This window comes from Bordetella genomosp. 7, from assembly GCF_002261265.1.
GTDB lineage: Bacteria > Pseudomonadota > Gammaproteobacteria > Burkholderiales > Burkholderiaceae_B > Bordetella_A.
In genome coordinates, this window is the sequence record NZ_NEVK01000006.1 from 226,784 (window position 1) to 342,126 (window position 115,343).

Genomic DNA, 115,343 nt, shown 5'->3' on the forward strand with positions numbered 1-115,343 from the left:
TTCATTGCTGAGCGACCAGGTGCCGTCACCGCCGTCCAATACGGTGAATTATGGGCAACCGTGGACCTACAGCGAACTGGAAAGCACGTTTGGCGTACTTCGCGCCGAGTACGATTTTTCGAGCAACCTGATGGGGTACGCGGCAATCGGCACCAGCCACGACCGCGAAAACGGCGACTACGGGCAGCCCAGCGTCAACGGCGATGGCACCGGCACGGTCAGCCGGCTGACCGTGCCGTATACGCGCGACAGCGTAAGCGGCGAGATCGGCGTGCGCGCCCGCTTCCAGACCGGCACGGTGGGCCACCTGGTCAATGCGGGCGTATCCCGGCTGCAGACGCGTGTGCGCCAGGCGTGGGAAATGAGCGGGCCGACAGACATCGACATCTACGACCCGGATTATTTCCCGCGACCGGATACCGTCTTTACCGGCGGCGACCTCGACGACCCGCATGTCAGCAGCCGCACGCACCTGACCAGTTTCGCATTGTCGGACCAGTTGTCGTTCCTGGATGATCGCGTGCTGTTCACGGCGGGCGTGCGCTACCAGACCATTAAGGACAAGCTCTACACCACCGACGGCGCGCCGGACAGCACCTATGACAAGTCGGTGTGGACGCCCGCCTTCGGCCTGGTGGTGCGCCCCTGGGAGCAGGTGTCGTTCTATGTGAACCACATCGAGGGCCTGAGCAGGGGCGATACCGCGCCCATGACGGCCAGCAACTTCGGTGAAACCCTGGCGCCCTACCGCACCAAACAGACCGAAGCCGGCGTCAAGCTGGACTTCGGCGATATCGGCGGGCACATCGGCGTGTTCCAGATCGAAAAACCCGAGGCCTATACCAATTCGGACAACGTGTTCGAACTGGCCGGGTCGCAGCGCAACCGCGGCCTGGAAATGAGCGTGCATGGCGAACCATGGAAAGGCATCCGCATACTGGGCGGCATCACTTTCATGGACCCCGAACTGCGCGGCACGCGGGGCGGCCTGCAGGACGGCAACGACGCCATCGGCGTACCACGCTACCAGGCGGTGCTGGGCGCCGAGTGGGACGTGCCCGGCCTGGCGGGGCTGACCCTGCAGGCCTATGCGCAGCGGCGCGGGTCACAGTACGTGAATATCGACAACACCGGAAAGATCCCGGCATGGACCCGCATCGACCTGGGCGCCCGCTATGCCACCAAGATCGACGGACGCAATGTAGTGTGGCGGCTGGGCGTGGACAACGTCGCGGACAAAGATTACTGGGCGACGGTGGGCAACGATTTCGGACAAATCACGCAAGGCATGGGGCGCGTCTACAAATTGTCGATGTCGGTGGATTTCTGACCGCCGCCTAGCCGGCGAAGCGCCGTTCGGGCAACCCTTGCACGCCCAGGCCGTATATGGCGAACACGCTGCCCCTGGCCGCGCCGTCGCGCGGCATATGGGGCTGCGCGGGACGGCCCATCGACGTCACGTACAACACATCCAGCGACGGCCCTCCGAACATCACGCTGGTGACGTTCTTCACGGGCATATCGATCACCCGGTCGACCGACCCGTCGGGGCAATGGCGCACGACCTTGCCCTGGCAGACCCGCGCGCTCCACAGGCACCCTTCTGCATCGACCGTGGAGCCGTCCGGCGCGCCGCCCACGGACGGATCGACCCGCACATGGATGCGCCGGTTCGAAACCGCGCCGCTGGCGGGATCGTAATCGTAGGCGCGGATCTCGCCGCGCGCGCTGTCATTGAAGTACAACGTCGCGCCATCGGGGCTCCAGCATGGGCCATTGGATACCACCATGCCGCTGTCCAGTCGGTGCACGGAAAGATCGGGGTCCAGGCGGTATAGCGCGCCGGTCGGCTGCGTTTCGCCGATATCCATGCTGCCCGCCAGGAACCGCCCCTGCCGGTCGACCTTGCCGTCATTGAGCCGATTCGATTCGGCGCCTGGTTCGGGATCTGCGACCAGATCGATCTCGCCGCAGGCAAGATCCATGAAGTAAAACCCCCCGGCCAGGGCCAGCAGCGCCCCGCCCCGCTCCCGCAATGCCATCGAACCTATGGGTTGCGGCGCCTGCCAGGCGCGGACCTCGGCGCCGCCCTCGGTGCAGCGGAATACGCGGCCTTCGGTTCCGTCGATCCAGTACAGGCGCTGCTCGTCCACGTCCCAGAGCGGGCTTTCGCCCAGGGTGGTCTTGACGTCTACAAGGATCTCAATGCGCATGAAAGCCCCCCCTTACCTGGGCCGGCGCAGGGCGCGCGGCTGCGAATCGATGTGCAAGCACGCCGCGTGCCCGCGTGCGGCGCTGCTGCAGGCGCCTGCAGGACGGCCTAGAATGCCGCATCTCCCGATAAGGATAAGGCGATGAGGTTCTGGCCGCTACTGTCGACCCTGCTCATGCTCATGGCATTGGCCGGATGCGCCACGGCTCCCCCCTCCAATCCGGACAACATATGCGAGATCTTCCGGGAAAAGCCGGACTGGCATGACGCGGCGCTGGACGTGCGCGACAAATGGGGCGTACCCGTGCAGGTACCGTTTGCCATGATGTACCAGGAGTCCAGCTTCAAGCACGACGCGCTGCCGCCCCGCTACTACTTCCTGGGCTTTATTCCGTGGGGCCGCGTCAGCTCCGCGTATGGCTACGCACAAGCCAAAGACGAGACGTGGGCCGACTACAAGCGCGAAGCGGGAAGCTGGACGGCCAGCCGCGACAACCTTGCCGACGCGCTGGACTTCATGGGTTGGTATATGAGCAAAACGCAGCGCATCAATGGCGTATCGAAGTGGGACGCCTATGGCCAGTACCTGAACTATCACGAAGGCTGGACGGGCTACCGCAACCGCAGCTACGCGCGCAAGGCATGGCTCGTGCGCGTGGCGCAGCAAGTGCAGGCCCGCGCCGAACGCTTCGGCGCGCAGTACCGTTCGTGCGAAACCGAGCTCAACCGGGGTGGCTGGTTCGGGCTCTTCTAGTGCTTATCCGTGCACGGCAAGCGGCCCGGCGGCGCAACCTGCGCCCGGGCATCATGTAGGCAACAACAAGAGTCAGCATGTATTTCGACAAGATTCTCTGGTCCATGACACGCGGCGTACGCTGGCGCATGCTGGCGTGCGCCCTGCTGGGGCTGCTTGCCCTGGCGGCCGGTATCGCGCGGTTCGCGCTGCTGGGGCAATTCCTGGCCCGGCTGTTCGCCGGCGCCAGCGGCGTCGCGCTGTGGGCGCCGCTGGCCGCAGCCGCCATCGCCATCTTGCTGCGCGGCGGATTCGAGCATGCCTTGAACCTGCTGGCCAACCGCAACGCCGCGCGCATCCAGAACAATCTGCGCGCGCAGCTGTACGACAAGATCGTCGAGCTGGGCCCCGCCTGGTTCGGCGGGCAGCGCACCGGCGGCGTCATGCTGGCGGTCATAGACGGCGTAGAGCAGCTGCAGAGCTTCTTCGGCCGCTACCTGCCGCAATTGTTCGTTGCGGCCTGCGCCCCCGCCGTGATCTTTGCCTTCATTGCCTGGTGGGACTGGCCGGTGGCACTGGTGTTGACGGGCGCCGCGCTGCTGACGTTGATACTGCCGCTGGCGGCGCACCGCAGCCACCGGGACGCGTCGCGTCGGCGTGCTCAGGCTTTCAAGGCGTTCGGCGAAGAATTCCTGGACGCCATGCAGGGGCTGCCCACCCTGAAGGCGTTCGGGCAGAGCCGCGCCTGGGGCGACCGGCTAGCCGAACGAGCGCGCGCGTTGTCCGACAACAGCTTCAGAGTGCTGGGCCGCGAGGTGTCGGCGCGGTTTGCCACGGACATAGGCATCACCCTTGGCGCGGCCGCGGCGCTGGCGCTGGGCGCCTACCGCGTGTCACAGGGCGACATGACACTGGCCGCGCTGCTGGTGGTGCTGATGGCAGGCACCGAAATATTCCGGCCGCTGCGCGACCTGCGCGCGGTGCTGCACCACGGCCTGATGGGCCAATCCGCCGCCGCCAGCATCCGAGCCTTGCTCGAGGCGGAGAGCACCGCGCCGCAAGGCTTGAGCCGCGGCGCGCCCGAAGCTGCCGCCGGCGGTCTGGGCATCAGCTTTGACGACGTGATGTTCTCGTATCCCGGCGGGCGGCGCACCACCCACCATGGCATCCGCTTCGATATACGGCCCGGCGAACGGGTCGGCATCGTGGGGCCCAGCGGTTCCGGCAAGTCCACCCTGGTGCGGCTGCTGTTGCGCCTGCACGATCCGCAGTCCGGCGCCATCCGCATCGGCGGGCAGGACTTGCGCTCGCTCGACCCCGAAGCGGTGCGCGCGCGCATTTCGCTGGTGGCGCAGGACAGCACATTGTTCCATGGCACGGTAGAGGAAAACCTGCTGATGGCGCGTCCCGACGCCACCCCGCAGCAGATCCGCGCCGCCACCGAAGCTGCCAACGCGCATGCATTCATCATGGCCCTGCCCCAGGGCTATCAGACCGTGCTGGGCGAACGCGGGCTGCAGCTGTCGGGCGGGCAACGCCAGCGCCTGGCCATCGCGCGCGCCCTGCTGCGCGACACCCCCATTCTGATCCTGGACGAAGCGCTGTCGTCGGTGGACGCCGAGAACGAAGCCGAAATCCAGCAGGCGCTCGACCGCCTGAGCCGCGGACGCACCACACTGGTACTGGCGCACCGCCTGTCCAGCGTGGTCAATGCCGATCGCATCCTGGTGCTGGACGAAGGCCGTATTGTCGAAAGCGGCACGCATGCCAGCCTGATGGCGGGCGATACGCTGTACCGGCGCCTGATGGGCGGGCAGCAGGACACCCGGCTGGCGCCGTCTTCCGAAACCAGAAGCAATGCCGCCCCTGCGCCCGACGCCGGCGATCCAAGGCCGGCGCCTGCGGCACTGGACGCCGAGGCCCGCCACATCGGCAACCGGCAGGTACTGCAGACGCTGTTGCGGGTGATACGCCCCTGGAAGCGCCAGTTCGCGATCACCGTGGCCAGCGGCATCGGGCGCGTCGCGGCGTTCATCGGCGTGTCCGTGCTGGGCGCGCTGGTCATTGCGCGACTGAAGAACGGCGAACCGTTCGACGGGCTGCTTGCCGCCCTGTTCGTGACGGCGGCGGCCGCGGCATCCCTGCATTGGCTCGAATCCTGGCTGGCGCATTCCATCGCCTACCAGTTGCTGGCGGAGCTGCGCATCGCGCTGTACCGCAAGCTCGAAGCGCTGGCGCCCGCCTACCTCCTGCGCAGACGGTCGGGCGACCTGGTGGGGCTGGCCACGCAGGACGTCGAAACGATCGAGTACTTCTTCGCCCATACCGTGGCGCCCGCCGTGGTGGCGGTGCTGGTGCCGGCAGCCGTGCTGGCGGTGCTGGGCGCGACCGCATGGCCGTTGACGCTGGCATTGCTGCCCTTTCTGCTGTGGGCCGGGGCGTCGCCCTGGCTGACGCGTGCGCGGGTCGACGCGCAGGGCAGCCGCGCGCGCCATGCGCTGGGCCTGCTGGGCGCGCACTTATCCGAAACCATTCAGGGGCTGGCGGACCTGGTGGCGTTCTCGGCCACGGGCCGGCGTCGCGCGGCGTTTCTGGACATCGTGCGCGATTACCAGCGCGTGCGGCTGGCGCTGATGGCCGATCTGTCCCGGCAGGCGGCGCTGCTCGAAATCGCCACGGGCCTGGGCGGCCTGGCAGTCGCCGCCACCGGCGCATGGTGGGTCGCGCAGGGCCATCTGGCGCCCGGCATCCTTCCCCTTTTGATGCTGCTTTCGGTCGCCGCGTTCCTGCCGGTATCCGAAATCGCCCAGGTGAGCCGCCAGCTGGCCGACACGCTCGCGTCCACCCGGCGCCTGCGCGCCATCGAAGACGAGCCGGTGCCCATCGCCGGCGGCACATTGGCGCCGCCGCTGCACGAGACCGGCCTGCGGGTGGCCTTCGAGCATGTCACGTTCACCTACCCGGGCCGGCAGGCGCCCGCGCTGCGCGATCTGACGCTCCAGTTGCCGGCCGGCGCCACCGTCGCCCTGGTAGGCCCTTCGGGTGCAGGCAAGAGCACTGTCGCCAGCCTGTTGTTGCGCTTCTGGGACCCCCAGCAAGGCTGCGTGCGCATCGGCGGCACCCGCCTGCCCGACCTGACGCTCGATGCCCTGTACGAACGCATCGCGCTGGTGGCGCAGGACACCTGGCTGCTGAACGGCTCGCTGGAGGACAACATCCGCCTGGCGCGGCCCGACGCCAACGAGGCGGCGCTGCGGCAGGCCATCGAGCGCGCCGCGCTGGGCGAATTCGTGGCGGGCCTGCCTGACGGCCTGCGCACTCCGGTGGGCGAGCGCGGCGTGGCGCTGTCGGGCGGCCAGCGCCAGCGTATCGCCATTGCGCGCGCCTTCCTTCGGGATGCGCCCATCCTGATACTGGACGAGGCCACTTCGCACCTGGATGCGCTCAGCGAAGCGCGGGTACACCAGGCGCTGGTGGAACTGATGCGCCACCGCACCACGCTGATCATCGCCCACCGCCTGTCCACGATCCGCCAGGCCGACATGATTGCCGTAGTGGATGCAGGCCGCGTCGTCGAATGGGGCACGCATGATGATTTGCTGCGCAGCGGGGGCGTATACGCCCATCTGGTAAACCGGCAGCTGTCGGCCGCGCGGCACGGCGGCTGACCAGGCGCGGGTCTTGCTGCGCCAGGGTCGGGCGCCCGCCCCGGCGCGTGCCCGGGCCGGCCCGCTTTTTTTCCGGGCCCGGGCGCGGGAAGATGGGCGGGAACTTTGACGCAACATCCAAGTCTTATATAAGATATAAGACATAAGACACGCGTTCGCAGGCACGTTTGTCTCACATACAATGACAAGCGCGCCAAAACGCCACAAAATGGCAGCTTTACGCGGTCCCACACCCACGGAGTCTGATCATGCCGCACAACACGTTCAATACCCTCCAGAAATTCAAGATCGGCAATAAATCCTGTCAGTTCTATTCGCTGCCTGCGCTGGGCAAGGCGCTGGGAATAGACGTGCAGCGATTGCCCGTTTCGATACGCGTCGTGCTGGAGTCGGTGCTGCGAAATTGCGACGGCCAGAAAGTCACGGAAGACCACATCCGGCAATTGGCCGGCTGGCAGGCCAATGCCCGGCGCGAAGACGAAATCCCCTTCGTGGTGGCGCGCGTGGTGCTGCAGGACTTCACCGGAGTACCGCTGTTGGCCGACATCGCGGCCATGCGTTCGGTGGCGGCCAAGATGGGCCAGGACCCCAAGCGCATCGAACCCCTGGTGCCCGTGGACCTGGTGGTCGACCACTCGGTCATGATCGACTATTTCGGCACGAAGAACGCCCTGGACCTGAACATGAAACTGGAGTTCAAGCGCAACCAGGAGCGCTACCAGTTCATGAAATGGGGCATGCAGGCATTCGACACCTTTGGCGTGGTGCCCCCGGGCTTCGGCATCGTGCACCAGGTCAACCTTGAATACCTGGCGCGCGGCGTGCACCAGAAAGACAACATCTACTATCCGGACTCCCTGGTCGGCACCGACAGCCACACCACCATGATCAACGGCATCGGCGTGGTGGGCTGGGGGGTGGGCGGCATCGAGGCCGAAGCCGGCATGCTGGGCCAGCCCGTCTATTTCCTGACCCCCGACGTCGTGGGCGTGGAACTCAAGGGCCAGCTGCGCGGCGGCGTCACCGCCACCGACCTGGTGCTGACCATCACCGAAATGCTGCGCCGTGAAAAGGTGGTGGGCAAGTTCGTGGAATTCTGCGGCGAAGGCACCGCCAGCCTGTCGGTGGCCGAACGCGCCACCATCGGCAATATGGCCCCCGAGTATGGCGCCACCATGGGCTTTTTCCCGGTAGACGCGCGCACCATCGAATACTTCAAGGGCACCGGCCGCACCCGTGACGAAATCGCGGCGTTCGAAGCCTACTTCAAGGCGCAGCAGATGTTCGGCGTTCCGAATGCCGGCGACATCAACTACACCAAAGTGCTGACGCTCGACCTTTCCACGGTTGCGCCTTCGCTGGCCGGCCCCAAGCGCCCGCAGGACCGCATCGAGATCGGCCATGTCAAGAACACGTTCGTCGACCTGTTTTCCAAGCCCACTTCCGAGAACGGCTTCAACCAGCCGGCCGAGAAACTCGACCAGGCATACACCACCAGCGCCGGCACGCAGATCAAGAACGGCGACATCCTGATCGCGGCCATCACGTCGTGCACCAACACGTCCAACCCCAGCGTGCTGCTGGCCGCGGGCCTGTTGGCCAAGAAGGCCGTCGAAGCCGGCCTGAAGGTGCCCAAGCATATCAAGACCTCGCTTGCGCCCGGATCGCGCGTGGTGACCGAATACCTGAGCAAGACGGGCCTGCTGCCCTATCTGGAAAAGCTGGGCTTCGACGTGGCCGCCTACGGCTGCACCACCTGCATCGGCAACGCCGGCGACCTCACCGCCGACCTGAACGAGGCCATTGTCGACCACGACCTGGTCTGCGCCGCCGTGCTGTCGGGCAACCGCAACTTCGAGGCGCGCATCCATCCCAACATCAAGGCCAACTTCCTGGCCTCGCCGCCGCTGGTGGTGGCCTACGCGCTGGCCGGCACCATGCTGCGCGACCTGATGACCGAACCCGTGGGCCGCGGCAAGAACGGCGACGTGTGGCTCGGAGACATCTGGCCCAGCACCGAAGAAGTGCAGGCCCTGATCAAGCACGCGCTCGACCCCAAGGCCTTCCAGGAAAACTACGGCCAGGTCAAGACCAACCCCGGCAAGCTGTGGGAAAACATCAAGGGCGTCACGGGCGATACCTACAACTGGCCCGAATCCACCTACATCGCCGAGCCGCCGTTCTTCGAAGACTTCGGCATGGAACCCAAACCCATGCCTCCCATCAACGGAGCGCGGGCACTGGGCATTTTCGGCGACTCGGTCACCACCGACCACATCTCGCCGGCCGGCGCCATCAAGGAAACCTCCCCCGCCGGCAAGTGGCTGAAAGAACATGGCGTGATGAAGGCAGACTTCAACAGCTATGGCTCGCGCCGCGGCAACCACGAGATCATGATGCGCGGCACTTTCGCCAACGTGCGCATCAAGAACCTGATGATTCCGCCGCTGCCCGACGGCAGCCGCTACGAAGGCGGCGACACGCTGTTCCAGCCTACCGGCGAGCAGATGTCCATCTACGACGCGGCCATGAAATACCAGGCCCAGGGCACGCCCACCGTGGTGTTCGGCGGCGAAGAATATGGCACCGGCTCGTCGCGCGACTGGGCCGCCAAGGGTACGCAACTGCTGGGCGTCAAAGCCGTGGTGGCGCGCAGTTTCGAGCGCATCCACCGCAGCAACCTGGTGGGCATGGGCGTGCTGCCGCTGCAGTTCAAGGGCGACGACAGCGCCGAATCGCTGGGCATCACCGGCCAAGAGGTCTACGACATTTCCGGCCTGGAAAACGGCATCCGGCCCATGCAGGACGTCACCCTGTCGATCCGCCGCGCGGATGGCTCGCGCCAGGACGTGCAGGTGCTGTTGCGCATCGACACCCCGATCGAAGTCGAGTACTACGTGCATGGCGGCATCCTGCCTTTCGTGCTGCGGCAACTGCTGGCGGCTTGACGCAGACTGAACGCCCCCGGCCGGGCCGGGGGCGGGCGCAGCCCGCCGGCGTTAAACTAGTGGGTTTCCTCCTCCTGACCTTGGACACCCGCAACACACAATGGCCCGAGCCCGAAGTACCTCGTCCCCCCGCCTGAGCCGCGACGCATCGCGGCTGGCGGCGCTTGCCCAGTCATTGAACCGCTCTGGCAGCCGGGTCGAAGACCGCTACTGGGAAAACCTGCTGGCCGATGCCATACGCAAGCTGATGCGCAGCGCCCAGGACGGCCACCTCGAGGCCGCGCTGGACCATCTGGCGCAGCGCGATCCGGGCGCCTACGAAGTATTGATCGAACAAGCCGAAACCTTGTCCGAATCCATGCACATCGACAAGAACGGTCAACGCCACGACGTGTTGCTGATCGTCGCGCCCGTGGTGGCATGGACGCGTTATTCGATCCCTACCGGCCCTATCGCCGAATCCGCCCAGCAGGCGTTGCTGGCGCAACTGCACGGCCATGTGCTGGCCGAAGGCGCAAGCGTGGCGCTGTTGCCCTGGCTGGCCAGCATCGAACAGATGCCGCGCACGTTCTCCGAGACCTGGCAATGGATGCAGCGCCTGGGCGACCAAGCCCTGGGCGGCGACGCCGGAATGCCCGAACTGCGCAACGACTCCGAAGCCGCCAATATGCTGGCCGACACCCGCTATGTGGTGGCGGCGGTGGCCGTTCCCGAAGGAGCGCCGATGTTCCGCTGGCAGGAACAACCCGGCGAACACGCAAGCAGCCGCGACACCGCCCTGGCCAATTGGGTCGCGCAGGCCCAGCCGACGCTGGCCGCCATGCTGCCCGGCTGCGGCATCGAATGCCTGCTGCCCGATGCGTACTACGTCAGCAACCGCGAGGGCGACCGCCGCGTCAGGCCGTTGTCGCTGCGTGCGGCGGTAAGCTGGCTGGAAGGCGCCGTCAACCTGGCGCCCGGCGAGCTGCGCGCGGTGGTGGCCGGGTGCGGCGACGTGCGCATCGAAGAATATCGGGTCGGCTTTACGGCGCGCAACAGCAACGACGTGTATTACGGTTGCGTATGGCCGCTGTATGGCCGCGACGAAGAAACCCCGGGCGAAGACCAGCCCGACACGGTGGACGAAATCGCCGCGCTGCTTAAAGAATATGGCGTGCACGACCTGCGCCGCATTCCCGGTGTGTTGCCGCCCGAATACTGCGAAGACTGCGACGCGCCGCTGTTTCCCAACCCGCTGGGCGAACTGGTGCACGCCGAACTGCCCGAAGACGCCAACACGGCTCCGGCGCAATTTCACTGAGTACGCCGCATGATGCGGGCCGACATCTTCTGTCGGGTCATCGACAACTTCGGTGATATCGGCGTGTGCTGGCGACTGGCCAGGCGGCTGGCCCACGGCCGCGGCTGGCAAGTGCGGCTATGGGTCGACCAGTTGCCGGCCTTCGCCCGCATCCAGCCCGGCATCGCGGCCGATGTGGCGCTGCAGCGCTACGCCGGCATCGACATTGTGCATTGGTCTGCAGAGCCGCCGACGCTGGCGCCAGGCGACGTGGTCATCGAGGCTTTCGCCTGCGACCCGCCGCCCGCCTTTGTGCGAGCCATGCAGGCCAGCCCCCCGGCATGGATCAACCTGGAATACCTCAGCGCCGAACCCTGGGTCGAAGGCTGCCACGGCATGCCGTCCCGGCGGCCGGACGGCCTGGTCAAGCACTTCTTCTTTCCCGGGTTCACCCCCGCCACCGGCGGCCTGCTGCGCGAACCCGGCCTGAGCGCCGAACGCGACGAATTCCAGGCATCCGGCCCGGCGCGGGAAGCCTTTCTGCAAGGCCTGGGCCTGGGCAAGGCCCACTTGGACGGCCTGCGGCACGGGGCGCGCCTGGTCACGCTGTTCTGCTATCCCCATGCGCCGCTGGACGCGCTGGCGCAGGTATTGTCGCAAGACCGCCAGCCCACGCTGCTGATGGCGCCCGAAGGCGTGGCGCCCGGCCTGGAACCGCTGGCCAACGACGCCCTGCAGGTGGCGCGGGTGCCGTTCGTGGCCCAGCCAGACTTCGACCGCCTGCTCTGGTGCGCGGACCTGAACATCGTGCGCGGCGAAGACTCTTTCGTGCGAGCCGCATGGGCGGCACGCCCGTTCATCTGGCACATCTACCCGCAGCAGGACGACGCGCACCAGGTAAAACTGCAGGCATGGCTGGCGCGCTACCCGGCGCCGGACCAGGCGCAAGCCCTGATCCGCGGATGGAATGCATCTGCCGGCGCAAGCGCCAGGGTGGCCGCCGCCCTGCCCGCCGCCCTGGCGGCGCCCGCCTGGGCGGCATGGCAGGAAATGGCGCGCGCCTGGGACGAAGCACAGGCCGCGCGAGCCGATCTGGCTGACAACTTGGCCGATTTCTGCGCAGAATTGGCCAAGAAACGCTAGAATAGAGAGTTTTCCGAGTTCCTTCGCCCGCGCATGTTGCGTCGAGCCAAGCCTCGACTGACTGCCTCCCGGGGCACGTGGGCGCCACGCTGGCACCCGCGCGCAAGCACGGTGAGCGCGCTTTACTACCCGGAGTTTTATTTAGATGAAAACCGCTCAAGAATTGCGAGTCGGCAACGTAGTCATGGTCGGCAAGGACCCGCTGGTGGTCCAGAAAGCCGAATACAACAAGTCCGGCCGCAACGCCGCTGTCGTCAAGCTCAAGTTCAAGAACCTGCTCACGGGTTCGGGCAGCGAATCGGTGTACAAGGCCGATGAAAAGTTCGATGTCGTCGTGCTCGACCGCAAAGAATGCACCTACTCGTACTTCGCCGACCCCATGTACGTGTTCATGGACGAAGAGTACAACCAGTACGAAATCGAAGCCGAAAGCATGGGCGATGCGCTGAACTACCTGGAAGAAGCCATGCCGGTGGAAGTGGTCTTCTACGACGGCCGCGCCATTTCGGTGGAACTGCCCACGATCCTGGTCCGCGAGATCACCTATACCGAACCGGCCGTGCGCGGCGACACCTCGGGCAAGGTGCTCAAGCCCGCCAAGATCAACACCGGCTTCGAGCTGAACGTGCCGCTGTTCTGCGCCATTGGCGACAAGATCGAGATCGACACGCGCACGCACGAATACCGCAGCCGCGTAAACTGATCGGCGTCCGGCCCGCAGGCCGGCACAGCCAGCAAAAAAACGGCGCCAACGGGCGCCGTTTTTGCTGCGTTGCTACACTGGCAGTGTCCGGCGCATGCAAGACTCTTGTATTCGTGGGCGCCCGCCCCATATTTCCCGTCATGGCACTCAAGGTATTCGATTTGCAGTGCGAGCAAGGCCACGTGTTCGAAGGCTGGTTCGGCTCGCATGAAGACTACGACACGCAACAGGCGCAAGGCCTGGTCACGTGCCCGATGTGCTCGTCGGCCACCATTACCAAGCGCATGTCCGCGCCGCGGCTGAATGTATCGCACCTGCATGCGCAGCCGCAGCCGCCTGCGCGGCCCGCGCAACCGCCGGGCCCGGGCGATGCCGCCGCCATGGCCCGCCTGCAGGCCGCCGTGCTGCAGCAGATGCGCGAACTGATACGCAAAACCGAAAACGTGGGCCCCCGCTTTGCGGAAGAAGCCCGGCGCATACATGAAGGCGAGGCCGATGAACGCCCCATACGCGGCACGGCCACGCCCGAAGAGCGCGTGGCCCTGAGCGAAGAAGGCATCGACGTCCTGGCCCTGCCCGATTTTCTTGACGACGACCGCCTGCAATAGGCCAGCCGGCGCGACCGACAAAAAAATTGAGCCCCATGGGGGCTCAATTTACGTAAGGCCGGGGCGCTGCGCTATTTGCGCCCTTTCTTGGCCGCCGCCGCCTGCTCGCGCTGGATTTCGGCCTGCTGGGCCTGCAACGAATCGATCTGGCGCTGCATCGCGCTGAGTTCTTTGCGCAGTTGCTGCTGCTGCTGCGCAAGCGCCGCCGCCTGCTGGCGCGCCTGTGCCTGGCGCGCGGCCACTTGCTGCTCTTGCTGCTCGCGCAGGCTCTGGTCGGCGCGCAGCGTGGCCAGTTCGCTGCTGCGCTCGGCAAGCAGGCGCTCGGAATGCGCGTACTCGGCCTGCAGCTTGATGCGCTTGATGTCGACTTCCGCCAGATCGGCCGACTGCTGCGCGAATGCGCGATAGGTGGACTCGGCCTGCTTGTCGGACTTGGTCTGCACCACGCGCCAAAAGTCCTTCTGCTGGAACAGCGCCACGTAATAGGTGAGATCGTCGGGCTTGAACAACAGGCTGGCGCCATACGTGCCGTTGTATGTCGTGCGCAGTTCAGATACCTGCCGGTTCTGGATCAGCGACTGCAGCTCGGCGACCGTAGTATTGGCTTTGGGAGCGGCGGCAGGCGGCGTGACCGGCGTGTCGCCCGGCACATCGTTCTGGACCTGCTGCACCGGCGGGCGGCTGGCTTCGGATTGCGCGCTGGCGCAGGCGGCCAGACCGGACATTGCCATGCCCAGCACGGCCAGCCGCGCCACGGTATGAAGTTTCAGGACTTGCATGCCTTCCCCAAAAAAACGTTGCAGAACTATACCAAGTAATTATGCGTTACTGGACACTGGTTTTTCCCAGTGCAGCTCCCCACCCGCGCTAGAGAGACTCGGCCACGCCTTCGGCGACTTCGCCTTGTTGGCCGCCCAGCCGCAGCTTGCGCATCTTTTCCCACAGTACCTTGCGGCTGATGCCCAGGTGGTGCGCGGTGTCCTGGCGCCGCCATCCATTGGATTCGAGGGCGGCCAGGATGCGGGCGCGTTCGGCGCGCTCGGCGTCGGTGAACGCCTCTTCGGCGGGCGCCGCGGGCCGCGCGGCCCTGGCCGGCATGCCCGCCAGCCTGGCGAAAATCTGGTCGATGCGGGGCCGGTCCCATTGCTGGAACTGGCGGCGTACGATCGCCACGCGCTCGACCACGTTAGACAGCTCTCGTACGTTGCCCCCAAACGCCGTGTTGGCGACGCGTTCGAGCAGCCACGCGGGCGGCGGATCGCCGGGGTCGGCGTGATGCCGTTCCAGCAAGGCGCGGAAGATGGCGATTTTTTCCTCCGGGCCGCGCTCTTCGAGATTGGGAATATATAGTTCGATGACGGCCAGACGGTAATACAGGTCCGCGCGGAACTCCCCTTGCGCGCAGAGTTCGCGCAGGTCTTTGTTGGTGGCGGCCACGAGCCGGAAATCCACGGGCACCGCTACCGTGGCGCCCAGCCGCGTCACGGCGTTCTGCTCCAGCACGCGCAGCAGCTTCACTTGCTGGTACAGCGGCAGGTCGCCGATCTCGTCCAGGAACAATGTGCCGCCGTCGGCCTGCTCGAAATACCCCTTGTGCACGCCCACTGCGCCCGTGAACGCGCCCTTGGCATGGCCGAAGAAGTGCGCCTCGAACAAGCCTTCGGGAATCGCCCCGCAGTTCACGGCCACGAAGGGGCCTTCAGACCATGCCGCGCGGTCATGCAACAGGCGCGCCACCCGCTCTTTGCCCACCCCGGTCTCGCCGTGGATGAGCACGTTGCTGCGGCAGTCGGCGAACATCTGCGCTTCGGCCAGCAATTCGCGCATCGGCTCCGACACCGCCACGAACGGCTGCTCCTGGCGCACGCGCCGCCGGTCGGCGCGCTCAAGCGACCCCAGCAGGTCAAAGAGCTGTTTGCGCAGCTCGGCCGAGGTAAACATCAAGGGCAAGGTGTGCGAATACTCGGGCGGATAGAAGCGCGGGTCGTTGCCGCGCGCCTCGGCTGCCACCCAGATGACCGGCATGCCTTGCGAGGCCAGCCAGTCATGGCCGCTGAGCCGCTTGTCGCCCATGACCGACACAGACACCAGCGCGACGGCGGTGCGCGTCATGTCGCGCTGGGGCGGAAAGGATGTCCCCGCATCGGCCCGCACCACGGTGACGTCCATGCCGGCCAGGCAACGCTCGGCGCGCGCCGCGATATCGGACACGCCTTCCCAGACGTAAAGGTCGAAATCGTCGTGGATGGGTTTACTGGACATAGGCAATATGATCGGCCCGCGGGCGTCTCCTCGAGAGCTTAATAAACCAGCCTGGGCTTGCCGCAATCTACCGACAGCAGCGACACATCGGTCTCGCCCAGGTTCAGGCCCAGCAGCATCAGCACCTGCCTGAGCAGCTCGGATATCGGATCCAGCAGGGGCTGCAGCAGCGCAATCACGACGTTGATCAGGCCGCTCAAGGCGCTCGTGCCGGTCAGCGCAAGGGCGGCTACCGAGTCGATGCGGCAACTGCGTATCGCGTTGGGCGTCAGGTGCAGCACGCATACCGTATCGGCAACCACGGCGGCTACGGTATCCAGCAGATTGCCCACCACCGTCACCGTGCCGCCCAGCAGGCCCAGCAGGCCGCCATTGATCACCCGGTTGTTCAGGTTCTGGATCTGTTCCGCCGACCAGTTCAGGCGGTTGACCACCGCCGATACCGATTCGCCGGCCCCCTGGCTGCCCACCAGGCGCTCGGCAAACTGCTTGGCCTGGCCCGCCGGGATCTTGGCATTCTGCTCGGTAAGGTCGGCCAGCAGGCCCAGGATGACGGTGTCGGCAACGTTGCGGACCAGCTCGGCAAGATCCAGATCGGTGGCGTTGACCGTCTTGGTCGAGTCGGGGGAATCGGGCTCTGTCAGGGTCACCGGTACGGGGTCGCCCGCGCGGAAAACCGGCAGCGTCACCCTGCTGGACACGGGCAGCAGGCCCAGCACATTCAGAATCGGATAGCGCTGCACCGACGTGAATTCGTCTTCGATGCAGGCATTGGTGGTCGAGAAGAATTCGTCTCCCGGGCCCATGCTCGGAAACTGGCCCACGCACACATTCGCCACCGACGAACGCACGTCGAACCTGGCCTGATCTGGGGCCAGAGGCGCCTCGCATATGCCGGTCAGGGTGGCGTCGGATTGACCCACTTCGACGATGAGCGGCAGATCGACCTTGGTGCCCAGTGTGTTGAGCACCGGCCCGACCACGGGGATGCTGGAGGTGTTCAGCCGCAGGTACACGCGCACGCCGGCCGTGCTGGCGCGCGTGCCCACGCCCCCCACGGCGATGGACGGAGGTTCGACCACGCGCACGCGGCTCTGCACACCCAGGATCGGCACGTTCAGGCCCAGGTCGATGAGGTTGTCGCCATTGGCGATCATCAGGCCGGTCTGCAGCAGATCGGTGACCTTGATGTCTGCCTGCAAGGCAGCCTGCGCGTCGGTTGCCACGCCGATGTCCAGCAAGCCGCCCTCGCCGAACGGCTTGATGGGAATGTCCAGCGGAGCCACATCGAGCATCACGTTCACGATGTCGGCCAACAGCCCGATCTGCGCCTGGGCCGTGCCGCTGGTGCGCTGGGCCACGGCGAGCGACGCATTGAGCAGCTCGCCCAGCGTGATCGCCGGCAGCGCGGCCAATTGTTCGGGAGTGCCCACCCCGGCCAGCACGGACACCGGAATGCCCAGCTCCTGCAGCAGGCCGGACGGCGTGATGTTGAGATTGACCAGTCCGGCCGAATCCAGCACGTCCAGTTGCGCCGGCGTCGCGCCCAACGATGCCAGCAGCTTGCCGAGCAGACCATCGGAAGCCAGCCGCAGCAGCCTGGATTCGACCGAGAACGCAGCGGTGGGCGCCGTATTCGAGGCCACGGCCTCTACCTGCACCCGGGTGCCGCCCGTCCAGCCATCCAGCACGCTGGGAATCAGCGAACTCAGCGTCGTGGAGATGTGCACGCGTACGGCGTTGGCGCGCTCGCCCGCGGCCGCATTGGGCGTGAATACGTGCTTGCCGGACGGATCCGGGCGGGTGGGATCCCAGTACAGGCATTGCACCGACACATCGCCGGCGGCCAGCGGGTCGACAAACCCCGGCACGTTGTCCACCGCGCTGCGACGGGCTGCCACGGCCACGGGCTGCCCGGGCTGGCAGCCGGCGACTGCGCCGCTGGGCGCCAGCACCTGCACGGCCGACAAGGCGGCCAGGTCCGCGGCCTTCTGCAGCTCGCGCTTCATGTAGAACAGGTAGCCGACTTGCACCGACAGCAGGATGACCATGCCGATCAGCACGGCGAACGCCACCGACACCGCGACGGATCCCCGCTGGCGGGTACGTGGAGTCGAGAAACGCAAAGGCCTGTTCATAGTGATGTGCGCGACGATCCAGCTAGTTGCTGTCCGTCTCTACCTTTTCGCCGAACCATTGAGGGATGGGCTGACGGAAACTGTCGAGATACCGTTGCCATGACGCGCTGGACACCGGCCCCAGGATGGGCAGCGCCCCGCCGGCGCGACGGCCGTCGGCCTGCGCCGCCATCAATGCACGGGTGACATCGCCGACTGCCTCGTCCCGTTGTGCCGACGCCGGCGCCGTGGAAGCGGCCGCCGTGGATGCGGCCGCCGTGGATGCGGCCGCCGTGGATGCGGCCGCCGTGGGAGCGGCCGCCGGCATGGGCGTCTGCACCTGGCGCACCACGGGGCGCGCCGGCATGGCCTGGGGCGACGCTGGCGCCACGGGCGTTGCCGACGCCGCGGGCTGGGCGGCGGCCCCGCCGGTCAGCGGCGCATTCATTTGCGCGCCCGCCACCCCGGGCAGCAAGGCGGCCAGCACGATCGGAAGCTGATAAACATAACGGGACATGGTCGTCTCTTTCTGGTTCGTGATGCCGTAGCAGGCGTGCGGCCGTCGCTACTGCACCATCGGCGGGTTGATCATGCGGTCCATCACCGGCTGCAGCATGGGCATCACGACGTCGCGCCCGCTGGAAACCTGGGTGATTTGCCGCTCGGGGGCCGGGCGTTCCATGTCGCGCACCACGGGCGCGGCGCCGGCGCCGGCGCTCGCGGGTGGCGCGGCGTGCGCCCGCAACTGCATTTCATTGGCCAGCTGGTATATCTGGCTGCGCGCCTCCTGGCCCAGGCCGGCCTGGTCCATCAGACGCTGCGCCTGCACGGCGTTGCCTTCCATCATGAGCAGCAATGCCATATTGGCCAGCACCTTGGTATTGGCCGGGTCCAGCTCGGCAGCCTTGCCCAGGGGCACGCGCGCGCCGGCGATGTCGCCCGCGCGCAGCCGCGCATAGCCCAGGTCGCCCAGCATCTGGGCGTTGGTCGGCGCCAGCTGCACCGCGCGATCGATATTCTGCGCAGCCAGCGCGTAATCGCCCTGCGCGCCGGCCAGCAGGCCCAGCCCGTGCCAGCCCTGCGCCGCCTGCGGGCCGTTGAGCAACTTGCGGTAGACCGCCACGCTGTGCTCTTGCTGGCCGGTGCGCCGCAGCGCCTCGGCCTGCAGGGCCGCCAGTTCGTCGGTTTCGCCGAAACGTTGGCGATAGGCGTCGATATAGGCCAGCGAAGCGAAGTAACGCCCCTGCGCCTGGCTTTCGCGGATCAGCGTCAGCATCAGCTGCGGCTCGGTGGGTTGGCGGTCGGTCGCGTAGTCGTCTTCGGACTGCCGCATCAGCGCCTGCTCTTGTTGCTGCTGCTGGATCAATTCCCAAGCCGACTGCATCTTGTTCGACTGGCAACCGGCCAGCAGCGCGACGCCCGCGCAGAGCGCCAGCCGGGCCGCCATGGTGGGAAAACGTCTCATCACATTCCTCCCGCGATGCGCGACAGTCCGCGCAGCACAGACAAGATGCCCATGCCGCCCGTCACGATAAGCAGCGCGGGCAGCAGGGTAAGTATCATGACGCCGGTCATCTTCACAGTAAGACGGCCGATCTTCTCTTTGAGCTCGAACCTGCGCTTGTCGCGGATGCGCTGCGAGAAGCGGTTCAGGGGCTCTTGCACCGCGCCCCCGTGGCGGTCCACCTGCACCAGCAGGCGGCAGATCGCGGCGAGGTCGTCATTGTCGAACCCCTGCGACAGGCGTGCCAGCGATTGCTCGCGCGAGCGGCCTCGCGCATACAGGGCGGTGGCCGAGCTGAGCTCGTGGCCCAGCACAGGCAGCACCACCTTGAAGTCGTTGACGATCACGCTGAGGCTCTGGTCCACGGAAAGGCCCACGCCCTGCAGCAGGCGCAGCAGATCGACCAGCAGGGGCAGTTCCTTGCCTGCCTGCTTCTTGCGCGCCTTCACACGCCGTGCGAGCAGCCACTTGGGCAGCATGTACCCTACCGCAAAGCCAATGAACAGTGTGAACACCATGGCCATCAGCGACCCGGGCCGCCACCAGACGCCGCGCACCAGCAAAAGCGCCGCGGGCAGGGCCAGCGCCAGCCCGAACCGGAATACGGCGTAGCGCGCCCGCGCGGCGGCCACGTCCGCATAGCCAGCCAGCTCGATCAGCTTGTTGTCTTCTTCGGGCAGCAGCGACTCGGCCAGACGCCCCTGCCCCAACCGCTTGCCCAGGGCATCGGTGGATTGCGCAAGAGCGGCCAGGCGACCGGGCGGCTCGGCTGGCGGCGCGGCCACGGCGCCGCCAGGAGCCGCGCGCTCGGCCAGCGCCTGCTCGACCACCCGCATGCTGCGCGCCTGCCCGCGCCACCGCAGCACCAGCGCCGCGCCGGCGATGAACAGCGCCAGGGCTATCATCAGCAGGCCAGCCGCCAGCAGAATTGAATAGGAAGGAAAGGCCATGGTATTCATGCGCCCGCCTAGATCGACTTGGTCATGCGATAAAGCCAGTACGAGCCGCCGGCCTGCAGGACCAGCGCGGCGATCAGCATCTTGAACCCCAGCGGGTCGTCCCACATGTCCATGAACATGGCGTTGTTGGTGAACATGATGTAGCAGGCGATGCCCAGCGGCATCAGCGCCAGCACCCAGGCCGACAGACGGATCTCGGCCGACGCGGCCACCAGTTCGCCGCGCGCCTGGGCCACGTCGCGCATGAAGGCCGCGATGCGCTCCAGGACCACGTCGCTGCGGCCGCCGTACTTCTGCGCCACGCGCACCACCGCGGCGAGCAGCTGCAGTTCTTCAAAATCGTACTGGCGCGCCACATTCGACAGCGCCACGTCCAGTTCTTGCGTGGATCGGCTCAATTGCGCGGCTTTCTCGACGACTTCGCGCAAGGGTTCGTTGGTATTGGCCGACGCGGCCTGGAACGCCGCCGCCATGCTGTTGCCGATGGTGATCAGCCGGACCATCGCTTCCAGCATCTCGGGCAACTGGTCGAACATGCGCTGGCGCCGCTTGTCGGCGCGCAGCCATATGCTGAAGTACACCCCCACCAGCACGACCACCGCGGCCACGATGGCGGACACGGCGCCCGCGAACAGGGCCGCCAGCAGGACTGCGGCGGCCAGCAACCCGGCAATGGCGATATAGAAGCCCGGCGTCTGGCGGATGCCCGCGCAGCGCAGCAGTACGTCCCATTGCTCGATGCCGCTGCGCACCACCGCCATGGGGCTGCGGTCGGTGTCCCTGTCGGCCGATTCACCCGTCTGGCTTGCCTGGCTGAGCTGGCGCTCGAGGAACACAGAGGTTGCTTTACGCCGCTGGCCCTGGCCGGCCTGGCGCCACAGCAGCGCCGCCCCGGCCACGAACACCAGCGCCGCCAGCGCGAGGATGATCGCGGCTGTCATCAGCGCCTCCGGCCCCAGAAGCCGCCGCCCGACTGGTCTTCCTGCGCCGCCGCCGTGGCGCGCAGTTCGTCGCGCAGCTTGGCGAGCTTGGGCGTATGCGGATGCACGCCCAGCCAATGCCAGGCATCTTTTTCTTCGCCTTCGGGGGTGACGAACAGTTCGTGGCGATACAGTTCCTGCGTGGCGATCACGTTGTCGCCCATGCCCGTGACTTCGGTCACCGACAGTACGCGGCGCTTGCCGTTGGGCAACCGCCCGATCTGGATGATGAAGTCCAGCGCGCTGGCGATCTGGCGGCGCAGGCTGTCTTCGCTGCCCTGGAAACCGGCGAAACCCGCCAGCATTTCGATGCGGTACAGGCATTCGCGCGGCGAATTGGCGTGGATCGTGGCCATGGAACCTTCATGCCCGGTGTTCATGGCCTGCAGCATGTCCATGACCTCGGCGCCGCGCACTTCGCCCACCACGACGCGGTCGGGCCGCATGCGCAGGCTGTTGCGGATCAGGTCCCGGATGGTGACCAGGCCGTCGCCGTCAAAGCCGCCCTGGCGAGATTCCAGGCGCACCACGTGCGGATGGTTCAGCGACAGTTCGGCCGTGTCTTCGACCGTGACCACGCGCTCGGTACCCGGGATGAAAAACGCCAGCGCATTGAGCAGCGATGTCTTGCCCGAGCTGGTGCCGCCCGACACCAGGACGTTGCAGCGGTTGGCCACCGCCATGCTCAGCAGCCGGTGGATTTCTTCGTTGAATGTGCCCAGTGTCAGCAGGTCTGCCGGCTTGAGCGGGTCTTTGCGGAACTTCCGGATGGATACCATCGGCCCGTCGACGGCCAGGGGCTCGATCACCACGTTCAGGCGGCCGCCGTCCGGCAGGCGCGCATCCACCATGGGGCAGGACTCATCCAGGCGGCGGCCGATGGGCGCCAGGATGCGGCGCACGATGCGCAGCACGTGCTGGTTGTCGGTAAAGCCCAGTTGTTCGCGCGCCAGCACGCCGCCGCGCGAGACAAACACATTGTCGTAGCCGTTGATGAGGATGTCTTCCACGGCGGGGTCGGCCAGCAGGTCTTCCAGCGGCCCCAGGCCGGCCAGTTCCTTGGTCAGGGCCTCGGCGATATGACGCATCTCGCTTTCGTTGATGGCCACACGCCTGGTGCGCGCAAAACTGGCGACTTCGATGTCGACGAAATCCTGGATCGCTTCGCGCGCCCAGCGGCCGAATTCCGCGCCCAGCTCTTCGATGCGCGATAGCAGGTGTTCGTATGCCGCCGTCTTGACTTCCTGGTAGCGCTCCGAGCCCACAAAGCTCTTGTCGCCGTCGGGGCCGAACTGGATCGTGGCTGTCATGATCATGTTGCGTCCTGTTGCCTGTCTGTGCCGTTAGCGGGCCACCACCATGCGCCGGTGCACGCCCGGCAGCCAAGTGGCCAGCCAGCTGCTGCGCCCCGAGGGCCGCGCGGTTTCGCTGCACAGCCTTTCCGCCAGCGCCTGCACGCCACGCACGTATACATCGCGCTCCGCGTCCTGGTGCAGCAGCCGTCCCTGGTTGGTGCACACCATCAGGGCAAGCGGGCGGTCCGGGAGCGTGCCGATGAGTTCGAGTTCGAACCGGTCGGCGATCTGCTGGGCGGTCATGCCGTAGCGTTCGTCGTAGCGATTGACCACCAGCCCCAGCGAACTGCGCTCGACCTGCTGGCGCTGCAGGTCCTGCAGCAAGCCTGCCAGCGCAACCAGGGAACTGACGCTCTGGTCCGTGACGATCCAGCTCGCCGCGGAATTGCGCGCCAGCCTGGAAATGAATTCGATATTCGAGAACCCGCCCGTGTCGGTGACGACCAGGCCGAAGTACTGGCGCAAGCGCTCGAACACCAGCAGCGAATCCGACGGCGATACGTGGTTCATCTGGGACGGGTCGCGCGGCAGCGCCATCACGCTCAGGCCATCGCGGGTATGCGCCATGGCGGAAGCCAGCAGGGTCGCGTCCAGGCGTTGCAGATTGCGGGTCGCTTCGGCAAAGTCGAAATCGCTGGCCACGTTCACATACAACTGCGCGTCGCCGATCGGCCAGCCCAGGTCAAGCAGGGCCACGCGCGACGACAACGGCAGCCCGGTATCCGCGCCGGCGTCTTTGCGCGCGCCGCCTTGTTCTGCGCGGGCCTGGGCAAAGCGGTCTTGCGTGATGCCGGCCAGATGCGCGGCCAGTGTGCTGGTGCCCACCCCCGCACGCGCGCCGATCAACAGCACATCGCGCCGCGAGCCGCCTTCGGCACCGCCCGAGGGGGGCATGTCGAGCAGGCGCTGCACCACCTCGCGCACCTCGTGCGGCGCGACCGTGGGGTCGACAAAGTCCGTGACGCCCGCGCGCAACGCCGCGACCGCGCCCTCGGGCTGGCCCAGCAGCCCCACCGCCACTCGCGGTATGCCGGGCGCCACGCGCGCCAGCGTGCGGGCCAGGTCGGCCGAGCGCAGCAGCTTGCCCGGGTCGGCATTGCTGGCGGTGAAATCCAGGAAGATGATCTTGGGATCAATGTCCGACAGGCGCCTTCCCAACTGTTCGACAGAGGGCTGCTCTTGCGTCAGCACGCCTATGGGGCCCAGCGCCTCGACCAGCTGCGCGGCCACGGCATCGCCCTGGGAACATAACAAGAACCGGACTCCGCTTTGCAGCCCGGGCAGTTCTGAAGAATGCGCCTTCATATGGTTCACCGCGAAAAACCTGGTGCTTGTTGACCGCCGGCGGGGCCCATCAGGTAATAGCCCCATGCGTTGGTCATGGAATCGGTTCGCTCTTGCCGCTCGCCAGGCAGCGGCAATGCCACGCCACGCGCGATGGGCCGCACCAGGCGCGGCGTCACCACGATGACGAGTTCGTGCTCTTCCTGCGAATACTCGATCCCCCGGAAGAACGCGCCGATGATGGGCAGCTCGCCCAGGAACGGCACCTTGTTGACCGACGCCTTGGTCTGCCTGGACACCAGCCCGCTGATGATGAAGCTCTCGCCATCGCCCAACTCAATGGTGGTATCGGCGCGGCGCGTGCGCAGCGCGGGAATCAACGTGGCTGTTTCACCGTTGAGGATCGGGATGCCGTTGACATAGTCCAGCTCGCTTGCTTCAGGCGCCACCTTCAGCGCAATGCGCTCGCGCGACAGCACCGTAGGCGTAACGGTCAGGCCTATGCCGAACGGCTTGAAGACGACGTTCTGCGTACCCAGCCCGCCCGACTCGGGAATGGGGATCTCGCCGCCCGCCAGGAAGCTGGCGCTCTGCCCGCTCAGCGCCACCAGCGTGGGCTCGGCCAGCACCCGCGCCATGCCATTGGTCTGCAGCATGCGCAATGTGGCGCCGAAGTTGTTCGAATCGAACAGCACGCTGAAGCCGTCGCCAAGCAGGCCGCGGCCGGGCAGCGCGCCCGGAACGGAAAGACTGCCCGGCGAGGTGCGGGCGCCGAACCCCCAGCTGCCCGCGCTGCCGGTCATGGACAATCCCACTTGCTTGAGCACCGAGCGGGACACTTCGACTACCTTGACTTCGACCTGGACGACGCCATTGGTGCCCGCCGTCGCGACATCCACCACCTTGTCCTCGCCCACCGCCGCCGCGGCCGCGGCCACGGAATTCTGATGCGACAGCGGCGATGGCGCCTGGCCCGACACCACTGCATGAGCGCCCGCTACGTCCACGTTGGCGCCCCCGGCCTGTCCGCGGCGCGCCAGTTCCGACTGCACGGCGCCGCTGACGCGCACCGTCCACACCATGGGGGTACGGCTGCCGCGCGCCCATACCTGCACCTCGGTCGACCCTGCCTTCTTGCCGATCAGCATCACCGCCGCGGGACGGCCCGCGGCGGCGGGCAGCACCTTGACATCGGCGACGTCCGGGTCGGCCACGGCGATACGGGTCGGCGTGCCGGGCAAGGGAAGCAGATGCTGGCCCTTGACCGGCAGCGCCAGCTCCTGGGCGGCAGCCGGCGCCGGGGCGGCGTCGTTGGCGCGCGCCTGGGCGGCCACGCCGCCTGCATAGACAAGGCCGGCGACCGCCAGCGCGGAGCAAAGAAGAGAAGCGCGCATACGGGATGTGATCCGATTCGACATAGGTATGAAAAGCTCGCGACTGTGTAGGCTGGCGGCCATCAATAAGGCACTCGTTGCGTGGAATCGCCACGCAGGATTTCGATACTGCGCCCGCCGCCCGAACCGGCGCGCGCGGATCCCGTCCGTTTGACCGGCTGCGGCGCCGGGCCGTCGAGCTGCGCCAGGCTGTCGCCGGCATAAGCCCGGTTCGGACCAGCCTTCAGGGCTTCGCGCTGCTCCGGCGTCAGGCCGCTACGCTCGGGCAACACTGCCTGGCGAACCGCGAACAGCTCGCGGTCCGGCAGCGTTTCATCGTCGGGCGCGCGCAGCGCCAATTGAATCTGGCCGGCACGGCTGGCGAGCAGCAGCTCGTTGACGTTTTCGATGGGCACGGCCAACAAGGCGGTGCGGGCGGGAGGCTGGGTCGCCGGACGCTGCACCGCGGGTTTATCGCCTTCGACGGGAGGGCCGTCGATAGACTCAGGCCCGTATGCCAGCACACGCACGCGCGACTGCAGCAGGCGCACCTGGCTGCCCTGCACTTCCTGGTCTTTCTTGAGCATGAAGAAAACATCGACCAGATCGCCCGGCATGATGCGGTTGCCCGCGCCGACGATTTCGTCCACCGGCACGGCTACCGCGCGCTCGCCCTCGTGCAGCTGGCGCGCCAAACCCTGGGCAAGCATCTGCCGGGTCACGGGCTCGCCGGGGGCGATGTCCAGGCGCACGACCTCACCGGCCAGATCTTCGGGCCGGACGTATCCGTGGCTCAGCGCCACGGGCCATTGCACGACCTCGAGCATGTCGGCTTCCAGGCGCGTGCCCGCGACCAGCGGCTTGGCGGCCAGCACCACCGGATACGTGGCCTGGGGCACTTTGGCTTCGGCGATGGCGGGCGCGGCGGGCGCAGGGGCCGGCGGCGCGGCGACGGGGCGGCTGGCCACGTAGTAGGCCAATGCCGCGAGCACAATACCTGCTGCCAGCAGAACGGCGGCGAGAATCTTACTAACGCCGGTCATAGCGGCTCCTGTGTAATTTGAATGGTCGCACGAGCGGATAACGTTTGCGGAATAAGCGAAGCCTGGCCACCGCGGGAGGCAAGGTCCAATAAGCTCTGGAACGATCTCAGCAGCGGCCACTGCGTCACGTCATAACGCAGCACGACGGACATGCAACCCACCGCCGACCCGTCGGCGGCGGTCCAGGCGCAGGCAAACGGCGCGGCTGTGCGGTTGCACTCCACCTTGCTGCCCGGGCCGAATACGTTCACCGCCGCATCGCAGGCGATTGCCTGCACATCGGGCTGGCCCGCGTATTGCGCCTGCAGGCCGGCGCGCGCGCCCTCGCCCGCTGCGCCCGACAGCTGTTGCTGGGCCCAGAAAATTGCGCCATAGCCCACGATGCTCAGCAAGATCAGCAGCATCAGGGTGAGCACCATGGCGAACTCGATCGCTGCCACGCCGCGTTGGCGTTGCCGGGATGCGCGCAGGGGAACTTGCCTTGCCCGCATGTCAGCTCCCCGGAGCGGCGGCCAGGCTGCCCAGCCGCACGGCGGCGCGCGCGTGCAATTGCGCAGGCACGATGGCCCGCTGAATGAGCGGAAGATTCGGAATCAATGGTTGGGCGCCATAGGCATAGCTGACCACCACCTCTATCCATTCGGGGTCGTCCGCCGGTATCAGGCCGCTGCAGTTGCCGCCGTTGGCGTGGCTCAAACGCCCGTTGCCGCTGCAGACCGCGACCGACAGCGGCTCTCCGGAGATCGTGGTGATCCAGTCGGCGCGCTCCAGCGCGACATTGCGCGCCGCGTCGGCGCGCAACTGCATGTGCGTGGCGCCGGGCTGCCATTGCAGGGCCTTGCGCGCCGCATCCTGCGCGGCCAGGTTCAACGACTGCTGGGCCGTGAATATCATTCCGTACATCATGATGCCGTAGAGCACCAGGAAAAACGCCAGGAAGATCAGCGCGAACTCCACAGCATAGGCGCCACGCTGAGCGCGCCCAATGCCAGGTATGTGGCGTACGGCACCTGGCGCAGACGTTGCGGCAGCGCCCGCCAACGCGAAACCGCCAGGTATATCGCCGCATGCAGGCCGGCCAGCAGGGTGCCCGCGGCGAGCACCCAGCACAGGTACTTCAGGCCGAACACCAGCCCATAGGCGGCGATGACTTTCACATCCCCCGCGCCCATGATGCGGCGCGTCCATAGCGGCAGGAATGCAAGGGCGGCCAGGAACCCGGCGATGGCCCAGCCCCAGCCCGGCCACAATGGCGGATACGCCCAGCCGGGCGCCACGCTGGCGGCTATCGACCACAGCACCTGAAAGCAGACGGCGGCCACCACCAGCACGTTCGGAACCCTGCGATGGCGCCAGTCGGCTGCCATCAGCAGTACGTTCCAGAGTACGAACAATAGCCACCACAACGATTCCCCAAGGTACAACCGAACACCCTTGTGTCTGATCTGTCGGATTGAACGCAGGCGCCACGCAGCCGACGTCAACACGACATGCGGGCGTTTTCCCGCATGTCGTTCGCTTCAGCAGTGCGACGGCAATCCCGCGTCGACTGTGGGTATTACGGCGTCGTGGTGCCGCCGCTGAGGGTTGTCAGTTTTGCGGAAATCGTACCGAAGAAATCTTCGAGCCCATCGGTCAGCGCCGTAATCACGACAGCCAACCCCGCCACCAGCAAGGCCGCGAGAATCGCGTATTCGAGCGTGGTCACGCCCTCTTCATCGTTCCAGAACTGCAAGAATTGCTGCTTCATTTTCTCTCTCCCATGCGTATGCATGACTTACGGTTTTGGCCGCCACCATGATCTGGCGGCCGGCCCCCTGGCCCCGGCGAAAAACCGGGGCTTATCCGCGCCCCAGCGGCTGCGCCAGGCCATTGCCTGCGCCTCCGGGAGCACCAGATCCAATCAGCACGTCCACACGCTGCGCCATCTTCTGGCGAAACCGCAAGGACGCGCGGTGTAACTGCCAGCGCAGCAGCGCCAGCGTAACGATCGACAACGCAAACACCACATAAGGCAGCGACGACCCGCCGACGAGCCAGCCTGCGAACTCGCGCGGCGCCGTGCACACCATCACGCCCGCCGCGGCGGCGCTGTAGTGCATGCCGCACACGGCAAAAGCCATGACCGCTGCGGCCATCGCGCGCTGCCGTGCCGTGTGCACGTTGAACGCCAGCCACAATGCGGCGACGGCCGCCACCACAGCCACCACCACCGACAGCACGACCAACGGCAAGCTCCACTGGAACACCGCGGGTATGCGCATGGCTGCGATTCCTACGTAATGCATCGCCGCGACGCCCAGGCCGGCCAACACCCCGCCAGCCACGCATCGCCATACGGCAAAGCGCGCACGGGCCACGTACCAGAGCGCGGCACCCGAGCACAGCACCGCCAGCAAGAAACTCAGCGCGGTAAGCGCCACGTCGTAGCCGGCGGAAAACGGCATGGCCTGCGCCTGCATCCCGACGAAATGCATACTCCAGATGCCGATGCCGCCCATTGCCACCGCTGCGATCCCCACATACGGCAACCAGGGCTGGCCATCGGCGACGGCGGCGCGAACATGGGCTGCGGCGGTCAAGGCGACGTAGGCCCCGAACCCGGCCAACAGGAACGACAGCATCACTACGCCGGGTGCGAATGACAGGGGAACGGTTTCGCCGGGAATCATGAGTGAACGTGTACGTTGCGCGGCTGTCTGGGCTGCTCACTGCGGCCGTGGCGAGCGTCCGTCTGCCGCGAGCCCTGATCAGGAACAAGAGCGCGGGCGCTACACATCGGCACAACTGGAACAGGCTTATTTCTAGTCGTTTCGCTACGGTTATTACGTAAATTGTTTATTTATTTCCGACTATCCTATCCTATCCGGGCAATATGTCTAGATAATGATTGAAACCGACAACAAAATGCAGCATATACGTTACATATTGCTAATTTTCAAGCCTGGAAACCATACAGATAAGAGAAATATGTATGGTTTTTTAACGTCAAGGTGTCGGTAGCTTTTGCGTTATGGCAACATTCGAAATTCTTAGTATTGTTTCTGTTGCGAGCGGGCGCACCACGTAGCGGACCGCCGCCTTTGTTGCTATGCGGCCCAATCCTGCTTCTGTGCGTACCGGCATCCTTGCCACCTCCACCCTCGCAATCCTGGTCTGCGGCCCCGCCTATGCGGACGGCCCCTTGCGCGGCAACCCGGTAGACGCGATGCCGCGCATACAAACGCCCGCCAATACGGGGGCTCCGCAGGCGCAGCCCGCGTTGCAAGCGCCCACCCCCGAACAACAGGCCGTGCAGGCGCTGCTGGCGCAACGCATCGTGCCGAGCAATTTCGATGTGTCCGGCGTACGTGCGCTGCCCTTTGACGAGGTGGCAGCCATACTGACACCGCTAGCGGGCAAGCAGACCACGATCGGCGCCCTGGTGGCAGAAGTCGACAAGATCACGGCGCTGTATCGCGAACGAGGCTATCCGCTGTCGTTCGCGCTGCTGCAGAACCAGAGCTTCGCCAACGGACTGGTGGTTGTTACGGTGGTGGAAGGCTATATCGGGCAGGTGCGCATCGACGGCGACATCGGCAATGCGCGCGATCGCCTGGAAGACCTTGCGGCGCCGTTGATGGAAGAACGGCCCCTGACACAGGCAACGCTGGAGCGTGTGCTGAATTTGATGCGCACCGTACCGGGCGTGCGTTTCGAGCCGGCGCTGGACTTGCCGCGGCGGGCCGACGGCGCCACTGAACTGGTGCTGAACGCCACCCGCCGCCCCGTCACGGCCGATGGCGGCGTGGCCGACCTGGGCACCGGCATGCAGCCGCTGGTCAACGTGGGCACCAACAGCCTGACGCCGCTGGGCGAGCAGGTGCGGCTTACTGCCAGCGTACCGCTCAACAGTGACGATGTACGCTATGTGGCCGCCGCCATCACCGTGCCGCTGGGCGCCGACGGGCTGGCGCTGCATGTGGATGCCCATCACTACAATTCCCACCCGCAGGATGATGCGGTGGAGCGGCTGGGGTACGACCGCGAAGTCACCAACAACCGTCTGGCCGTTGCGTTGAGCTACCCCCTGCTGCTGAACAACCGGCGGTCGCTGACCGCGACGGCAGGCGTGTACGCCGTGGATGCGAAAGATCGCTACGAGGCGCGCGCAAACGACAACTGGCTGCAGCAGGACGTGGACGTGCGCGCGGCGACCGCGGAATTGCGTTACCGCGACGTGCTGCCCACGCGGTCCACCGAAATCGGGCTGGGCGTGTCGCAGGGCTTCAATGCGGCGGGCGCCAGCAAGACCGTGAAGACCAACTATGGCTACACCGGCGTACCCGACGTAAGCCTGAATTTCACGCGGTACAACCTGGATGTGCGGCAAACGTTCAGCCTGCCCGCGCAGTTCGGGCTGGTGCTGAGCGGCGCTGGCCAGTACAGCGACGACATACTGCCCAGTTCGGAACAAGTGTCGTATGGCAGCTGGCGATACGCCATGGGCTATCCGCAAGGCGAAAAGAGCGGCGACAAAGGCGTGGGCGTGTCCGCCGAAATCAACCGCCGCTTCAATGTGGGCTGGACCTACCTGAACAGCGTGCAACCCTATGCCATGGTGGACTACGCCCGCACCTGGTACAACAACAGCACGATCCAGAAAAACAACCCCGGCCACCTGTCGTCTGTTGGCCTTGGCCTGCGCTTCACCGACGACAAGCATTACCTGTTCGACTTCAACGTCGCCAAGCCGGTGGGCGCGCGCACGGCGGACGACGACGACCGCGGCTTGCGCTTCAACGCCAACTACTCGTTGTTCTACGACGCCTTCTGATCCTTTCGACGCCGTCCTGGCGTAGGGCCCGCCCGGCGTTGCGGGCCCGCGCGTTACGTAACATCACAGGAAACGTAACGTCATGTACCCCTGAAACCGTAACATTCGCAGCGACCGGAACGTCGCTAATTTGCCAATTTCGCTTTTAAGAAAACTTCTTTGATTAGCCGGTTAGTCGTTGATTAAAAAGAGATTTTCCTGCGCTATCACATCTCGTATTTCTGCGATTTTCCAGTTGAATCAAAAGTTGGCACGGATTGTGCTTTGAAGTGGGTGTAACCGGTGCATAACCGCGCCGTCTCGTCCACAACAGGAGTGCAATCATGTCTGCGAATTCTTCCGACGTACGTCGCGTCTCACGCGTGTTGGCCAAGTCGGCCATGGTAGTGGCTCTGGCCGCCGCTCTTGCCGCCTGCGGCGGTGGCAGCGGCGGCGGCAAGAAGTCGGCCGGGCTGCCCGGCGGCGGCGGGGGCGGCGGCGGTGGCAACCCGCCGGCGGGCCTGCCGGCCGGATTGCTGGAAACGACGCTGGGCAATACCGGCGACGCGGTCGACAATGCCCTGCCGCTGCAACTGGGCGATGCGCTGGGCGGCGTCGGCAAGTCGCTGGACCCGACCCTGGCGCCGGTGGTTGACACGGTTACCGGGCTGACCCAGCAAGTTGGCGCGGCCACTGGCTTGGGCGCGCCGGTCGACGGCGTGCTGACCCAAGTCGGCGGCGTCGTCAGCAATCTGGGAGATACCGTATCCGGCACCGGCCTGCCCGGCGGCCTGGACACCGGCGTGGGCGGCCTGGTCAGCGGCCTGGGCGACACCGTCGCCAGCGTGGGCGGCCTGCTCAATGCCGACCCCGACAATCCTCAACCCCTGACCACCGTGCTGGGCAACGCCACCAATGCAGTGGGCGCGCTGACCGGCGGCCTGGCTGGCGAAGGCGGCCTGCTCAACCCGGTCACGGGCCTGGTGGGCGGATTGACCGCCGGCCTGGGAGACGGCAACACGTTGCCTATTCTGGAGCCGACGCTGGGCAACACCGGCACGGCCGTCGACAACATCCTGCCGCTGGGCCTGAACCCGGCCCTGGGCGGCGTGGGTAAAAGCCTCGACGGCGTAGTCAGCCCCGTGGCCGGCCAGGTCGTCAGCCTGACGCAGCAAGTCGGCGGCGCGACCGGCCTGGGCGCTCCGGTGGCCGGGCTGCTGACGCAGATCGGCGGCACCCTGGCCGGCGCCAACGGCGCGCTGCCCGACGGCACCCCGCTCGACGGCGTACTGAGCAACCTGGGCAATGCGGTTGCCAGCCTGGGCGGAGTGCTGCACGCCACTCCGCAGAACCCCAACCCGCTGGGCGGCACGCTGGGCGGCGTGACCGGCGCGGTGGCTTCGTTGACCGGCAGCCTGGGCGGCGTGACGGGCGGCGGCGAAGGCGGGCTGCTCGCTCCGGTTACCGGCCTGCTGGGTGGCCTGGGTGGCGGTAACGGCGGCGCCAACGGCGGCCTGCTGGCTCCTGTCACCGGCCTGGTCGGCGGCCTGACCGGCGGCCTGGGTGGCGGCACGGGCGGCGCCAATGGCGGCCTGCTGGCCCCCGTCACCGGACTGGTCGGCGGCTTGACCGGCGGCCTGGGCGGCGGCAACGGCGGCTCCAACGGCGGCCTGCTGGCTCCCGTCACCGGCCTGGTCGGCGGCTTGACCGGCGGCCTGGGTGGCGGTAACGGCGGCGCCAATGGCGGCCTGCTGGCTCCCGTCACCGGCCTGGTGGGTGGCCTGACCGGCGGCCTGACGGGTGGAACGGGCGGCGGCACGGGCGGCGCTGGCGGCAATGCCAGCGGCGGCCTGCTGGGCGGACTGCTGGGCGGCGTGCTCGGCGGCCTGGGCGGCGGCGCCAATTAACCGGATCGGCGGACAAAGGAGAGTGAACCATGCTGCAGCTGGCTTCGACCCCGTACCTTGGCCGCCCTTTCGCCTCGGTTTCTGAAAGTGACGAGAATCGGCCTGGCATGATCGACGAAATTGCAGTGATGCTGGGGCGGCAGTTCGCCGCCTACACGGCAGCGTGCCAGGCATCGTTGTCGGAAAAGATGGGCATTGCGCTGGCGGACCTGAAGGCGTTGGACCTCGTGCTGGAATTCGAGTCCCTGCCGACCGGCCAGCTGGCGCAATTGCTGGGCATCAGCCCCGGCGGCGCCACCGCACTCATCAACCGGTTGGAAGAGGCCGGATATGTCGAGCGCGGCCGCCACCCGCTGGACCGCCGGATCATCGTGATCCGGCCGGTGCAGGAGCAGTGCCAGGCGCTGCTGGCCGAACGCCAGGCAATCGCCCGCGAAGTGACGCTATTGGCGCGCAACTTCGATACCGCGCAACTGGAAACCATCCAGAGCTTCTTGTCGCAATGCCTGAAGGCCTTGCGGCACGACACGCGCGTATGGCTGGAAACCCGCCACATGCGCGGGCTTGACGGCTGAACGGGCCGGGGCAAGCGCGCTGGCTCGCTAGCGCGCTTGCCCGAATGCCAGCCGTGGAACCGCCGCCAGCAGGCGGCGGGTCATTTCGTGCCGCGGCGCATGCAACACCGCATCGGCACTGCCCTCTTCCACGATCTGACCGCCATGCATGATGGCGATGCGATCCGCCAGATATTCCACGACGCCGAAGTTGTGGGTAATGAACAGATAGGCAATACCCAACTCGGCCTGCAGCTCGCGCAGCAGGTCCAGGATCTGCGCCTGCACTGACACATCGAGCGCGGACGTGGGCTCGTCGCATATCAAGACCCGGGGCTCCACCGCCAATGCGCGCGCGATGGCGATGCGCTGGCGCTGCCCGCCGGAAAATTCGTGCGGGTAACGGGCCGAGGTATCGGCCGGCAGACCGACGCGCCGCAAGAGATCCTGCACGCGCTCGCGCCGCTGCGCCTCGGGCATGTGCGGCTTCAGCGTGGCGATGCCCTCGTCAAGGATATCGCCCACCCGCATGCGCGGGTTCAATGACGCGTAAGGATCCTGGAATACGATCTGGATGTCCTGGCGAAGCCTGCGCAATTCGCGGCGGCCGGCATGCAGCAGGTCTTGCCCGTCCAGCAGCGCGCTGCCGCTTACCTTGGCGCCTTCAACCAGCCGCAGCAAGGCCTTGCCGGTGGTGGTCTTGCCGCAACCCGACTCGCCGAGCAGGGCCAGGGTTTCACCCGCCCTGAGGGTGAAGGTCACGCCATTGACAGCCTGCACCCACGAATCGATGCGGCGCAGCAGGCCCTTGCGCACCGGATAGTGCACCAGCAGGTTCTGCACGTCGAGCACAACATCGCCGGCAGCCGGACGCGACGCGCAAGCGCCGGACGCCGCCGGCGCGGCCGACTGGCCGCCTGCCAGCGGCCGGCCGCGCTTTTCATAGCTGGGAATCGCGTCGAACAACTGACGGGCATAGGGGTGTCGCGGCGCCTCGAAAAAAACGTCTGCCGGCGCGCTTTCAACAATTTCGCCGCCGCGCATCAGCGCCACGTGCTGGGCCACATTGCGCACCACCGCCAGGTCGTGCGTAATCAGAAGAATGGCCATGCCGATATCACGCTGGATATCGGCAAGCAGTTCCAGCACCTGCGCCTGCACGGTAACGTCCAGCGCCGTGGTCGGTTCATCGGCAATCAGCAGCGCCGGCTCGGCCGCCAGCGCAATGGCAATCATGATGCGCTGCTTCTGCCCGCCGGAAAACTGGAACGGGTAGTCGTCGATGCGACGTTCGGGATCGGGAATGCCCACGCGCCGCAGCCAGTCGATCGCCCGCGCGCGCGCGGCCGAGCCCCGAAGCGATGTATGCGCCGCGAGCGTTTCCAGTATCTGGTCGCCCACACGCATGACCGGGTTCAGGCTGGTGGAGGGCTCCTGGAAGATGATGCCGATGCGTCCGCCGCGCACCCCGCGCATGGCGCTTTCGGTCAACTGGTTCAGGTCTTGCCCGTCAAGCGCGACTTGCCCGCCCACGATGCGGCCGGCGTCAGGCAGCAGGCGCAGCATCGCCAGCGCTGTCATGCTCTTGCCGCAGCCCGACTCGCCCACCAGCGCGAAGGTCTCGCCGCGCCGGATGGCCAGCTGCAGTCGCTTGACCGCATGCGTCAGGCCGGCATCGCCCGCGATGGCGACGTCCAGGCCGTCGACGGCCAGCAAAGGTTGGGCCGGGCTCATGGCTGCACCTGCGTGGTTGCGCCGGCAGCGCTGGCCTGGCGGCCAGGCCGGAAGCGGCGTGCGCGCGGATCGAACGCATCGCGCACGGCGTCGGCAAACAGGTTCGCGGCCAGCACCAGCGCCAGCAGGAAAATGAACGCCGTGAGCAGGTTCCACCACACCATGGGATCGCGCGACATTTCGACCCGCGCCCGGTCGATCATTGAACCGAACGAGTTCATGCTGGGGTCCACGCCTATGCCCAGATACGACAGCACGGCCTCGTAGAGCACCAGGCCGGAAAATTCAAGCACGGCGGTAATCAGCACGATATGCATCACATTGGGCAGCAGGTGCCTGCGCATGATGTGCCAGTGCGACACGCCAAAGGCGCGCGCGGCCTGCACATATTCGAGCTCGCGCAATTTGAGGGTTTCGGCTCGCAGCAGCCGGCACAGCCCCGACCAGCCCGTCAGCCCCAGGATCATGCACAGCAGGAAGAGCCGCAAGTCGGCACGCGCGGCCGAGGTGTCGAAGAGATCCGGGTGTGTGTCGATGTACACCTGCATCATCAGCGCGCAGGCCGCCACCAGCAATACACCGGGAATTGAAGTCAGCGTCGTGTACAGGTACTGGATGGCGTCGTCGACCTTGCCCTTGAAGTAGCCCGCCGCGATGCCGAAGCCGATGGCGGGCGGCAGCATGGCCAGGGTGGTCAGGCTGCCGATGACCAGCGCGGTGCGCACGCTTTTCAGGGCCTGCCAGAGCACGTCGTTGCCGGTGCGGTCGGTGCCGAAGACGTGATACCCCGTCGCAAGGCCCGCTACGGCGCCCACGACAACGCACAGTGCGGCGTAGGTCAGCCATATGGCCCGCCAGGGAACGTCGCTGCGGTCAGCCGCGATGTCGGCCACGGCTTGCCGCCAGCCGCCATGCCTGCGGGCCAATCCGGCCGCCAGCAGCATGCCGCCGGCCAGCGCGAAAGCAAGTCCGCCCGCCAGGCCCGCGGCCAGCCGGCGCGCCACGTCGCCCGCCCATTGCGCGTCAGGGTCATCAAGGTGCGCGCCGCCGCTGCGCAAGCGTGGAAAATGGCGCAGGGGATGCCCTTCGATCAGTTCGGTTTCCTTGGTGAACTGACGGGTCGCCAGGGGAGCCGAATAGGTTTTCTCGGGCTGCGCCAGCACCGAGCCCGCCAGCAGGCTGTCCAGCGCGGATTGCACAGCCGGCGCGTAGATCGGCGGCGCGTCGGGGGCGGCTGCGGGCACCGGCGGCAGTTGCGGACGGAAATGGATGGAATCCAGCAAGCCCACCACCGCAAACGCGCACAGCACCACGGCCGAGCACATGGCGGGCGCATCGCGGCCCACGCAGGCCCATGTCGCGCGCAGCGTACGGCTGCGCCGCACGCGCCAGAAATAGGCCAGCACACCCGCCAGCATCAGGAACAGGGCGATATCCGTCCACAGGAACACGAACTTGGGCATGGCGGTTACTCGAAACGCACGCGGGGATCAGCCAGCGTGTATGAGATATCGGCCAGTATCAGGCCCACGATATACAGCGCCGAACCCAGGAACACCATGGCGCGCACAATGGAAAAATCCTGCGAATTGATGGCGTCGATGGTGTAGCTGCCCAGGCCCGGAATGCCGAAGAACGACTCGGCGATCAGGCTGCCCATGAACAGCAGCGGCAGCGCCGACACGGTGCCGGTAAGTATGGGCAGCATGGCATTGCGCAGCACGTGGCGAAACAGCACGACCCGTTCGGCCAAGCCCTTGGCGCGCGCAGTGCGGACGTAATCCTTGCCGATCTCTTCCAGGAACAGTGTCCGGTAAAAACGCGCTTCCGGCCCCAGGCGGGAAACGATGGCCACCAGCACCGGCAGCGCCAGGAACTTGATGGCATCCAACCCGCCGGCAAAGCCGGAATACGGCACCAGCCGCAGCACTTTTGCAAACAGCCACTGGCCGGCGATGATGTAGAACAGGCTGGATATCGACAACAGGATCACGCACAGCACCACGCCCCAGAAGTCCAGCCGCGTGGCCCGGAAATACACCAGCATCAACGAGAACACCACGCTGGCGAACAGCCCCAGGAAGAACGTGGGCAGCGCCAGCGCCAGGCTGGGCCCCATGCGCATGCGGATCTCGCGGCCGATGTCGTTGCCGGCATCAGACGACCCGAACTCGAAGGCCAGCAGGGGCACCGACCGCTGGTAGAAAACCGTCTCGGTCAGTTGCCCGACTCCTTGCGCATCGCGATTGACGAACAGCGGCTTGTCGTAGCCATGCTCGGCCTTCCAGCGCTCGATGGCCTCCTGGCTGACCCGCTGCCCGCCGATGGCCAGGCGCGCCATGTCGTCGGGCGTATTGACCGCGAAAAAAAGAATGAACGTAAAAAGATTGACGCCCAGCAGGATCAACACCCCATACAGCAGGCGGCGGACGATGTAGGCTGTCATGGCAGGGGCTCCCGGGACGGCGCGGGCGGCACGGCGCCAGGTGCGGCGCCAAAGGCGGTCTGGCGCTCGCGCCGCTTGAGCGCCACGTACGATGGCCAGATCGCCAGGCCCAGCACCAGCGCCAGCAGGCCCAGCGGCCACCACACCGGCGTATTCCATTCCTGGACCTTGCTTACCCGCAGGGCGGGGTCGACCTTCACGTACTGCAGCGTGTTGCGCACCATCTGCGTGGGCTTGGCGTTGCCTACCCATTGCTGGTAGGCGCCCCCCGACATCGGGAAAAAGCCGAACATCCACGGGGCATCTCGCTGCACGATGTCTACCATGCGGGCGATGACGGCCTCTTTTTCGGGGCCGTCATCCAGGAATTTCATCTGCTCGAAAAGCCTGTCGTATTCGCTGTTGACGTAGTTGGCCGCATTCTCGCCACCGTGGCGGGCCTTGCCGTTGGGGCCATACAGCAGGAACAGGAAATTCTCGGCATCGGGGTAATCGGCTACCCAGCCCCACAGGAACATCTGCGCCGTGCCGCGCCGCATCTTGTCCTGGAAACGGCTGTAGTCGGTGGACCGCACATCCATCTGGATGCCGATCTCGGCCAGTTGCCGGCGCATCCAGTCGAATTGCGGATTGCCGCCCCCGCCCGTCATGGCATCGAAATACAGCACCAGGGGGGCGCCCGTTTCGGCATTGCGGCCATTGGGATATCCGGCTTCGGCAAGCAGCTGCCGCGCAACGTCCAGCGATTTGCGCTGCGGCTTGCCATCGACCAGGTCGTACACCACGGGGTTGATGCCCTCGGGCAGCTCTTGGTAGCCGAGCACGCCGGGCGGCACCGGCCCATAGGCCACCATGGCCTGGCTGTTCTCGAAGACAGCCACGTACTCTTCCCAATTGAACGCAATACTGATGGCCTGGCGCAGCTTGCGGTTCTTTTCCTGTTGCTCCGGCGTATCGCCCTTGCCCACGACGGGATCCAGCCAGTTGAAGCCCATATACCAGCTGGACGTTTCGATGGCGGTGGGCAACTGGATGCCGTGGTCGCGATAGCGCCGGGCTTTCTCGGGCGAGTCGCCGGCCGCCACGAGCATGGCTACGCCGTACTCGCCGCGCTCGACCTGAGGCATGTCGTAATAGCCCTGCATGAACTTGCCGGTCAGCGGCACCGCTTCTTTTTCGACGCTGAACACCACGCGGTCGAGAAATGGCGTGGGCTTGCCGCAATCTTCGAGCAGGCCCGCGGCGCGATCGGCCGGCTCGCCCTCGCAAGGATAAGGCTCGCCCCGGAAATTGGGATTGCGGGCCAATACATGGCGCCGGTTCGGATAGGATTCGGCCAGCATGAACGGGCCGGTTCCGACGGGCCACGTGTTCAGCGACAGGTCGTGCGCGGCCATGCCGGGCTGGCTGTAGAAGCGATCGGCTTCCCAGGGGATGGGGGCCGTGAAAGTCATGGCCAGCCAATACTTGAACTGCGGGTATTTTCCCTTGATGCGTATGCGCAGGGTATGCGCGTCCACCGCCTGCACGCCGTCAAAGCCATCGTCCGGCCGCAGGTCGAGCCAGGGCAGGTCGCGCTCGCCCGCCGGCAGGTCGCGCCGCAACTCGGCATCGCGTTCGCGCAGGCGCTCGCCGTACTCGGCCATGCCCACGACATAATCGGCCATCAGCGAGTAGATGGGCGACGCCACCCGCGGGCTGGCCAGGCGGCGAAAGCCATACACATAGTCGTGCGCGGTAAGCTCGCGGGTGCCGGTCTCGGGGAAGTCGGGAATATAGTATTTGCCGTCGAGCTCGCCCGGCTGCAGTGGAAAGTAGCTGTAGCGGCCGTCGGCCTGGCGGGCGAACGCGGGATGCGGCTGGAACAGTATGCCGGGCCGGATGGGTATGTCGTAGACGCTTTCGGCCACCTGCTCGCCCGGCGCATCAGCGGGCAGCTCATTGCCCTGTGCATCAAGGTAGCGCGCAGGCACGACCGCAGCCGCCGCGCGCGGAATCAGCTCGTACGGGCGCTTCAGGTACTGGTAGCCGTACAGCGGTTCATAGATGTTGTAGGTGTATGGCGTTTCGTCGGTGGAATACGAGCGCGCAGGGTCCAGGTATTTGGGCGAGCGCTTGACGAAGGCAGTGTATAGCGCGTTTTCCGCCAGGTCGCCGGACTGGTACGGGCTGTTGATGGGATCCCGCGTGCAGCCGGCCAGCGCCAGCGCGCACACCAGCATCGCCATCCAGAACTGCCAGAGCCGTACACCCATAAAGCCGCTTCCGTATCGTTATTCTGCATCGGGTCGGCGCCAAGCATAGCAAATGGCCGCGCGCCGCCCGCCCATGCCCGTCCGGGTGGTGCCGGGCATGCGCGTTGGACAAGCTGCTAGCAGCGCCGGTTCCGCCAGCACTCGTAACGCCACTTCCAGGGCTCGACCGCCCCGCCCTGCTGCCACAGGCCCCGGCGGGCATCGCGGGCCTGCCGCTGCAGGCCCGGCATAGCGTCATCGCGCAGATATTCGCCGCGACGCGCGGTGTAGGCCCAGGCAAAGCCGGCCGCCACCTGCGCCCGGTTGGCGGAGCTACCGTCCGGCAGTATCAGCGCACACACATCGCGTTCAAACTGGTCTTCTTCATAGCACTGCGCAGTCAGCGTCATGCCGCCCACCAGCTGTTCCAGGTGACGCCTTGCGGCATCGGCATAGGGTTGGCCAGGCTGCTCGGCGCCGTGCCCGGCCTCGGGCGAGTCGATGCTGTCCAGGCGCACGCGGTGCCGCCGGCCGCCAACCTGCAGGGCCACGGTATCGCCATCGGGCACCGAGACAACCTTGCCGGCCAGCGCATAACGCCCCGGCGGCACCGGCACGGCAGCGCCCGAGTGGGCCGACCCGTCTCGCGCCGCGGGCCGGGCCGGGTCAGGGGCCTCGGCGCGATGCGCGGGTTCGGACGGCCGATTGCCGAGTTCGGGAAACCAATGTGCGACCGCCGCGGCCAGGGCTACCGCCAATAGCCCGCCCAGCCTGCGGCCAAGGCGCCCGGATGAAAACTGCCTACGCAAGATGAGCCTTCCAGATCTGAAGAATGGCTCGCAGTGTGCCACAGGGCGAGGCGACAGGAACAGCCCGCCCGGCGCGTTGCCGCCCAGCCCGCCGCTACAGCCACCCCGCCTTGCGGAACCGCCAATACAGCACGCCGCAAGCCGCGGCGATGCCCGCCAGCGTCGCCGGATATCCCCAACGGGCCTTGAGTTCGGGCATGAATTCGAAGTTCATGCCGTATATGCCCGCCACCGCCGTGGGCACGGCCAGGATCGCGGCCCAGGCCGCGAGGCGGCGGGTGATGTCGTTCTGCTGCGTCTGCGCGATCATCATGCTGGCCTCGAAGGCGAATGCCAGGGCTTCGCGCAGGCCGCTCACGAGTTCGTCCACGCGCAGCACCCGGTCGGCCACCACGGCGAAGTACGGACGGGCCTCGCGGTCGATCACGGCCATATCCATGCTGGCCAGCCGCCGGCATATCTCGGCCAGCGGCGCGATGACCTTGTGGATACGCAGCAGGTCGCGGCGCTGCCGGTACAGCTTGCGGATGTCGGCATCCTTGGCGCCGCGGATCAGCAGCTTCTGCTCGGCCGACTCGACCACGCCCTCGAGCTGCCCGGCCGCCGCGACGTAATGGTCTACCAGCAAGTCGAGCAATTCGGAAGCAATGTAGTCGCTGCCCCGGCGCAGCAGGTCGGGCGCGGATTCCAGCCGGGCCCGCAGCGCGCGGTAATCGGATGTGGCGCCGCGCCGCACGGTAAGCAGGAACCCGCGGCCGATCACGATCTGCGTTTCGCCGAACATGGGCCGGTTGCTGCCGATCTCGACCGTAACCGCCACGACCAGCACGCAATGCCCGAAATCAATGATCTTGGGACGGCGATGCGGCTCCAGCATTTCGTCGCGCGCCTTGGGCTGTATGCCCAGGTCGTCGGCCACGCGCCGCAGCAGGTCGTCGGCGGGATTGCGCAGGCCTATCCACAATAGCGACTCATCCTGGCAGACATGCGACTTGATGTCTTCGATCGGCACATCGTGAGAACGTTCGCCCCGCACATACGCCGCCGACGCGATCACTTCGCTCTGCCAATGCGTGCCGTCTTCATGCTGCGACATGACATCTCTTGCGAAATAGCGCCCGCATGGGCACGACCCACGGATGATAGCTCAGGAAAACAGCTTGCGGACCCGCTGCGCCACGTCGATGCGCGGCTGCGCTTCAGGGCGCGCTTGCCCCCGGCCGAATGGCAGCTCGGGCGGCTTGGGCAGCATCTCGAACATAGGCAGCATCGCGTCGGGAATGAACCGCGTGCGTGATCCATACACATGGCGATCGCCCATGCCGATCTGCTGGTGCACATAAAAACGCTGCGGCACGATCAGGTGCAGATATTCTTTGGCACGGGTCATCGCCACATACAACAGGCGCCGTTCTTCTTCGATTTCTTCGGCGGTGCCCGTGCTCATGTCCGAAGGAATGCAGCCGTCGACCACATTGAGCACATACACCGCCTTCCATTCCTGGCCCTTGGCCGAATGGATGGTGGACAGGATCATGTAGTCTTCATCGCGCAGCGGCGGGCCGGATTCGGCGCTGGTGGCGTCCGGCGGATCCAGCGTGAGCTCGGTAAGAAAGCGTTCCCGGCTGGCATACCCTGCCGCGATACGCTGCAGCTGGTCCAGGTCGGCCTTGCGCACGCGCGCATCTTCATACAGCCGTTCCAGCTGCGGCGCATACCAGCGCAGGACCAGGTCCAGATCGGCCGGCCACTGCGCGCCGCCGCGCAGGGCTGCGTAGGTTTGCACAAAGGCATCCCAGTCGGCCCTGGCTGCCGAGCCCGGCTTGAATTCGCGCAGTACCTGCATTGGGTCCGCGGCGCCGGCCAGCGCGTCCATCAGGCGCCCGGCAATGGCTGGGCCGATGCCCGGCAACAGCTGCGCCACGCGAAAGCCGGCCAGCCGCCCCTGCGGGTTCTCGGCCCAGCGCAGCACCGACATTACGTCCTTGATGTGCGCGGCCTCGAGAAAGCGCAGCCCCCCGAACTTCACGAACGGAATATTGCGGCGGGTGAGCTCGAGCTCGAGCGCCGCGCTATGGTTCGACGACCGGAACAGCGCGGCCTGAGACTTCAGCGTGGCGCCGGCCTCGCGCTGCGCCAGCACCTGGTCGGCCACCCAGCGGGCCTGGCCCGCCTCGTCGCTGACCGTGACCAGGGCGGGCCGGGCCGACGAGGCGCGATCGGTCCAGAGGCTTTTGCTGTACCGCTCGGCAGCCTGAGCAATGACGGCATTGGACGCGTCCAGGATGGGTTGGGTGGACCGGTAGTTGCGCTCGAGCGTGATCACGTGCGCGGGCCGGGCGAAGTGCTGCGGGAAGTCCAGTATGTTGCGCACCGTGGCGGCACGGAACGAATAGATGGATTGGGCATCGTCGCCCACCACGGTAAGGCCGTGCCCGTCCGGCTTCATGGCCAGCAGGATGGAAGACTGCAGCCGGTTGGTGTCCTGGTATTCGTCGACCAGCACGTGGTCGAACCGGCTGCCCACGTCGTGCGCCAGCACCGGATCCTGCATCATTTCGGACCAATACAGCAGCAGGTCGTCGTAGTCGAGCACCTGCTGCGCCTGCTTGGCCTGCACGTAGGCGGCAAACAGCCGCTTCAGGGCGTCTTCCCATTGGGCGCACCATGGAAAGGCCTGCTTGAGCACGTCGGCCACCGGCGCCTGGCTGTTGATGACGCGCGAGTAAATGGCCAGGCACGTGCCCTTGAGCGGAAACCGTTCGGTGGTAGACGACAGGCCGGCTTCGTGCCGCACCATGCCCATCAGGTCTTCGGCATCGCCGCGATCGTGGATGGTAAAGCTTTCGGACAGCCCGATACGCGTGGCGCAATCGCGCAACAGGCGCGCACCGATGCTGTGGAAGGTGCCCGCCCATGGCAACGACGGCGCCTGCTGGGAAGGGTGCAGCTTCATCACGCGCCGCAGCACCATGCCGACGCGGCGGTCCATTTCCAGGGCGGCGCGGCGCGAAAACGTCAGCAACAGGATGCGCTGGGGATCGGCGCCGTTGACAACCAGGTGCGCCACCCGGTGCGCCAGGGTGCTGGTCTTGCCCGAACCCGCGCCCGCGATGACGAGCAGGGCCGGCGCGTCGGCCTGGCCCGCGCCGAACTCGGCAGCCGCCCGCTGGGCGGGGTTCAGGTCGGAAAGGTAGTCGTCGGCGGGAGTTTCAGGGGTAGCGGCGGACATGGGAGACAACCAGGACAATACTGTATATTCATACAGACTATAACGGAACTGCCGGGCCGCTGTCCCGCCGCCAGCCCCATGTCCATCCTGACCGGCACCGCCTCCTGGACCGACCCCACCCTGCTCGCCTGCGGGCGCTTTTATCCCGCGCACGTGCGCACGGCCGAGGCACGCCTGCGGCATTACGCCGGGCAGTTCAGGCTGGTCGAGGCCGACTCGTCGTATTACGGCATGCCCGATGCACGCACCACGCATTTGTGGGCCATGCGCACGCCGCCCGACTTCGTGTTCAACGTAAAGGCGTTTCGCCTGTTCACAGGCCACCCGGCGCCGCTGCGCGCCCTGCCGGCCGATATCCGGCGCGAACTGCCGGAGCTGCCGGACCATGACGCGCCGGGCGTGCCTGGCGCCCACGGGCCCGGGATCCCGGTGTTCGCCAACCAGCTGCCCGCCGATCTTTACGACGAACTCTGGCGCCGCTTCCTGCTCGCCCTTGAACCGCTGCGCATGACGGGCAAGCTGGGCGCCGTGCATTTTCAATTTGCGCCATGGGTGCACGCCGACAGGCGCGGCCACGCCCTGCTCGGCGACTGCGCCCGGCGCATGCATGAACACCTGATGTCGGCCGAATTCCGCCACCGCAGCTGGTTCGCGACGCCGGCGCGCAGCGCGGCCACGCTGGATCTACAGCGCGACCTGGGCGTCGTCCACACCATCGTCGACGCGCCGCAAGGCTTTGACAACACGGTTCCCGCTGTCTGGGCCGCCACGCACCCCGAACTTGCACTGCTGCGGCTGCACGGGCGCAATGCCGCCGCCTGGAACCACCGGTCGGGCGCGTCGTCGGGCCGCTTCCAGTACGAATACACGCCGGCGGAACTGGCCGAGCTCGCCCTGCGGTTCACGCGCATCGCCGAAAGCGTGCGCACCGCGCACGCCGTGTTGAACACCAACTACCAGGACCAGGGAATGCGCAACGCCGCGGGCCTGGCCGCCGCGCTGGCCGCGGTGCGCTGACCGCAGCGCCTAGGCCTGCGCCGCTGGCTGGCTGCGCCGCGCCACGGCGGCCACACTATCCAGCACCAGTTCGAACTTGCGCGCGATGTCGCGCTCGGGCACGCACGCATACCCCAGCAGCAGGCCCGGACGGCCTGGCGTGCCGGCCGCGAAATAGCGCGACAGCGGCCGCGTCAGCACGCCGCGCGTGCGCGCCTCTTGGACGACCTGCGTGTCGTCGATGCCGTCGGGCAGGTTCACCACCACATGCAAGCCGGCATCGCTGGAATGCCGATCGAGCCACTGCGCGCCCAGGCGACGTTCTATCAGGTTGACCAGGATGGCCCTGCGCCGCCCGTACAGCATGCGCATGCGGCGTATGTGCGCCGCATAGTGCCCCTCGGCAATAAAGGTGGCCAGCGCCGCGTGCGTCATCAGGTGCCCTTCGCGATACAGCTCGGCATGCGCGGCCTGGAAGGCCTGTGTCAATGATTTGGGCAGCACCAGGTACCCCACGCGCAGGCCCGGGTACAGAGTCTTGCTGAACGTGCCCAGGTAAATAACCGGCGCATCCGGTTCCAGCCCCTGCAGCGAGGCAATGGGCCGCCCGGAAAAGCGGAACTCGCTGTCGTAGTCGTCTTCGATGATCCAGCTGCCCCAGTTGCGCGCCATGGCAAGCAACTGCCGGCGGCGCGCCAGCGACATGACCGAGCCCAAGGGGTACTGGTGCGAAGGGGTCACGAATACAAAGCGCGGCGGCGGGCCGTCGTGCTGCGCGGGCAGCAGCATGCCTTCGGCGTCCACGGGCTGGTGCACGATGCGTATGCCGTTGGCCATCAACACGGTGCGCGCGCCCCAGTAGCCCGGGTTCTCGACCCACGCCACGTCTCCCGTGTCGCCCAGGATGCGAGTCGCCAGGTCGATGGCCTGGTGCGAGCCTTCGACGATGATGATCTGGTCGGGCTCGCAATCGATAGACCGCGTCACGGCCAGATGCTGCGCCAGCGCCTCGCGCAGCGCAGGCAGGCCGCCGCCGTACGAATAGCTGAGCATGGTGGGCGTCGGGTCGCGCCATAGCGCACTGAGGATGCGGCTGAACTTCTGGTGCGGAAACTCGGTGACGTCGGGCACGCCCGGCATGAAGGCGCCCCACTGGTGCGGCGAGGCGGACGCTTCGTCGACGATCTGCGCGCCGCGCACCGACAGCGACGCGCGCGGTTGCGCGGCGGGCTCGTGGCGCCTGCCCCGCCCGCTGGCCAGATAGGCGTCCGGCACCGAATCGGTGACGAACGTGCCGTTGCCCTGCCGGCTATAGGTGTAGCCTTCGGCCAGCAGCTGGCCATACACGTGCACGACGGTGTTGCGAGCGATGCCCAGCTCGGCGGCAAGATCGCGCGTGGCGGGCAGGCGCGTGCCGGCGGGGATGCTGCCGTCGAGGATGGCCTCGCGGATGCCACGGTACAGCCGCTTGTTCATCGGCCCATCGGATGGATCGCCAAGCCGCAGCTGCAGCAGGTCGCCGGCAAGTGTGCGCAATTGGTTCTACTCGTTTTGCAAAAGTGGTTCTTTTTAATAGGGCCATCTTAGCATTAAATAGAACACTGGCAGGCGCCGCGTCACGGCGCCGCGCTTATCGCCGCCACCACGGCGCCCGTGTCTTTTTGCCATCGAGGCTGAAATGCAAAACCGAGATCTCAACACCCGTCGTTCGCTGGCCACGCCCCGTGGCGTCGGCGTCATGTGCGACATGTACGCCGTGCGCGCCGAAAACGCCACGCTGTGGGACAGCACCGGCAAAGAATATATCGACTTCGCGGGCGGCATCGCCGTGCTCAACACGGGTCACCGCCATCCGAAGGTCAAGGCAGCGGTGGCCGAACAGCTCGAAGCGTTCACCCACACCGCATACCAGATTGTGCCGTACGAAAGCTACGTCGCGCTGGCCGAGCGCATCAACGCGCTGGCCCCCATCGACGGCGTGAAGAAGACCGCCTTCTTCACCACCGGCGTCGAAGCAGTGGAAAACGCCGTGAAAATCGCGCGCGCCTACACCGGCCGCTCGGGCGTGATCGCCTTCACCGGCTCGTTTCATGGCCGCACCATGCTGGGCATGGCGCTCACCGGCAAGGTTGCACCCTACAAGCTGGCGTTCGGCCCCATGCCGGGCGACATCTACCACGTGCCGTTCCCCAACCAGACGCAGTCCATCAGCGTGGCCGATTCGCTCAAGGCGCTCGACCTGCTGTTCAAGTCTGACATCGACCCGCGCCGCGTGGCCGCCATCATCATCGAGCCGGTGCAAGGCGAAGGCGGCTTCAACATTACGCCGCCCGAACTGATGACGGCGCTGCGCAAGGTCTGCGACGAGCATGGCATCATGCTGATCGCCGACGAAGTGCAAACCGGCTTTGCCCGCACCGGCAAGCTGTTCGCCATGCAGCATCATTCGGTGCAGGCCGACCTCATCACCATGGCCAAGAGCCTGGGCGGCGGCTTCCCGATATCGGGCGTGGTGGGCCGCGCCGAAGTCATGGACGGCCCCGCGCCCGGCGGCCTGGGCGGCACCTACGCCGGTAACCCGCTGGCCGTCGCCGCCGCGCACGCCGTCCTGGACGTCATCGAAGAAGAACAACTGTGCGCACGCGCCGACCAGTTGGGCAAGCGCCTGCAAGACCACCTGAACGGACTGCGGGCACGCTGCCCGGCCATCGCCGATGTGCGCGGCCTGGGCTCGATGGTCGCCCTTGAATTGCGCGATCCCGCCACCGGCGAGCCGGATGCGGCCACCGTCAAGCGGGTGCAGGACGAGGCGCTCAAGCGCGGCCTGATTTTGCTAAGCTGCGGTGTATACGGAAACGTTCTGCGCTTCCTGTATCCGCTGACCATCCCGGACGCCCAGTTCGGCCAGGCCCTCGATATCCTTGCCGACGTCCTGACCGCCTAGCCTGCTGTTGCAGCGAATTCTCCGGCCGCGTACGCCCGTTGCGGAGCGTACGTGGCCGGTTGCCATTTAGCGCATTCTTCCATCAAGGAGTCCACATGTCGCAATTGCCTCAATCCCTCAAGCGCGCGGAATTGCTGCGCGATGCCTGCTACATCGATGGCAAATGGGTGGCGGCTGGCGACGGCGCCACCATTGCCGTCACCAACCCGTCCACCGGCAAGACAATCGTCTCGGTGCCCAAGCTGGGGCGCAAAGAGACCGAGCAGGCCATTGCCAGCGCGGCCGCCGCGCTGCCCGCCTGGGCCGCCAGAACCGGCAAAGAGCGCGCCGCCATCCTGCTGAAGTGGGCGCAGCTGATGCTGGCCAACCAGCAAGACCTGGCCACCATCATGACCTCCGAGCAAGGCAAGCCGGTAACCGAAGCCGCCGGCGAAATTGCCTATGCCGCGTCGTTCCTGGAATGGTTTTCTGAAGAAGCCAAGCGCATCGACGGCGACGTACTGCAAAGCCCCAAGGCCGGCCAGCGCCTGATGGTGCTCAAGCAGCCCATCGGCGTCACCGCCGCCATCACGCCCTGGAACTTCCCCGCCGCCATGATCACCCGCAAAGTCGGCCCTGCCCTGGCCGCCGGCTGCACCATGGTGGTCAAGCCGGCGCAGCAGACGCCGCTCACCGCGCTGGCGCTGGCCGTGCTGGCCGAAGAAGCCGGCGTGCCCCCCGGCGTGTTCCATGTCGTGACGGGAAGCTCGCGTGAAATCGGCGCCGCGCTTTGCGAAAGCGATGACGTGCGCAAGCTGAGCTTCACCGGATCGACCGAAGTGGGCCGCACCCTGATGGAGCAGTGCTCGCCCACCATCAAGAAACTGTCGCTCGAACTCGGCGGCAACGCGCCGTTCATCGTGTTCGACGACGCCGATCTCGACCGCGCCGTGGACGGCATCCTGGCGTCCAAGTACCGCAACGCCGGCCAGACTTGCGTCTGCGCCAACCGCATCTACGTCCAGTCGGGCGTCTACGAAGAAATCGTCAAGCGCCTGGCCGCCAAGGTCGAGGCCATGAAGGTCGGCGACGGTTTCGACGAAGGCGTGACCCAGGGTCCGCTGATCGACAGTAACGCCGTGGACAAGGTGAAGGAACACATCGCCGATGCCGTCGAGCAAGGCGCCAAGGTCGTCACCGGCGGCAAGGCGCACGCGCTGGGCGGCACGTTCTTCGAGCCGACCATTGTGCGCGATGTCACGCCGTCCATGCGTTTCGCCATTGAAGAAACCTTCGGCCCCGTTGCGCCGCTGTTCAAGTTCGACACCGAAGAAGAAGTGCTGCAGCAGGCCAACAACACCATCTTCGGCCTGGCCGCGTATTTCTACACCCGCGACTACGCGCGCGTATGGCGCGTATCCGAGGCGCTGGAGTACGGCATCGTCGGCATCAACACCGGCATCATCTCCAACGAAGTCGGTCCGTTCGGCGGCGTCAAGCAATCGGGCCTGGGCCGCGAAGGCTCCAAGTACGGCATCGAGGAATACCTCGAACTGAAGTACCTTTGCGTAGACCTGGGCGCCTGACGCGCGCCATGCGGCAGCCGCCCCGGCGGCTGCCGCAACGGTCACGCCAGGACAAACGCCCTGTCATGCAAACATGCTAGATTTTCGACTCTTATCCATGAGTCCGGCATGACCAAAACATTCTCCCGCGAAGACACCCGCCGCATTGCCGCGATCCTGGCAGAAGCCGCCCAGGCGGAAGTCATGCCGCGCTTTCGCCGGCTTGCGGCCGACGCCATCCACGCCAAGAGTTCTCCGCGCGATCTCGTCACCGATGCCGACGAGGCCGCCGAACGCTATATCGCCGCCCGCCTGTCCCGGTTGCACCCCGGCGCGGTCATGGTCGGCGAAGAGGCATCGGCCCGTAACCCCGCCCTGTTGAACATGCTGGTCGATGCCGATCTGGCGTTTCTCATCGACCCCATCGACGGCACGCGCAATTTCGTGGCGGGGCTGCCGCTGTTCGGCATGATGGTCGCGGTGTGCCATCGCGGCGATGTGCTGGCCGGCGTCATCTACGACCCCGTCGCCCACGACTGGGCCATGGCCGTGCGCGGCGAAGGCGCATGGTCCGAATCGGCTGACGGCACCCAGACGACGCTGAAAGTCGCCCAGCCGGCGCCCCCCGACGAAATGGACGGCCTGGTCGCCACCGGTTTCCTGCCCGAGCCGCTGCGCGGCACTGTCAATGGCAACCTGGCGGCACTGGCCTCGACCGCTTCGCTGCGCTGCGCGGCGCACGAATACCGCATGGCGGCCAGCGGGCATTGCCACGTGGTGCTGTACAACAGGCTCGAACCCTGGGACCACGCGGCGGGTTGGCTGCTGCATCGCGAAGCGGGCGGTTTCTCGGCACATTTCGATGCCAGTCCGTACAAGCCCACGCACCGCAGCGGCGGCTTGCTGTACGCGCCCGACGTCGGCAGCTGGCACGCCGTGCGGCGCGCGCTCATGGGCGACGACTACCCGCCGTCCTGACTCCCCGGCGCCTGCGGGTTATCCCCAGTTTCTGTGGACAACCCTATGGAAAGCCTGGGGCCATCCTGAAAAAACCGTGCTGCGCCAAGCACTTGCGCATCGCGATCAGCCCTCGCCAGGAAACGGCCCGTAAAGGGCCTGCAACGCCTCAGCGCAGGGGCGCACCACCTTCAGGGCGAAAAGGTGATCGCCGCGGGTACGCCCCAGGTTAAGGGCGGCAATGGGCAGGCGGTCATCGGCGGCCGCGCGCACGTAGCGGTAGCCGGAATGCACCATCAGCGACGAACCCACGACCAGCATGGCGTCGGCTTGCGCCAGCGCCGCACGCGCCCGCGCGCCGCGCTCGGCGGGTATGGTCTCGCCGAAGAACACCACGTCCGGCTTGACGATGCCGGCGCAGCGCGGACACGGGGGCACCACGAAACGCGAAAAATCCACGCCTTCCAGGTCGGCATCGCCGTCGGGCGCATCATCGGCGTCCAGCGCCGCCCATTCGGGGTTGCGGGCATCGAGCTCGGCCTGCCACGCGTGCCGCGGCGCCCGCCAGTCGCAACGCATGCAGCGCACCTCGTCCAGGCGCCCGTGCAGGTCCACCACATTGCGACTGCCGGCCGCCTGGTGCAGGCCGTCGACGTTCTGCGTCAGCAGCAGCACGATGCGGCCTTCTGCTTCCAGCCTGGCCAGCGCCCGGTGGGCCGCGTTGGGACGGGTGTGCCCGAATCGCCGCCAGCCCACCGTGGCGCGCGCCCAGTATCGCGCGCGCATCAACGCATGCCCCATGAAATCGGGAAACTCGATGGGTGGGCTGCGCGTCCATTGCCCGTCGGCATCGCGATAGGCCGGAATGCCCGAACCGGTACTGCAACCGGCCCCCGTCAGCACAAACAGCCGCCGGTGGCGCCCGATGAACTCGCCAAGGGCCTGCAGGTCGGGCGCGAGCGCGGCCGGCTCCGGGCCCGCCGATGACTTTGCCGATATATCCATGCGCGGCGCTTTGCTAGGCGCCGCCAAGGCCGCAATCGGGCATATCGCTGACCAGGCTGGCCTGCGTGACGTTGCTGCCCGGGGGCACGCTGCGCGTCAGCCACACGTTGCCGCCGATGGTAGAGCCCTGACCGATGGTGACGCGCCCCAGGATGGTGGCCCCGGCGTAAATCACCACGTCGTCCTCGATGATCGGGTGGCGCGCCAGGCCTTTTTTCAGCTCGCCGTTTTCGCCCGGCGGGAAACGCTTGGCGCCCAAGGTCACCATCTGGTAGAGCCTTACGCGGTCGCCGATGATGGCGGTTTCGCCGATGACCACGCCGGTGCCATGGTCGATGAAGAAGCTCTTGCCGATGGTGGCGCCCGGGTGGATGTCGATGCCCGTGTCCGCGTGCGCGATCTCGGCCACGATGCGCGCAAGCATGGGCACGCCCAGCCTGTACAGCACGCTGGCCAGGCGGTGATGGATCATCGCGCTTACGCCGGGATAGCACAGCAGCACTTCGTCTACGCTGTGCGCCGCCGGGTCGCCCTGATAAGCCGCGGTCACGTCCAGGTCGAGCGCGCGGCGCACCTGCGGCAGCGCCGCGCCGAACTGGCGCACGATCTGCACGGCACGCGCCCGTATGCTGGAATCGGAATCGGGTTCGGACCCATTGCGCCCCATGTGGTGCAGTTCCAGGCAAACCTGGTGCAGCAATGCGTCAAGCGCCGCGCCAATGGTGTGGCCTACATAAAAATCCTCGACCTCTTCGCGCAGGTCGATGGGCCCCAGGCGCATGGGAAACAAAGCTCCGCACAGCTGCCGCACGATCGCGCGCAGGCTTTCCTGCGACGGGAATTCGCGGTCGCCGGCATCGTGGCGCAGGCGGCCGCGCGGGCCGCGCCAGTCGACGCGGGCCGAACGCAGGCCCGACACAATGGCATCCAGGTTCCAATGGGCCGCGGGCGAATGGGATGAATCGTTCATGGCAGCACCTTCCCGGCCGCGGCAGCGGCGATGTAGTCAAACATATCTAACAACCTCTGCAATCTGGCAGCGCCGCTCGCGCTGCGGCGCAATATCCATGAACTGTAACCCGCCCGCGCCGCAATTTGCTGGCTCGACCCGGCTTGCATTGGGGTTTTGAGCGGCCGCCGCGGCCGCCCGCGCCTACGGGAAAACGCTACATGCGGCTGCCTGGGGGGATGCCTATAATCATTTCAAACAAACGTTTGAAAGATGCCATGAACGAAATCCGCTCCGGCTCCACCCGCGAAGCCATTCTCGACAGCGCCGAGGCGCTATTTGCCCGGCAGGGTCACGACGGAACGTCGATGCGGCAGATCACCAGCGAAGCCGGTGTGAACCTGGCCGCGGTGAACTACCACTTCGGCTCCAAAGAGGCATTGGTGCAGGCGGTGCTGAAGCGCCGGCTGGCGGTGCTGAACCACGAACGCCTGCGCCTGCTCGACGAACTCGAAGCGCGCGCCGGCGGCCAGCCGCTGAAGCCGTCGCAGATCGTGGACGCGTTCTTCGGAACAGTGCTGCGGCTGGCCGCCAGCGCCGACCCGGCCAACAAGAACTTCCTGCGCCTGCTCGAACGCACCATGACCGACCCCACCGGTTTCATCCGCGCGCTGGTGGCCGAAGAATATGCCGAGGTTGTCGACCGTTATCAATCGGCGCTGTTGCGCGCCCTGCCCGACGTGCCCCGGGACGAAGTAGTCTGGCGGTTTCAATTCATGCTCGGCGCCACGTCCTACGCCATCGTGGGCACCGAAGTACTGCGCCTGTGCCTGGGCTGGAACCCGAACGACGAAGCCGATCAAACCCACGACCCCGAACGCCTGCTGCCCCGCCTGATGAGCTTCCTGCTTGGGGGCCTGCGGGCACCGCTGCCCGAGTATCCGGCGCAATAGTTCCGGCCGCGGCCGGGCCATCTCTTGACGGAGGCCATCTGCATGAATGTCTTGCTGCTCGTCCTGTGCGCCGTTGCGGCCCTGATCGTGGCGACGCTGTCGCTACGGCCCTTGCGGCGCGCACTGCTGACCCGGCCCTTGTTCAATGCCTATCGCAAGGTATTGCCGCAAATGTCCGATACCGAGCGCGACGCCCTGCAGGCAGGCACAGTGTGGTGGGACGGCGAGCTGTTCCGCGGCCGTCCCGACTGGGACAAGCTGCTGGCGCTGCCGAAGCCGCGCCTTACCGCCGACGAACAGCGCTTCCTGCAAGAGCAGGTCGAAGAAGTGTGCCGCATGGTCGACGACTGGGACATCACCCACAGGCGCTACGACCTGACCCCCCAGACCTGGGATTACCTGAAGCGGCATGGCTTCCTGGGCATGATCATCCCGCGCGAATACGGCGGCCTGGGCTTTTCTGCCTATGCGCATTCGCAGGTCGTCACGCGGCTGTCCACGCGCTCGTCTGCGCTTGCGGTGTCGGTAATGGTGCCGAATTCGCTGGGGCCCGCCGAACTGCTGCTGCACTACGGCACCGAAGCACAGAAAAGCCATTACCTGCCGCGCCTGGCGCGCGGCGATGAGGTGCCGGCCTTCGCCCTGACCAGCCCCTGGGCAGGTTCGGATGCCGCGTCCATTCCCGACCGCGGCATTGTCTGCAAAGGCATGTGGCAAGGCGAAGAGGTGCTGGGCATGCGGGTCAGCTGGGACAAGCGCTACATCACGCTTGCGCCCGTATGCACGCTGCTGGGCCTGGCGTTCAGGCTGTACGACCCCGACGGACTGCTCGGCGGCCCGGTGGACGTGGGCATCACATGCGCACTGGTGCCGCACGACCACCCCGGCGTGGAAACAGGCCGGCGGCATTTCCCCTTGAACGCCATGTTCATGAATGGGCCCACGCGCGGCGCCGATGTGTTCATGCCGCTGGACTTCATCATCGGTGGGCCCGCCATGGCGGGCCAGGGCTGGCGCATGCTGATGGAATGCCTGGCTGCGGGAAGGTCGATTTCTCTGCCCGCATCCAATACCGGCATGGCGCAGCTCACGGCCCGCGCTGTCGGCGCCTATGCGCGCGTGCGCAGCCAGTTCCGCACGCCGGTGGCCCGTTTCGAAGGCGTGGAAGAAGCGCTGGCGCGCATCGGCGGCCACACCTACCTGATGGACGCGGCGCGCGTCATGACCGCCGGCGCGATCGATCTCGGCGAAAAACCTTCGGTGGTGTCGGCCATCGTCAAATATCACGTCACCGAGCGCGCGCGACAGGTCGTCAACGACGGCATGGACATCATCGGCGGCAAGGGCATCTGCCTGGGGCCTTCCAACTTCCTGGGCCGCGCGTACCAGCAGGTGCCGGTGGGCATAACGGTAGAAGGCGCCAACATCCTTACGCGCAGTCTCATCATCTTCGGTCAGGGCGCGATCCGTTGCCACCCGTATGTGCTGGCTGAAATGCAGGCCGCGGGCGACCCCGATGCGCAACGCGGGTTACGGGCCTTCGACCAGGCGTTCTGGCGCCACGTGGCATTCGTGCTCGGCAATGCCGCGCGCGCCTTGGGCCACGGCCTTACCGGGGCGCGGCTGGCGCGCGCCCCCGCGCATGCCGCCCCCGACATGCAGCCGTACTACCGGCAGCTTACGCGCTATGCCGGCGCGTTCGCGCTGCTTGCCGATGCGTGCATGGCGTTACTGGGCGGCAGCCTCAAGCGCCGAGAGCGCCTGTCCGCGCGCCTGGGCGACATCCACTCGCAGCTCTACCTGGCATCGGCCGTGCTCAAGCGCTATGAAGACGATGGCCGGCCAGCCGCCGACGCGCCGCTTGCACACTGGGCACTGCAAGATTCAATGCAACGTGTACAAGATTCTTTCAAAGGTGTGCTGGACAATCTGCCGTCACGTTGGGTAGGCTCAGTGTTACGCCGTCTGCTGTTTCCCTGGGGGCCGCCGCATCATGCACCCGCTGACCTGCTTGGCCAACAAGTCGCCCGCTTGCTTGCCGAACCTGGCGACACACGCGAACGCCTTACTTCCAGTTGCCATTTGCCCGCAACGGCCGACGAGCCTGTGGGCGCGCTCGAACAGGCGTTGGCTGCCACGGTCGCAGCCGAAGCCGCCGACGCGCGCCTGCGCGCCTATGAAAAAACCGGCGACCTCGCGGGCAACCCCCGGGCCAATGTACGCGACCTGGTCGAAGCGGCCCACGCAGCGGGCGGCATCGATGCCCACGATTACGAACTCCTCCGGCGCCGCGACGCACTGCGCGACCAGGTCATCCGCGTCGACGACTTTCCTTTCGACTTCGGCATGACCGGCGTTGTGCACGCAGGTCCACAGCGCGAAGCTGCCTAGGGGCCGCCATGGCATTCGATCCTATCTATGTCATCGACGGCGCGCGCACGCCGTTTCTCAAGGCCCGCAACGCGCCTGGCCCATTCTCGGCGGCGGACCTGGCCGTACAGGCGGGACGCGCCCTGCTGATGCGGCAACCCTTCGCGCCCGCCGACCTGGATGAAGTCATCGTCGGCTGCGCCGCACCTTCTGCCGACGAAACCAACATCGGCCGCGTGATCGCGCTGCGCCTGGGCTGCGGCCACCGCGTGCCCGGCTGGACCGTAATGCGAAATTGCGCGTCCGGCATGCAGGCCCTGGATTCGGCCATCGCCAATATCCACACCGGGCGCGCCTCGCTGGTGCTGGCGGGCGGCGTGGATGCGCTGTCGCGCGCGCCGTTGCTGGTGTCCGACGACATGACCCGCTGGCTCGCGGGGTGGAATGCCGCGCGCGGCATGGGCGAGCGCATCAGGGCGCTGCGCGGCTTTCCGTGGCGCGGTCTGGCGCCCGTCATCGGCTTGCTCAAGGGGCTTACCGATCCCGTGGTGGGGCTTTCGATGGGCCAGACCGCCGAAAACCTGGCGACTCGTTTCGGCATCAGCCGCGCCGACATGGATGCCTATGCCGCGCGCAGCCATGCGCGCGTGCTGGCCGCGCGCGAGCAGGGCCGGCTGGACGAAGTCGTGCCCCTGGTCGATACGCGCGGAACCTTGTATGCGCACGATGATGGCGTGCGAGAAGACTCCACGCCAGAACGCCTTGCGCGCCTGCGCCCCGTATTCGACAAACCATGGGGCAACATCACGGCCGGCAACAGTTCGCAAGTGACCGATGGCGCCGCAATGCTGTTGCTGGCCTCTGCCGACGCCGTGCGGCGCTGGAACCTGCAACCGCTCGGGCGCATTGTCGACGCCCAGTGGGCAGCGCTGGACCCAGCCCAGATGGGCCTGGGTCCGGTGCACGCCGCCACGCCCCTGCTGCAGCGGCACGGCATGGGCCTGAACGATCCCGATCTGTGGGAAATCAACGAGGCTTTTGCCGCCCAGGTGCTGGGCTGCCTGGCCGCCTGGAACGATGAATCTTATTGCCGCGAGCACCTGGGCACCGGCGCCTGGGGCACGCTGGACCAAAGCCGCCTCAACGTCGATGGCGGCGCCATTGCCATCGGCCACCCGGTGGGCGCGTCGGGCGCGCGCATCGTCCTGCATTTGCTGCAGGCCCTGCACGCACGGGGCCTGCGCCGCGGCATGGCCGCCATTTGCATAGGCGGCGGCCAGGGCGGCGCCATGCTGGTCGATACGGACACCACGCCATGAACCCTGATACGACGTCCTCCTGGCGCCATTGGCGGCTCGAACGCCATGCCGACGGCCTGGCCTGGCTCACCATCGACCGGGCCGACGCGGCCGTCAATGCCCTGTCTGCCGAAGTGCTGTCCGAATTCGGCGCCGTACTCGACGAGCTGCAGGCTCGTCCGCCCGCGGGCCTGATCATCCGCTCGGGCAAGGCGGCCGGCTTCATAGCCGGCGCCGATGTCGAGGAATTCGCCGACCTCACCACGCCCGAGCAGGCTCGGCAACTCGTCGAACGCGGCTGGAACCTGTTCGACCGCCTGGCCGCCGTGTCCTATCCCACCCTGGCGCTGATACACGGCCATTGCCTGGGCGGCGGCCTGGAGCTGGCATTGGCCTGCCGCTACCGGCTTGCCATCGATCAGCCCGGCACATCGCTGGCCCTGCCCGAGGTCATGCTGGGCATCTTCCCCGGCTGGGGCGGCATGCGCCGGCTGCCCGCGCTGATCGGCGCGCCCGCCGCGCTGGACATGATGCTGACGGGCCGCCCCGCCGACGCGCGCCGCGCCGCGGCGCTGGGGCTGGTCGACGCGCGCGTGCCCCCGCGCCTGACCGATGCCGCCGCGCGTCAGCATGTGCAAAGCGGCCGGCCCGCGCGCCGGGCGCGCGGCATCGCCGGATGGCTGAACCGCTGGCCTCTCAAGTTGCTGGCGGCCAGGCGCGCCCATCGCCAGATCGCCGCCAAAGACCCGCAGCGTCATTACCCGGCCGCGCCGGCCATCGTGACGCTCTGGGCCCGCCACGGCGGCAATGCGCTGCGCGCGCCCGAGATCGTGCACGACATCCTCACGTCCGATACGGCGCGCAACCTGCTGCGCGTGTTCCGCCTCCAGGAAAGGCTGAAGGCATATGGCAAGCCGGGCAACGCGCCACCTGCGCAGCATGTGCACGTGGTGGGCGCCGGAACCATGGGAGGCGATATTGCCGCGTGGTGTGCGTTCAAGGGTCTGACCGTCACGCTGCAAGATCAGGACGCCGAACGCATCGCGCCCGCGCTGGGCCGGGCCGCCGCCCTGTACGCGCGCAAGCTCAAAGATCCGCGCGCCGCGCGTGCGGCATTCGACCGGCTCGTCCCCGATCCGCAGGGCAACGGCGTTGCGCGCGCAGACATCGTGATCGAAGCCATCAGCGAACAGGCAGACGCCAAGCGGGCGCTGTACCGCGCGCTGCAGCCGCGCATGAAACCCGATGCGCTGCTGGCCACCAATACATCCAGCCTGTCGCTGGCTGACCTGCGTGCGGGACTCGACCGCCCCGGCCAATTGATCGGCATCCATTTTTTCAACCCGGTGGCCAGCATGCCGCTGGTGGAAGTCGTGCAGGCCGGCGCCGACCATGGCCAGGCGCAGGCGCGCGCCTGCGCCTTCGTGGGGCAGCTCGGCAAGCTGCCCCTGCCCGTGCGCGACGCACCGGGGTTCCTCGTCAACGCGGTACTGGCGCCGTACATGCTCGAGGCCATGCGCTGCGTGGACGAAGGCATCGAGCCTGCCGTCATCGACCGCGCCATGACCGATTTCGGCATGCCCATGGGCCCGCTCGAACTGGCCGACACCGTCGGGCTGGATATTGCGCTGGCCGCCGGGCGCCAGCTTGCGGGCCAGGACGAGCCGCCGCGCTGCCTGGCCGAACGCATCGCCCGCAACGACCTCGGCCGCAAGACGGGCCGGGGGTTCTATGCCTGGCATGACGGCAAGCCCCGCAAAACCGCCACGGATTCCGCACCGCCCGGCCTGGCGCGGCGCCTGGTGCAGCCGCTGATCGACCGCACCCGGCAACAGGTCGACAGCGGCGTGGTGGCCGACGCCGACCTCGCCGATGCCGGCGTGATTTTCGGAACCGGTTTCGCGCCCTTCACGGGCGGCCCGCTGCACCTGCGCGCCGCCTCCCATCCACCCCTTACCGAGCCAGATCCAGCACGTCCATAAATACCTGACCATCACTTTCTGCACGACAAGTGCATTTTTCGCCTGCCTAAGGAGGAGACACATGAACAAGGCATCGTGGGCAATGAGCACTCTGTCAGCCGCTATCGCGGCCGGCATTGCGGGAACGGCACAGGCCGCGGGGTTCCAGCTACTGGAACAGAACGCCAGCGGCCTGGGCAATGCCTACGCCGGTTCTGCCGCCGTCGCGGAGAACGCCAGCACGATCTACTTCAATCCGGCGGGCATGACTTACTTGCCCGGGTTCAACCTGTCGGCCGGCGTCAACGCCATACGTCCTTCGTTCAAGTTCCGCGACAACGGCAAAAGCACCAACCCGCTTGCACTGGGCGGCGGCTCCCCCACGGGCGGCAACGGAGGCGACGCCGGCAGCTGGGGCATCGTGCCCAATGCCTATTTTTCATGGCAGCTCAACGAAAAGTGGTTTGTCGGCGTGGGCGTGGGCGCCCCGTTCGGGCTGATGACGGAGTACGACGATGGCTGGGTGGGCCAGTACCATTCCACCAAGTTCGATATCAAGACCATCAATATCAACCCGTCCATCGCATACAAGGTCAACGAACAATTCTCGATGGGGGTGGGCCTGAACTGGCAGCACATCGATGCCCAGTACACCAAAAGCGTCGTGGTGCCGGCCGGCCCGGCAATGTTCTTACCGGGCGACGCCGATCTGAACCTGGATGGCGACGCGTGGGGCTGGAACGCCGGCATCATGCTGCAGCCCACCGAAGACACGCGCATCGGCCTTTCGTACCGTTCCAAGATAAAACACACGGCACGGGGCGACACCAAGATCGACGGTTTTGCCCCCGGGCAGTCGCTGTCCTATGACGCCAAGGCCAAAGTAAACCTGCCCGACACGCTCATCCTGAGCGCCCAGCACCGGCTCAATGAGCGCTGGGAATTGCTGGCCGATATTTCCTGGACGGGCTGGAGCAGCATTCCCCAACTGAAGATCCAGAACGAAGGCGGGCCCACCGACACACTGCCGCTGGACTTCCGTGACTCGTGGCGCGTCGCCCTTGGGGCCAACTACCAGTTCGCGCCGCAATGGAAATGGCGCTTCGGCGTAGCCTGGGACCAGTCGCCGGTGCACAACCCGTCTGACAGGCCCACGTCATTGCCCGACAACGACCGCTGGTGGTTCTCTACCGGAGTACAGTATCAGGCGGGCAAACACACGAGCATCGACGTAGGCTATACCTACCTGTACCTGCGCGACACCGACATCGACACCGACTCGGGCGACCCGCTGACGCGCGGCCGCGTCGCCGGCGACTATCGCAGCAAGGGCAACATCTTTGGTATCCAGGTGTCCACCCGGTTCTGACCACGCATGACATCCGCCGCGGCGCACACCGTCATACCCGGCGGTGGGCGCCGCCCCATCAGGAGATCGCCTTGAGCAGCAACTTCAACGTCAAACACGCCGCCGTACTGGGCGCCGGCGTCATGGGCGCCCAGATCGCCGCCCACCTTGCCAATGCGGGCGTACCGGTCACCCTGTACGACCTGACCGCGAAAGAAGGCGACCGCAACGCCATCGCCCTGAAAGCGCTGGCCGGCCTGAAAAAGCTCGAACCGGCGCCGCTGGCCAGCCCGTCCCGGGCAGCCCTGATCACGCCGGCCAACTACGACGACCACCTGGACCGCCTGCGCGAATGCGACCTGGTGATCGAAGCCATCGCCGAACGCATGGACTGGAAAGCGGCGCTGTACGAGCGCATTGCGCCGCACGTCGCCGACGGCGCCATCCTGGCCTCGAATACATCGGGGCTGTCGATCAGCGAGCTGGCCGGCGCCTTGCCGCAGGCCTTGCGCGGCCGCTTCTGCGGCGTGCACTTCTTCAATCCGCCGCGCTACATGCGCCTGGTGGAACTGATCGCCACGCCCGACACGAACCCGGGCGTGCTCGACCACCTGGAAAGCTGGCTGACCACGCGGCTGGGCAAAGGCGTCATCCGGGCGCTGGATACGCCCAACTTCATTGCGAACCGCATCGGCGTCTTCTCGATCCTGGCCGCGCTGCACCACACCGAACGGCTGGGCCTGGGATTCGACGAGGTCGACGCGCTCACCGGCCCGCGCATCGGCCGACCCAAGAGCGCCACCTACCGCACGGCCGATGTCGTGGGGCTCGACACGCTGGCGCACGTCGTGGGCACGATGCGCGACAAGCTGCCCGATGACCCCTGGCACGCGTATTTCCAGTTGCCGGGCTGGCTCAACACCCTGATCGAGCGCGGCGCGCTCGGACAGAAGAGCGGCAAGGGCGTATACCAGAAGGTGGGCAAAGAAATCCGCGTGCTGGACACGGCCAGCTTCGACTATCGGCCGGCGGCCGGCGCCATCGCCGACGAAGTCGACGCCATCCTGAAGCAGCGCGACCCCGCCCTGCGCTTCGCTGAACTGCGGGCCTGCGCGCATCCGCAAGCGCAGTTCCTGTGGAGCGTGTTTCGGGACATTTTCCACTACAGCGCATTCCAGCTCGAACACATCGCCGACAACGCGCGCGACGCCGACCTGGCAATGCGCTGGGGCTTCGGCTGGTCCATGGGGCCCTTCGAAACCTGGCAGGCCGCGGGCTGGCAGAACGTTGCCGCCGCCATCGCCGACGATATCGCCGCCGGCCGCGCGATGAGCCAAGCGCCATTGCCTGCGTGGGCGGCCGACCCCGCCCGCAAGGGCGTGCATGATGCGCATGGGTCGTATTCGGCGCGCGGCCAGCGGCAACAGCCGCGCTCGACCCTGCCGGTTTACGAGCGGCAGCTGTTGCCCGAAAGGCTGGCGGGCGAACCTACGGCCGATCGCGGCGCCACGCTCTGGGAAAACGATGGCGTGCGCCTGTGGCACTTGCCGGATATCGATGCGCGCATCGGCATCCTGTCGTTCACCTCCAAGATGCACACCATCGGCGGCGAAGTGCTCGACGGCGTGCTGCATGCCGTCCAGTACAGCGAACAAGAGCTGGACGCGCTGGTCCTATGGCACGATGCCCCGTTCGCCGTGGGCGCCAACCTTGCGCAGGTGGCGCAGGCCTGCGCGGCGGGGCAATTCGACATGCTCGAGGCCATAGTCGAGAAATTCCAGCGCGCCTCACTGGCTCTGCATTATGCGCGCGTGCCCACCGTGGCGGCCGTGCAAGGCATGGCGCTTGGCGGCGGCTGCGAATTCCTGATGCATTGCAGCCATCGCGTACTGGCGCTGGAAAGCTACATCGGCCTGGTAGAGGCCGGCGTAGGGCTGGTGCCCGCTGGCGGCGGCAGCAAGGCGCTGGCGGTACGCGCCGCCGCGCTGGCGGCCGCCACCGCCACGCCCGCCGAAGTCTTTCCCTTCCTGCAGCCGGTGTTCCAGAACATCGCCACCGCCCAGGTCGCCAAGAGCGCGCTGCACGCCATCGATATGGGGTACGCCCAAGCGGCCGACACGGTGGTATTCCATCCCGACGAACTGCTCTGGGTGGCGTTGCGGCAGGCGCGCGCGGCGGCCGACATCGGCCACGTCGCCCCCTTGCGGCCGCAGCGCGTGCCCGTGGCCGGCCGCACCGGTATCGCCAACTTCGAGATGGTGCTCGTCAATATGCGCGAAGGCGGCATGATCAGCGCGCACGACTATCGCGTGGCGCGCGGCGCCGCTGCGGCGCTGTGCGGCGGCGAGGTCGAGGCCGGCACGCAAGTCGACGAAGCCTGGCTGCTCGCCGTGGAGCGGCGCGAATTCATGGCGCTGCTGCGCACGGCCGAAACCCAGGCGCGCATCCGCCACACCCTGGAAACCGGCAAACCGCTGCGCAACTAGTCTACGCAAGCTTGAAGGAATCGCGATGAACCGACAGATCCAAGACGCCTATATCGTGGCCGCCACCCGTTTGCCGGTTGGCAAGCGCAACGGCATGTACAGAACCACGCGTCCGGACGACATGCTGGCCGCCGCACTGCGTGCCGTACTGGCGCAGGCGCCCGCGCTCGACCCGGCGCGCATCGAAGACGTGATCGCGGGCTGCGCCATGCCCGAGGCCGAACAAGGCATGAACGTGGCGCGCATGAGCCTGCTGCTGGCCGGGTTGCCCGACACCGTGCCCGGCGTCACGCTGAACCGCTTCTGCGCATCCGGCCTGCAGGCCGTGGCCGACGCCGCCGCCCGCATCCGGCTGGGCTCGGCCGACGTCGTCATCGCCGCGGGCACCGAATCCATGAGCGCCATGCCGCAGATCATGGGCAACAAGGTCGCGCTCAACCCCCGCATTTTCGCCAGCGACGATAACATAGGAATGGCCTACGGCATGGGCCTGACCGGCGAGAAAGTCGCCGCCCAATGGAAGATCTCGCGCGAAGACCAGGACGCGTTTGCCCTGGCTTCGCACCAGAAGGCCTGCGCAGCCATCGCGGCCGGGCACTTTCGCGACGAAACCACGCCTTACCGCACCATCAGCCATGTACCGGGCGAAGGCGGCGCGGTGCGGCGAGTGGAAAACCTGTGCGAACACGACGAAGGCCCGCGCCCCGACACCACCGCCGAGGCGCTGGCCCGGCTCAAGCCGGTATTCGCCGCGCGCGGGTCGGTTACTGCCGGCAACAGCTCGCAGATGTCCGACGGCGCCGGCGCCGTCCTGCTGGTATCCGAGCGCGTGCTGAAAGAACTGAACCTCTCGCCGCTGGCGCGTTTCGTGGGCTTCTCGGTGGCCGGCGTGCCGCCGCAGATCATGGGCATAGGGCCCAAAGTGGCCATCCCCAGGGCCCTGGCCGCCAGTGGCATCCGCCAGCAAGATCTCGACTGGATCGAACTGAACGAAGCCTTTGCCGCCCAGTCGCTGGCCGTCATCCGCGACCTGGATCTGGACCCGGCCAGGATCAACCCGCTGGGCGGCGCGATCGCACTCGGCCACCCGTTGGGGGCCACCGGCGCCATCCGTACCGCCACGCTGGTGCATGGTCTGCGCCGCACCGGCGGCAAATACGGCATGGTCACGATGTGCGTGGGCACCGGCATGGGCGCGGCCGGCATCTTCGAGGCGCTGTAGCGCCTGCGGCCGTGAAGCCCTATTGGCTAAAGCGCCTGCCGCCGGCATGGCGCGCCCGCCTGATGCGCGCAGGCTTCAATCTGCACCCGGCGTTCCGCGCCACGGGCGGGCGCGTCACTCACGTGTCGCCCGACTTTCTGCACCTGCGCGTGCGCCTGCGGCTGGCTCGGCGCACCCGCAATATCGTCGGTTCGATGTATGGCGGCTCATTGTTCGCCATTACCGATGGCGCGCACCCCACCCTGCTCATGGCCGCATTGGGCGCCGACGCCATTGTCTGGGACAAGGCGGCCACCATACGCTACCGCAAGCCGGCATACACGACGCTGTACGCCGACTTTCGCCTCGATCCGGCCGACATCGCCGCCATCCGTCACGAACTCGCCGAGCGGCGCGAGACGACCCGCGTATATATCGTCGAACTGAAAGATCGCCACGGCGCGGTCTATGCCGAGGTGGAACGCACCGTGTATATCGCCGACAAGCAGTTCTATAAAACCAAGGTTCGCGGCGCCCGCGCCGACGCCTGAACCCGCGAGCATTACCGACATGGAACGCATCTGGCTCAAGAGCTATCCGCCCGGCGTGCCCGCCGAGATCGACATTTCCCGCTACGACTCGCTGCTGGACATCTTTCACGACAGTTGCGCGCGCTTTGCCCGGCGCCCGGCCTACACCAGCCTGGGCGTTACCATCACCTATGCACAGCTCGACCGGTGGTCGCGCGACTTTGCCGCGTGGCTGCAATACCGGGGCCTGAAAGCCGGCGACCGCGTCGCACTGATGCTGCCCAACCTGCTGCAATACCCCGTATGCCTGTTCGGCGCCCTGCGGGCAGGCTGCGTGGTCGTCAACTGCAACCCCCTGTACACCGCTCACGAGCTGGCCCACCAGCTCGCGGATGCCGGGGCCCAGGCCATCGTCATCTCTGAAAACTTCGCGCGCACGTTGCAGCGCGCCCTGCCCGACACGGCATTGCGGCATATCGTCGTTACCTCGGTGGGCGAGCTGCTGGGCCCCCTGAAGGGCCGCGCCGTCGATTTCGCAGTGCGCTACGTCAAGCGCAAGGTGCCGGCCTGGCAACTGCCGCAAGCGACACGCCTGCGCGTGGCGCTCAGCCAGGGACGCGGCAGGCCATTGCGCACCCCGGCGCTCACCCCTTCCGATCCTGCCTTTTTGCAGTACACCGGCGGCACCACCGGCGTGGCCAAGGGCGCGGTGCTTACGCACGGCAACATGCTGGCCAACCTGAGCCAGGCTCATGCCTGGATCCACGGCCTGGTGCGCGAAGGCGAAGAATGCATCGTCACGGCATTGCCGCTCTATCACGTGTTTGCGCTTACGGCGAACTGCCTCACCTTTCTCAAGTTGGGCGCGCGCAACCTGTTGATCGCCGATCCGCGCGACATGCCGGCCTTCATCCGGGCGTTGCGCGGCACGCCTTTCAGCGCCATCACGGGTGTCAACACACTGTTCAACGCGCTGCTGAACCACCCGGATTTCGCCAGGCTGGATTTTTCGCGGCTGCGGCTGACGCTGGGCGGCGGCATGGCCGTACAACGAGCCGTTGCACAGCGCTGGCGCGAAGTAACCGGCGTATCGCTGGCCCAGGCCTATGGCCTGACCGAGACCGCGCCGGCGGTCACGCTCAATCCGCTCGATGTGGAAACGTTTACCGGCTCGATCGGCCTGCCCGTGCCCTCCACCGAACTGTCTGTGCGCGACGATGAAGGCCGCGAAGTTTCCCAGGGCGAAACGGGCGAACTTTGCGTGCGCGGCCCCCAAGTCATGGCCGGCTACTGGAACCGCCCCGACGAAACCGCGCAGGTGCTCCACCCCGACGGCTTTCTGCGCACCGGCGACCTGGGCTACATGGACGAGCGCGGCTACGTGTTCCTGGTCGATCGAAAGAAAGACCTGATCCTGGTCTCAGGCTTCAATGTCTATCCCAACGAAGTCGAGGACGCCGCCGCCCTGCACCCGGGCGTACGCGAAGTGGCCGCCGTCGGCGTGCCCGACGCGAAGTCCGGCGAAGCCGTCAAACTCTTTGTTATCCGGCGCGACCCGACGCTGGAGGCCGCCGAGCTTATCGCCCACTGCCGCCAGCACCTCACCGGCTACAAAGTTCCGCGCCACGTCGAATTCTGCAACGACCTGCCGCGCACGCCCGTGGGCAAGATCCTGCGGCGGGCGTTAAGAACACCGCCGGCCGCGCCCGCACCCTGACCCGATCCATGGAGGTCCCGGCGCCGCCCATGCGCTTTTGGGGGGCGTGACCCCGGCCAGACTCCTCTATATAATTCCCCGCTATCAAGAATAGTTCTTATTCTTGCAACCATTATCGTCATTACGCAGGGGAATATATTGAAGACTCGATCGCGCGCCGCTAGCGCACGCCTCGCACGGGCCTGCGCCATTGCCATGGTGGCGGGACTGGCCGCCCCCGGAGCCCATGCCCAGAACGCCGCCGCAGACACCACGGCCACGCTGCCGGCGGTGCAGGTGACCGGCACCCAGGAAACCGCCACGAGTCCGGTGGCCGGGTACGTGGTGCGGCGCAGCGCCACCGGCACGAAAACGGACACGCCTTTGCGCGAAACCCCGCAGGCCATTACCGTCATCCCGCGCGACCAGATCGTGGACCAGGGTGCGCAGAACGTACAGGACACCCTCAATTACGCGGCGGGTGTGCGGCCCAACGCCTACGGCGTGGACAACCGCGCCGACTATGTCCGCGTGCGGGGCGTGGAGCCCGTGCAGTATATGGACGGCCTGCGCCAGTTCTTCAACTACAACAACCCGCGCACTGAAGTCTATGCGTTGGAACGCGTCGAAGTGCTGCGCGGGCCGTCTTCGATGCTGTATGGCCAGGGAAGTACGGGCGGGGTGCTCAACCTGGTCAGCAAGCGCCCGCAGCCCGAAGCGCAACGCGAGATAGGCGTCGTCCTGGGCAACCATAACCGCAAGGAAATCCATGCCGACCTTACCGGCCCGGTGACGGAAGACGGGCAATGGCTGTATCGCGTGGTGGCCGTCGCCCGCAACAGCGACACCCAGGTGCAGCACGCCCCCGACGATCGCCTGCTGCTTGCCCCTTCGCTTACCTGGCAACCCAGCGCGGCCACATCGCTGACCCTGCAAGGCTATTTCCAGAAAGACAAGGCCGGCACTACGCAATCGTTCCTGCCCTGGAGCGGCACGGTCAGCTACAACCCGAACGGCCAGATCCCCACCCGCCGATTCACCAGCGAGCCGGGTTTCGACGCCTATGACACCGAGCAATTCAGCCTGGGCTGGCTGTTCGAACACCATTTCAACGATCGCTGGACGTTTCGCCAGAACTTCCGCAACACCATCAGCAAGGTCGACTACAAGTCGATGTATCCGGATGCTTATTCGAACCCCGAAGCGCCGTACATCGACCCGCGCCAGCAGGTGCTCAATCGCTATTTCTACGTCAACAAGCCGCGCATGCGCACGATGCTGGCCGACCAGAACCTGGAAGGCAAGCTTAACTGGGGCGCCACGGAACATACGCTGTTGTTCGGCGCCGACTACAGCCGCTATCGCGAAACTGGCGAAACGGCATCCGGCGTGGGCAGCCCGTTGAACGTCTACCATCCCGTCTACGGCAACATTCCCGACTACCAGACCACCGACACGCCCAAGAACAAGCAAGAGCAGCTGGGCTTCTACGCGCAGGACCAGATCCGCTACCGGAACTGGATATTCCTGGCGGGCGTCCGCCACGATCGTGCCCGCAACGATCTTGAAGGCAGCGACCGCGAAACCGACAATGCCACCACCAAGCGGTTCGGCCTGCTCTATGCCGCGGATAACGGCCTGTCGCCCTATATCAGCTACAGCGAGTCATTCACGCCCATTGCCGGCACGGACGTGAACAGCAATCGCTGGAAGCCCATGCGCGGCAAGCAATGGGAACTGGGGCTGAAATACATGCCACCCAACCGCGATCTGGAAGCCACCGCCGCCATCTACGACCTGCGCGAGAAAAACCGCCAGGTGCCCGACCCTTCCAATCCGAACAACCAGGTCCAGACCGGCAAGACCAAGACGCGCGGCGTCGAACTTGAACTGCGCGGCCGCGTCACCAAGCAGATGGACGTGATCGCCAACTACATCTATACCGATATCGATCCGGCGCTGGAAGGAGTGCCCAAGCACATGGCGTCTCTCTGGGGCAAGTACCGGTTCAACGTGGCAGGCATGTCGGGCTTCTCGGCCGGAGCGGGCGTACGCTACCTGGGCGCATTCACCGACGGCGGCGCGCCCGAAACACCTTCGGTGACGCTGTTTGATGCGATGCTGGCCTATGACAGCGGCGCGTGGCGCTACGCGCTGAACGTCAACAACATCGCCGACCGTACCTACGAGGTCACTTGCCTGCGCCGTGGCGACTGCTTCTACGGGCAGCGCCGCACCGTGACGCTCAGCGCCGCGTATCGATTCTGAAGTTCCAGGCCCGCCCGCCTTTGGGCGGGGCCGGCCACTCTATCTGCCCAGGGCGCACACCGTGCGCCCTTTTTTACGTCGCCGCCACGGTGGCGCGCGCGCCCCATTCCCGGTCTCTGACCCCTCGCCCCCGTTGAAAACCGGGGCTCGCACCGGTGCGTTATACGGGTTTCTCCGGATTCGCCCAAACTGTACACAGAATATTATTCAGCACGTGATGCAGTTTAATTGCCGTAGCAATGGGAGAGCACCCAATGACGACCCTGACCGCCTGCCCCGCCGATCCGGCCCATGCGCCGCTGGCCGGGCAACTCCAGCATTCCTACCTGCTGCAACAGGGTGGATTCATAAATGGCCAATGGGGATCGGCCGCGGCGCACGCCTGCCTGCCCGTCACAGACCCTGCCACGGGGCAACGGCTGGCCACGTTGGCCGCGAGCTCGGTCGGCGATGCTCGCGAGGCGGTTCGCGGCGCCAGCGCGGCCCAGGCTGGCTGGGCGGCGTTGCCGGCCCGGGAACGGGCGGCATTGCTGATGGCCTGGCATGCCCAGATAATTGCGCATGCGGACGATCTGGCTTTGCTGATGACGCGCGAACAGGGCAAGCCCCTGGCGGAAGCGCGCGGCGAAGTAATGTTCGGGGCCAGCTTCGTGGCGTGGTATGCCGAAGAAGCCAAGCGCGTCCATGGCGAGGTATTGCAAACCTACAGTGCCGACCGGCGGGTGCTGACATTGCGGCAGCCGGTAGGAGTCGTCGTGGCCATCACGCCATGGAACTTTCCAAGCGCCATGATCACGCGCAAGTGCGCGCCGGCACTGGCGGCTGGCTGCAGCATCGTGCTCAAACCCTCCGAAGAAACTCCCCTATCGGCCATCGCACTGTGCGTTCTGGCGCAACGCGCCGGCATTCCGGACGGCGTGATCAACCTGGTGCTGTGCACGCGTGACAACGTGGCCGAAGTGGGCCGGGCGCTATTGGAAGACAGCCGCGTGCGCAAGTTGTCATTTACCGGCTCTACGCAGACCGGCAAGACCCTGATGCGCCTGGCCGCCGATAACGTGCTCAAGGTCAGCCTGGAACTCGGCGGCAATGCGCCGCTGATTGTGTTTGACGATGCCGACCTGGACCGCGCCGCCGACGGCGCGCTGGCCAGCAAGTTCCGCAACATGGGCCAGACCTGCACATGCGCCAACCGCATCCTGGTGCAGCGTTCGGTCTATGAGGCCTTCGCGGCCAAGCTGGTAGAGCGGGTGCGAAACCTGAAGGTCGGGCCGGGTACCGAGCCCGGCGTCACCCAGGGCCCGCTGATCAATCACCAGGCGGTGCAGAAAGTGCAGCGGCATGTGGCCGACGCACTTGCGCACGGCGCCCGCGCCGTCTTGGGCGGCAAGCCAGATGCACGGGGAGGCCTGTTCTTCCAGCCTACGGTATTGCTCGATGTCACGCCGCGCATGCGCATCTGCCACGAAGAAACCTTCGGGCCCGTCGCGCCGTTGCTGGCTTTCGATACCGAAGAAGAAGCTCTGGCGCTGGCCAACGACTCCAGCTACGGCCTTGCGGGATATTTCTACACACGCGACCTGGCGCGCGCCCTGCGCATGGCGGAGCGCCTGGAACTGGGCGCGGTGGGCGTGAACGAAGCCGTGATCTCGTCCGAAGCGGTGCCCATCGGCGGCGTAAAGCAGTCGGGGATCGGGCGGGAGGGCGCGCACCACGGCATCGATGAATTCCTGGAAACCAAGCAAATCACGATTGGAGCCTTGTAATCGCCTGGCCTGTACGGCAGTCGCCGACTTTCCTTTCTTACCTTGATGAGGACACTAGCCATGCTGACCCCCGAACAAATCCATTCCTACGACGAGAACGGGTTCCTGGTCCTGCGGGACCTGCTCACTCCGCTGGAACTGCGCGCCCTGCAGGAAGACGCCATCGTGCTGCGCAGCGACCAGCGCGGCCACCCCGATGCGAACGTGCTCGAAAAAGACGGCACGACCGTACGCGCCGCCTGGGCCGTCGAGCTCGATTCAGAGGCGTGCGCCCGCGTCTACCGCCTGCCCCGCGTGTTGGGCGCAATCAAGCAATTGCTGGGGCAGGTCTATTTACACCAGTCGCGGCTGAACTACAAGGCAGCCGGCACAGGCGACATCTTCCAGTGGCACCAGGACTATGCAAGCTGGGTGCATGACGGCCTGCCATACGGGGGGCATCGCGACATGCTCACGGTGCTGATCACGCTTGACGATTCCACGCCCGACAACGGCCCGCTGCGTTTCATACCCGGTTCGCACAAGCACGGCCTCATCGATCCCTTCTACGACACAACGACCACCAGCTATCCCCTGCACATTGTCCCCGATGAATACATGGAAACGCATTTCTCGCACATACCCGTGTACGAATGCACCTTTCCGGCCGGCACGGTAGTGCTGTTCTGCGGCAACCTTGTACACAGCTCGAAAGAAAACCGCTCGCAGCAAGGACGCCGCAATCTTTACTTTGCCTACAGCCGCGACGGCAACCGGCCTACCGGCAAGGTCACGCGCAAGCACAAGAACGCCTACATCATGAATCCGGCGCCCTACGTGCTGCAGGAAATCGACGACAGCAGCCTGGCCGACTATGCACGCGGCCTGATGCCTGCCTGATGCCACGTCCAACACCATAAACAGGGGAAATCATGGAAACGCTGGCCGGCTCATTAAACGACACCTCGACCACCAGGCCTTTGCGCTCCAGGGAAATGCGCAAGGTGATCTGGGGCGCATCGCTAGGCACCGCCTTCGAGTGGTACGACTTCTTTGTCTATGGCGCGTTGGCGGCCGTGCTGGCGCCACTGTTCTTTCCGCCCAGCATGGGCCAGACAGCCGCTTTCCTGGCCAGTCTGGCCACGTTCGGGGTCGGGCTGGTGCTGCGGCCGTTCGGATCGCTGGTGTTCGGCCGCCTGGGGGACCTGGTGGGGCGCAAGTACACCTTCCTGATCACGATCGTGATGATGGGCATCGCCACAATAGGCGTGGGACTGCTGCCCACATATGCCACTGCAGGAGCCTGGGCGCCAGCCCTGCTGGTGCTGCTGCGTTGCATCCAGGGGCTGGCCCTGGGCGGCGAGTATGGCGGCGCGGCCACTTACGTCGCCGAGCATGCCGAAGACGGCAAGCGCGGCCAGCACACTAGCTGGATCCAGGCCACCGCGACCGTGGGCTTTCTGTTGTCGCTGCTGGTCGTCACGCTGACGCGCTACGCCACCACTGCCGAACAATTCAACGCCTGGGGCTGGCGCATACCATTCCTGTTTTCGGTCGTGCTGCTCGGCGTATCCATCTACATACGCGCGAAGCTGAATGAGTCGCCGGTGTTCTTGCAGATGAAGGCGGAAGGCAAGACATCACGACAACCCATACGCGACGCGTTCGGGAACTGGGCCAACCTGAAGTACGTGCTGCTCGCACTGTTCGGCACCGTCGCCGGTGTAACCGTGCTGTGGTACACGGGCCAGTTTTTCGCGCTGATCTTCCTGATGAAATGGCTCAAGGTCGAGCCCACCACAGCGTACATGCTGGTTTCGGTAGCATTGCTGCTCGGCACGCCCTTCTTCGTCCTGGCGGGCTGGATGGCGGATCGCTGGGGCCGCAAGCCGGTGATTGTGTGCGGCTTTATCGTCGGCGTGCTGGCGGTGATACCCATATTCAAGGGCCTTACCCACTATGCCAATCCGGCGCTCGAACGCGCCATCGCGACGGCCCCGGTAACACTGGAATCTTCGGAATGCCGGCTGCGCTTGTTTTCGGGCCCCGAAAACGCCTGCGAACGGGCCCGCGAGCAGCTCAACAGCGCCGGCGTGCCCTATACCCTGACGCCGTCCGACCAGCCTGGCGCCACGGTGCGAGTGGCAGGCATCAATGCGGATGGCGCCGACACCGCCGCAGTGGCCCGCGCCCTGTCACAGGCCGGGTATCCGGCCCAGGCCAAGGCCGACGAAATCAACCGCCCCATGGTCGTGGCGCTGATCTGGCTGCTGGTGGTCATAGGGTGCGTGGTCTATGGCCCCAACGGCGCTTATCTGGTGGAGCTCTTTCCCACCAAGGTCCGCTACTCCAGCATGTCCATGGCATACCATATCGGAACCGGGTACTTCGGCGGCTTCGCCCTGTACTTTGCCACGCTGATCTCTACCACCACGGGCAATATCTACGCTGGCCTCTATTACCCCATCGTCATCGCCGCGATATCCATCGCCGTGACCATCTTCCTGCTGCCCGAAACGCGCAACTGGAAGCTGAACCGATGACGTCCTGCCCTTTCGCCCGGTTTGGCGCCGTGCACGCCCGCCTGGATATAATACAGTCCGGTATACACATTATCGGACGAGACAATGACCCAGGCAGGCAAGCATGCCTTGACCGCTTCCGCCGACGAGGCGACAGCGGCACCGCGAAAACGCACGTCGCTGAGCTCTTCTGCCATCTATGAGCGCATCAAGAACATGGCAGCCACCTACGAGTTCAAGCCGGGCGAGCGCATCAACGAAATCGAGCTGTCCAAGCAGCTCGAGGTCAGCCGCACCCCTTTGCGCGAAGTACTGAATCAGCTCATGGTCGAAGGCTTCCTCGAGCGCACCGCGAACAAGGGCTTCACCAGCCGCCCGCTGGACGCCAAGCAAGTGTTCGACCTGTACGAATACCGACTGGGCATCGAAACCGCCATTGCGCGCCTGGCTTGCAGACGCGCCACCGACGCCGAGATCGAGGCGCTGGCCGCCGCGACACAGCGCGACACCTCGATGCCCGACGATGCCGATTCGGCCCAGCTGCTGGCGCTGGACGAAGACTTCCACATGGGCCTGGCCCGCCTGACGCACAACGAGGAGTACGTGCGCGCGCTGGCCAACATCAACGCGCGCATCCAGTATGTGCGGTGGATCGACATGCGCAACGGCAGGCGGCCCTATACGCAGGCCGAGCACGTCGGCATCATCGAGGCCTTGCGTGCGCGCGACGAAGCGGCGCTGGTCAACCTGCTCGAATCGCACATCGGACGCCGTCAGGACCAGATCACCGAAGTCATCAAGCTGGGCTACTCCGAAATCTACACGCGCAACCGCGCCTGAACCCCACCACAGGGCCCATGATGGAAATCGAAGCGACTATTTCGTGGAAACGCCAGCCGCACGAAGCGTTCTCGGACCAGCGGTACAGCCGCGCCCACACGTGGCGCTTTGACGGCGGTGCGCAAGTCGCGGCATCGTCGTCGCCGCACATCGTGCCGCTGCCCTATTCCGAACCCGCCTTCGTGGATCCGGAGGAAGCCTATGTGGCCTCGCTGTCGAGCTGCCACATGCTGGTGTTCCTGGCCATAGCGGCCAGGCAAGGCTATGTGATCGACGGCTACGACGACCGCGCCACGGGCGTCATGGAAAAAAACGAGCAGGGCCGCCTGTACGTCAGCCGCGTCACCCTGCGCCCGCGCGTGCTTTATCGCGGCGCGGCGCCCGATGCCGCCACCGACCATGCGCTGCACCACCAGGCCCACGAACAATGTTTCATTGCCAACTCGGTACGTACCGTTGTTGAAACGGTGCTGCAACACTGACGGCGCAACCGCCGCTGGCGCAAAGAAAAAGGGCCTCGCAATGGAGACCCCTTTTTGAATTGGCGCGCCCGGCAGGATTCGAACCCACGACCCCTTGGTTCGTAGCCAAGTACTCTATCCAACTGAGCTACGGGCGCTGGTAAAGAGGCGAAATTATAACGGAATCAGTTTATTTGTCCAGCGGAGTATCGGCGCGCCCTAATTGCGGCCCTAACGGCACACGGACGGCGCGGGGCGCCTTGCGTTCGATATCGGGCAGCAGAAAGGCCACCAGGCCCAGCAGGGGCAGGTACGCACACACCTCGTAGACGAACGCGATGTCGGTCATGTCGGCCAGCTTGCCCAGCGCGGCCGCCCCCAGTCCGCCCATGCCGAACGCAAAGCCGAAGAACAGGCCCGCGATCATGCCGACGTTGTTCGGCACCAGCTCCTGGGCATACACCACAATGGCCGAAAATGCCGAGGCCAGCACCACGCCGATGATCACCACCAGTACGCCGGTCCAGAACAAATTGGCGTGCGGCAGCATCAGCGTGAATGGCGCAACGCCCAGTATGGACACCCAGATCACGATTTTGCGGCCGATGCGGTCGCCCACCGGCCCCCCTGCCACCGTGCCGAACGCCACCGCGGCCAGGAACAGGAACAAATACAGCTGCGCCGAGCGCACCGAAAGATCGAATTTGTCGATCAGGTAAAAGGTGAAATAGCTGTTCAGGCTGGCCAGGTAAAAATACTTGGAGAAAATCAGCACCCCCAGTATGGCCAGCGCGAACATGACCTTGCGGCGACCCGGCGCATCGGCGCCGCTGGCCGCGCGGGCCTTGGGCTTGAGCAGCGCACGGTTGGCGCCATACCAGCGGCCGATGCCGATCAGCACAATCATCCCGAACAGCGCCGCCAGCGAAAACCAGGCCACGCTGGCCTGCCCGTGGGGAATGATGACCAGCGCCGCCAGCAACGGCCCCAGGGCGGACCCGACATTGCCGCCGACCTGGAACAGCGACTGCGCCAGCCCGTGCCGGCCGCCCGATGCCATGCGCGCCACGCGCGAAGATTCGGGGTGGAACACCGACGAGCCCGTGCCCACCAGCGCGGCGGCGACCAGCAGGTAAGGCAGCGACGGCGCGTAAGCGAGCAACAACAGGCCCACCAGCGTGAAACCCATGCCCACCGGCAGCGAGTACGTCGTCGGCCGTTTATCGGTATAAAGGCCGACGCAGGGTTGCAACAGCGAAGCGGCCAGCTGGTAGGTCAAGGTGATCAGGCCGATCTGGGCAAAGCTGAGATCGAACGACTCTTTCAGCATGGGATAGATGGCCAACAGGATCGACTGGATCATGTCGTTCATCATGTGCGCCACGCTGATGGCGCCCAGTACCTTGAAGGCTGTGGCGGGCGGCGCGGTAGCCGGCGCGGGGCCGGTGGAGGACGAGGCAGTCATGGTGTCGCAGGTCTGGAAACTACACTGGAATCAGCAATACGCACGCATGCCTGGCGCGCGCTGTTTCAGTGTATAAAGCCCTGGACTCGCCGAAGTGCCAAACTTCGTCGCTTAAATGACATAACAAGCGCCATTCCTGTCGCCCCGCCTCTCATGCCCCGTTACTCTCCTGCGCCCGCCGACGCTCTGCGCAGCCGCCGGGCCGACGATTACCAGCACGGGCCCAGGCCGGTTACCGCCATGGCCAAGGACTTCCTGCCCAGCGCGCACACCGGCCCGCACAGCCACCCGCGCGGCCAGCTCGTGTATGCGATTGAAGGCATGATGCGGGTCAGCACGCCCGACGGCTTCTGGACCTTGCCGCCTCTCAGGGCCCTGTGGGTGCCCCCCGGCGCGACGCATGCAATCCAGATGGTGGGCGCGGTGCGGATGCGCACACTGTACGTGCATGCCGACGCCGCGGCCGTACTGTGGGACCGCTGCCAGGTCATCGAAGTCCCGGGCCTGCTGCGCGAACTGATCCTGGCGCTGGCAGCCGAACCGGTGGAATACGCCATGGATGGCCGCGGCGGGCAGATCGCCGCCTTGCTGCTGACGGAACTGCGCCGGGCGCCCGTGATCCCGATGCGCATACCCTGGCCCGGCGACCGGCGCCTGCAGACGGTTTGCCGCGCCATTCTCGAGCAGCCGGGCACCGTGCGCACCATTGATGACTGGGGCGATGAAGTGGGCGCCAGCGGCCGCACGTTGATACGCCTGTTCCAGGCCGAGCTCGGGCTGAACTATCGCCAGTGGGTGCAGCAGGTGCGGCTTGCCGAAGCCTTGCGCCGCCTGTCGCTGGGCCACTCCGTGGCACGCATCGCCGCCGAACTCGGCTACCGCAGCCCCAGCGCGTTCACGGCGATGTTTCGGCGCGCCCTCGGTGCGCCTCCCCAGGACTATCTGCGCGACAGCCAGCGGCGCGCACATGGCCGCGCCATATAGTTGATTAAATCAACAATATCGGCAAGAATAGGGCAACTCGATGTCCCGCGACAGGATTGCCCACACCATGCTCCAGACCCGCCTGACCCGCCTGCTCGGCCTGCGCTACCCCATCATCCAGGGAGGCATGAGCTGGGCGTCGTCCAACGCCGCGCTGCCGCTCGCGGTATCGCGCGCCGGAGGCCTGGGCACCATTGCGGCTGGCCCCATGTACCCTGAAGACTTGCTCGTTGCCATTCGCGCCGTGCGCGCAGGCACCGACGCGCCATTCGCGGTCAACATCCCGCTGTACAACAAGCGGGCGCAGGAACACCTGGACATTGCCATCTCCGAACGCGTCCCGGTAATCATCGGCTCGCAAGGGGGGCCGCAAAAGCACCTGTCGCGCGCGCACGATGCCGGCATCAAGTGGCTGCAGGTCGTGGCCAGCCCGGCACATGCCCGGAAGGCGCAGGCAGCCGGCGTGGATGCCGTCATCGCCGTGGGCCTGGAAGCGGGCGGGCATCCCGGCCCCGACGAGGTGGGCACGCTGGTGCTGGCCCGCGCCGTGGCCCGCGCCGTGGATATCCCATACGCCGTCGCGGGAGGCATTGCCGATGGTGCCGGCCTGGCGGCCGCGCTGTGCCTGGGGGCCGATGGCGCCCAGCTGGGCACACGCTTTCTGCTCACTCACGAGTCCAACCTGCATCCGGCGTACAAACAGGCGGCACTCTGGGCCGGCGTCGCCGACACGACCCTGGTGGGTCGCGGCCGATCGCCGGTACGCATGTTGCGCAACGTGTTCGCCCAGGAATATGCGGCGCTCGAGCGCGCCGGCGCCTCGGATGCCGAACTGGACGCCTTGTTCGGCACACGATCCCTGAAGCAATCGGCCAAAGACGGCGATGTGGATCATGGCAAGGTGGAAGCAGGCCAGAGCGTAGGACTCATCGATGCCCTGCGCCCGGCTGGCGACGTCGTTGCCGACCTGGCCAGCGAGGCGTTGCAGGCGCTGGCGCGGGTCGTCGAACCCGCCCGCGCCTAGGCCTGCGGTGCTATTGCTTTACCAGCCCTGCGCCCTGCACCAGATCGGTCAGCACCCGCTGGTCTTCCAGTACGAACTCGGTCGCTTCATCCGGCGTCATGCTCCACAGCTCGACGCCTTGCGATGCCATCTGATCGCGATATTTCGCGTTCTGGTTCACCGCATTGACGGCATCATTCAACCGCTGAATCACCGCATCCGGCGTGCCGGCAGGCGCGGCCAGGCTATACCACGAGGCCGACTCGGCCGATTCGATGCCGGCTTGCGCCATGGTCGGCACGTCGGGCAACAGGGGTGAGCGCTCGCGGGCCGCATAAGCCAGCGGTATCAGGCGATTATCTTTAATGAAAGGCAGGCTGGCGGCCAGATTCAGTACCGCCGCGTCCACCTGTCCGCCCACCAGGTCGTTGATGGCCGGCGCGGCGCCCTTGTACGGGATATGCACCAGGTCGATGCCGGCCCGCTTGCGGAACAGTTCCGCGCCAAGGTGCGGCGAGCTGCCCGGCCCGGCCGAGCCGTAGTTCAGTTGCCCCGGCTTCTCGCGAGCCAATGCGATCAGTTCCTGCACGGACTTGACCTGCAGCTTGGGATGCACGACCAGCATGTTCGGCTGATTGCCGACAATGCCGATGAAACGAAAGTCTTTCACGCCGTCATATTGCGTGCGCTGCATCAGCGGCGTCACGATATGCGCGGCCGCGGTTCCCAACAGCAGTGTGTAGCCATCCGGCTGGGCGCGCGCCACGATCTGCGACCCTATTGATGCCCCGCCCCCGCCCTTGTTCTCTACCACCACGGGCTGGCCCAGCTGGGTTTCCAGTTCGCGCGCGAGCGCGCGCCCCAGCGTATCCGCGGGCCCGCCGGCAGCGTAGGGGTTGACCAGCGTAATGGGTTTGGACGGGTAAGCATCCGCGCCCACGGCCGTCCCGCATGTGGCGGTGAGCGCGGCAACGGCAATGAATTTTCCTAGTGCATGCATTTCATGTCTCCTGGTTGATGTTATTGGCTGGCTTGCGGCGTATCGCAAGCGTTCATATGGCGCCTTGCTCGCGCAAGGCGGCTATGTCACAGTCATCCAGACCCAGGCGTTGCCTGAGCACGTGGTCGGTGTGTTCGCCCAGCAGCGGGGGCCGGCCCGTCTCGGGGTGCTCGTAACCATCGAACTTGAAGGGCACGGGCACCGCGCCGAAACGTCCCAGCTGGGGGTGCTCGTACCCGGCGACCATGCCGCGCGCCCGCACATGCTCATTGGCGAAGATTTCGTCTACAGACAGAATTGGCCCGGCCGGCACGCCCGCGGCATCGCAGCGCGCGCAGAGCGCATCGCGGTCGATTTTCCGGATGGCCTCGGCCAGCCCGGCCATGACCTCCTCGCGCCGAGCCACGCGGTTGGCGTTGCGAGCCAGTTCCGGATCGTCGCGCCATGCGACCAGCCCCAGCAGTTCACACAATGGCTTCCAATGCTGGTCGCTGCCCGTGATCTGTACCCACTTCCCGTCGCGGCACTCAAAGGCTGCCGACGGCACCCGGCCCGGATGCTCGGTGCCCATGCGCGCAGGCACCTCTCCCAGTGCGAAAAAGCGCGCCGCCGCGAGCGACAGCAGGCCGACCTGGCCATCGAGCATCGAGAAATCCACATGACATCCCGGGCCGCCACGTTCGCGCCCCAGCAGGGTGGCCAGGATGCCGATGGCCACCCACAGGCCCGACGTCAGGTCGGCCACCGGCAGCCCGGGCTTGACGGGTCCGCCGCCTCGTTCGCCCGTCAGGCTCATGATGCCGCCCATTGCCTGGAACACGGTGTCATATCCCTTGCGCGGCGCATACGGGCCGGTCTGCCCGAACCCCGTGCAGGAACAGTAGATCAGGCCGGGGTTATCGGGTGCGATGTGTTCGCGGTCCAGCCCATACTTCTGCAATGTGCCCACCGGGAAGTTCTCGACGACGACGTCCGCCTGCGCCGCCAGTCTGCGAATCAGCGCCTGCCCCTCCGGGTGGCGGAAGTTCACCGTGATCGACTGCTTGCTGCGGTTGAAGGCCAGGTAGTAAGCCGATTCGCTGCCCCCGGGCCCCTGCACGCGCGGCTCGAAACTGCGCGTTTCGTCGCCCGCGCCCGGCTGCTCTACCTTGATCACCGTGGCGCCCAGCTCGGCCAATATCATCGATGCGAACGGGCAGGCGAGCACGCGCGAAAGATCCAGGATGGTGACGCCGTCCAGCGGTTTCATTGGCCACCTCCGCCCCCGAAGCTGCGCATGATGGTGTTCGCGTCGCGGCCCACCGCCAGCGCCTCGGCCAGCCCCAGGTCCGCCGCCCGGTGAAACGAACGCTTCGTCAGCTTCATGGCGGCCGGGTCCCAGGCCGCCATGCGGCGCGCCAGTTCGAGCGCCGTGTCACGCACCTGGCCAGCCGGCACCACGCGGTTGGCCAGGCCCAACGCCAGCGCGCGCGCGCCGTCGATAGGCTCGGCCAGGGCGACCAGTTCGAACGCCTGCTTGCGGCCGACCTGCCGAACCAGGTTCGCCATGACCACTGCGGCGACAATGCCATGGCGCAGTTCGGGATAACCAAAACGCATGTCGTCGGCCGCCACGGTCATGTCGCACGCCAGCGCCAGCCCTGCCCCGCCCCCAAGCGCATTGCCGTGCACCGCGGAAACAACCGGTTTGCCCATCAGCGAAAACACCTGGTGAAGCTCGGTCGTCAGCTCGGCGCGCCGCGATACCGCATCGGCATGCTGCGCCGTCAGTCCTGCGAACTCCCTGGTGTCGGCGCCGGCGCAGAATGAACGTCCATTGCCCGCCAGCACCACCGCGCGCACAGTGCTGTCGCGGTCGGCCGCGCGCAGGGCATCCAGCAAGGCCTGCGTCAGCGCGGTATTCAGCGCGTTGTGCTTATCCGGGCGATTCATGCAAAGAATGCGCACGGCATCCTGGTTCTCGATCTGCAGTTCGGTCATCCGATCCTCGTCATGGCATTGCGATTGGCAAATTAATTGCAAAAATCAACTATATGGACGCGCCGCCGGGCAGGCGGGCGCGTCAGTTCAGCGGGGTCCGGCGCTTCGACCCCGTCGGGCCGGGATCTCGCTTTTCAATTCATGAAACATCTCGAGCGCCCGTCCCGTCAGCTTGTCCAGCGCCCGCTCGAGCGCTTCGCGCTCGGCCGGGCTCAGCACTTCGAGCAAGGCTTCGTTACGCTGCACCGCCGCGGGAAACATCTCCTGGTACAGGCGCCGGCCGGCAGCGGTCAGGTCCAGGCTGATGCCCCGTCCGTCCTGCGCATCGGCGCTGCGGCGGATCAGCTTCTTGTCGATCAGTTCCGACACTGTGCGGCTGGCCTGGCTTTTGTCGATATTCGACTCGCGCGCCAGGGCATTCAACGACATGGGCGCCTCGGCGCCCAGCAACGCCACAATGCGCCATTCGCGCGGACCCACCTGATAGCGGCTCTGGTTCAGCCCCGCGGCAATGCGGCTCGACACATACGCCAGCCGGTTCAGGCGATACGAAAACAGGTCTTTCAGGCCGCTTGGGGCGGCGCGCGGCGCCACGGTCTTGGCGGCGGTACGAGTGGCCATAGTCGAAGGTTTCCAGGCTTGGGGCGCACACGCCGGGCGGCCGTGTGCCAACGCGCACATCATAAACAAAGGATGCAGCCCTGCCGGACGGGCCGTCATCATGGGCGCAGCGCCAATGGATTGAGCCCGCTGGCCGCCACGCGGCTGTGCAGCTCGCGCCCCAGCGCCTGCTGGCAGAGCCGGGACACTTCCAGCAACTGCTGCAGGTCCAGGCCGGTGCGCACGCCCATGGACTCGAACAGGCTCACCAGGTCTTCCGTGGCCACGTTGCCGGTATGCCCGCCGCCGTATTTCACTTTGTCGGGATGGCCGCCGACGCCGCCGAAAGCGCTGTCGAAATAGCGCACACCGGCTTCCAGGGCCGCGACGTAATTCACCAGGCCGGTGCCGCGCGTATCGTGGAAATGCGCCACCAGCGCCAGTTGGGGGCATTCGCGCAGCAACACGCGGAACAGGCCCTGCACCGCCTGCGGCGCAGCCATGCCTGTGGTGTCGCCCAGCGTCACCGCGTCGACGCCAAGTTCGGCAAAGCGGCGCGCGTCGTCAACCACAGTGGCTTCGTCGACCCGGCCTTCGAAGGGGCAGCCGAACGCCACCGAAATCGTGCCCACCATGCGAAAACGTCCGTGAGCACGCTCTGCCATGGCGGCAACATTGCGCCATTGTTCCTCGCGAGTGCGCTTCAGATTGCGTTGTGAATGCGATTCGCTAGCCGACACCAGCAGGCTGATCTCGTTGGCGCCGTGCCCCGCGTCAAGGTCGGCCAGGGCACGCTCGACCGCCCGCACATTGGCGCAAGTGGCCTTGTACCAGACGCCTTCGCGCCGGGGCAGCGTGGCCAGCAACTCGCTGGCGTCGGCAAATTGCGGAACGACGGCGGGATTCGAGTACGAAGTCGCCTCGATGCGCTCGAATCCCAGCGCTGCAAACCGCTGGATCAGGTCCGCCTTGACGGAAGTATCAATAAAGCGCGCCTCGTGCTGCAGGCCATCGCGCGCATAGCATTCGCAAAGGATCACGTCGCGCGTCATGCCGGCTGCTCCAGCCCGAAACGCTGCAAGGCATATTCGCGCAGCTTGGTTTTCTGCACTTTGGAACTACCCGTCATGCCGATATGCTCGAAGCTGTCGACCACATCCAGATAGCGCGGCACCTTGAAGTTGGCGCAACGCGCCTTGCACCAGTCGACCAGTTCGTCGGGCGTGGCCACACGGCCAGGCTTGAGCAGCACAAACGCGGCGGGCACTTCGCCCAGACGCGCATCGGGCACCCCCACGACCTGCGCCAGCTGCACGGCCGCGTGCGTGTGCAGCACTTCTTCGATCTCCAGGGGCGCCACGTTCTCGCCACCCACCCTGAACATGTCTTTCAGGCGGCCCACCATGCGCAGCCGTCCTTCGCTGTCCATTTCGCCCAGGTCTCCGGTGCTGAGCCAGCCGTCGGCGCTCAACGCGCGCGCCGTGGCTTCGGGCATGTTGTAGTAGCCCTTCATGACGCTCCATCCCCTGGCCTGGATCTCGCCGCGTTGTCCCGCGGGCAAGCGGGCTCGCGTGGCTGGATCGACAATGCGCACCTCCATGCCGGGGTGCGGAAACGCCCAGCCCATGGCGCGCAGCGAGAAATCGTCGTCGTACGAAGACATGGTTACATTGGGCGAGGCCTCCGACTGGCCATAGGCATTGCAGATCGACGGCACGCCCATTACGTCGCGGATCTTCTGCATGACCTCGGGCCCGGCCGCTGCCCAGCCGCCGCGCAGGTGCAGGCGCCGGGCGTCGAAGTCCGGGTGGCCCATCAGCATCAGGAAGATCGTGTCATTGCCCGAGGTGAGCGTACAGCGTTCCTCGTCCAGCATGCGCAATGCCTGGCCCACGTCGAAGCGCGGCAGCGTCAGCAGGCAGCAGCCCGTGACCAGGCTGACCAGGATGGACAAGGTGGTGCCCGCCACGTGGAAATACGGCCGTATGCTGAAGTAGCGATCTTCGGGCGTGACCCCCATGCGCCTGGATGCCGCCCACGCGTTGGTCAGCATGTTGGCGTGCGTCAACATCACGCCCTTGGGGAACGACGTCGTGCCCGATGTGAATTGAATAAGAAGTACATCGTCGGGCTGCACGCTCGCACACGCCGCATCCAGTTCGGCCTGTGGCACAGCCTGCCCCTGCTCGATGAACGCCGCGTAGCCGACGGCGCCGGCCGGAGGCTGCGATCCCACGACCACGAGCTGGCGCAGCACGGGCAGCGACTGCCCCGGCAGGCCGGTGTCGATGGCAGGCTCCACCTGCCGGAGCAGCTCCAGGAAATCAATGCCCAGGAACTCATCGGCCGTGATCAACAGGCTGATATCCGCCTGCTTCAGGCAAAAACTCAACTCGCTGCTTTTAAAGCGCGTATTGACCGGCACCGCCACCGCCCCCAGGCTGGCGCAACCATAGAACACCTGCACCCACAGCGCGCTGTTGCCCAGCAAGATGCCCACGTGGTCGCCACGGCGCACGCCCATGGCATGCAGTGCTGCGGCAACGCGGCGCGCCTCGCGCGCCATGTCGGCCCAGGTCTGACGCCCGTCGGGCGCCACGAAAGCCTCGGCCTGCCCGCGCTGCAAGGCGGTTTCGGCCAATTGCCCGGGCAAGGTCGTCGGCTCAACCAGCATCGGTCACCCCCGCCGATTTTGCGCCAAACCCCGCCAGCGCGCCCTTCCAGTCGGTGCCGCGCAGGTTTTCTTCGATCGCCAGGAGCTCTACCGCCATGGCGCCTTCGCGCGTGGTGGCCAGCCCCTGGTCGACGCTGCGCTTGGTCAGCCGTACCGTCAGCGGCGTGGCGCGCGCGATGTGCGCAGCCATTTCGGCGGCCTGGGCCGCCAGTTCGTCGGGCGGGTATACGTGATTCACCAGCCCGATCTCGCGTGCTTCCCGGGCGTCGAACTTGCGCCCGGTGAACAGCAACTCTTTGGCCATCCGCGCCCCCACTGCCCGGGGCAGCCGTTGCGTCGCGCCTATTGTTCCCCACCCCACCTCGGGATAGCAGAACCGCGTGCCCTGCGCCGCCAGGATGAAATCGCAGGCGCCGGCGATCTCGCAACCCGAGCCGAACGCCGCGCCATGCACCACCGCGATGGCCGGCTGGGGCAGGCGTTCTATAGCCGCATAAGCCGCAAAGCCGGCCACGCGTCGCGCCGTCATGTCCTGATCCGTCATGGTGCGCCGTTCTTTCAGGTCGGCGCCGGCGCAGAACACCGGCCCCGCCCCGCGTATCACGACCACATGCACCTGCTCGTCAGCGGCCAGCGCGGTACACGCGGCTACGAGTTCCCGGCACATGCGCAGGCTCAATGCGTTGCGGTTCTCGGGGCGGTTAAGCGTCAACGTCGCCACATGCCCGGCGACGTCCAGCGCCACAGTTTCATAGGCAGCACTCATTCAGGCTCCTGCTGGTTGCGTAAAGGCATGCGGCAACTATACGGCAATTAGTTGATTAAATCCACTATATCCGCGACATGCCGCAACCCCACCCACACCGGGATTCCGCAACGCGCAAGGCGCTATGCGCGGCGCGGGCACGACGCTATAGTATTCAGGCCCGCAGCCGCCTGCCGGCGGCGCGCGCAGCCCCGACTGTTTGCACAATGGAGTCATCCATGGCGAATAAAACCTGTGTCCCGACGCTGGCCGCGCTGGCGTGCGCGGCGGCGCTCGCATCTTCGGCGTGGGCGCACCACGGCTGGTCCTGGGCCGATGCCGAGCCCATCCAACTGCAAGGCACCGTCCAGCAGGTGCAGATCGCGCCGCCCCACCCCTGGCTGGACGTAAAAGCCGCCGACGGGGTATGGCGAGTGGAACTGGGCAATCCGTCGCAGACCCGCCGAGCCGGATTCGTCGAAGGTTCCGCCAAACCCGGCGACACCGTCTCCGCCACCGGCAACCGTGCGCAAGACCACAACGAAAAACGCATGAAGGCCGTACAGATCACGGTAGAGGGCAAAACCTACGACATCTACCCCGAACGCATCAAATCGTCGGGACAGTAGATGCTGGAATGGCTGGCCGCCCTGCCGCCTGCCGCAATGCTGCGTCGCTGGGATACCGCCTACCTGCTGGTCAACGCCGCGCACATTGCGGCCATCGGCCTGCTGTTCGGCAGCATCGCCGCGCTGGACCTGCGCCTGCTGGGGCTCATGCGGCAGATGTCGCAGGCGGATGCGGCGGCGTCCCTGCCCCGGCTGGCCGCCGCGGGAGCGCTGCTGGCGGTAGCCACCGGCCTGCTGTTGTTCGCCGTGCAGCCGCGACAATATGTGGCCAACCCGGCGTTTCTCGTCAAGGTGGCAATCGTGGCCGCGGGCATCGCCAACGCCCTCTGGCTGCGACACAGCACCCATTGGGCCAGGCTGCTGGCGGGCGGCCCCGTCACATTGCCGGTACGCACCCAGGCTGCCGTATCGCTGGGCCTGTGGCTGGCCGCCATCGTGGCCGGCCGGTGGATAGGTTTCGTCTAGGGGCCGCCCGCCCTAGCCTTCCTGGTCGATGTAGCCTGCCCAGCCCCGCCCGCCGTAGCGCAGTCGGGGCCTCGCCGGTTCGGCACGAGCCGGCGCCGTGGCTGCCTGCGCGTCGCTCTGGCCGGCGGCACGCCCGCCCAGGCCGCCCGACCGCCTGGCCTTGAACCGATGGAACATTTCGTAGCTCGGTTCTTCCGCGTCGGGGTCGTGAAGCCCGAACAGACCGCTCAGGCACGCTGCGCACATCGCCCGCTACCAGAGTCGTGCCAGCTCGCCGATGTCGTCCAGCCGCTCCAGCTGGAAAATCATCGAGCCGATCTGGCCGGCCGTGTCGGGCCGCACCCGGCTGGCGCAGTGACGAAACTTGGCAAGCAACTGTTCGTCGGTCATGCGCGTTTCGGGGGTGGCGGGCGACCCCTGCCTGTAATGCCGCTGCGCTTGGAGCACCTGTCCGCGCGCCCGCACTTCGACCTTGCCGATGCGCGCCTGCGGGTCCACGGCCAGGGCCGCTTCGAACCCGGTATGCGGCAGCACCGTCACCTTGCGCATGAACGCCAGCAGGGTGTCGTTGCGCATGGTGCCGTCATCGTGCCAGGCCGGGCCGCTGGGCACGCCATGCGCCACCATCGACACGGCGTACGGCACGTTCATCGCTGCAATAGTGCCGGCATCGATATCGATATCGTCGGCCCGGCAGGCATGAAAGCCGCCATGCCCGGCCAGTTCGACAAGTACCGCGAACTGGTGACCCTGGCCGGCATCAAGCCACAGTAAATGGCCGCATGAAGGCCGCCCGGGCGCGGCCGGCACAAAGTGGCCGGCACAAAGAAAAAGGGCCTCGCAATCGAGACCCTTTTTGAATTGGCGCGCCCGGCAGGATTCGAACCCACGACCCCTTGGTTCGTAGCCAAGTACTCTATCCAACTGAGCTACGGGCGCTGTAAAGACGGCGACTATAACACCCTTTTTGGTTGTTCCGCAAGCTTGGCGTTGACAATTAAGGGCCCGGCCGCGCCGCTAGCGCGGCTCGAACCCCAGGGCTTTCATGGCCCGGCCCAGGGCCTGGGGCCGGTACGCTGCCCAGGGCTCATTACCCACATCCAGGCGTTGGTGCACATTGTCAACCGTCCAGTGGTCGCTGCGGTCCAGGCCTGGCAGCTCGTCCCAGGCCAGCGGCACAGAAATGCCCATGCCGGGCCGCGCGCGCGCCGACCACGCGGCCACCGTCGTGGCGCCGAAGCCGTTGCGCAGGTAGTCGGCAAAGATCTTGCCGACGCGGTTCTTGGGGCCGCTCTTGGCCACGAACAACTGGGGCACTGTCTTGGCCAGGTGCTGCACCACCGCCTGCGAAAAGTCTTTCACCACGTCCCAGCCGTACTGCTTGCGCAAGGGCACGACCACGTGCAGGCCCTTGCCGCCGCTGGTCTTCAGCCATGACTCCAGGCCCAGTTCGTCCAGCAGCACCCGCACCAGCTCGGCTGCTTGCCGCACCGAGGCCCACTTCACGCCCTCGCCGGGGTCCAGGTCAAACAGCATGCGGTCCGGCCTGTCGATGGCCGACTTGACGGCGTTCCAGGTATGGAACTCCACCACATTCATCTGCGCGCTGGACATGATGCCCTCGGGCGTCGCCACTTCGGCCAGCGGCGGATGCTTGGGGTAAAGCTCGCGCGGCAGCGCCTTCACGCCCGGCATGGTGTCGAAATCGGGATGCTTCTGGAAGAACAATTCGCCTTGCACGCCCGAGGGTGCCCGCACGAACGACACGGGCCGGTGGCGCAGGTGGTCCAGCAGCAGCGGCGCCACCAGGCCGTAATACCGCGCAAGGTCCAGCTTGGTCAGGCCCGACGTTGTGTCGATGACGCGTTCGGGATGGGTCAGCCTGGACAGGCGCGCGGCGTCTTTGCGGGCGGCGGGCTTGTCCGCACTGCCGACGGCGGCCCGGCCCTTTCGACCCGCCGCCCCTTCCCCGCGGCGCCCGGTTTCCGACCGCGCAGCGGATTCGACGGCGCGCGCGGAAACGGGCCGCTCGCGCTCGATGGACTTGGCCGGCTTGTCGGCGCGCAAACCGCGGAAGGTCGCCTGGCGTACGTGGCCAGAGGCGGTCCATTCGGCAAATGACACCTCGGCGATCAGCTCCGGCTTGACCCAATGCGCGCCGCGCGCCGCCTTGGCGCCGGCCGCAAGCGCGCTCTTGTCCGTCTTCAGTTCATTCAACCGCCGCGCCAGCGATTCGAGCCCGCGCGTATCGAAACCCGTGCCCACTTTGCCGGCATAGCGCAGTTCGCCATTCTTGTCGTGCACCGCCAGCAATAGCGCGCCAAAACCGGCGCGCGAGCCCTGCGGCGACGTATATCCCACTATTACGAACTCCTGCCGCTGCGCGCACTTCAGCTTGACCCAGCTGTCGCTGCGCCGGGATACATACGCGGCGTCGCGTCGCTTGCCGATAATGCCTTCCAGCCCCATCTTGCAGGCAGACGCCACGAGCTGGCCGGGCGCGGCGTCCAGCGTCTCGCTGAACCTGACGGCTTCTTTCAAGACGGCGCCGTTCGCCGCAAGCAACTGGCCCAGCCACGCCCGCCGCGCGTGCAGCGGTTCAGCGCGTATGTCGCGCCCGGCCACATAAGGCATGTCGAACAGGTAGTAGACGATATCCCCCGTACGGTCGCTGTCGAAGGCATTCTGCAGCGCCTGGAAGCTGGGCATGCCATTGTCGGCCAGCACCACGATCTCGCCGTCCAGCCAGGCCGAAGGCACCTTGATACCGGCCAGGGCACGCGCCAGGTGAGGCAGGCGGGCAGTCCAGTCATGGCCGTTGCGAGTGTACAGGCGCGCCTGGCCTTCTTCCAGGCGGGCCAGGATACGATAGCCGTCGTACTTGAGTTCATAGACCCAGTCGCCCGCCGCGGGCGGCCTGTCCACCAGAGTGGCAAGTTGCGGTTTGAGCTCGGCCGGCAGGTCCGCCGGTTTGCCCGGGATGGCGTCATCGCCCTGCCCGCCGTTCGCCGGCGGCTGCCTGGCCGTGCTGGCCGCGGCCCGCGCGGCAGGCTTGTTGCGGGCACGGCCGGCAGCCTTCCTGGCCGGCTTGCGCAGCGGAACAATGCTGTCGGGCATTTCGTCCACCACCGAAAACTCGTCTTCGGCGCGCGCATGCTCGTCGCGGTCTTTGATCAACAACCAGGGCGGCTGCTTTTCGGTTTCCCTGCCCTTCAGGCGTATCAAGGCCCAGCGCCCCTGCATTTTGTGCCCGTGCAGGTCGAACTTCAGGTGTCCATCACGCCATCCCTTGCGCGGGTCTCCCACCGGCGCCCATACCCCTTCGTCCCAGATGATGACCTTGCCCGCCCCATACTGCCCCTTGGGAATTTCGCCCTCGAACTGGTTGTAGGCAATGGGATGGTCTTCCACCTGCACGGCCATGCGCTTGACCGACGGGTCGTAGCTGGGCCCCTTGGGTACGGCCCAACTTTTCATCGCACCGCCCAGTTCCAGTCGGAAATCGTAGTGCAGGCGGCTCGCCCAGTGCTTCTGGATCACAAAGGCGCGCGACTGCTCGTTGGCCCTGCCGCCTTCGGCGGGCTCCGGCGTCACCTTGAAATCGCGTTTGTCGCGATACCGCTTGAGCGTATCGGCCATGGCTTACGCCGCCTTGCGGGCGCTGCCCGACTTGCCGGACCGGGCGCCCGATTTCTTGGCCGCGCGCTTGGCGGGCGCGGATTTCTTCGCCGTCTTGGCGGCGGTCTTGGCGGCGGACTTGGCGGCGGAGTTGGCCGTGGTCTTGGCGGCCTTCTTGCGCGCGCCGCCCGTGGCCTTTTTTCCGCCCTTCAGGCTGCGTTGCAGCAACTCGGTCAGGTCGATGACATTGTCGGCATAGGCTGGCTTGTCTTCCTGGGGCGTGATCACGGTTTCCGTCTTCCCCGCGCGGGCCTTGGCCTCTACCAGCTGCATGACGGTCTCGCGGAACTCATCGCGGAACTCTTCAGGGTCCCACGGGCCGGACATATCTTCCACCAGCATCTTGGCCATCTTCAGTTCGCTCGCGCTGGGCGACATGTTCTTGGCGCCGACCGCCGGCAGGTCCAGCCCCTTCATGGACTTGACCTCTTCGCCCCATCGCATCAGGTTCAGCACCAGCGCATCCCCGGAAGGGATGAGCGCGGCCAGGTGCTGCTTGGTCTGTATCACCACCTTCGCAATGCCGATCTTGCCCGTCTTGGCCAGCGTATCGCGCAATAGCGCATACACCTTGTGGCCGCGGTTGATGGGTTCTACGTAATAAGGACGCTCCAGGTACACAAACGACACGTCGGCCGCGTCGACAAAACGCTGGATCTCGATGGTCTGGGTGGTGCGCGGGTAGGCTTCTGCAATTTCATCCGGCGACAGCACCACATACTCGCCCTCCTGATAGGCCACCCCCTTGACGATGTTCTCGCGGTCGATCTCTTTGCCTGTGCGCTTGTTGATGCGCTTGTAGCCCACGGGGTCCATCGTGCGCTTGTCCAGCCAGTCGAAATCCACGCCCGAATCCGTGGTCGCCGTATGCAGGCCCACCGGTATGTGTACAAGTCCGAACGAAATCGCGCCTTTCCAGATGGTTCTCGTCGCCATGATGCACCTCGTCAGGTCGCCCCAAAGGGGCTCTTCGGGCGGGCGTCGCTGCAAATTGCGTGCCTGACCCGAGCGCTCGGCCCAAACAAGCGTTTGCCGCCAGGGGCGAGCGCCTCTATAGTGGGCCCTTGGCCCGTTACCGCGCACTGCCGCGCGCCCTCGCCTTTGAAGTGTTTCGTAATGTCGATGAGCCATGCGCGAAGGACTCGGCGGCCGTGCGTGGCGAGGCGCCATTTATTTTTTGATTTGTCGCCTAATAATACAAACCTTGTCACTAAAAAGATAAGCAAGTCATTTCACCTCTTGATATTGCGTCCATGCCACCAGAAACGAAATTGAGCACGTCGGGCGCACACCTCAGCAGCTTGACTGAGCTGGACGAGGCCTACCGTTACCAACTCCTGGTCGAAGCGGTAATGGACTATGCCATTTACCTGCTCGACCCCGATGGCTATGTCAGCAGTTGGAACGCCGGGGCCGAGCGCTTCAAGGGCTACCAGGCTCACGAAGTCATAGGCAAGCACTTTTCGTGCTTCTACACCGACGAAGACCGCGCCGCCGGCATTCCGGCCCATGCCCTGGCCACGGCGATCCAGGAAGGGCGCTACGAGTCCGAAGGTTGGCGCGTGCGCAAGGACGGATCGCAATTCTGGACCAGCGTCGTCATCGACCCCATCCGCAACCAGCACGGCAAGCTGCTGGGCTTTGCCAAAATCACGCGCGACATCACCGACCGCAAAAAATCCGAGCAAGAATTACGGGCGGCGCGCGAGGCGCTGCACCACTCACAGAAGCTCGAGGCGCTGGGCCTGCTTACCGGCGGCGTCGCCCACGACTTCAACAACCTGCTGATGGTGATACGCGGCTCGGCAGAGTTGCTGCGCCAACCCGGCCTTACCGAGCGCAAGCGCCAGGGCTATATCGACGCCATCGCTTCCACCGCCGACCGCGCCGCTCATCTGACGCGGCAATTGCTGGCCTATGCGCGCAAGCAGCCGTTGCGCCCCGTCACGTTCGACGTATGCGGCTGCATCGAAAGCATGAAAGAACTGATACATGCCACCAAAGGCTCGGCAGTCGACATGCACTACAAGCTGTCGTCCGAGCCCTGCTATGTTCATGCAGACCGCAACCAGCTGGAAACCTGCATCCTCAACATCCTGATCAACGCCCGCGACGCCATGCCCGACGGCGGGTCGGTGACCATCCAAGCCCAAGAAGTGCAAGCAGTGCCCCGCACGCGGCACCACGCCGAAGTAAACAGCCTGCACGTGGCCATTGCAATCACCGACACGGGCACGGGCATTCCGCCGGAACTTGTCGACCGCGTATTCGAGCCGTTCTACACCACCAAAGAACCCGGTCGCGGCACGGGGCTTGGCCTGAGCCAGGTGCTGGGTTTCGTGATGCAATCGGGCGGCCTGGTCGACCTGCAAAGCGCACCGGGCCAAGGCACGACCTTCACGCTGTACCTGCCCGTGGCCCAACCGCTGGGATACGAAGATCTGTTGAGCCCGAATTCGGACTCGATGGACGCCCTGCTGCGCCCCACTTACCGCGTATTGCTGGTCGAAGACAACGCCGAAGTCAACGAGATCGTCACCAGCCTGCTGCAAGACCTGGGGCAGAAGGTCACCACGGTTGCCAACGGCACCGCGGCGCTGCAAGCCTGCGAAGCGTGCAACGGCGGCTTCGACCTCGTCATCACCGACATCGTCATGCCGGAAATCAATGGCATCGAGCTGGCACAACGCATCAATACCAAGTGGCCCGGCATACGCATCGTGCTGGCCACGGGATACAGCCACATCCTGGCCGAATTCGGCCCCACCGACTTTGAACTATTGCAGAAACCGTATTCGGTCGAAGCGCTGACCAAAGTCGTGGATTCCCTGCGTATTGCGCGCCAGGCCCGGCAAAAGCCGCCAAAGACGCGCGCCTGACGCGCGCCCGTACCCTTGGGGGCCCGCACCGTGCGGGCCTTTTTCTCAGCTATTTTTTTTATAGGCGACGCTCAGCGAGCTTGTCATTAGATTGACTCAGCAGAACCGAATGTTTGGGCGACTCATCAAACAGCACCCTTGGGCACCATGGCCGAACCATGATTTGCAGCGGTCTCGGCAGTGGTGTCGAGACGACTGGAGACGCCTATAAGCGACCTGCCGTTGAGCTCTCGGCAAACAAAAAAGCCCTTGATTTTTCAAGGGCTTTTTTTTGCTTCTGGCGGAGACGGTGGGATTCGAACCCACGATGCAGTTTTTGGCCACATACTCCCTTAGCAGGGGAGCCCCTTCAGCCTCTCGGGCACGTCTCCGAAGAATTTGCGATTCTAGCACGCTTTTGCCGGCCCTCAGCAAGTGCGGGGGCCGCAAACCACGACGTCGATCAGGCTTTTTCTGCCGGCGCCTGGTCCAGGCCAAAGGCCTTGTGCAAGGCGCGCACGGCAAGCTCCATGTACTTGTCGTCGATGACCACCGAGGTCTTGATTTCGCTCGTGCTGATCATCTGGATGTTGATGCCTTCCTGAGACAGGGTCTGGAACATCAGGCTGGCCACGCCTACGTGCGAACGCATGCCGATGCCTACGATGGAGACCTTCGCGACCTTGTCGTCGGTGACGAGTTCGCGAGCCTGCACGGCGGGCACGACCTCGCGCTTGAGCAGCTCGATGGTGCGCTGGAATTCATTGCGATTGACCGTGAACGAGAAGTCGGTGGTGCCGGCCACGGACTGGTTCTGCACGATCATGTCGACGTCGATGTTGGCGGCGGCCACGGGACCCAGGATGGAATAGGCAATACCGGGTTTGTCGGGCACGGCCAGCAAAGTGATCTTTGCTTCGTCGCGGCTGAAGGCGATGCCGGAGACAACGGCGGTTTCCATTTTTTCGTCTTCCTCAAAAGTAATCAGCGTGCCCGAAGTCATTTCGATTTCGAGCGGAATGAGCGGGTCGGTCAGCGACGACAGCACGCGCGTGGGCACGCGGTACTTGCCGGCGAATTCCACCGAACGGATCTGCAGCACCTTGGAGCCCAGCGACGCCATTTCGAGCATTTCTTCGAACGACACCACGTTCATGCGCCGGGCCTCTGGCACGACGCGCGGGTCTGTGGTGTAGACGCCATCGACATCCGTGAAGATGAGGCACTCATGCGCGCTCAGCGCGGCGGCTACCGCCACGGCCGAGGTATCGGAACCGCCGCGCCCCAGCGTAGTGATGTGTCCGTCGGGATCGACGCCCTGGAAGCCCGTGACGATGACGACCTTGCCGGCATCCAGGTCGGCGCGAATGCGGGCATCGTCGATGGAATTGATGCGTGCCTTGGTGTACGACGAATCGGTGCGCACCGGCACCTGCCAGCCGGCGTAGCTGCGGGCAGGCACGCCTTCGGCCTGCAGCGCCAGCGACAACAGCCCGCTGCTGGCCTGTTCGCCGGTGGCGGCGATCATGTCGAGTTCGCGGGGGTCGGGTTGCGAGGAAATTTCGCGGGCCAGGCCCAGCAGGCGATTGGTTTCGCCGGCCATGGCCGAGGGCACCACGACCACCTGGTGGCCGGCGGCGTGCCATTTGGCAACGCGACGGGCCACATTGCGGATGCGCTCGACCGAGCCCATCGAAGTACCGCCATATTTTTGAACGATCAGGGACATCTCGTGCTCTGGCTGGAAACCCGCCCCCAACTGGGCAGGCAAAGATCACGATTTTAACAGGGGCGCGATTTTGCGCAGAGCACGCCTACGGATGCCCCTGGTGCCGCGGCTCGATCCACACCCTGCCGCGGTGGCACCGGACGACATGCCCGGCATGGGCCACGCGCATCTGCCGGTCGTGGCCCAGGCTGTGCAACTGCCGCAACTGGCGCAGCATATCGGCCAGGCGCGCGCCGGTAGGCATCGCGGCCCCGTTCAATGCCAGCCAGTAGCGAAGCGCCTGCGCCTGGCGGGCCAGCGGAAGCTGGCGCCACGGCGCCAGCGCGAAGCTGGTGTTGTCGGCCGATGGCTGCAGCGCGGCCAGATCGGCGCGCGCAACGTCTTCGACAATGGCGGCCGCCTCGGCCATATGGCGCGCATGCTCGGCAAGCCGGGCCTGCCACCCCGGCCAGCGCGCATCGAGCACCGGGCCCAGCAGTTCGCGGACTGCGGCGCGGGTATAGCGCGGGTCGGCGTTGGTGGGGTCGTGCACGGGGTGCCAGCCATGCCGCCCGGCGAAGGCCTGGGCCGCACGCAGGATCTCGGCGCGATCCTGGTCCAGCCAGGGCCGCAGATAGGTCTGGCCATCGCGCTGTATGGCGGGCGCCATGGCCGCCATGCCTTGCAGGCCGGCGCCGCGCAGCAGGCGCAGCAATACGGTTTCTGCCTGGTCGCGCTGGTGGTGAGCCAGCAGGATATGCGTCACGCCATGCGCCTGGGCCAACCCGGCGAGCGCGGCGTACCGGGCATTGCGCGCGGCGGCCTCGATGCCCAGGCCGCTGTTGCCATCTACCTGCACGTGCGCCACGTGCACCGGCAGCTGCAGGATACGGCCCAGTTCGCGGACACTGCCCGTCCATTCATCCGCGGCGGCCTGCAGGCCGTGGTGCACATGGAAGATCTGCAATGCAATGCCACGCTCGAGGGCCAGCGGCGCGGCGTGGGCGGCCAGCATGGCCGAATCGGCGCCGCCGCTGACGGCCGCCGCCACCCTTGCCTCACTGCCCTGCAGGGGTTGCAGGGCCGAGGCCAGCGCGCGGGCAAGCGGCACTGACGGAAAGACGGGGGCAGCCGCCCGCGTGTCGGTCGGGCCGGCCGTGCCGGGCGGTTCGCCGGGTTTCATCATGGAAACGACCCCTGCGGGCCCGGCCCAGGCGCCGGGTTATCCGCGGACTTCCTGGAACTTGCCGTATGACAGCAGGCGCTGCATACGCTGCTCGATGAGCTGATCGGGCGTCATGCCGCGGAACTGGCGCAACGCATCGCCCAGGGCGCGACGCAGCAGGCGCGCCATGACGCGCGGGTCGCGATGCGCGCCGCCCACCGGCTCGTTGACCACGCGGTCGATCAGGCCCAGGTCTTTCAGGCGCGGCGCGGTAATGGCCAGGGCCTCGGCCGCGTCGGAGGCTTTGTCGGCGCTGCGCCACAGGATGGACGCGCAGCCTTCTGGCGAAATGACCGAATACGTGGCGTACTGCAACATCAGTACGGCGTTGCCCACGGCGATGGCGAGCGCGCCGCCCGAGCCGCCTTCGCCGATGATGGTGGCGATGATGGGCACCTTGAGTTCCGCCATGGCGTACAGGTTGTGGCCGATGGCCTCGGACTGGCCGCGCTCTTCGGCGCCCACGCCCGGGTAGGCGCCGGGGGTGTCGACGAACGTGAACACCGGCAGGTTGAATTTTTCGGCCAGCCGCATCAGCCGCAGGGCTTTGCGATAGCCCTCGGGGCGCGGCATACCGAAGTTGCGCGCGGCCCGCTCTTTGGTGTCGCGCCCTTTCTGGTGCCCGATCACCATGCAAGCCGCGCCGTTGAACCGCGCCAGCCCGCCCACGATGGACTGGTCGTCGGCGTACATGCGGTCGCCGTGCAATTCGTGGAAGTCGGTGAAGATTTCCCGCACGTAGTCCAGCGTATAGGGCCGCTGCGGATGGCGTGCCACCAGCGCGGTTTGCCAGGGTGTCAGCTTGCCGTAGATTTCCTTGGCCAACGTCTGGCTTTTCTGCTGCAGGCGGCCGATTTCGTCGGAAATATCCACCGCGGAATCAGCCTGTACATAGCGCAGCTGCTCGATCTTGTTTTCAAGCTCGGCCAGCGGTTGTTCGAATTCAAGGAATGTATTGCGCATGAAGTAAGGTTCCGTTATTGGGCGCCCGGCGTATCAGTTGGCAACCGGCTTGGTTTCCAGACTGCGCCACAAATACCAGGTCGCCACGGTACGCCAGGGCTGCCACGCGGACGAGACCTCGCGGGCCTCGAAGCGCGAGACAGGTTCTCCGCTGAAGTAGTGTAGCGAGATTGCCTTGAGCAATCCCAGATCGTCCAGCGGCAGGACGTCCGGCCGCTGCAGATTGAAAATGAGGAACATCTCGGCCGTCCAGCGGCCGATGCCGCGAATGGACACCAGTTCCGAGATGACGCTCTCGTCGTCCATGGCCGCCCATTTTTCGGGATGCACGCGGCGTTCGCTGAAATGGACGGCAAGATCTTGCAGGTACTCGGACTTGCGCTGCGACAGGCCAGCCTGCCGCAGATCCGCAGTTTGCAGGCCCAGCACGCCGGCGGGCGTGGGACGCTTGCCCACGGTGTCGAGCAAACGCTGCCACAGCGCGTCGGCTGCCTTGGTGGAGATCTGCTGCCCCACAATGGCGCGCGCCAGCGTGATAAACGGCGTGCCCCGCGAAGTCAGCCAGGCTTCGGCATGCTGTGGGATCAGCTTTTTCAGGATGCGGTCGCGGCGCATGAGATGGGCGACCGCTTCTTCCCAATACGGCGGCTTGGCGGCGATGTCGGCGGCGGGCATGTCGGCGGTCTTCCTCAGGCGCGCCGCCACTGCGTGTGGCCGCCGGGCTTGTCGTCGAGTTCGATGCCCGCCTCGCGCAAGGTGGCGCGGATGCGGTCGGCCTCGGCGTAGTCGCGCGCCTGCTTGGCAGCGGCGCGCGCAGCGACCAGGGCGTCGATCTGGGCGTTGTCGAGCCGGGCCGCGGGCGCCTCGGCCTGTGCCAGCCCGGCTGCCGAATAGCGCGTGGGGCTTTGCAGGTACTGGGCGGGATCTTGCTGCAACAACCCCAGCACCGCTCCCAATGCCTTGAGCTGGCCGGCGCTGCGCGCGCCGCCCGTGCGGTTGGCATCGGAAGCCAGCTCGAAGAGCGCCGCCATGGCCCCCGACGTATTGAAATCGTCGTCCATGGCCGCCTTGAACGCCTGGGCGTGAGGCTCGTGCCAATCGACGCCCTGGTCATCGGGCGCCACGTTGGACAGCGCCTGGTACAGGCGGTCGATGGCGTTCTGCGCGTCGACGAGGTTGTCGGGCGTGTAATTCTGCGGGCTGCGGTAGTGATTGCGCACGATGAAAAAGCGCAGCATCTCGGCTTCGCGCGGGTTGACCGTGTAGTCGGCCTGGCCGTCGGGCGCCTCGCCCTGCGCGATGGTCTGGCGGATGGTGCGGAAATTGCCCAGCGACTTGGACATCTTGTCGGCGTCGACCATCAGGGGGCCGCAGTGCATCCAGATGTTGGCCAGCATGCCTCCGAACGCGCCTTCGGTCTGGGCGATTTCGTTTTCGTGGTGCGGAAACTTCAGGTCCGGGCCGCCCCCATGGATGTCCAGGGGCAAGCCCAGCAGCGCGTGGCTCATGGCCGAACACTCGATGTGCCAGCCGGGGCGTCCCAGCCCGTAGGGCGACTGCCATTTGGTGTCTTCGGGCTCGTCGGGCTTGGCCGCCTTCCAGAGCACGAAGTCCAGCGGGTCGCGCTTGGCCGAGGCCACCGCCACGCGCTCGCCGGCGCGCAGGTCGTCGAGCGCCTTGCCCGAGAGCTTGCCGTAGCCTTCGAAGCCGCGCACGGCATAGTTGACGTCGCCGTCGTCGGCACGATAGGCCAGACCTTTTTCTTCCAGGCGGCGGATGATGTCGAGCATCTGCCCGACATACTGGGTGGCGCGCGGTTCGCGGTCGGGCGGCTGCACACCCAGGGCGCGCTCGTCAGCATGCATGGCGGCGATATAGTATTCGGTAACCTCGCCGATGCGGCGCCCGGTTTCCACGGCCCGCCGGATGATCTTGTCGTCGATGTCGGTGATGTTGCGCACATAGTCGACGGCCAGTCCGCTGGCGCGCAGCCAGCGCTGCACCACGTCGAAGGCCACCAGCATGCGCGCATGCCCCAGGTGACAGTAGTCGTACACGGTCATGCCGCAAACGTACATGCGCACCTGGCCGGGCCGGGCCGGCTTGAATGGTTCTTTAGTACGCGACAACGTATTGTAGATATGCAGCATGACGCTTAGGCTGGCCTCGAGATGTTGCGGTGCGTGCCCCATGGGGCGTCCGCGCCGGCGCGCCTGGCGCCGGCTAAATGCGGCATGGACCAAGCCAGGCCGCTCCGTGCCCTGGCGCTTCGGTTCTAGTGAAGCCAGAACGCAACCGGGGCTAAAATGGCGGTCGTCAAGTATAGCAAGCGGCCTCGACGCGCGCCGGGTGCGCCGGGCCGATTTTTAACGGATGCCCTCGTGACCATCAATCACCTTTACCGCAACACCCTGTTGGCCGTGGCGCTTGCCGCCCTTTCGGGCGGCGCTGCATGGGGCCAGGCAATGGGCGGCGGAGACGCGCTGCCCAACGCGAGCGGCACCGGGCTCACCAAACTCGATCCGCCGCCCCCCGAACGCGGCTGGAAGGCGCTGGCCAACCTGCTCGAGGCGCTCAAGCCGAACGTGGACACCCGGCTGGATCCCACGCCTTCGCAAATCACCAGCCATATCGAGCGCCTGCTCAACCAGGGCCGCAACGAAGAAGCGCTGCAGATGATCGAAAAGCGCGAGGCCGAGATCGCGGGCCAGCGCGGCACCGACGTGCAGCTTATGTTCCAGCATGCGCGCGCCCTGGCGGCGCTGGGCCGCACCGACGAGGCCATCGCCATGTACACCGAGATGACCGCGCGGTTTCCCGAGCTGCCCGAGCCCTGGAACAATCTTGCCGCGCTGTACGCCAAGCAAGGCGATCTCGACCAGGCCCACGACGCCTTGCAGATGGCGTTGCGCGCCAACCCCGACTACCCCGATGCGCGCGCCAACATGGGCGACATCCAGCTGATGATGGCCTTGCGCACTTATCGCAATGCCGCAAAACAGGGCGTGCCCGGCATGGATGCCAAGGCACGTGAAATCGAAAACCTGCTGAAGGAAAGCCAACAACGATGATTTCGCGCTACCCTCATCTACGTATGCTGCGCCTGCTGGCGTGCACCTTCGCGCTGGCCACGATGATGCCGGCGCCCGCCGGCGCACAGCCGGCCGCCTCTTCCAACCCTACCACCTCAGAAGGCACCAAACCCATGAGCACCACTCCCCGCGTCAAACTGCAAACGAACCAGGGCGAAATCGTCATTACCCTGGACGCAGAAAAGGCGCCCAAGACTGTCGAGAACTTCCTCGGCTACGTCAACAGCGGCTTCTACAACGGCACGGTGTTCCATCGCGTCATCGATGGCTTCATGATCCAGGGCGGCGGTTTCGAGTCGGGCCTGAAGCAAAAGCCCACCCAGGCTCCCATCGAGAACGAAGCCGACAACGGCTTGAAGAATGAAAAGTACACGCTGGCCATGGCGCGCACCAGCGACCCGCACTCGGCCACGGCCCAGTTCTTTATCAACGTCGCCGACAACGACTTCCTGAACTTCACTGCGCCCACGCCCAACGGCTGGGGCTATGCCGTATTCGGCAAGGTCACCGAAGGCACGGACGTGGTCGACAAGATCAAGGGCGTGAAGACGGGCAACAGCGGCTTTCACCAGAACGTGCCCACCGAAGACGTGATCATCGAAAAGGCCGAAGTCGTTGAATAACGTTGCATTGCGGGGCCCGATATGGCTGGCTTCCGATGTGCACCTGGGGCCGGCCACGCCGGCCACGGCCGAGGCCTTCGTGGGGTTTCTGGAATCCGCGGCGGATGAAGCGGCCGCCCTGCTCCTGCCGGGCGATATTTTCGACGCCTGGATCGGCGACGACACGATACAGGCCGCTCCTCCATGGCTGGCCCAGGCGCTGCGCGCCTTGCAACACACGGCCGCCCGCATCCCCGTTTGGCTGGGGCGCGGCAACCGCGACTTCCTGATGGGGGCCGGTCTGGCCGATGCCGTGGGCGGCCGTTTGCTGCCCGATCCGGCGCTGCTGGAAACCGACTACGGCCGCATCCTGCTCAGCCACGGCGATGAATACTGCACGGACGACGCCGCTTACCAGCAGTTTCGCGCCATGGTGCGCGATCCGCGCTGGCAGGCGCAGTTCCTGGCCAAGAGCATTCCCGAACGCCTGGCCATGGCGCAGCAGGCACGGGGCGAAAGCCAGGCTGCCAACCAGATGAAGTCGGCCGAGATCATGGACGTGAATCCGCGGGCCGTGGAAGACGCCTTCCGCGCCGGCGGCGTGGACATCATGGTGCACGGCCACACGCACCGGCCCGGCCGCCACGTGCTGATGGTCGATGGGCGCCGCCGCGAACGCTGGGTGCTGCCCGACTGGGACTGCGACCACGCCGAGCCGCCACGCGGAGGCTGGCTGGTCATCGACCGCGACGGGCCGGTTCTTTACGACCTGGAAACCGCCTGACTCAAAGGGCGGCGCTGGCGCCGCCCTTTGTGGCGGCCCCGCCAGGTTACTTGCCCAGCAGCCAGATTGCCACGACGATTCCCAGGGCGATGCGATACCAGGCAAAGCCCTTGTAGGTGTGGTTGGCCACGAACCGCAGCACGGCCCGCACCACCACCAGCGCGCTCAGGAAAGCGGCGATGAACCCTACCGCGATGGCAGACAGGTCCTGCTGGGTCAGCAGGCCGATGTTGCGGTACATGTCGTAGGTGGCCGCGCCCAGCATGGTGGGCATGGCCAGGAAAAACGAAAACTCGGTAGCGGTCTTGCGCTGGATGCCGGCGATCATGCCGCCGATGATGGTGGCGCCGGACCGCGATGTGCCGGGTATCATCGCCACGCACTGCGCCACCCCCACCCCCAACGCCTGCTTCCAGGTGATCTGCTCGAGCGAGAATGCCGTGGCGCGCTCGTCGGATGCCGTGTCGTCGGCCGCACCGGGCGCGTCGCCCGGCGTATGATGCGCCTTGCGCTCTACCCACAGCATCACCAGGCCGCCCAGCACCAGGGTCACTGCCACCACGCCGGGATGGTAGAAAATCTGCTTGATGCTGCTGATGAAAATGGCGCCCACGACCGCGGCCGGCAGGAACGCCAGGGCCAGGTTGCGCGTAAACGCCACTTCGACCGGCACGCCGGCCAGGGTGCCGCGGATCAATTGCCAGAGCCTGGCCCGGAACACCCACATCACTGCCAGGATCGAGCCCAGCTGGATCACCACCTCGAACACCTTGCCCGAACTGGATTCGAAGCTGATCCAGTCACCCACCAGAATCAGATGCCCTGTGCTGGACACCGGGATGAACTCGGTGAGCCCTTCGAGGATGCCAAGAAAGAATGCCTTGATCAGGTGTAGCGTGCTGTCAGTCACAATTTGCTGGGTCGCGGTTGGGGTCAATGGCTGTCGACGGGTTCTTCGGCTTCGGCGGAGGCCAGGGGCAGGCGCTCGACCCGCACCGACGCGATGCGCCGGCCGTCGAGTTCAAGCACCTCGAAGCGGAAGTGATGATGCGGGTCGTCGTAGTCGCACGCGTTACCGGGCTCGGGCAGGTGCCCGAATCGCGCAAGCAGGTAACCCGCCAGCGTGGAATAGTCTTGCGAATCGTCGATAAGGCCTTCGGTTTCAAGCACTTGCTCGACGTGATGCAAGTCGGCCGCGCCGTCGATCCTCCAGACGTTGTCTTGCAATGGGGTGATATCGGGCGTTTCGTCCTCGTCGGGGAATTCGCCGGCGATGGCTTCGAATACATCGATGGGGGTTACCAGCCCTTCTATCGCGCCGAACTCGTCGGCCACCAGCACCAGCTGGCCGCGTGACCGCTTGAGGGTATCCATCAGGCGCAGGATGCCGATGGATTCGTGCACGATGATCGGGTCGCGCAGGCGATCGCGGCGCAGGCGTTGCTCGGTGATAAGGTCGGCCACCAGGTCCTTGGCTCGGCCGATGCCGATGACCTCGTCAAGCGAACCGCGGCACACGGGGAAGAAACTGTGCGGCGCCTCGGTGAGCTGGCGGCGGATCGTGTCGGCGTCGTCGTCGATATTGACCCACGACACATCCGTGCGCGGCGTCATGATGGACCGGATGGAGCGTTCGGCCAGCGTCAGCACGCCGCTGACCATGTTGCGTTCCTCGACGCCGAACGCAGGCACGGCGGGGCCGCTCGCATTGGCGGCCACCACTTCTTCGCCGTCCGGCGGACGCTTGCCCAGCATGCGCAGCACCGCCGATGCCGTGCGCTCGCGCATGGGGCGCGTAGCATCCAGGCGCAGCAGATTGCGCCGCGCCACCTGGTTCAGCGCCTCGATCGCCACCGAAAAGCCGATGGCGGCATACAGGTAGCCCTTGGGCACCTTGAAGCCGAACGATTCCGCCAGCAGCGAAAAGCCGATCATCAGCAGGAAACCCAGGCACAGCACGACGACCGTGGGGTGCGCGTTCACGAAGCGGGTCAGCGGCTTGGACGCGAGCAGCATGACGCCGATGGCTACCGTGACGGCGATCATCATGATGGCAAGGTGGTCGACCATGCCTACCGCAGTGATCACCGAATCGAGCGAGAACACCGCGTCCAGCACCACGATCTGCAGCACGATGACCCAGAAGCTGGCATACACGCGCGGCCCCGACGTCTGGGTCGCATGGCCGCCTTCCAGCCTTTCGTGGAGTTCAAGCGTGCCTTTGAACAACAGGAACAGCCCGCCCACAAGCAGGATGAGGTCGCGTCCGGAGAACGTAAGAGGCCCGATGGAGAACAAGGGAGCGGTCAGGGTGACCAGCCAGGACATGACTGAAAGCAGGCCCAGCCGCATGAGCAGGGCCAGGGACAGCCCGACGATGCGCGCGCGATCGCGCTGCGCCGGCGGCAACTTGTCGGCCAGGATGGCGATGAAGATCAGGTTGTCGATCCCGAGGACGATCTCGAGAACGACCAAGGTAAGCAGGCCGACCCACGCGGCGGGATCCTGCAGCCACTCCATCGAGTGCTCCAAAAGTTGCGAAACCGCCAATCGTACCCGGATTTGACGTCACATGCGGGCGACTTGCCGGCAGATCGCGCCGGGAAACGTGTCGATTTTTAACGACGCCGGCGGCGTTGTCGCGGGCGGCGCGCCCCGGGGCGCCATGGCCCGCGGCACGCCGCGCCGCCGAATTCAGGCCTGCCTGGGCTGCAGGGCGGCGAGCATCTGGGTGAAGATCTTGGGGCTGCCGGCCAGCACGTTGCCGGAATCTTGCCAGCCCTGCTCGCCGTCGAAGTCGGCGACCAGCCCGCCCGCTTCCTGCACCAGCAAACTGCCGGCGGCGAGATCCCAGGGCTTGAGCCGCACCCCGCAGAAACCGTCGATGCGGCCCGCCGCCACATAGGCCAGGTCCAGCACCGTGGAGCCCAGGCGGCGCACCCCGGTGCTGCCTTCGGCCAGCTGGCGGAAGCGGCCGCCGCCGGCGTCGATGTCGCCCGACTTGGGCCAGTGCGCCCCCAGCAGGGCTTCGCTGTAGCGCGTACGGCCCGAGACCCGCACGCGGCGGTCGTTCAGGAAGGTGCCGCTGCCCCGGCTGGCGGTGAATAGCTCGTTGCGCGACGGGTCGTAGACCACTGCCTGCGTGATCTGCCCCCGCTGCGCCAGCGCGATGGACACGGCATAGTGAGGCAGGCCGTGGATGAAGTTCGTGGTGCCGTCCAGGGGGTCGATGATCCACTGGAACTCGGCCTGTTCCGGGCCTTGCAGGCCGTACTCCTCGCCGAGCACGGCGTGGTCGGGATAGGCGGTGCGCAAGGTCTCTACAATGGACTCTTCCGAGGCACGGTCGACTTCCGTGACATAATCGCGCGGGCCCTTGCGAGCCACGCTGAGTCGTTCCAAATCGAGGCTGGCACGGTTGATGATGGTGCCGGCACGCCGGGCCGCCTTGATGGCGATATTGAGCATCGGGTGCATAAGATTCCGTACGTATGCGGTAAGGGCCGCCACCCGGGCGGCCTTGCCGCGCACCGGTACAGCGGCGCGGCAACGACCCCAAAAACCAGGAAAGCGTTAAGCCAAACTCGGCATTTTAAATGACTCAAGCCTTTTCACGTGTTCAGTTCATTATGGTGCAGCCCAGCCACCCCGGAAATGTGGGTTCCGCCGCGCGCGCCATCAAGACCATGGGCTTTTCCGAGCTGGTGCTGGTCGAGCCCCGCTACCCCGACATCACGACCCAGCCCGAAGCGGTAGCGCTGGCAAGCGGCGCGAGCGACATCCTGCAGCGGGCCCGCGTGTGCGCCACGCTGGAAGAGGCCCTGGCGCCTGTTACGCTGTCGTTCGCCCTGACCGCCCGCGTGCGCGACCTGGGCCCCCCGCCCTGCGATATCCGCCAGGCCGCCCTGCTGGCCAGCAGCCACCTGGCCACCCCCGGCACAGGTTGCACCGCGGTGGTGCTGGGCACCGAGCGGGCGGGGCTGACCAACGCGCAGATTGCCCTGTGCCACCGCATCTGCCACATTCCGGCCAACCCCGAATACAGTTCTCTGAACGTGGCGCAGGCCCTGCAGCTGGCGGCCTGGGAATTGCGCTATGCGCTGCTGCAGGCCGCCGCCGCGCCGCTATTGCCCGTATCTGCGGCGCAGCAGGCCGATCCTGGCGCAGCGCCGGCCACCGGCCAGGCCGTGCAGGCCTTTCTGGCGCATTGGGAAGAAGCGCTGGTGCACGTGCAGTTCCTGGACCGCGCCCACCCCAAGAAGCTGATGCCGCGCATGCGCCACCTGTTCAGCCGGTGCGCGCTGACGCGCGACGAGGTGGACATGCTGCGCGGGGTATGCACGGCCATGTTGCGCAAAAAATAAAAGCCCGTTCGGGACGGCCGGTTGGGGACGGCCCGTTCGGGACTACGTCCGGAATGACAAAGCCCCCTTTGCAGGGGGCTTTTCGGACAGATCCGCCCGGGCGCGGGACGACGCCCGCGGCCCGGCGGCGCCGCGTGCTTCAGTCGACCTGCGCGCCCGAGGCCTTGACGACCGGGGCCCAGTTCTCGACTTCCGACTTGATGAACACGCCAAACTCGGCCGGCGTGGTCTTTTCACCGACGGCGCCCAGGCCGGCGAAGGCCTTCTGCACGTCGGGGTTGTCTTGCGCCTTGACGATCACGGCGTTCAGCTTGTCGATGACTTCCTGGGGCGTACCGGCCGGGGCGATGAGCCCGAACCAGGACGACACGTCGAAGTTATCGAAACCGGCTTCCTGCATGGTGGGCAGGTCGGGCGCGGTGGGCGAACGCTTGGCAGTGGTGACCGCCAGCGCCTTGAGCTTGCCGCCCATGACGTGCGGCCAGGCCGAGGGCATGTTGTCGAACATGTACTGCACCTGCCCGCCGATCAGGTCGGTTACCGCAGGAGCGCTGCCCTTATAGGGCACGTGCAGCACGTCCAGGCCGGTGCGCTGCTTGAACAGTTCGCCCGCCATGTGGATGGAAGTGCCGCTGCCCGAAGATGCAAACGCCAGCTTGCCGGGGTTGGCCTTGGCGTAATCCACCAGTTCCTGCACCGACTTCACCGGCACTTCAGAGTTGACCACGAGGACATTGGGCACCTTGGCGCCCAGCGCCACCGGCGCGAAATCCTTGGTGAGGTCGAACGATACGTTCTTGTACAGCGTCTGGTTGATGGCGCTGGTGACGGCCACGAACAGCAAGGTGTAGCCGTCGGGCGCAGCGCGCCTGACATAATCGGTGGCGATGTTGCTGCCCGCGCCCGGCTTGTTCTCGACCACGAACGACTGACCCAGCTCCTGGGTGAGTTCCTTGGCCATGATGCGGGCGATGACGTCGGTGGTGCCGCCGGCAGAGAAGCCGACCACGATATGCACCGGTTTTTCTGGATAGGCTGCCTGCGCGCTTGCGCCCAGTGCGAGCGCGCCCACGGCGCCGGCCAGCAGCGTCGCGGCGTGGCGCAGGAAGCGGGTTTTGTGACCTTGGGCCATCAGAGTCTCCTGTAGAAATGGTCCGGGGTACGGACAGGCCAAGCTGTCCGTTGTACGGACATACTAGATTTTGTTCGGCAGCCGATTTTCCACTAGGCAAGCGGCCTAAGGCAAGGTAGAGTCCATTGTGCGGACACTTGGATACCGCCTCGTACCCAGTTCCCCTACTTTTCATGCTTTACTCGAGAGTTGCATGTCGATTGCAGATCAATCTTCCGGTCCGCGCACCTTGCGCCGCGGGCTGGCCGTACTGGCCGCGCTGCGCGACCAGGGCGCCGCGGGGCTGAGCGTCACGGACATCGCTCGCCTGACCTCGATCCAGCGTCCTACTGTCTATCGCCTGCTGGCCGCGCTGATGGAATCCGGTCTCGTGCTGGCCATCCCTGGCACCAAGAAATACCGTGCGCAGTGGTCGGCCATCGCCGACTCGACCACGCCGGACCCGCGCGTCGCGCAAACCCTGCCCATCTTGCGCCGACTGGCCGAACGCACCGGCGACGCGGTATTTCTGGTGGTGCGCGAAGGCGACGAGTCAGTCAGCCTGCACCGCGAGATCGGCGGCTACCCCGTGCAGATCCTGGCCACCTATGCCGGCAAGCGGCAGCCCCTGGGCGTGGGCTCGGGCGGCATGGCGATCCTGGCCGCCCTGCCCGACCCGGTGGCCCACGGCATCATCGAAAGAAACGCCAGCTACCTGGACGAATACGGCGGCATGACGCCCCACGAAATGCGCAGGCTGATCGAAAACACCCGGGCGCGCGGCTATTCGGTAGTGGGCAACCATGCGGTGCGCGGTGCGCTGGGCGTGGGCTGCGCCCTGCTGGACCCGCAGGGCGCGCCGATTCTGGCCATCAGCGTCACGGCCATCATCGATCGCATGCCGGCGCCGCGCCAGCGCGAGATCGCCAGCTGGATCAACGCCGAACTGGCGCGCCTTTCGCTGCGCGCCTGAATCAGGCGGCCGGCGCGCCGCCTTCTTTCTGCGGCGCCGCCTGGATCTCGCGGATGGGAATCGCCGGCTTGAAGCCGGACTGGCTCATTGTCAGGCGGATCTGGTGGAACAAATCCCAGCGCAGGTCCCAGTATTGCGCGGCATTGCACCACATGCGCACGTTGACCACCGTGCCATTGTCCTTGTATTCGACAACCTTGACCTGCGGCGCCGGTTCCTTCTGCACCAGCGGATGACTGCCGACGATCTCCGTCAGGCGTTGCAGCGCCGCATCGAGATCGTCGTCGTAGTGCACCGTTACCGGAATATCCAGGCGCCGCGTCGTGTTGCGGCTGTAGTTGGTGATCGTGGCGTTCCACACCACGCTGTTGGGCAGCGTGATCTGTATGCCGTCGGCCTGCACCAGGCGGCACAGAAACAGCCCGACTTCGGCCACCGTGCCTTCGGTGCCGCTGCTCAAGGCCACGTATTCGCCGGCGCGCAGCGGACGCAGCATCAGCAACATGATGCCCGCCGCAATGTTCTGCAAGGTGTTCTGCAGAGCCAGGCCCACGGCCAGGCCGGCCGCGCCCAGTACGGCAATCAGGCTGGCCGTCTGCACCCCGAAGCGCGCCAGTACCGCGATCACGGTGAAGATGCGCACCGCCCACACCACCACGGTGTAGAACATGGGCACGATAGTGGGATCGATGCGCGGCGACCGGGTGGCGGCGCGCCGCACCCAGCGACCCAGCAGGGCCGATATCCACCAGCCGACGACCAGGATGACCAGCGCCAGGACAATATTGATGGCGCCGTCGGCCAGCCGCGGCAAAACTGTTTCGAGACTTACCAGGTATTCGTTCATGGAGCTTCCAACCTATGCGGTGCCATGCAGGCCCGGCAACTCGCCGAGCCTGATCACAGACGCGGAAGAATTTATCAGATGAGCGCGGGCGCCGGCCACGGCGACGCTCGCAAGAATAACGCTATACCTTGCGGAAATGGTTATCCCACGATATCGAGGCGGACGGCGGCAGCACCGCGTCGCCGGGCAGCCCCGGTCCGGCCCGGACCAACGCTCCCAGGCCGCTATTGACCAGGAAACGCCCCTCGGCCAGGGGCGCCACACCGCAACCGTCGGCCAGGCGAGTCACGCCCAGGCAGCGGCCGCCGTCGGTATCCCAGTACACCACTTGCCCGCCCACCGGGCTGCTGGTGGCCAGCACGCGGCCGGCCGGATCCACGGCCACCGAGCCCACGTAATTGCGAAAACCGCGCAGCACTTCAGAGGGGCCGGCGAACAACTCGGGCGAGCGTCCGCGGCGATGCCGCCCCACCAGCGGCGGCCGCTCGGAATCAGGGCCGGTATGCTGGCAGCCAAACCACACCGCGCCATCGGCCGCCACGGCCAGATGGCGTATCGACAAACGATGATATTCGGCAGGCAGCTCGACCTGTTCCAGCAGGCGGCCATCTTGCGCATCCACGTAGGCCAGCGAAGGCCGCATCGTATCCAGGTTGAGTTCGAGCTTGCCGTAATCCGGGTGAGTAAGAATGCCGCCGTTGGCCACGCACACGGTGCGGCCGTCGTTGAGCAGCACGGCTTCGTGCGGTCCGATGCCGCCGGTTTCGAATTCGCCTATACGCCGGAAGTTTCCGCCGGGCGAGGTGTCATACACGCCCAGCACGCCATAGCCGGCTTCATAATGATTTTCCGTAGCCACCATGCGTTGCCCGTCGGGCAGGAATACGCCGTGCCCGAAGAAGTGGCGGCCCTGGGCTGCCTGCAGCGGCATCGGCGGCTCGGCGCCATCCAGACGAAAAGCCACGGCGAAAAAGCCCGGCTGGCGGCCGAACACGACCGCGCGGCCGCGCGCCGGATCGAGCGCGAAACTGTGGCCGCGAGCCGGCATGGGCACGATCTGCAGGTCGCGGCCCCGTGCATTCAGCACCACGGCTTCGTAGCGCCCGGCGCTGCGGCGCGCCGCCAGATACAGCGCCTGTTGCTGCGCCGCCTGCACCACGCCGGGCGCCAGGCCGGCGGCAGTGGCCAGCGCAAGAAAGCGGCGGCGGTCAATCACCATCGAGCGCATTGAATCCAATGGCGACTCCCAGCGCGGGAGCCATGTGCTGGTCGACAATGTCCTTGGCATTTTTCAGGATCATTCCGGCCAGGGCCAGGCGTTGCCAGCCGGCCTGGTCAGCCAGCGCCTGCGCCACCGGAACATCCGCCTCGCTGAAAATGGCGGCTGCGCGAGCCAGCTCGCCGTTCAGCGAGGCCTCGATCCAGCTTTCGCCATCGGCATACCGGTATGCTCCAGCCTGGTAAAACGCCTGCATGCCGCGCAGGCTGGCCGCCAGCGCCGGCAGCGTCATGTCGCTGCGCCAGAATGCGGCCCGCTTGGGCCGGGCGGCCTGCACCGAATCGCCCAGCACGGGCAGCAGCTTGACGTCGCGTGCGAACTGCAGCCCGGTGGACAATGCCTTGACCGCTTCGGCGGCGACTTCCTGCGGCGAGCGATAAAGGTCGTTGCCGGCCGAAGGCTGGGTGAACTGCCTGCCGAAGTCGCCCTGCGCGCTCCAGGCCTGTTGCAGTTCGCGCGATACGTCGGCAACGTTGCCCGCCACTGCTACCGCGTAGCGACATGCAAATGCGTGATCGGGCTGCGCCGGCGCGTCGAGCAGGCCAGGCGCGTCATACAGCACATATTCCAAGGCAGGCAGGCCCTGCAGCGCAACGCTGCGGCCCGCCAGGGCCTGGGGCTGCAACACGCCCGCATCGCCCTCGGCCAGCAGCGCGCGCACCTGGCGTTGCATCACGCCGCGCGTATCGGGCCAGAACGCCAGGCGTTCAAAGCGATTGCCCTGCACCAGCGGCCCGAACCGCAGGAACTCGACGCCCGACCAGGCCAGCACCGTGTCGCGAAATGCCTGGCGCACCGCCGGCGCGCCTTCGGGGCCGCCGCCCTTGCCGCACCATGTGTCCAGGCTTTGATGGAGTTCAACGGCCTGCTGCGCCAGTGCGGTGACGGCGGGCCTGGCATAGCCGTCGGCCAGGCGCGCGCCCAGATCGGGCGCCGGGCCCGCCGGCGCGACGGCGGGAACCAGCATCATGGCGGCGAAGCCCAGTTTGCGTATCAGCATGTTCATACTCCCAGGCTCCCCGGTTATAGCGATTCCAGGAAGCGGATCAAGTCGGCGCGCTCTTGCGGCGTCATGGCCACGACCCGGTCGCGCGCGGCCTGCGCCTCGCCGCCGTGCCACAGAATGGCCTCGAGCAGCGTGCGTGCACGGCCATCATGCAGCCACGTGGCATTGGGGTTGACGGTGCGCGTCAGGCCTATGCCCCACAAGGGCGGCGTGCGCCATTCGCTGCCGCTGGCCAGGTCTTCCGACACGCCGTCGGCCAGGCCCTCGCCCATGTCGTGCAGCAGCAAATCGGTATATGGCCAGATCAACTGGAAACGGTGCTCGGGCCGTTTCGCGTCGCGGCTGGTGACGTATTTGGGCACGTGGCAGGCCACGCAGTTGGCCTCATAGAAAAGCCGCTTGCCGGCCAGCACGCGCTTGTCATCGATGTCGCGCCGCTGCGGCACAGCCAGGTTCAGCGAATACATCGTGACAAAGTCCATGAGCTCGCCAGGCACTTCGTGCTCGCCCAGGCGGGGCTGCGCGCCATGCGGCATCTTGAAGCAGGCCTCCTGTCCCGGGCGGCATTCGCCATAATGGCTGGTGAACAATGGCGTGGACAGGCCCATATCGTTGGAAAACGCCACCGCGCTCTGCTGCTCCACGGTCGGCTGGCTGGCCTTCCAGTTGAAGCGGCCCAGCACGCGCTCGCCGGTGCGCACGTCGCGCACCCAATTCGGACGCCCGCTGACGCCGTCGCCATGATCGGCCGCCGCATTGGCCAGGATATCGGCCGGATGGATGGCTTCGAGCAAGCCCAGGCCTATCATGGGCGGCGCGAGCCGCGCAGAGATCTGCACATCCGGGCGCAGCGGCCCATAGCCGGGGTTCTCGATACGGTAGGCGGGCTTCATCAGGGTGGCCGTTTCCCCGCCATTGAGCTCGACCACGACAGGTTCGTACTCGATCTCCATCCGCCCTTCGGCGGGCAGGCCGGGCACGGCGAAATTCTGCAATTGCGAGCCATATACCGGTTCGGGCACGAAGGGCAATTCGCCCGAAGCCAGCAGGCGTCGATGTTCGTCGGTACTGGGCGGCACGGCCAGGCGCAACAACAACGCCACGGCATCGGAACGTTCCATCGGGTCGAAACCCGGCACCGTGCCTCGCCCGTCTTTGGTATGGCAGGCCTGGCAAGACCGCGCGTTGAACAGCGGCCCCAGGCCATCGGACGCCTGGGTGGACGACGGCGAAGACACCCAGTCTTTGCGGAACAGGCCGTTGCCCACCAGGAATTGCTGGCGCCCCTCGAACGTCAGGTTGGCAGAGGGCTGCGAAAAAATGTCGGCGTTGATCAGCTTGCGCGTGGTGGCCGCGCCCGCCGACATGGCCTCGAACTGCTCGGCCTGAGAAAAATCGCGGGTAGCAGCGGTAACCTTGGTGACGCGCTCGCGGTCGGCGGGAGTCAGGTCATCGCGCACCGGGGGCGACGCGGCGGCGCCGGCCACCGCCAGCGCCGCCAATACTGCAACTACAGTCTTGCTCACTGGAATACGGCTTCCGGCTTGTCGAGGCTGTCGGAGCCTTCCAGGGTCACATCGCCCAGCTCCAGGACGGCAATGACGCGCTCCAGGCTGCGGGTCTGGTCGATGAGCCGGTCGATGGCGGCCTGCACCACGGCGTTGCCTTCGGCATTGCCGCTGGCAATCATCTGATCGTAGGTCTCGACCTTTTCGGCCCGGTCGCGCATGGCCTGCATGGCCGCCACGGTCGCGTCCAGCTTGGCACGCATTTCTTCGTCGAGCTTGGGATCACGCGCCTTCACCAGGTCCGACAGGCTGGGACCGGACACGGTCTTGCCATCGACACGATCGTACGAACCCAGGTACACGTTGCGAATGCCCAGCTGGTTGTAGTAGTGCGAGTTATGCGTGTTGTCCGAGAAGCAGTCGTGTTCCTCTTCGGGGTCGTGCAGCATCAGGCCGAGCTTCATGCGCTCGCCCGCCAGCTCTCCGTACGACAGGCTGCCCAGGCCGGTCAACATGGCCACCAACCCGGCCTTCGGATCTTCTTCGACCGCCTTGCGGGCCTCGCCGTCTTGCTTCCAGTTGCCCACCATGGTTTCCAGGTCGGACACCAGCAGATCGGTCACCGCGCGCAGGAACTGTACGCGCCGCTCGCAATTGCCGCCGGTGCAGTTGGCGGTATCGAAATCGGTATGCGGACGGTTGCCGGCATGGCGCTCTTGCGGGGTACCCTTGCGGTCGGCCGGCGCCGGACCGGTGCCGTTCAGGTCCTGGCCCCAAAGCAGAAACTCGATCGCGTGGTACCCGGTAGCCACGTTCGCCTCATTGCCATCGGCCTCGTGCAGCGTCTCGGCCAGCAGTTCCGGCGTAATGGTGGTGACGTCGATTGTCTTGCCGCCCACCGAGATCTTGGAATTGGCGATCACGTTCACCGCGTAGAACGCGTTGGCGTCGCTTTCGGTGCCATACGAGGCGTCCACGTAGTCGATCAGGCCCTCGTCCAATGGCCATGCGTTCACGCTGCCTTCCCAGTCATCGACAATGGAGTTGCCGAAGCGGAACGCTTCCGTCTGCTGATACGGCACACGCGCAGCCAGCCACGCCGCGCGTGCGGCCTGCAGCGTCTGCTCGCTGGGCTTGTCGATCAGCGCCTGGATCGCCGTGCGCAATGCCTTGGCCGACTCGAGCGAATCTTCGTAGCCGGCGAGCGCCACGTCGGAATAGGTCTTTACCACCGCCTTGGGCTCAACGGCCGACTGGGCCGCGCCGGCCGCCATTGAAGCGGCCAGCAGTGCGCCATAAAGCAACTTGCGCATCAAAACACTCTCCTTTATTTGAAAACGCGCCCCCCGCGTGGCGCGCTTTTCCTGTGGTTGAAAGTTTGCAAGCGCAAGTGTAAACAATTTTCGTTTAGCATACAGAAGAAAGTCGCCTTCCCTTCTTTACGCGTGGGCCCGCCGGCCGCAACCAGCCCTTCAACAAACGGGTGACCACGGGAATGCAAACAAAAGAAAGGATCGGCGTCATACATACGGTGGTGACGAACACGCGCCAGAACACCGGCATTGCGCTCAACTGGGCGTTGAGCAGGATGCTGAACACCAGCAGCACCGGGAAGTACGCGATCCAGATGCTGACGGCCTGCTTCCACCGTGGCGGCGCCGCATGCGCGGGCCCGAACCACGTATCCATGCCGCTCACCCTGTGCACACGACTGGCCCGCACGAGGTCAGCGCCGCGCTCAAGCCACATGCGACGGGGCAAGGAGTTTTCCCAGCGCGCCAGGCTGGCGGCGTCGGCAAAGCGCAGCACAATCTGATATTGATCGCCGCCCTCGGGGGGCAGCAGCACGCCCGAGCCCAGGAACCCCGGGAAACCTGCCGCAAGGATTTCGCCCTGGCGCATCCAGGCAAGGAAATCCCCATAACGTTCCGGGGCGATATGCCGGGTAACAAGCATCGTGACGGGCGCGGAAGACGGGACAGACATGCATGCTCCTGATGACAATTCGGGCGGGCGGCACGGGCCGGATTGCCCGCTCAACTCAGTGTTAACCCTAGCAATGTCCATGCCAACTCGCGGCAGCCCCGATTGGCCGCGCCCCCGCCCGCTCTGCCCCGCTTTCCCGCATTTTTGTGCACCGCAGCGATCCACCGGCATCGGGCATTTGCACCGTTCTGGCGCGCATCGGGCCAATACGGGCCGAGGCGATCCCTTATTGAGCGTGGCGCGCGCGCAGGTCTACACTGGACACTCATTTCCCCTTGGAGCAGTCGTCATCATGAGCAATCACAAGATCGCGGTATTGGTCGGTAGCCTGCGCGCAGCATCGTTCAACCTGCGCCTGGCGCGCGCCCTTGAAAAGCTGGCTCCGGATACGGTCGAGTTCGAATACGCCAGCCTGGGCGACGTGCCGCTCTATAACCAGGACAACGAAATGTCCATGCCGCCGCAGGCGGCCGCACTGAAAGACCTGATTGCACGCGCCGATGGGCTGCTGTTTGTCACGCCCGAACACAACCGCTCGATACCTGCAGCCCTGAAAAATGCGATCGACTGGGGGTCGCGACCGTGGGGCCAGAATTCCTGGACGGGCAAGACCGCAGGCATCGTGGGCACGTCGCCCAGTGCGGCCGGCACTGCCATGGCTCAACAGCATCTGCGCAACATCCTGGCCGCCGAAGGCGTCAACGTCATGACCACGCCCGAAGTCTTCCTGCAATACACCGATGGCCTCATCGACGACCAATACACCATCACTAACGAAGGCACGCGCAAGTTCTTGCAGGGCTGGCTCGACGGATACGTCGCCTGGGTGGCGAAACTGGCCGGCTGATTCGCCCGCCGTGCCGGACACGGCCCGGCAGCCTTCGCCAAGCGCTTAGGTGCCCGGAATCCCGAAAGGGCCGGGCACTTTTTATTTACGCGGCAATCAGCGCCCGCCGCTTAGTCGCCGTCTTCCAGGCGCATGCCGATCTTCAGGCCGACCTGCCAATGTTCGATCTTTCCGTCCTTGATGTGGCCGCGCAATTCGGTCACTTCGAACCAGTCAAGGTTGCGCAGCGTTTCCGATGCCCGCGCAATGGCTTGCACAATGGCGTCATCGGACGACTTCGTAGACGATCCGACCAGCTCGATCTGCTTATAGACATGACTGTTGTTGGACATTGCTCGTCTCCTGCAAGAAAATTGCGACAAGCCAAGGCGGCAAGCCGCCGCCCGTGATCGGGCCAACCCATTGTGGCACGCCCGGGCGCGCCTGCCTATGCGCAAGCGGCGTGCCGACCGCCGGCTCGGCGGGATGAGTTCTAATAGGCGGTGTTGGTTTACCCGAGACCGAAGAATTCCCATCAATGTCGAAGCAAAGCGCCAAAGATCTTTCCGCCGGGCCGGGCGGCAACAGCTCCAACGACAACCTGGCCGGCCACACTCCCATGATGCAGCAGTACCTGCGCCTGAAGGCCGAGGCAGGCGCCCTGCTGCTGTTCTATCGCATGGGCGACTTCTACGAAATGTTCTACGAAGACGCCGAACGCGCCGCCCGCATGCTGGGCCTGACGCTGACCAAGCGCGGCACCTCCAACGGCACGCCCATTCCCATGGCCGGCGTGCCAGTGCACGCGATGGAGCAGTACCTGGCGCGGCTGGTCGGCCAAGGCGAATCGGTGGCCATTTGCGAACAGATCGGCGACCCTGCCGCGGCCAAAGGCCCCGTTGAACGGCGCATCGTCCGCATCGTCACACCGGGCACGCTCACCGATGAAGCCCTGCTGCCGGCCAAGGCCGACCGCGCGCTGGCAGCGGTGTTTGTCTCGGGCAAGGCGCGCAACCTGCGTGCGGGCCTCGC

General features: G+C 66.1%; 97 protein-coding genes and 3 tRNA genes (2 of these 100 running past the window's edge). 42 read left to right on the forward strand and 58 right to left on the reverse strand.

The window, feature by feature from the left end; genetic code table 11:
• A protein-coding gene (locus CAL19_RS11960) for a TonB-dependent receptor (protein ID WP_038852423.1) crosses the window boundary here: on the forward strand, nucleotides 1-1,330 show its 3' portion. It extends 863 nt beyond the left edge of the window; 1,330 of the gene's 2,193 nt are visible here — the last part of the coding sequence; the start codon falls outside the window, past its left edge; its stop codon occupies nucleotides 1,328-1,330.
• 7 nt (nucleotides 1,331-1,337) lie between these two features.
• Here CAL19_RS11960 and CAL19_RS11965 read toward each other — a convergent pair whose 3' ends face one another.
• Nucleotides 1,338-2,213, reverse strand: a complete 876-nt coding sequence (locus CAL19_RS11965; RefSeq protein ID WP_094796882.1) for an SMP-30/gluconolactonase/LRE family protein — start codon at nucleotides 2,211-2,213, stop codon at nucleotides 1,338-1,340.
• Between the two features lie 141 nt (nucleotides 2,214-2,354).
• Between CAL19_RS11965 and CAL19_RS11970 the strand changes: the two genes are divergently transcribed.
• The 7 genes from CAL19_RS11970 (at nucleotide 2,355) to CAL19_RS12000 (ending at nucleotide 13,294) form a co-directional block, all read left to right on the forward strand.
• Nucleotides 2,355-2,966: a hypothetical protein gene (locus tag CAL19_RS11970; protein WP_026640220.1), complete on the forward strand. Its 612-nt coding sequence runs from the start codon at nucleotides 2,355-2,357 to the stop codon at nucleotides 2,964-2,966.
• 77 nt (nucleotides 2,967-3,043) lie between these two features.
• Nucleotides 3,044-6,613 carry an ABC transporter ATP-binding protein/permease gene (locus tag CAL19_RS11975; RefSeq protein WP_094796883.1) on the forward strand — a complete coding sequence of 1,190 codons (3,570 nt, stop codon included), beginning with the start codon at nucleotides 3,044-3,046 and terminating at the stop codon, nucleotides 6,611-6,613.
• 248 nt (nucleotides 6,614-6,861) lie between these two features.
• Nucleotides 6,862-9,561, forward strand: a complete 2,700-nt coding sequence (gene acnA, locus CAL19_RS11980) for an aconitate hydratase AcnA (RefSeq protein ID WP_094796884.1) — start codon at nucleotides 6,862-6,864, stop codon at nucleotides 9,559-9,561.
• A gap of 100 nt (nucleotides 9,562-9,661) precedes the next feature.
• Nucleotides 9,662-10,861: a DUF2863 family protein gene (locus CAL19_RS11985; protein WP_094796885.1), complete on the forward strand. Its 1,200-nt coding sequence runs from the start codon at nucleotides 9,662-9,664 to the stop codon at nucleotides 10,859-10,861.
• A gap of 12 nt (nucleotides 10,862-10,873) precedes the next feature.
• Complete coding sequence (gene earP, locus CAL19_RS11990) at nucleotides 10,874-11,983, forward strand: elongation factor P maturation arginine rhamnosyltransferase EarP (protein WP_094797161.1); 1,110 nt, start codon at nucleotides 10,874-10,876, stop codon at nucleotides 11,981-11,983.
• Nucleotides 11,984-12,128: 145 nt separating this feature from the next.
• Nucleotides 12,129-12,686: an elongation factor P gene (gene efp, locus CAL19_RS11995; RefSeq protein WP_026640215.1), complete on the forward strand. Its 558-nt coding sequence runs from the start codon at nucleotides 12,129-12,131 to the stop codon at nucleotides 12,684-12,686.
• Nucleotides 12,687-12,826: 140 nt separating this feature from the next.
• Nucleotides 12,827-13,294: a DUF1178 family protein gene (locus CAL19_RS12000; RefSeq protein WP_026640214.1), complete on the forward strand. Its 468-nt coding sequence runs from the start codon at nucleotides 12,827-12,829 to the stop codon at nucleotides 13,292-13,294.
• Between the two features lie 71 nt (nucleotides 13,295-13,365).
• On the opposite strand, the gene CAL19_RS12005 is transcribed toward CAL19_RS12000, so the two are convergent.
• From CAL19_RS12005 to CAL19_RS12080, 16 genes are all read right to left on the reverse strand, one after another.
• On the reverse strand, nucleotides 13,366-14,073 hold the full coding sequence (locus CAL19_RS12005; protein WP_026640213.1) for a DUF2968 domain-containing protein: 708 nt from the start codon (nucleotides 14,071-14,073) through the stop codon (nucleotides 13,366-13,368).
• An 88-nt stretch (nucleotides 14,074-14,161) separates the two neighbouring features.
• Entirely contained in the window at nucleotides 14,162-15,556 is a 1,395-nt protein-coding gene (locus tag CAL19_RS12010; RefSeq protein WP_026640212.1) for a sigma 54-interacting transcriptional regulator, read from the reverse strand.
• 38 nt (nucleotides 15,557-15,594) lie between these two features.
• Nucleotides 15,595-17,694 carry a pilus assembly protein TadG-related protein gene (locus CAL19_RS12015; protein WP_026640211.1) on the reverse strand — a complete coding sequence of 700 codons (2,100 nt, stop codon included), beginning with the start codon at nucleotides 17,692-17,694 and terminating at the stop codon, nucleotides 15,595-15,597.
• A 22-nt stretch (nucleotides 17,695-17,716) separates the two neighbouring features.
• Nucleotides 17,717-18,190: a DUF3613 domain-containing protein gene (locus CAL19_RS12020; RefSeq protein ID WP_094796886.1), complete on the reverse strand. Its 474-nt coding sequence runs from the start codon at nucleotides 18,188-18,190 to the stop codon at nucleotides 17,717-17,719.
• A gap of 48 nt (nucleotides 18,191-18,238) precedes the next feature.
• Entirely contained in the window at nucleotides 18,239-19,138 is a 900-nt protein-coding gene (locus CAL19_RS12025) for a hypothetical protein (protein ID WP_081745731.1), read from the reverse strand.
• A complete protein-coding gene (locus CAL19_RS12030) occupies nucleotides 19,138-20,136 on the reverse strand; it encodes a type II secretion system F family protein (RefSeq protein ID WP_026640208.1) in 999 nt (332 codons plus the stop codon). The genes CAL19_RS12025 and CAL19_RS12030 overlap by 1 nt, the downstream gene beginning before the upstream one ends.
• An 8-nt stretch (nucleotides 20,137-20,144) precedes the next feature.
• Complete coding sequence (locus tag CAL19_RS12035) at nucleotides 20,145-21,077, reverse strand: type II secretion system F family protein (protein ID WP_094796887.1); 933 nt, start codon at nucleotides 21,075-21,077, stop codon at nucleotides 20,145-20,147.
• Nucleotides 21,077-22,432 (reverse strand): CpaF family protein, encoded by a 1,356-nt coding sequence (locus CAL19_RS12040; RefSeq protein ID WP_026640206.1) that lies wholly within the window; start codon nucleotides 22,430-22,432, stop codon nucleotides 21,077-21,079. The genes CAL19_RS12035 and CAL19_RS12040 overlap by 1 nt, the downstream gene beginning before the upstream one ends.
• A gap of 27 nt (nucleotides 22,433-22,459) precedes the next feature.
• Nucleotides 22,460-23,785 (reverse strand): pilus assembly protein CpaE, encoded by a 1,326-nt coding sequence (locus tag CAL19_RS12045; protein WP_026640205.1) that lies wholly within the window; start codon nucleotides 23,783-23,785, stop codon nucleotides 22,460-22,462.
• Entirely contained in the window at nucleotides 23,782-25,149 is a 1,368-nt protein-coding gene (locus CAL19_RS12050; RefSeq protein WP_249276299.1) for a type II and III secretion system protein family protein, read from the reverse strand. Before CAL19_RS12050 ends, CAL19_RS12045 begins: the two co-directional genes overlap by 4 nt.
• A 62-nt stretch (nucleotides 25,150-25,211) precedes the next feature.
• Nucleotides 25,212-26,171, reverse strand: coding sequence for a Flp pilus assembly protein CpaB (gene cpaB, locus CAL19_RS12055; protein WP_094796890.1), 960 nt, complete (start codon nucleotides 26,169-26,171; stop codon nucleotides 25,212-25,214).
• Entirely contained in the window at nucleotides 26,168-26,662 is a 495-nt protein-coding gene (locus CAL19_RS12060) for a TadE/TadG family type IV pilus assembly protein (protein ID WP_026640202.1), read from the reverse strand. Before CAL19_RS12060 ends, cpaB begins: the two co-directional genes overlap by 4 nt.
• 1 nt (nucleotide 26,663) lies before the next feature.
• Nucleotides 26,664-27,128: a TadE family protein gene (locus CAL19_RS12065; protein ID WP_249276300.1), complete on the reverse strand. Its 465-nt coding sequence runs from the start codon at nucleotides 27,126-27,128 to the stop codon at nucleotides 26,664-26,666.
• Nucleotides 27,113-27,655: a prepilin peptidase gene (locus CAL19_RS19830; RefSeq protein ID WP_094796892.1), complete on the reverse strand. Its 543-nt coding sequence runs from the start codon at nucleotides 27,653-27,655 to the stop codon at nucleotides 27,113-27,115. Before CAL19_RS19830 ends, CAL19_RS12065 begins: the two co-directional genes overlap by 16 nt.
• A gap of 74 nt (nucleotides 27,656-27,729) precedes the next feature.
• Nucleotides 27,730-27,921, reverse strand: coding sequence for a Flp family type IVb pilin (locus CAL19_RS12075; protein WP_094796893.1), 192 nt, complete (start codon nucleotides 27,919-27,921; stop codon nucleotides 27,730-27,732).
• Between the two features lie 91 nt (nucleotides 27,922-28,012).
• Nucleotides 28,013-28,843, reverse strand: a complete 831-nt coding sequence (locus CAL19_RS12080; protein ID WP_094796894.1) for an MHYT domain-containing protein — start codon at nucleotides 28,841-28,843, stop codon at nucleotides 28,013-28,015.
• Nucleotides 28,844-29,262: 419 nt separating this feature from the next.
• On the opposite strand from CAL19_RS12080, the gene CAL19_RS12085 reads away from it, so the two are divergent.
• The 3 genes from CAL19_RS12085 to CAL19_RS12095 all read left to right on the forward strand — a co-directional run bounded on the left by CAL19_RS12085 (nucleotide 29,263) and on the right by CAL19_RS12095 (nucleotide 33,448).
• Complete coding sequence (locus tag CAL19_RS12085) at nucleotides 29,263-30,987, forward strand: ShlB/FhaC/HecB family hemolysin secretion/activation protein (protein ID WP_094796895.1); 1,725 nt, start codon at nucleotides 29,263-29,265, stop codon at nucleotides 30,985-30,987.
• A gap of 323 nt (nucleotides 30,988-31,310) precedes the next feature.
• On the forward strand, nucleotides 31,311-32,873 hold the full coding sequence (locus CAL19_RS12090; RefSeq protein ID WP_026640198.1) for a collagen-like triple helix repeat-containing protein: 1,563 nt from the start codon (nucleotides 31,311-31,313) through the stop codon (nucleotides 32,871-32,873).
• A gap of 29 nt (nucleotides 32,874-32,902) precedes the next feature.
• The gene (locus CAL19_RS12095) at nucleotides 32,903-33,448 is read left to right on the forward strand and encodes a MarR family winged helix-turn-helix transcriptional regulator (protein WP_026640197.1); all 546 of its coding nucleotides are present in this window, start codon (nucleotides 32,903-32,905) and stop codon (nucleotides 33,446-33,448) included.
• A gap of 27 nt (nucleotides 33,449-33,475) precedes the next feature.
• Here the strand turns inward: CAL19_RS12095 and CAL19_RS12100 are convergent, their stop codons facing one another.
• The 7 genes from CAL19_RS12100 to CAL19_RS12130 form a co-directional block, all read right to left on the reverse strand.
• Nucleotides 33,476-35,161: an ABC transporter ATP-binding protein gene (locus tag CAL19_RS12100; RefSeq protein ID WP_094796896.1), complete on the reverse strand. Its 1,686-nt coding sequence runs from the start codon at nucleotides 35,159-35,161 to the stop codon at nucleotides 33,476-33,478.
• A complete protein-coding gene (locus tag CAL19_RS12105; RefSeq protein WP_094796897.1) occupies nucleotides 35,158-36,624 on the reverse strand; it encodes an ABC transporter permease in 1,467 nt (488 codons plus the stop codon). The genes CAL19_RS12100 and CAL19_RS12105 overlap by 4 nt, the downstream gene beginning before the upstream one ends.
• Before the next feature lie 5 nt (nucleotides 36,625-36,629).
• Nucleotides 36,630-37,607: an ABC transporter permease gene (locus tag CAL19_RS12110; protein WP_026640194.1), complete on the reverse strand. Its 978-nt coding sequence runs from the start codon at nucleotides 37,605-37,607 to the stop codon at nucleotides 36,630-36,632.
• Nucleotides 37,604-39,862 carry an ABC transporter substrate-binding protein gene (locus CAL19_RS12115; RefSeq protein WP_094796898.1) on the reverse strand — a complete coding sequence of 753 codons (2,259 nt, stop codon included), beginning with the start codon at nucleotides 39,860-39,862 and terminating at the stop codon, nucleotides 37,604-37,606. The genes CAL19_RS12110 and CAL19_RS12115 overlap by 4 nt, the downstream gene beginning before the upstream one ends.
• 116 nt (nucleotides 39,863-39,978) lie before the next feature.
• The gene (locus CAL19_RS12120) at nucleotides 39,979-40,650 is read right to left on the reverse strand and encodes a thermonuclease family protein (protein ID WP_170941523.1); all 672 of its coding nucleotides are present in this window, start codon (nucleotides 40,648-40,650) and stop codon (nucleotides 39,979-39,981) included.
• A gap of 94 nt (nucleotides 40,651-40,744) precedes the next feature.
• Nucleotides 40,745-41,746, reverse strand: a complete 1,002-nt coding sequence (locus CAL19_RS12125; RefSeq protein WP_094796899.1) for a magnesium and cobalt transport protein CorA — start codon at nucleotides 41,744-41,746, stop codon at nucleotides 40,745-40,747.
• Between the two features lie 51 nt (nucleotides 41,747-41,797).
• The gene (locus CAL19_RS12130) at nucleotides 41,798-43,882 is read right to left on the reverse strand and encodes an ATP-dependent helicase (protein WP_094796900.1); all 2,085 of its coding nucleotides are present in this window, start codon (nucleotides 43,880-43,882) and stop codon (nucleotides 41,798-41,800) included.
• 78 nt (nucleotides 43,883-43,960) lie between these two features.
• On the opposite strand from CAL19_RS12130, the gene CAL19_RS12135 reads away from it, so the two are divergent.
• Nucleotides 43,961-44,899, forward strand: coding sequence for a DUF72 domain-containing protein (locus CAL19_RS12135; RefSeq protein ID WP_026640190.1), 939 nt, complete (start codon nucleotides 43,961-43,963; stop codon nucleotides 44,897-44,899).
• A 9-nt stretch (nucleotides 44,900-44,908) separates the two neighbouring features.
• Here CAL19_RS12135 and CAL19_RS12140 read toward each other — a convergent pair whose 3' ends face one another.
• Nucleotides 44,909-46,414: a PLP-dependent aminotransferase family protein gene (locus tag CAL19_RS12140; RefSeq protein ID WP_419670201.1), complete on the reverse strand. Its 1,506-nt coding sequence runs from the start codon at nucleotides 46,412-46,414 to the stop codon at nucleotides 44,909-44,911.
• A 142-nt stretch (nucleotides 46,415-46,556) separates the two neighbouring features.
• Here CAL19_RS12140 and CAL19_RS12145 point away from each other — a divergent pair, with 142 nt between their 5' ends.
• The 3 genes from CAL19_RS12145 (at nucleotide 46,557) to CAL19_RS12155 (ending at nucleotide 50,344) form a co-directional block, all read left to right on the forward strand.
• The gene (locus CAL19_RS12145) at nucleotides 46,557-47,822 is read left to right on the forward strand and encodes a 4-aminobutyrate--2-oxoglutarate transaminase (protein WP_026640188.1); all 1,266 of its coding nucleotides are present in this window, start codon (nucleotides 46,557-46,559) and stop codon (nucleotides 47,820-47,822) included.
• A 95-nt stretch (nucleotides 47,823-47,917) separates the two neighbouring features.
• Entirely contained in the window at nucleotides 47,918-49,387 is a 1,470-nt protein-coding gene (locus CAL19_RS12150; RefSeq protein WP_026640187.1) for an NAD-dependent succinate-semialdehyde dehydrogenase, read from the forward strand.
• A 108-nt stretch (nucleotides 49,388-49,495) separates the two neighbouring features.
• Entirely contained in the window at nucleotides 49,496-50,344 is an 849-nt protein-coding gene (locus CAL19_RS12155) for an inositol monophosphatase family protein (RefSeq protein WP_026640186.1), read from the forward strand.
• Nucleotides 50,345-50,449: 105 nt separating this feature from the next.
• Here the strand turns inward: CAL19_RS12155 and CAL19_RS12160 are convergent, their stop codons facing one another.
• Complete coding sequence (locus tag CAL19_RS12160) at nucleotides 50,450-51,328, reverse strand: NAD-dependent protein deacetylase (RefSeq protein WP_094796901.1); 879 nt, start codon at nucleotides 51,326-51,328, stop codon at nucleotides 50,450-50,452.
• Nucleotides 51,329-51,341: 13 nt separating this feature from the next.
• The gene (gene epsC / locus CAL19_RS12165) at nucleotides 51,342-52,298 is read right to left on the reverse strand and encodes a serine O-acetyltransferase EpsC (RefSeq protein WP_026640184.1); all 957 of its coding nucleotides are present in this window, start codon (nucleotides 52,296-52,298) and stop codon (nucleotides 51,342-51,344) included.
• A 257-nt stretch (nucleotides 52,299-52,555) separates the two neighbouring features.
• Between epsC and CAL19_RS12170 the strand changes: the two genes are divergently transcribed.
• The 15 genes from CAL19_RS12170 to CAL19_RS12240 all read left to right on the forward strand — a co-directional run bounded on the left by CAL19_RS12170 (nucleotide 52,556) and on the right by CAL19_RS12240 (nucleotide 73,977).
• On the forward strand, nucleotides 52,556-53,230 hold the full coding sequence (locus CAL19_RS12170) for a TetR/AcrR family transcriptional regulator (protein ID WP_026640183.1): 675 nt from the start codon (nucleotides 52,556-52,558) through the stop codon (nucleotides 53,228-53,230).
• A 42-nt stretch (nucleotides 53,231-53,272) separates the two neighbouring features.
• Entirely contained in the window at nucleotides 53,273-55,621 is a 2,349-nt protein-coding gene (locus CAL19_RS12175) for an acyl-CoA dehydrogenase (protein WP_094796902.1), read from the forward strand.
• An 8-nt stretch (nucleotides 55,622-55,629) separates the two neighbouring features.
• Nucleotides 55,630-56,919: an acetyl-CoA C-acetyltransferase gene (locus CAL19_RS12180; RefSeq protein WP_026640181.1), complete on the forward strand. Its 1,290-nt coding sequence runs from the start codon at nucleotides 55,630-55,632 to the stop codon at nucleotides 56,917-56,919.
• A complete protein-coding gene (locus tag CAL19_RS12185) occupies nucleotides 56,916-58,880 on the forward strand; it encodes a 3-hydroxyacyl-CoA dehydrogenase NAD-binding domain-containing protein (protein ID WP_038852416.1) in 1,965 nt (654 codons plus the stop codon). The genes CAL19_RS12180 and CAL19_RS12185 overlap by 4 nt, the downstream gene beginning before the upstream one ends.
• 61 nt (nucleotides 58,881-58,941) lie before the next feature.
• The gene (locus CAL19_RS12190; protein ID WP_026640180.1) at nucleotides 58,942-60,228 is read left to right on the forward strand and encodes an OmpP1/FadL family transporter; all 1,287 of its coding nucleotides are present in this window, start codon (nucleotides 58,942-58,944) and stop codon (nucleotides 60,226-60,228) included.
• A 71-nt stretch (nucleotides 60,229-60,299) separates the two neighbouring features.
• Nucleotides 60,300-62,693, forward strand: a complete 2,394-nt coding sequence (locus tag CAL19_RS12195) for a 3-hydroxyacyl-CoA dehydrogenase/enoyl-CoA hydratase family protein (RefSeq protein WP_094796903.1) — start codon at nucleotides 60,300-60,302, stop codon at nucleotides 62,691-62,693.
• A gap of 25 nt (nucleotides 62,694-62,718) precedes the next feature.
• A complete protein-coding gene (locus tag CAL19_RS12200) occupies nucleotides 62,719-63,915 on the forward strand; it encodes an acetyl-CoA C-acyltransferase (RefSeq protein WP_026640178.1) in 1,197 nt (398 codons plus the stop codon).
• An 11-nt stretch (nucleotides 63,916-63,926) separates the two neighbouring features.
• Nucleotides 63,927-64,445: a DUF4442 domain-containing protein gene (locus tag CAL19_RS12205; protein WP_026640177.1), complete on the forward strand. Its 519-nt coding sequence runs from the start codon at nucleotides 63,927-63,929 to the stop codon at nucleotides 64,443-64,445.
• A 19-nt stretch (nucleotides 64,446-64,464) separates the two neighbouring features.
• A complete protein-coding gene (locus CAL19_RS12210) occupies nucleotides 64,465-66,141 on the forward strand; it encodes an AMP-binding protein (RefSeq protein ID WP_094796904.1) in 1,677 nt (558 codons plus the stop codon).
• 195 nt (nucleotides 66,142-66,336) lie between these two features.
• Nucleotides 66,337-68,388 carry a TonB-dependent siderophore receptor gene (locus tag CAL19_RS12215; RefSeq protein ID WP_094796905.1) on the forward strand — a complete coding sequence of 684 codons (2,052 nt, stop codon included), beginning with the start codon at nucleotides 66,337-66,339 and terminating at the stop codon, nucleotides 68,386-68,388.
• A gap of 254 nt (nucleotides 68,389-68,642) precedes the next feature.
• Nucleotides 68,643-70,154 carry an NAD-dependent succinate-semialdehyde dehydrogenase gene (locus CAL19_RS12220; protein WP_094796906.1) on the forward strand — a complete coding sequence of 504 codons (1,512 nt, stop codon included), beginning with the start codon at nucleotides 68,643-68,645 and terminating at the stop codon, nucleotides 70,152-70,154.
• Between the two features lie 60 nt (nucleotides 70,155-70,214).
• Nucleotides 70,215-71,033, forward strand: a complete 819-nt coding sequence (locus CAL19_RS12225; RefSeq protein WP_026640173.1) for a phytanoyl-CoA dioxygenase family protein — start codon at nucleotides 70,215-70,217, stop codon at nucleotides 71,031-71,033.
• Between the two features lie 32 nt (nucleotides 71,034-71,065).
• On the forward strand, nucleotides 71,066-72,676 hold the full coding sequence (locus CAL19_RS12230) for an MFS transporter (RefSeq protein ID WP_026640172.1): 1,611 nt from the start codon (nucleotides 71,066-71,068) through the stop codon (nucleotides 72,674-72,676).
• Between the two features lie 84 nt (nucleotides 72,677-72,760).
• The gene (locus CAL19_RS12235; RefSeq protein ID WP_094796907.1) at nucleotides 72,761-73,495 is read left to right on the forward strand and encodes a GntR family transcriptional regulator; all 735 of its coding nucleotides are present in this window, start codon (nucleotides 72,761-72,763) and stop codon (nucleotides 73,493-73,495) included.
• A gap of 17 nt (nucleotides 73,496-73,512) precedes the next feature.
• On the forward strand, nucleotides 73,513-73,977 hold the full coding sequence (locus tag CAL19_RS12240) for an OsmC family protein (protein WP_094796908.1): 465 nt from the start codon (nucleotides 73,513-73,515) through the stop codon (nucleotides 73,975-73,977).
• Nucleotides 73,978-74,037: 60 nt separating this feature from the next.
• On the opposite strand, the gene CAL19_RS12245 is transcribed toward CAL19_RS12240, so the two are convergent.
• Together CAL19_RS12245 and CAL19_RS12250 are read right to left on the reverse strand one after the other, a co-directional pair.
• Nucleotides 74,038-74,114: transfer RNA gene (locus CAL19_RS12245), tRNA-Arg, on the reverse strand.
• A 32-nt stretch (nucleotides 74,115-74,146) separates the two neighbouring features.
• Nucleotides 74,147-75,421, reverse strand: coding sequence for an MFS transporter (locus tag CAL19_RS12250; RefSeq protein ID WP_094796909.1), 1,275 nt, complete (start codon nucleotides 75,419-75,421; stop codon nucleotides 74,147-74,149).
• 153 nt (nucleotides 75,422-75,574) lie between these two features.
• Between CAL19_RS12250 and CAL19_RS12255 the strand changes: the two genes are divergently transcribed.
• Nucleotides 75,575-76,405, forward strand: a complete 831-nt coding sequence (locus CAL19_RS12255; RefSeq protein ID WP_026640169.1) for an AraC family transcriptional regulator — start codon at nucleotides 75,575-75,577, stop codon at nucleotides 76,403-76,405.
• 67 nt (nucleotides 76,406-76,472) lie between these two features.
• Complete coding sequence (locus CAL19_RS12260) at nucleotides 76,473-77,429, forward strand: NAD(P)H-dependent flavin oxidoreductase (RefSeq protein WP_094797163.1); 957 nt, start codon at nucleotides 76,473-76,475, stop codon at nucleotides 77,427-77,429.
• Between the two features lie 10 nt (nucleotides 77,430-77,439).
• Here CAL19_RS12260 and CAL19_RS12265 read toward each other — a convergent pair whose 3' ends face one another.
• The 7 genes from CAL19_RS12265 to CAL19_RS12295 all read right to left on the reverse strand — a co-directional run bounded on the left by CAL19_RS12265 (nucleotide 77,440) and on the right by CAL19_RS12295 (nucleotide 84,428).
• Nucleotides 77,440-78,408, reverse strand: coding sequence for a Bug family tripartite tricarboxylate transporter substrate binding protein (locus CAL19_RS12265; protein ID WP_038852413.1), 969 nt, complete (start codon nucleotides 78,406-78,408; stop codon nucleotides 77,440-77,442).
• 52 nt (nucleotides 78,409-78,460) lie between these two features.
• Entirely contained in the window at nucleotides 78,461-79,657 is a 1,197-nt protein-coding gene (locus CAL19_RS12270) for a CaiB/BaiF CoA transferase family protein (RefSeq protein WP_026640166.1), read from the reverse strand.
• Nucleotides 79,654-80,388 (reverse strand): enoyl-CoA hydratase/isomerase family protein, encoded by a 735-nt coding sequence (locus CAL19_RS12275; RefSeq protein ID WP_094796910.1) that lies wholly within the window; start codon nucleotides 80,386-80,388, stop codon nucleotides 79,654-79,656. The genes CAL19_RS12270 and CAL19_RS12275 overlap by 4 nt, the downstream gene beginning before the upstream one ends.
• An 87-nt stretch (nucleotides 80,389-80,475) precedes the next feature.
• Nucleotides 80,476-81,009, reverse strand: coding sequence for a MarR family winged helix-turn-helix transcriptional regulator (locus tag CAL19_RS12280; protein WP_051423805.1), 534 nt, complete (start codon nucleotides 81,007-81,009; stop codon nucleotides 80,476-80,478).
• Between the two features lie 98 nt (nucleotides 81,010-81,107).
• A complete protein-coding gene (locus tag CAL19_RS12285; RefSeq protein WP_094796911.1) occupies nucleotides 81,108-82,040 on the reverse strand; it encodes a hydroxymethylglutaryl-CoA lyase in 933 nt (310 codons plus the stop codon).
• Nucleotides 82,037-83,662: an AMP-binding protein gene (locus CAL19_RS12290; RefSeq protein ID WP_026640162.1), complete on the reverse strand. Its 1,626-nt coding sequence runs from the start codon at nucleotides 83,660-83,662 to the stop codon at nucleotides 82,037-82,039. Before CAL19_RS12290 ends, CAL19_RS12285 begins: the two co-directional genes overlap by 4 nt.
• On the reverse strand, nucleotides 83,652-84,428 hold the full coding sequence (locus tag CAL19_RS12295) for an enoyl-CoA hydratase/isomerase family protein (protein ID WP_026640161.1): 777 nt from the start codon (nucleotides 84,426-84,428) through the stop codon (nucleotides 83,652-83,654). Before CAL19_RS12295 ends, CAL19_RS12290 begins: the two co-directional genes overlap by 11 nt.
• A gap of 218 nt (nucleotides 84,429-84,646) precedes the next feature.
• Here CAL19_RS12295 and CAL19_RS12300 point away from each other — a divergent pair, with 218 nt between their 5' ends.
• Entirely contained in the window at nucleotides 84,647-85,036 is a 390-nt protein-coding gene (locus CAL19_RS12300) for a DUF6152 family protein (protein ID WP_038852411.1), read from the forward strand.
• Complete coding sequence (locus tag CAL19_RS12305) at nucleotides 85,037-85,501, forward strand: hypothetical protein (RefSeq protein WP_026640159.1); 465 nt, start codon at nucleotides 85,037-85,039, stop codon at nucleotides 85,499-85,501. It begins immediately after the preceding gene.
• Between the two features lie 12 nt (nucleotides 85,502-85,513).
• On the opposite strand, the gene CAL19_RS19695 is transcribed toward CAL19_RS12305, so the two are convergent.
• The 5 genes from CAL19_RS19695 to CAL19_RS12330 all read right to left on the reverse strand — a co-directional run bounded on the left by CAL19_RS19695 (nucleotide 85,514) and on the right by CAL19_RS12330 (nucleotide 90,115).
• Nucleotides 85,514-85,678: a hypothetical protein gene (locus CAL19_RS19695; RefSeq protein WP_155807736.1), complete on the reverse strand. Its 165-nt coding sequence runs from the start codon at nucleotides 85,676-85,678 to the stop codon at nucleotides 85,514-85,516.
• Nucleotides 85,679-85,753: 75 nt separating this feature from the next.
• Complete coding sequence (locus CAL19_RS12315; RefSeq protein ID WP_094796912.1) at nucleotides 85,754-86,311, reverse strand: MmgE/PrpD family protein; 558 nt, start codon at nucleotides 86,309-86,311, stop codon at nucleotides 85,754-85,756.
• Between the two features lie 52 nt (nucleotides 86,312-86,363).
• A tRNA-Arg gene (locus CAL19_RS12320) sits at nucleotides 86,364-86,440 on the reverse strand.
• A 78-nt stretch (nucleotides 86,441-86,518) separates the two neighbouring features.
• Entirely contained in the window at nucleotides 86,519-89,140 is a 2,622-nt protein-coding gene (gene ligD, locus CAL19_RS12325) for a DNA ligase D (protein WP_026640156.1), read from the reverse strand.
• Between the two features lie 3 nt (nucleotides 89,141-89,143).
• Entirely contained in the window at nucleotides 89,144-90,115 is a 972-nt protein-coding gene (locus CAL19_RS12330) for a Ku protein (RefSeq protein ID WP_026640155.1), read from the reverse strand.
• Between the two features lie 317 nt (nucleotides 90,116-90,432).
• Between CAL19_RS12330 and CAL19_RS12335 the strand changes: the two genes are divergently transcribed.
• Nucleotides 90,433-92,058 (forward strand): PAS domain-containing sensor histidine kinase, encoded by a 1,626-nt coding sequence (locus CAL19_RS12335; RefSeq protein ID WP_051423804.1) that lies wholly within the window; start codon nucleotides 90,433-90,435, stop codon nucleotides 92,056-92,058.
• 278 nt (nucleotides 92,059-92,336) lie between these two features.
• On the opposite strand, the gene CAL19_RS12340 is transcribed toward CAL19_RS12335, so the two are convergent.
• The 6 genes from CAL19_RS12340 to cysS all read right to left on the reverse strand — a co-directional run bounded on the left by CAL19_RS12340 (nucleotide 92,337) and on the right by cysS (nucleotide 98,083).
• Nucleotides 92,337-92,429: transfer RNA gene (locus tag CAL19_RS12340), tRNA-Ser, on the reverse strand.
• A 71-nt stretch (nucleotides 92,430-92,500) separates the two neighbouring features.
• Entirely contained in the window at nucleotides 92,501-93,766 is a 1,266-nt protein-coding gene (locus CAL19_RS12345; RefSeq protein ID WP_026640154.1) for an aspartate kinase, read from the reverse strand.
• 85 nt (nucleotides 93,767-93,851) lie between these two features.
• Nucleotides 93,852-94,838, reverse strand: coding sequence for a tRNA lysidine(34) synthetase TilS (gene tilS / locus CAL19_RS12350; RefSeq protein WP_249276320.1), 987 nt, complete (start codon nucleotides 94,836-94,838; stop codon nucleotides 93,852-93,854).
• Nucleotides 94,839-94,967: 129 nt separating this feature from the next.
• Nucleotides 94,968-95,933: an acetyl-CoA carboxylase carboxyltransferase subunit alpha gene (locus CAL19_RS12355; RefSeq protein WP_026640152.1), complete on the reverse strand. Its 966-nt coding sequence runs from the start codon at nucleotides 95,931-95,933 to the stop codon at nucleotides 94,968-94,970.
• Nucleotides 95,934-95,966: 33 nt separating this feature from the next.
• Nucleotides 95,967-96,608 (reverse strand): DNA-3-methyladenine glycosylase family protein, encoded by a 642-nt coding sequence (locus tag CAL19_RS12360; protein WP_026640151.1) that lies wholly within the window; start codon nucleotides 96,606-96,608, stop codon nucleotides 95,967-95,969.
• Between the two features lie 14 nt (nucleotides 96,609-96,622).
• Nucleotides 96,623-98,083 (reverse strand): cysteine--tRNA ligase, encoded by a 1,461-nt coding sequence (gene cysS / locus CAL19_RS12365; protein ID WP_094796913.1) that lies wholly within the window; start codon nucleotides 98,081-98,083, stop codon nucleotides 96,623-96,625.
• A 231-nt stretch (nucleotides 98,084-98,314) separates the two neighbouring features.
• Here cysS and CAL19_RS12370 point away from each other — a divergent pair, with 231 nt between their 5' ends.
• From CAL19_RS12370 to CAL19_RS12380, 3 genes are all read left to right on the forward strand, one after another.
• A complete protein-coding gene (locus tag CAL19_RS12370) occupies nucleotides 98,315-99,004 on the forward strand; it encodes a tetratricopeptide repeat protein (protein ID WP_026640149.1) in 690 nt (229 codons plus the stop codon).
• Between the two features lie 134 nt (nucleotides 99,005-99,138).
• Entirely contained in the window at nucleotides 99,139-99,648 is a 510-nt protein-coding gene (locus CAL19_RS12375) for a peptidylprolyl isomerase (RefSeq protein ID WP_094797166.1), read from the forward strand.
• A complete protein-coding gene (locus tag CAL19_RS12380) occupies nucleotides 99,641-100,411 on the forward strand; it encodes a UDP-2,3-diacylglucosamine diphosphatase (protein ID WP_026640147.1) in 771 nt (256 codons plus the stop codon). The genes CAL19_RS12375 and CAL19_RS12380 overlap by 8 nt, the downstream gene beginning before the upstream one ends.
• Before the next feature lie 46 nt (nucleotides 100,412-100,457).
• On the opposite strand, the gene CAL19_RS12385 is transcribed toward CAL19_RS12380, so the two are convergent.
• The 3 genes from CAL19_RS12385 to CAL19_RS12395 form a co-directional block, all read right to left on the reverse strand.
• Nucleotides 100,458-101,321 (reverse strand): undecaprenyl-diphosphate phosphatase, encoded by an 864-nt coding sequence (locus CAL19_RS12385; RefSeq protein ID WP_026640146.1) that lies wholly within the window; start codon nucleotides 101,319-101,321, stop codon nucleotides 100,458-100,460.
• Nucleotides 101,322-101,344: 23 nt separating this feature from the next.
• A complete protein-coding gene (locus CAL19_RS12390) occupies nucleotides 101,345-102,931 on the reverse strand; it encodes a TerC family protein (RefSeq protein ID WP_026640145.1) in 1,587 nt (528 codons plus the stop codon).
• A gap of 174 nt (nucleotides 102,932-103,105) precedes the next feature.
• Complete coding sequence (locus CAL19_RS12395; RefSeq protein ID WP_026640144.1) at nucleotides 103,106-103,888, reverse strand: inositol monophosphatase family protein; 783 nt, start codon at nucleotides 103,886-103,888, stop codon at nucleotides 103,106-103,108.
• 119 nt (nucleotides 103,889-104,007) lie between these two features.
• Between CAL19_RS12395 and CAL19_RS12400 the strand changes: the two genes are divergently transcribed.
• Nucleotides 104,008-104,775: an RNA methyltransferase gene (locus CAL19_RS12400; protein ID WP_026640143.1), complete on the forward strand. Its 768-nt coding sequence runs from the start codon at nucleotides 104,008-104,010 to the stop codon at nucleotides 104,773-104,775.
• A 139-nt stretch (nucleotides 104,776-104,914) separates the two neighbouring features.
• Here the strand turns inward: CAL19_RS12400 and CAL19_RS12405 are convergent, their stop codons facing one another.
• On the reverse strand, nucleotides 104,915-105,907 hold the full coding sequence (locus tag CAL19_RS12405) for a Bug family tripartite tricarboxylate transporter substrate binding protein (RefSeq protein ID WP_026640142.1): 993 nt from the start codon (nucleotides 105,905-105,907) through the stop codon (nucleotides 104,915-104,917).
• Between the two features lie 193 nt (nucleotides 105,908-106,100).
• On the opposite strand from CAL19_RS12405, the gene CAL19_RS12410 reads away from it, so the two are divergent.
• Nucleotides 106,101-106,859: an IclR family transcriptional regulator gene (locus CAL19_RS12410; RefSeq protein ID WP_026640141.1), complete on the forward strand. Its 759-nt coding sequence runs from the start codon at nucleotides 106,101-106,103 to the stop codon at nucleotides 106,857-106,859.
• Between the two features lies 1 nt (nucleotide 106,860).
• On the opposite strand, the gene CAL19_RS12415 is transcribed toward CAL19_RS12410, so the two are convergent.
• The 6 genes from CAL19_RS12415 to CAL19_RS12440 form a co-directional block, all read right to left on the reverse strand.
• A complete protein-coding gene (locus CAL19_RS12415; RefSeq protein WP_026640140.1) occupies nucleotides 106,861-107,706 on the reverse strand; it encodes a mechanosensitive ion channel family protein in 846 nt (281 codons plus the stop codon).
• 121 nt (nucleotides 107,707-107,827) lie between these two features.
• A complete protein-coding gene (locus CAL19_RS12420) occupies nucleotides 107,828-108,925 on the reverse strand; it encodes a DUF1513 domain-containing protein (protein WP_026640139.1) in 1,098 nt (365 codons plus the stop codon).
• Entirely contained in the window at nucleotides 108,915-109,985 is a 1,071-nt protein-coding gene (locus tag CAL19_RS12425) for an imelysin family protein (RefSeq protein WP_081745735.1), read from the reverse strand. Before CAL19_RS12425 ends, CAL19_RS12420 begins: the two co-directional genes overlap by 11 nt.
• Before the next feature lie 23 nt (nucleotides 109,986-110,008).
• A complete protein-coding gene (locus tag CAL19_RS12430) occupies nucleotides 110,009-111,517 on the reverse strand; it encodes a di-heme oxidoredictase family protein (protein WP_038852408.1) in 1,509 nt (502 codons plus the stop codon).
• Nucleotides 111,514-112,812, reverse strand: coding sequence for an imelysin family protein (locus tag CAL19_RS12435; RefSeq protein WP_026640136.1), 1,299 nt, complete (start codon nucleotides 112,810-112,812; stop codon nucleotides 111,514-111,516). The genes CAL19_RS12430 and CAL19_RS12435 overlap by 4 nt, the downstream gene beginning before the upstream one ends.
• Before the next feature lie 94 nt (nucleotides 112,813-112,906).
• A complete protein-coding gene (locus CAL19_RS12440) occupies nucleotides 112,907-113,485 on the reverse strand; it encodes an antibiotic biosynthesis monooxygenase (protein WP_094796915.1) in 579 nt (192 codons plus the stop codon).
• Nucleotides 113,486-113,777: 292 nt separating this feature from the next.
• Here CAL19_RS12440 and CAL19_RS12445 point away from each other — a divergent pair, with 292 nt between their 5' ends.
• Nucleotides 113,778-114,332 (forward strand): NADPH-dependent FMN reductase, encoded by a 555-nt coding sequence (locus tag CAL19_RS12445; RefSeq protein ID WP_026640135.1) that lies wholly within the window; start codon nucleotides 113,778-113,780, stop codon nucleotides 114,330-114,332.
• Nucleotides 114,333-114,442: 110 nt separating this feature from the next.
• On the opposite strand, the gene CAL19_RS12450 is transcribed toward CAL19_RS12445, so the two are convergent.
• Nucleotides 114,443-114,664 carry a dodecin gene (locus CAL19_RS12450; protein WP_026640134.1) on the reverse strand — a complete coding sequence of 74 codons (222 nt, stop codon included), beginning with the start codon at nucleotides 114,662-114,664 and terminating at the stop codon, nucleotides 114,443-114,445.
• 185 nt (nucleotides 114,665-114,849) lie between these two features.
• On the opposite strand from CAL19_RS12450, the gene mutS reads away from it, so the two are divergent.
• Nucleotides 114,850-115,343 carry the 5' portion of a DNA mismatch repair protein MutS gene (gene mutS, locus CAL19_RS12455; protein WP_432759164.1) on the forward strand. 2,188 nt of this gene lie beyond the right edge of the window, so 494 of the gene's 2,682 nt are visible here — the first part of the coding sequence; its start codon is at nucleotides 114,850-114,852; the stop codon falls past the right edge of the window.

Excerpts from the sequence above, each read along its gene's own strand:
- CAL19_RS11965 (WP_094796882.1), bottom strand. The coding sequence starts at position 2,213 with ATGCGCATTGAGATCCTTGTAGACGTCAAGACCACCCTGGGCGAAAGC.
- CAL19_RS11970 (WP_026640220.1), top strand. The coding sequence starts at position 2,355 with ATGAGGTTCTGGCCGCTACTGTCGACCCTGCTCATGCTCATGGCATTG.
- CAL19_RS11975 (WP_094796883.1), top strand. The coding sequence starts at position 3,044 with ATGTATTTCGACAAGATTCTCTGGTCCATGACACGCGGCGTACGCTGG.
- acnA (WP_094796884.1), top strand. The coding sequence starts at position 6,862 with ATGCCGCACAACACGTTCAATACCCTCCAGAAATTCAAGATCGGCAAT.
- CAL19_RS11985 (WP_094796885.1), top strand. The coding sequence starts at position 9,662 with ATGGCCCGAGCCCGAAGTACCTCGTCCCCCCGCCTGAGCCGCGACGCA.
- earP (WP_094797161.1), top strand. The coding sequence starts at position 10,874 with ATGCGGGCCGACATCTTCTGTCGGGTCATCGACAACTTCGGTGATATC.
- efp (WP_026640215.1), top strand. The coding sequence starts at position 12,129 with ATGAAAACCGCTCAAGAATTGCGAGTCGGCAACGTAGTCATGGTCGGC.
- CAL19_RS12000 (WP_026640214.1), top strand. The coding sequence starts at position 12,827 with ATGGCACTCAAGGTATTCGATTTGCAGTGCGAGCAAGGCCACGTGTTC.
- CAL19_RS12005 (WP_026640213.1), bottom strand. The coding sequence starts at position 14,073 with ATGCAAGTCCTGAAACTTCATACCGTGGCGCGGCTGGCCGTGCTGGGC.
- CAL19_RS12010 (WP_026640212.1), bottom strand. The coding sequence starts at position 15,556 with ATGTCCAGTAAACCCATCCACGACGATTTCGACCTTTACGTCTGGGAA.
- CAL19_RS12015 (WP_026640211.1), bottom strand. The coding sequence starts at position 17,694 with ATGAACAGGCCTTTGCGTTTCTCGACTCCACGTACCCGCCAGCGGGGA.
- CAL19_RS12020 (WP_094796886.1), bottom strand. The coding sequence starts at position 18,190 with ATGTCCCGTTATGTTTATCAGCTTCCGATCGTGCTGGCCGCCTTGCTG.
- CAL19_RS12025 (WP_081745731.1), bottom strand. The coding sequence starts at position 19,138 with ATGAGACGTTTTCCCACCATGGCGGCCCGGCTGGCGCTCTGCGCGGGC.
- CAL19_RS12030 (WP_026640208.1), bottom strand. The coding sequence starts at position 20,136 with ATGAATACCATGGCCTTTCCTTCCTATTCAATTCTGCTGGCGGCTGGC.
- CAL19_RS12035 (WP_094796887.1), bottom strand. The coding sequence starts at position 21,077 with ATGACAGCCGCGATCATCCTCGCGCTGGCGGCGCTGGTGTTCGTGGCC.
- CAL19_RS12040 (WP_026640206.1), bottom strand. The coding sequence starts at position 22,432 with ATGATCATGACAGCCACGATCCAGTTCGGCCCCGACGGCGACAAGAGC.
- CAL19_RS12050 (WP_249276299.1), bottom strand. The coding sequence starts at position 25,149 with ATGCGCGCTTCTCTTCTTTGCTCCGCGCTGGCGGTCGCCGGCCTTGTC.
- cpaB (WP_094796890.1), bottom strand. The coding sequence starts at position 26,171 with ATGACCGGCGTTAGTAAGATTCTCGCCGCCGTTCTGCTGGCAGCAGGT.
- CAL19_RS12060 (WP_026640202.1), bottom strand. The coding sequence starts at position 26,662 with ATGCGGGCAAGGCAAGTTCCCCTGCGCGCATCCCGGCAACGCCAACGC.
- CAL19_RS12075 (WP_094796893.1), bottom strand. The coding sequence starts at position 27,921 with ATGAAGCAGCAATTCTTGCAGTTCTGGAACGATGAAGAGGGCGTGACC.
- CAL19_RS12080 (WP_094796894.1), bottom strand. The coding sequence starts at position 28,843 with ATGATTCCCGGCGAAACCGTTCCCCTGTCATTCGCACCCGGCGTAGTG.
- CAL19_RS12085 (WP_094796895.1), top strand. The coding sequence starts at position 29,263 with ATGCGGCCCAATCCTGCTTCTGTGCGTACCGGCATCCTTGCCACCTCC.
- CAL19_RS12090 (WP_026640198.1), top strand. The coding sequence starts at position 31,311 with ATGTCTGCGAATTCTTCCGACGTACGTCGCGTCTCACGCGTGTTGGCC.
- CAL19_RS12095 (WP_026640197.1), top strand. The coding sequence starts at position 32,903 with ATGCTGCAGCTGGCTTCGACCCCGTACCTTGGCCGCCCTTTCGCCTCG.
- CAL19_RS12100 (WP_094796896.1), bottom strand. The coding sequence starts at position 35,161 with ATGAGCCCGGCCCAACCTTTGCTGGCCGTCGACGGCCTGGACGTCGCC.
- CAL19_RS12105 (WP_094796897.1), bottom strand. The coding sequence starts at position 36,624 with ATGCCCAAGTTCGTGTTCCTGTGGACGGATATCGCCCTGTTCCTGATG.
- CAL19_RS12110 (WP_026640194.1), bottom strand. The coding sequence starts at position 37,607 with ATGACAGCCTACATCGTCCGCCGCCTGCTGTATGGGGTGTTGATCCTG.
- CAL19_RS12115 (WP_094796898.1), bottom strand. The coding sequence starts at position 39,862 with ATGGGTGTACGGCTCTGGCAGTTCTGGATGGCGATGCTGGTGTGCGCG.
- CAL19_RS12125 (WP_094796899.1), bottom strand. The coding sequence starts at position 41,746 with ATGTCGCAGCATGAAGACGGCACGCATTGGCAGAGCGAAGTGATCGCG.
- CAL19_RS12130 (WP_094796900.1), bottom strand. The coding sequence starts at position 43,882 with ATGTCCGCCGCTACCCCTGAAACTCCCGCCGACGACTACCTTTCCGAC.
- CAL19_RS12135 (WP_026640190.1), top strand. The coding sequence starts at position 43,961 with ATGTCCATCCTGACCGGCACCGCCTCCTGGACCGACCCCACCCTGCTC.
- CAL19_RS12145 (WP_026640188.1), top strand. The coding sequence starts at position 46,557 with ATGCAAAACCGAGATCTCAACACCCGTCGTTCGCTGGCCACGCCCCGT.
- CAL19_RS12150 (WP_026640187.1), top strand. The coding sequence starts at position 47,918 with ATGTCGCAATTGCCTCAATCCCTCAAGCGCGCGGAATTGCTGCGCGAT.
- CAL19_RS12155 (WP_026640186.1), top strand. The coding sequence starts at position 49,496 with ATGACCAAAACATTCTCCCGCGAAGACACCCGCCGCATTGCCGCGATC.
- CAL19_RS12160 (WP_094796901.1), bottom strand. The coding sequence starts at position 51,328 with ATGGATATATCGGCAAAGTCATCGGCGGGCCCGGAGCCGGCCGCGCTC.
- epsC (WP_026640184.1), bottom strand. The coding sequence starts at position 52,298 with ATGAACGATTCATCCCATTCGCCCGCGGCCCATTGGAACCTGGATGCC.
- CAL19_RS12170 (WP_026640183.1), top strand. The coding sequence starts at position 52,556 with ATGAACGAAATCCGCTCCGGCTCCACCCGCGAAGCCATTCTCGACAGC.
- CAL19_RS12175 (WP_094796902.1), top strand. The coding sequence starts at position 53,273 with ATGAATGTCTTGCTGCTCGTCCTGTGCGCCGTTGCGGCCCTGATCGTG.
- CAL19_RS12180 (WP_026640181.1), top strand. The coding sequence starts at position 55,630 with ATGGCATTCGATCCTATCTATGTCATCGACGGCGCGCGCACGCCGTTT.
- CAL19_RS12185 (WP_038852416.1), top strand. The coding sequence starts at position 56,916 with ATGAACCCTGATACGACGTCCTCCTGGCGCCATTGGCGGCTCGAACGC.
- CAL19_RS12190 (WP_026640180.1), top strand. The coding sequence starts at position 58,942 with ATGAACAAGGCATCGTGGGCAATGAGCACTCTGTCAGCCGCTATCGCG.
- CAL19_RS12200 (WP_026640178.1), top strand. The coding sequence starts at position 62,719 with ATGAACCGACAGATCCAAGACGCCTATATCGTGGCCGCCACCCGTTTG.
- CAL19_RS12210 (WP_094796904.1), top strand. The coding sequence starts at position 64,465 with ATGGAACGCATCTGGCTCAAGAGCTATCCGCCCGGCGTGCCCGCCGAG.
- CAL19_RS12215 (WP_094796905.1), top strand. The coding sequence starts at position 66,337 with ATGGTGGCGGGACTGGCCGCCCCCGGAGCCCATGCCCAGAACGCCGCC.
- CAL19_RS12220 (WP_094796906.1), top strand. The coding sequence starts at position 68,643 with ATGACGACCCTGACCGCCTGCCCCGCCGATCCGGCCCATGCGCCGCTG.
- CAL19_RS12225 (WP_026640173.1), top strand. The coding sequence starts at position 70,215 with ATGCTGACCCCCGAACAAATCCATTCCTACGACGAGAACGGGTTCCTG.
- CAL19_RS12230 (WP_026640172.1), top strand. The coding sequence starts at position 71,066 with ATGGAAACGCTGGCCGGCTCATTAAACGACACCTCGACCACCAGGCCT.
- CAL19_RS12235 (WP_094796907.1), top strand. The coding sequence starts at position 72,761 with ATGACCCAGGCAGGCAAGCATGCCTTGACCGCTTCCGCCGACGAGGCG.
- CAL19_RS12240 (WP_094796908.1), top strand. The coding sequence starts at position 73,513 with ATGATGGAAATCGAAGCGACTATTTCGTGGAAACGCCAGCCGCACGAA.
- CAL19_RS12250 (WP_094796909.1), bottom strand. The coding sequence starts at position 75,421 with ATGACTGCCTCGTCCTCCACCGGCCCCGCGCCGGCTACCGCGCCGCCC.
- CAL19_RS12255 (WP_026640169.1), top strand. The coding sequence starts at position 75,575 with ATGCCCCGTTACTCTCCTGCGCCCGCCGACGCTCTGCGCAGCCGCCGG.
- CAL19_RS12260 (WP_094797163.1), top strand. The coding sequence starts at position 76,473 with ATGCTCCAGACCCGCCTGACCCGCCTGCTCGGCCTGCGCTACCCCATC.
- CAL19_RS12265 (WP_038852413.1), bottom strand. The coding sequence starts at position 78,408 with ATGCATGCACTAGGAAAATTCATTGCCGTTGCCGCGCTCACCGCCACA.
- CAL19_RS12270 (WP_026640166.1), bottom strand. The coding sequence starts at position 79,657 with ATGAAACCGCTGGACGGCGTCACCATCCTGGATCTTTCGCGCGTGCTC.
- CAL19_RS12275 (WP_094796910.1), bottom strand. The coding sequence starts at position 80,388 with ATGACCGAACTGCAGATCGAGAACCAGGATGCCGTGCGCATTCTTTGC.
- CAL19_RS12280 (WP_051423805.1), bottom strand. The coding sequence starts at position 81,009 with ATGGCCACTCGTACCGCCGCCAAGACCGTGGCGCCGCGCGCCGCCCCA.
- CAL19_RS12285 (WP_094796911.1), bottom strand. The coding sequence starts at position 82,040 with ATGACGCGCGACGTGATCCTTTGCGAATGCTATGCGCGCGATGGCCTG.
- CAL19_RS12290 (WP_026640162.1), bottom strand. The coding sequence starts at position 83,662 with ATGCTGGTTGAGCCGACGACCTTGCCCGGGCAATTGGCCGAAACCGCC.
- CAL19_RS12295 (WP_026640161.1), bottom strand. The coding sequence starts at position 84,428 with ATGAGTGCTGCCTATGAAACTGTGGCGCTGGACGTCGCCGGGCATGTG.
- CAL19_RS12300 (WP_038852411.1), top strand. The coding sequence starts at position 84,647 with ATGGCGAATAAAACCTGTGTCCCGACGCTGGCCGCGCTGGCGTGCGCG.
- CAL19_RS12305 (WP_026640159.1), top strand. The coding sequence starts at position 85,037 with ATGCTGGAATGGCTGGCCGCCCTGCCGCCTGCCGCAATGCTGCGTCGC.
- CAL19_RS19695 (WP_155807736.1), bottom strand. The coding sequence starts at position 85,678 with ATGTTCCATCGGTTCAAGGCCAGGCGGTCGGGCGGCCTGGGCGGGCGT.
- ligD (WP_026640156.1), bottom strand. The coding sequence starts at position 89,140 with ATGGCCGATACGCTCAAGCGGTATCGCGACAAACGCGATTTCAAGGTG.
- CAL19_RS12330 (WP_026640155.1), bottom strand. The coding sequence starts at position 90,115 with ATGGCGACGAGAACCATCTGGAAAGGCGCGATTTCGTTCGGACTTGTA.
- CAL19_RS12335 (WP_051423804.1), top strand. The coding sequence starts at position 90,433 with ATGCCACCAGAAACGAAATTGAGCACGTCGGGCGCACACCTCAGCAGC.
- CAL19_RS12345 (WP_026640154.1), bottom strand. The coding sequence starts at position 93,766 with ATGTCCCTGATCGTTCAAAAATATGGCGGTACTTCGATGGGCTCGGTC.
- CAL19_RS12355 (WP_026640152.1), bottom strand. The coding sequence starts at position 95,933 with ATGCGCAATACATTCCTTGAATTCGAACAACCGCTGGCCGAGCTTGAA.
- CAL19_RS12360 (WP_026640151.1), bottom strand. The coding sequence starts at position 96,608 with ATGCCCGCCGCCGACATCGCCGCCAAGCCGCCGTATTGGGAAGAAGCG.
- cysS (WP_094796913.1), bottom strand. The coding sequence starts at position 98,083 with ATGCTGCATATCTACAATACGTTGTCGCGTACTAAAGAACCATTCAAG.
- CAL19_RS12375 (WP_094797166.1), top strand. The coding sequence starts at position 99,139 with ATGAGCACCACTCCCCGCGTCAAACTGCAAACGAACCAGGGCGAAATC.
- CAL19_RS12390 (WP_026640145.1), bottom strand. The coding sequence starts at position 102,931 with ATGGAGTGGCTGCAGGATCCCGCCGCGTGGGTCGGCCTGCTTACCTTG.
- CAL19_RS12395 (WP_026640144.1), bottom strand. The coding sequence starts at position 103,888 with ATGCACCCGATGCTCAATATCGCCATCAAGGCGGCCCGGCGTGCCGGC.
- CAL19_RS12400 (WP_026640143.1), top strand. The coding sequence starts at position 104,008 with ATGACTCAAGCCTTTTCACGTGTTCAGTTCATTATGGTGCAGCCCAGC.
- CAL19_RS12405 (WP_026640142.1), bottom strand. The coding sequence starts at position 105,907 with ATGGCCCAAGGTCACAAAACCCGCTTCCTGCGCCACGCCGCGACGCTG.
- CAL19_RS12410 (WP_026640141.1), top strand. The coding sequence starts at position 106,101 with ATGTCGATTGCAGATCAATCTTCCGGTCCGCGCACCTTGCGCCGCGGG.
- CAL19_RS12415 (WP_026640140.1), bottom strand. The coding sequence starts at position 107,706 with ATGAACGAATACCTGGTAAGTCTCGAAACAGTTTTGCCGCGGCTGGCC.
- CAL19_RS12420 (WP_026640139.1), bottom strand. The coding sequence starts at position 108,925 with ATGGTGATTGACCGCCGCCGCTTTCTTGCGCTGGCCACTGCCGCCGGC.
- CAL19_RS12425 (WP_081745735.1), bottom strand. The coding sequence starts at position 109,985 with ATGCTGATACGCAAACTGGGCTTCGCCGCCATGATGCTGGTTCCCGCC.
- CAL19_RS12435 (WP_026640136.1), bottom strand. The coding sequence starts at position 112,812 with ATGCGCAAGTTGCTTTATGGCGCACTGCTGGCCGCTTCAATGGCGGCC.
- CAL19_RS12440 (WP_094796915.1), bottom strand. The coding sequence starts at position 113,485 with ATGTCTGTCCCGTCTTCCGCGCCCGTCACGATGCTTGTTACCCGGCAT.
- CAL19_RS12445 (WP_026640135.1), top strand. The coding sequence starts at position 113,778 with ATGAGCAATCACAAGATCGCGGTATTGGTCGGTAGCCTGCGCGCAGCA.
- CAL19_RS12450 (WP_026640134.1), bottom strand. The coding sequence starts at position 114,664 with ATGTCCAACAACAGTCATGTCTATAAGCAGATCGAGCTGGTCGGATCG.